General features: G+C 68.3%; 102 protein-coding genes and 1 riboswitch (1 of these 103 running past the window's edge). Of the genes, 54 read left to right on the top strand and 48 right to left on the bottom strand.

The window, feature by feature from the left end; genetic code table 11:
- From ACZ5BM_RS04445 to ACZ5BM_RS04435, 3 genes are all read right to left on the bottom strand, one after another.
- Nucleotides 1–1,310 carry the 5' portion of a murein hydrolase activator EnvC family protein gene (locus ACZ5BM_RS04445; protein ID WP_498910184.1) on the bottom strand. Its footprint begins 28 nt before the window's first position, so the window shows 1,310 of its 1,338 coding nt (coding positions 1–1,310); its start codon is at nt 1,308–1,310; its stop codon lies beyond the left edge, outside the window.
- A 150-nt stretch (nt 1,311–1,460) separates the two neighbouring features.
- A complete protein-coding gene (gene gpmI, locus ACZ5BM_RS04440; protein ID WP_498910183.1) occupies nt 1,461–3,026 on the bottom strand; it encodes a 2,3-bisphosphoglycerate-independent phosphoglycerate mutase in 1,566 nt (521 codons plus the stop codon).
- Between the two features lie 240 nt (nt 3,027–3,266).
- Nucleotides 3,267–3,392, bottom strand: coding sequence for a hypothetical protein (locus ACZ5BM_RS04435; RefSeq protein WP_498910181.1), 126 nt, complete (start codon nt 3,390–3,392; stop codon nt 3,267–3,269).
- A gap of 108 nt (nt 3,393–3,500) precedes the next feature.
- Here ACZ5BM_RS04435 and msrB point away from each other — a divergent pair, with 108 nt between their 5' ends.
- The 3 genes from msrB to ACZ5BM_RS04420 are packed head-to-tail and all read left to right on the top strand — an operon-like array spanning nt 3,501 to nt 4,876.
- A complete protein-coding gene (gene msrB, locus ACZ5BM_RS04430) occupies nt 3,501–3,908 on the top strand; it encodes a peptide-methionine (R)-S-oxide reductase (protein ID WP_498910180.1) in 408 nt (135 codons plus the stop codon).
- 16 nt (nt 3,909–3,924) lie between these two features.
- The gene (upp, locus tag ACZ5BM_RS04425; RefSeq protein ID WP_498910179.1) at nt 3,925–4,590 is read left to right on the top strand and encodes a uracil phosphoribosyltransferase; all 666 of its coding nucleotides are present in this window, start codon (nt 3,925–3,927) and stop codon (nt 4,588–4,590) included.
- Between the two features lie 55 nt (nt 4,591–4,645).
- The gene (locus ACZ5BM_RS04420) at nt 4,646–4,876 is read left to right on the top strand and encodes a dodecin family protein (protein ID WP_498910178.1); all 231 of its coding nucleotides are present in this window, start codon (nt 4,646–4,648) and stop codon (nt 4,874–4,876) included.
- A gap of 34 nt (nt 4,877–4,910) precedes the next feature.
- Here ACZ5BM_RS04420 and ACZ5BM_RS04415 read toward each other — a convergent pair whose 3' ends face one another.
- The 4 genes from ACZ5BM_RS04415 to carA form a co-directional block, all read right to left on the bottom strand.
- Nucleotides 4,911–6,107 (bottom strand): threonine ammonia-lyase, encoded by a 1,197-nt coding sequence (locus tag ACZ5BM_RS04415; RefSeq protein ID WP_498910177.1) that lies wholly within the window; start codon nt 6,105–6,107, stop codon nt 4,911–4,913.
- A 5-nt stretch (nt 6,108–6,112) separates the two neighbouring features.
- Nucleotides 6,113–6,586, bottom strand: a complete 474-nt coding sequence (gene greA, locus ACZ5BM_RS04410; RefSeq protein WP_422862481.1) for a transcription elongation factor GreA — start codon at nt 6,584–6,586, stop codon at nt 6,113–6,115.
- 95 nt (nt 6,587–6,681) lie between these two features.
- Nucleotides 6,682–9,939 (bottom strand): carbamoyl phosphate synthase large subunit, encoded by a 3,258-nt coding sequence (carB, locus tag ACZ5BM_RS04405; RefSeq protein WP_498910176.1) that lies wholly within the window; start codon nt 9,937–9,939, stop codon nt 6,682–6,684.
- Between the two features lie 13 nt (nt 9,940–9,952).
- Complete coding sequence (gene carA, locus ACZ5BM_RS04400) at nt 9,953–11,386, bottom strand: carbamoyl-phosphate synthase small subunit (RefSeq protein WP_498910175.1); 1,434 nt, start codon at nt 11,384–11,386, stop codon at nt 9,953–9,955.
- Nucleotides 11,387–11,478: 92 nt separating this feature from the next.
- Between carA and ACZ5BM_RS04395 the strand changes: the two genes are divergently transcribed.
- The 8 genes from ACZ5BM_RS04395 (at nt 11,479) to ACZ5BM_RS04360 (ending at nt 20,070) form a co-directional block, all read left to right on the top strand.
- Complete coding sequence (locus ACZ5BM_RS04395) at nt 11,479–11,937, top strand: GatB/YqeY domain-containing protein (protein WP_498910173.1); 459 nt, start codon at nt 11,479–11,481, stop codon at nt 11,935–11,937.
- Between the two features lie 10 nt (nt 11,938–11,947).
- Nucleotides 11,948–13,819, top strand: a complete 1,872-nt coding sequence (gene dnaG, locus ACZ5BM_RS04390) for a DNA primase (RefSeq protein ID WP_498910172.1) — start codon at nt 11,948–11,950, stop codon at nt 13,817–13,819.
- 76 nt (nt 13,820–13,895) lie between these two features.
- Nucleotides 13,896–15,839 carry an RNA polymerase sigma factor RpoD gene (gene rpoD / locus ACZ5BM_RS04385; RefSeq protein WP_498910170.1) on the top strand — a complete coding sequence of 648 codons (1,944 nt, stop codon included), beginning with the start codon at nt 13,896–13,898 and terminating at the stop codon, nt 15,837–15,839.
- Nucleotides 15,840–15,853: 14 nt separating this feature from the next.
- Nucleotides 15,854–16,420 carry a GNAT family N-acetyltransferase gene (locus tag ACZ5BM_RS04380; RefSeq protein ID WP_498910169.1) on the top strand — a complete coding sequence of 189 codons (567 nt, stop codon included), beginning with the start codon at nt 15,854–15,856 and terminating at the stop codon, nt 16,418–16,420.
- A 60-nt stretch (nt 16,421–16,480) separates the two neighbouring features.
- Nucleotides 16,481–17,293, top strand: a complete 813-nt coding sequence (locus ACZ5BM_RS04375) for an energy transducer TonB (protein ID WP_498910168.1) — start codon at nt 16,481–16,483, stop codon at nt 17,291–17,293.
- A gap of 61 nt (nt 17,294–17,354) precedes the next feature.
- Complete coding sequence (locus ACZ5BM_RS04370) at nt 17,355–18,488, top strand: FAD-binding oxidoreductase/lyase (RefSeq protein WP_498910166.1); 1,134 nt, start codon at nt 17,355–17,357, stop codon at nt 18,486–18,488.
- The gene (locus ACZ5BM_RS04365; RefSeq protein ID WP_498910165.1) at nt 18,485–19,255 is read left to right on the top strand and encodes a Rossmann-fold NAD(P)-binding domain-containing protein; all 771 of its coding nucleotides are present in this window, start codon (nt 18,485–18,487) and stop codon (nt 19,253–19,255) included. The genes ACZ5BM_RS04370 and ACZ5BM_RS04365 overlap by 4 nt, the downstream gene beginning before the upstream one ends.
- Nucleotides 19,252–20,070 carry a sugar phosphate isomerase/epimerase family protein gene (locus tag ACZ5BM_RS04360; RefSeq protein WP_498910164.1) on the top strand — a complete coding sequence of 273 codons (819 nt, stop codon included), beginning with the start codon at nt 19,252–19,254 and terminating at the stop codon, nt 20,068–20,070. The genes ACZ5BM_RS04365 and ACZ5BM_RS04360 overlap by 4 nt, the downstream gene beginning before the upstream one ends.
- A 27-nt stretch (nt 20,071–20,097) precedes the next feature.
- Here ACZ5BM_RS04360 and ACZ5BM_RS04355 read toward each other — a convergent pair whose 3' ends face one another.
- Nucleotides 20,098–20,754, bottom strand: coding sequence for a DeoR/GlpR transcriptional regulator (locus ACZ5BM_RS04355; protein WP_498911484.1), 657 nt, complete (start codon nt 20,752–20,754; stop codon nt 20,098–20,100).
- Between the two features lie 94 nt (nt 20,755–20,848).
- Between ACZ5BM_RS04355 and deoC the strand changes: the two genes are divergently transcribed.
- From deoC to rbsK, 7 genes are all read left to right on the top strand, one after another.
- Entirely contained in the window at nt 20,849–21,634 is a 786-nt protein-coding gene (gene deoC / locus ACZ5BM_RS04350; protein ID WP_498910162.1) for a deoxyribose-phosphate aldolase, read from the top strand.
- A gap of 127 nt (nt 21,635–21,761) precedes the next feature.
- A complete protein-coding gene (locus tag ACZ5BM_RS04345) occupies nt 21,762–22,826 on the top strand; it encodes an autoinducer 2 ABC transporter substrate-binding protein (protein WP_498910161.1) in 1,065 nt (354 codons plus the stop codon).
- A 10-nt stretch (nt 22,827–22,836) separates the two neighbouring features.
- Nucleotides 22,837–24,348: a sugar ABC transporter ATP-binding protein gene (locus tag ACZ5BM_RS04340; protein ID WP_498910160.1), complete on the top strand. Its 1,512-nt coding sequence runs from the start codon at nt 22,837–22,839 to the stop codon at nt 24,346–24,348.
- Nucleotides 24,345–25,391: an ABC transporter permease gene (locus tag ACZ5BM_RS04335; RefSeq protein WP_498910159.1), complete on the top strand. Its 1,047-nt coding sequence runs from the start codon at nt 24,345–24,347 to the stop codon at nt 25,389–25,391. Before ACZ5BM_RS04340 ends, ACZ5BM_RS04335 begins: the two co-directional genes overlap by 4 nt.
- Nucleotides 25,388–26,380: an ABC transporter permease gene (locus ACZ5BM_RS04330; RefSeq protein WP_498910158.1), complete on the top strand. Its 993-nt coding sequence runs from the start codon at nt 25,388–25,390 to the stop codon at nt 26,378–26,380. Before ACZ5BM_RS04335 ends, ACZ5BM_RS04330 begins: the two co-directional genes overlap by 4 nt.
- Nucleotides 26,373–27,467, top strand: a complete 1,095-nt coding sequence (locus ACZ5BM_RS04325; protein ID WP_498910157.1) for an aldose epimerase family protein — start codon at nt 26,373–26,375, stop codon at nt 27,465–27,467. The genes ACZ5BM_RS04330 and ACZ5BM_RS04325 overlap by 8 nt, the downstream gene beginning before the upstream one ends.
- Nucleotides 27,468–27,496: 29 nt before the next feature.
- Nucleotides 27,497–28,417 (top strand): carbohydrate kinase family protein, encoded by a 921-nt coding sequence (rbsK, locus tag ACZ5BM_RS04320; RefSeq protein WP_498911482.1) that lies wholly within the window; start codon nt 27,497–27,499, stop codon nt 28,415–28,417.
- A gap of 60 nt (nt 28,418–28,477) precedes the next feature.
- Here the strand turns inward: rbsK and ACZ5BM_RS04315 are convergent, their stop codons facing one another.
- Nucleotides 28,478–28,981: a hypothetical protein gene (locus tag ACZ5BM_RS04315; RefSeq protein WP_498910155.1), complete on the bottom strand. Its 504-nt coding sequence runs from the start codon at nt 28,979–28,981 to the stop codon at nt 28,478–28,480.
- A 275-nt stretch (nt 28,982–29,256) separates the two neighbouring features.
- Here ACZ5BM_RS04315 and rpsF point away from each other — a divergent pair, with 275 nt between their 5' ends.
- From rpsF to ACZ5BM_RS04290, 5 genes are all read left to right on the top strand, one after another.
- Entirely contained in the window at nt 29,257–29,736 is a 480-nt protein-coding gene (rpsF, locus tag ACZ5BM_RS04310) for a 30S ribosomal protein S6 (RefSeq protein ID WP_422862501.1), read from the top strand.
- Nucleotides 29,737–29,742: 6 nt separating this feature from the next.
- The gene (rpsR, locus tag ACZ5BM_RS04305; RefSeq protein WP_498910154.1) at nt 29,743–30,039 is read left to right on the top strand and encodes a small ribosomal subunit protein bS18; all 297 of its coding nucleotides are present in this window, start codon (nt 29,743–29,745) and stop codon (nt 30,037–30,039) included.
- A 12-nt stretch (nt 30,040–30,051) separates the two neighbouring features.
- Nucleotides 30,052–30,624 (top strand): bL9 family ribosomal protein, encoded by a 573-nt coding sequence (gene rplI, locus ACZ5BM_RS04300; protein WP_498910153.1) that lies wholly within the window; start codon nt 30,052–30,054, stop codon nt 30,622–30,624.
- A gap of 131 nt (nt 30,625–30,755) precedes the next feature.
- Nucleotides 30,756–31,973, top strand: a complete 1,218-nt coding sequence (locus tag ACZ5BM_RS04295) for a class I SAM-dependent methyltransferase (RefSeq protein WP_498910152.1) — start codon at nt 30,756–30,758, stop codon at nt 31,971–31,973.
- A 334-nt stretch (nt 31,974–32,307) separates the two neighbouring features.
- Nucleotides 32,308–32,634, top strand: coding sequence for a VOC family protein (locus ACZ5BM_RS04290; protein ID WP_498910151.1), 327 nt, complete (start codon nt 32,308–32,310; stop codon nt 32,632–32,634).
- 47 nt (nt 32,635–32,681) lie between these two features.
- On the opposite strand, the gene fumC is transcribed toward ACZ5BM_RS04290, so the two are convergent.
- The 8 genes from fumC to lptF form a co-directional block, all read right to left on the bottom strand.
- Nucleotides 32,682–34,136: a class II fumarate hydratase gene (gene fumC, locus ACZ5BM_RS04285; RefSeq protein ID WP_498910150.1), complete on the bottom strand. Its 1,455-nt coding sequence runs from the start codon at nt 34,134–34,136 to the stop codon at nt 32,682–32,684.
- Between the two features lie 11 nt (nt 34,137–34,147).
- On the bottom strand, nt 34,148–35,641 hold the full coding sequence (mqo, locus tag ACZ5BM_RS04280; RefSeq protein WP_498910149.1) for a malate:quinone oxidoreductase: 1,494 nt from the start codon (nt 35,639–35,641) through the stop codon (nt 34,148–34,150).
- A gap of 15 nt (nt 35,642–35,656) precedes the next feature.
- Nucleotides 35,657–36,043, bottom strand: a complete 387-nt coding sequence (locus tag ACZ5BM_RS04275) for a cupin domain-containing protein (protein WP_498910148.1) — start codon at nt 36,041–36,043, stop codon at nt 35,657–35,659.
- 677 nt (nt 36,044–36,720) lie between these two features.
- The gene (gene rsmA, locus ACZ5BM_RS04270; RefSeq protein WP_498910147.1) at nt 36,721–37,554 is read right to left on the bottom strand and encodes a ribosomal RNA small subunit methyltransferase A; all 834 of its coding nucleotides are present in this window, start codon (nt 37,552–37,554) and stop codon (nt 36,721–36,723) included.
- Between the two features lie 13 nt (nt 37,555–37,567).
- Nucleotides 37,568–38,953: a peptidylprolyl isomerase family protein gene (locus ACZ5BM_RS04265; RefSeq protein ID WP_498910146.1), complete on the bottom strand. Its 1,386-nt coding sequence runs from the start codon at nt 38,951–38,953 to the stop codon at nt 37,568–37,570.
- An 18-nt stretch (nt 38,954–38,971) separates the two neighbouring features.
- Nucleotides 38,972–41,329, bottom strand: a complete 2,358-nt coding sequence (locus tag ACZ5BM_RS04260; RefSeq protein ID WP_498910145.1) for an LPS-assembly protein LptD — start codon at nt 41,327–41,329, stop codon at nt 38,972–38,974.
- Nucleotides 41,329–42,441, bottom strand: coding sequence for an LptF/LptG family permease (lptG, locus tag ACZ5BM_RS04255; protein ID WP_498910144.1), 1,113 nt, complete (start codon nt 42,439–42,441; stop codon nt 41,329–41,331). Before lptG ends, ACZ5BM_RS04260 begins: the two co-directional genes overlap by 1 nt.
- A gap of 10 nt (nt 42,442–42,451) precedes the next feature.
- Nucleotides 42,452–43,597: an LPS export ABC transporter permease LptF gene (gene lptF, locus ACZ5BM_RS04250; protein WP_498910142.1), complete on the bottom strand. Its 1,146-nt coding sequence runs from the start codon at nt 43,595–43,597 to the stop codon at nt 42,452–42,454.
- Nucleotides 43,598–43,665: 68 nt separating this feature from the next.
- Here lptF and ACZ5BM_RS04245 point away from each other — a divergent pair, with 68 nt between their 5' ends.
- Complete coding sequence (locus ACZ5BM_RS04245; protein ID WP_498910141.1) at nt 43,666–44,874, top strand: phospholipase D-like domain-containing protein; 1,209 nt, start codon at nt 43,666–43,668, stop codon at nt 44,872–44,874.
- A gap of 12 nt (nt 44,875–44,886) precedes the next feature.
- On the opposite strand, the gene ACZ5BM_RS04240 is transcribed toward ACZ5BM_RS04245, so the two are convergent.
- Nucleotides 44,887–45,750, bottom strand: coding sequence for a MurR/RpiR family transcriptional regulator (locus ACZ5BM_RS04240; protein ID WP_498910139.1), 864 nt, complete (start codon nt 45,748–45,750; stop codon nt 44,887–44,889).
- A gap of 232 nt (nt 45,751–45,982) precedes the next feature.
- Here ACZ5BM_RS04240 and ACZ5BM_RS04235 point away from each other — a divergent pair, with 232 nt between their 5' ends.
- The 5 genes from ACZ5BM_RS04235 (at nt 45,983) to ACZ5BM_RS04215 (ending at nt 51,539) form a co-directional block, all read left to right on the top strand.
- Nucleotides 45,983–46,972, top strand: coding sequence for a sugar phosphate isomerase/epimerase family protein (locus ACZ5BM_RS04235; protein ID WP_498910138.1), 990 nt, complete (start codon nt 45,983–45,985; stop codon nt 46,970–46,972).
- 52 nt (nt 46,973–47,024) lie between these two features.
- Nucleotides 47,025–48,083: a sugar ABC transporter substrate-binding protein gene (locus ACZ5BM_RS04230; protein WP_498910136.1), complete on the top strand. Its 1,059-nt coding sequence runs from the start codon at nt 47,025–47,027 to the stop codon at nt 48,081–48,083.
- A 61-nt stretch (nt 48,084–48,144) separates the two neighbouring features.
- Entirely contained in the window at nt 48,145–49,653 is a 1,509-nt protein-coding gene (locus tag ACZ5BM_RS04225) for a sugar ABC transporter ATP-binding protein (protein WP_498910135.1), read from the top strand.
- Nucleotides 49,654–49,677: 24 nt separating this feature from the next.
- Nucleotides 49,678–50,658, top strand: coding sequence for an ABC transporter permease (locus ACZ5BM_RS04220; RefSeq protein WP_498910134.1), 981 nt, complete (start codon nt 49,678–49,680; stop codon nt 50,656–50,658).
- Entirely contained in the window at nt 50,655–51,539 is an 885-nt protein-coding gene (locus tag ACZ5BM_RS04215) for a ribokinase (protein WP_498910132.1), read from the top strand. The genes ACZ5BM_RS04220 and ACZ5BM_RS04215 overlap by 4 nt, the downstream gene beginning before the upstream one ends.
- Nucleotides 51,540–51,669: 130 nt before the next feature.
- On the opposite strand, the gene ACZ5BM_RS04210 is transcribed toward ACZ5BM_RS04215, so the two are convergent.
- From ACZ5BM_RS04210 to ACZ5BM_RS04190, 5 genes are read right to left on the bottom strand one after another with little or no spacing between them, the layout of a single operon-like run.
- Complete coding sequence (locus tag ACZ5BM_RS04210) at nt 51,670–52,485, bottom strand: MOSC domain-containing protein (protein ID WP_498910131.1); 816 nt, start codon at nt 52,483–52,485, stop codon at nt 51,670–51,672.
- Nucleotides 52,482–53,948, bottom strand: a complete 1,467-nt coding sequence (locus tag ACZ5BM_RS04205; protein ID WP_498910130.1) for an FAD-binding oxidoreductase — start codon at nt 53,946–53,948, stop codon at nt 52,482–52,484. The genes ACZ5BM_RS04210 and ACZ5BM_RS04205 overlap by 4 nt, the downstream gene beginning before the upstream one ends.
- A gap of 19 nt (nt 53,949–53,967) precedes the next feature.
- On the bottom strand, nt 53,968–54,510 hold the full coding sequence (locus ACZ5BM_RS04200) for a hypothetical protein (protein WP_498910129.1): 543 nt from the start codon (nt 54,508–54,510) through the stop codon (nt 53,968–53,970).
- Nucleotides 54,507–55,541 carry an L-threonylcarbamoyladenylate synthase gene (locus ACZ5BM_RS04195; protein ID WP_498910128.1) on the bottom strand — a complete coding sequence of 345 codons (1,035 nt, stop codon included), beginning with the start codon at nt 55,539–55,541 and terminating at the stop codon, nt 54,507–54,509. The genes ACZ5BM_RS04200 and ACZ5BM_RS04195 overlap by 4 nt, the downstream gene beginning before the upstream one ends.
- A gap of 42 nt (nt 55,542–55,583) precedes the next feature.
- Nucleotides 55,584–56,465 (bottom strand): 3'(2'),5'-bisphosphate nucleotidase CysQ family protein, encoded by an 882-nt coding sequence (locus ACZ5BM_RS04190; protein WP_498910126.1) that lies wholly within the window; start codon nt 56,463–56,465, stop codon nt 55,584–55,586.
- A 171-nt stretch (nt 56,466–56,636) separates the two neighbouring features.
- On the opposite strand from ACZ5BM_RS04190, the gene ACZ5BM_RS04185 reads away from it, so the two are divergent.
- The 3 genes from ACZ5BM_RS04185 (at nt 56,637) to ACZ5BM_RS04175 (ending at nt 58,998) form a co-directional block, all read left to right on the top strand.
- Nucleotides 56,637–58,118, top strand: a complete 1,482-nt coding sequence (locus ACZ5BM_RS04185) for a leucyl aminopeptidase family protein (protein ID WP_498910125.1) — start codon at nt 56,637–56,639, stop codon at nt 58,116–58,118.
- A complete protein-coding gene (locus ACZ5BM_RS04180) occupies nt 58,087–58,644 on the top strand; it encodes a histidine phosphatase family protein (RefSeq protein WP_498911480.1) in 558 nt (185 codons plus the stop codon). The genes ACZ5BM_RS04185 and ACZ5BM_RS04180 overlap by 32 nt, the downstream gene beginning before the upstream one ends.
- 126 nt (nt 58,645–58,770) lie before the next feature.
- Complete coding sequence (locus ACZ5BM_RS04175; RefSeq protein WP_498910124.1) at nt 58,771–58,998, top strand: DUF1127 domain-containing protein; 228 nt, start codon at nt 58,771–58,773, stop codon at nt 58,996–58,998.
- Nucleotides 58,999–59,200: 202 nt separating this feature from the next.
- Here ACZ5BM_RS04175 and cobS read toward each other — a convergent pair whose 3' ends face one another.
- Genes cobS through ACZ5BM_RS04160 form a run of 3 tightly spaced genes read right to left on the bottom strand, consistent with a single transcriptional unit; the run spans nt 59,201 to nt 62,321 of the window.
- Nucleotides 59,201–59,986 carry an adenosylcobinamide-GDP ribazoletransferase gene (gene cobS, locus ACZ5BM_RS04170; protein ID WP_498910123.1) on the bottom strand — a complete coding sequence of 262 codons (786 nt, stop codon included), beginning with the start codon at nt 59,984–59,986 and terminating at the stop codon, nt 59,201–59,203.
- Nucleotides 59,983–60,999 carry a nicotinate-nucleotide--dimethylbenzimidazole phosphoribosyltransferase gene (gene cobT, locus ACZ5BM_RS04165; RefSeq protein ID WP_498910122.1) on the bottom strand — a complete coding sequence of 339 codons (1,017 nt, stop codon included), beginning with the start codon at nt 60,997–60,999 and terminating at the stop codon, nt 59,983–59,985. Before cobT ends, cobS begins: the two co-directional genes overlap by 4 nt.
- Nucleotides 60,996–62,321, bottom strand: coding sequence for a cobyrinic acid a,c-diamide synthase CobB (locus tag ACZ5BM_RS04160; RefSeq protein WP_498910121.1), 1,326 nt, complete (start codon nt 62,319–62,321; stop codon nt 60,996–60,998). Before ACZ5BM_RS04160 ends, cobT begins: the two co-directional genes overlap by 4 nt.
- A gap of 95 nt (nt 62,322–62,416) precedes the next feature.
- Here ACZ5BM_RS04160 and ACZ5BM_RS04155 point away from each other — a divergent pair, with 95 nt between their 5' ends.
- Entirely contained in the window at nt 62,417–63,526 is a 1,110-nt protein-coding gene (locus tag ACZ5BM_RS04155; RefSeq protein ID WP_498910120.1) for a cobalt-precorrin-5B (C(1))-methyltransferase, read from the top strand.
- On the opposite strand, the gene cobM is transcribed toward ACZ5BM_RS04155, so the two are convergent.
- The 3 genes from cobM to cbiE are packed head-to-tail and all read right to left on the bottom strand — an operon-like array spanning nt 63,502 to nt 65,845.
- Entirely contained in the window at nt 63,502–64,254 is a 753-nt protein-coding gene (gene cobM / locus ACZ5BM_RS04150; RefSeq protein ID WP_498910119.1) for a precorrin-4 C(11)-methyltransferase, read from the bottom strand. The two genes, ACZ5BM_RS04155 and cobM, sit on opposite strands and share 25 nt — an antisense overlap.
- Nucleotides 64,251–64,646 (bottom strand): cobalamin biosynthesis protein, encoded by a 396-nt coding sequence (locus tag ACZ5BM_RS04145; protein WP_498910118.1) that lies wholly within the window; start codon nt 64,644–64,646, stop codon nt 64,251–64,253. Before ACZ5BM_RS04145 ends, cobM begins: the two co-directional genes overlap by 4 nt.
- Nucleotides 64,643–65,845, bottom strand: a complete 1,203-nt coding sequence (gene cbiE, locus ACZ5BM_RS04140; protein WP_498910117.1) for a bifunctional cobalt-precorrin-7 (C(5))-methyltransferase/cobalt-precorrin-6B (C(15))-methyltransferase — start codon at nt 65,843–65,845, stop codon at nt 64,643–64,645. Before cbiE ends, ACZ5BM_RS04145 begins: the two co-directional genes overlap by 4 nt.
- A gap of 20 nt (nt 65,846–65,865) precedes the next feature.
- Between cbiE and ACZ5BM_RS04135 the strand changes: the two genes are divergently transcribed.
- A complete protein-coding gene (locus tag ACZ5BM_RS04135) occupies nt 65,866–66,642 on the top strand; it encodes a precorrin-6A/cobalt-precorrin-6A reductase (protein WP_498910116.1) in 777 nt (258 codons plus the stop codon).
- Here the strand turns inward: ACZ5BM_RS04135 and cobJ are convergent.
- From cobJ to ACZ5BM_RS04095, 8 genes are all read right to left on the bottom strand, one after another.
- Nucleotides 66,612–67,370, bottom strand: coding sequence for a precorrin-3B C(17)-methyltransferase (gene cobJ, locus ACZ5BM_RS04130; RefSeq protein WP_498910115.1), 759 nt, complete (start codon nt 67,368–67,370; stop codon nt 66,612–66,614). The genes ACZ5BM_RS04135 and cobJ overlap by 31 nt on opposite strands.
- Nucleotides 67,367–68,098 carry an SAM-dependent methyltransferase gene (locus tag ACZ5BM_RS04125; RefSeq protein WP_498910114.1) on the bottom strand — a complete coding sequence of 244 codons (732 nt, stop codon included), beginning with the start codon at nt 68,096–68,098 and terminating at the stop codon, nt 67,367–67,369. Before ACZ5BM_RS04125 ends, cobJ begins: the two co-directional genes overlap by 4 nt.
- Nucleotides 68,095–68,742: a precorrin-8X methylmutase gene (locus ACZ5BM_RS04120; protein WP_498911478.1), complete on the bottom strand. Its 648-nt coding sequence runs from the start codon at nt 68,740–68,742 to the stop codon at nt 68,095–68,097. The genes ACZ5BM_RS04125 and ACZ5BM_RS04120 overlap by 4 nt, the downstream gene beginning before the upstream one ends.
- Nucleotides 68,743–68,747: 5 nt before the next feature.
- Nucleotides 68,748–69,929 (bottom strand): 4Fe-4S domain-containing protein, encoded by a 1,182-nt coding sequence (locus ACZ5BM_RS04115; RefSeq protein ID WP_498910113.1) that lies wholly within the window; start codon nt 69,927–69,929, stop codon nt 68,748–68,750.
- On the bottom strand, nt 69,926–73,249 hold the full coding sequence (gene cobN / locus ACZ5BM_RS04110) for a cobaltochelatase subunit CobN (RefSeq protein WP_498910112.1): 3,324 nt from the start codon (nt 73,247–73,249) through the stop codon (nt 69,926–69,928). Before cobN ends, ACZ5BM_RS04115 begins: the two co-directional genes overlap by 4 nt.
- Before the next feature lie 14 nt (nt 73,250–73,263).
- Complete coding sequence (cobW, locus tag ACZ5BM_RS04105) at nt 73,264–74,304, bottom strand: CobW family protein (protein ID WP_498910111.1); 1,041 nt, start codon at nt 74,302–74,304, stop codon at nt 73,264–73,266.
- Nucleotides 74,301–74,711, bottom strand: a complete 411-nt coding sequence (locus ACZ5BM_RS04100) for a DUF1636 family protein (protein ID WP_498910110.1) — start codon at nt 74,709–74,711, stop codon at nt 74,301–74,303. Before ACZ5BM_RS04100 ends, cobW begins: the two co-directional genes overlap by 4 nt.
- Nucleotides 74,712–74,828: 117 nt before the next feature.
- Nucleotides 74,829–75,052, bottom strand: a riboswitch (cobalamin riboswitch).
- Nucleotides 75,053–75,089: 37 nt separating this feature from the next.
- Nucleotides 75,090–75,662, bottom strand: coding sequence for a cytochrome b (locus ACZ5BM_RS04095; RefSeq protein WP_498910109.1), 573 nt, complete (start codon nt 75,660–75,662; stop codon nt 75,090–75,092).
- Nucleotides 75,663–75,901: 239 nt separating this feature from the next.
- Between ACZ5BM_RS04095 and ACZ5BM_RS04090 the strand changes: the two genes are divergently transcribed.
- Complete coding sequence (locus tag ACZ5BM_RS04090) at nt 75,902–77,287, top strand: glycosyltransferase family 2 protein (protein ID WP_498910107.1); 1,386 nt, start codon at nt 75,902–75,904, stop codon at nt 77,285–77,287.
- Between the two features lie 94 nt (nt 77,288–77,381).
- On the opposite strand, the gene ACZ5BM_RS04085 is transcribed toward ACZ5BM_RS04090, so the two are convergent.
- Nucleotides 77,382–80,492: a DUF4347 domain-containing protein gene (locus ACZ5BM_RS04085; RefSeq protein WP_498910106.1), complete on the bottom strand. Its 3,111-nt coding sequence runs from the start codon at nt 80,490–80,492 to the stop codon at nt 77,382–77,384.
- Nucleotides 80,493–81,003: 511 nt separating this feature from the next.
- Here ACZ5BM_RS04085 and ACZ5BM_RS04080 point away from each other — a divergent pair.
- From ACZ5BM_RS04080 to ACZ5BM_RS04055, 6 genes are all read left to right on the top strand, one after another.
- The gene (locus ACZ5BM_RS04080) at nt 81,004–81,882 is read left to right on the top strand and encodes a peptidylprolyl isomerase (protein ID WP_498910104.1); all 879 of its coding nucleotides are present in this window, start codon (nt 81,004–81,006) and stop codon (nt 81,880–81,882) included.
- The gene (gene cobU / locus ACZ5BM_RS04075) at nt 81,879–82,409 is read left to right on the top strand and encodes a bifunctional adenosylcobinamide kinase/adenosylcobinamide-phosphate guanylyltransferase (protein ID WP_498910102.1); all 531 of its coding nucleotides are present in this window, start codon (nt 81,879–81,881) and stop codon (nt 82,407–82,409) included. Before ACZ5BM_RS04080 ends, cobU begins: the two co-directional genes overlap by 4 nt.
- A gap of 150 nt (nt 82,410–82,559) precedes the next feature.
- Nucleotides 82,560–83,453 carry an aldo/keto reductase gene (locus ACZ5BM_RS04070; protein ID WP_498910100.1) on the top strand — a complete coding sequence of 298 codons (894 nt, stop codon included), beginning with the start codon at nt 82,560–82,562 and terminating at the stop codon, nt 83,451–83,453.
- A 27-nt stretch (nt 83,454–83,480) separates the two neighbouring features.
- Nucleotides 83,481–84,089: a cob(I)yrinic acid a,c-diamide adenosyltransferase gene (gene cobO, locus ACZ5BM_RS04065; RefSeq protein ID WP_498910099.1), complete on the top strand. Its 609-nt coding sequence runs from the start codon at nt 83,481–83,483 to the stop codon at nt 84,087–84,089.
- 17 nt (nt 84,090–84,106) lie between these two features.
- A complete protein-coding gene (locus ACZ5BM_RS04060) occupies nt 84,107–85,561 on the top strand; it encodes a cobyric acid synthase (RefSeq protein WP_498910097.1) in 1,455 nt (484 codons plus the stop codon).
- Nucleotides 85,562–85,638: 77 nt separating this feature from the next.
- Nucleotides 85,639–85,794: a hypothetical protein gene (locus tag ACZ5BM_RS04055; RefSeq protein WP_498910096.1), complete on the top strand. Its 156-nt coding sequence runs from the start codon at nt 85,639–85,641 to the stop codon at nt 85,792–85,794.
- A gap of 151 nt (nt 85,795–85,945) precedes the next feature.
- Here ACZ5BM_RS04055 and putA read toward each other — a convergent pair whose 3' ends face one another.
- Nucleotides 85,946–89,599 carry a bifunctional proline dehydrogenase/L-glutamate gamma-semialdehyde dehydrogenase PutA gene (gene putA, locus ACZ5BM_RS04050; protein ID WP_498910094.1) on the bottom strand — a complete coding sequence of 1,218 codons (3,654 nt, stop codon included), beginning with the start codon at nt 89,597–89,599 and terminating at the stop codon, nt 85,946–85,948.
- Nucleotides 89,600–89,759: 160 nt separating this feature from the next.
- Between putA and ACZ5BM_RS04045 the strand changes: the two genes are divergently transcribed.
- From ACZ5BM_RS04045 to ACZ5BM_RS04035, 3 genes are all read left to right on the top strand, one after another.
- Nucleotides 89,760–90,698, top strand: coding sequence for a J domain-containing protein (locus ACZ5BM_RS04045; protein ID WP_498910093.1), 939 nt, complete (start codon nt 89,760–89,762; stop codon nt 90,696–90,698).
- Nucleotides 90,695–91,030 carry a chaperone modulator CbpM gene (locus ACZ5BM_RS04040; protein WP_498910091.1) on the top strand — a complete coding sequence of 112 codons (336 nt, stop codon included), beginning with the start codon at nt 90,695–90,697 and terminating at the stop codon, nt 91,028–91,030. Before ACZ5BM_RS04045 ends, ACZ5BM_RS04040 begins: the two co-directional genes overlap by 4 nt.
- 128 nt (nt 91,031–91,158) lie before the next feature.
- A complete protein-coding gene (locus ACZ5BM_RS04035) occupies nt 91,159–91,329 on the top strand; it encodes a hypothetical protein (protein ID WP_498910089.1) in 171 nt (56 codons plus the stop codon).
- Here ACZ5BM_RS04035 and ACZ5BM_RS04030 read toward each other — a convergent pair.
- The 4 genes from ACZ5BM_RS04030 to ACZ5BM_RS04015 all read right to left on the bottom strand — a co-directional run bounded on the left by ACZ5BM_RS04030 (nt 91,311) and on the right by ACZ5BM_RS04015 (nt 95,593).
- Complete coding sequence (locus ACZ5BM_RS04030) at nt 91,311–91,595, bottom strand: hypothetical protein (RefSeq protein ID WP_498910088.1); 285 nt, start codon at nt 91,593–91,595, stop codon at nt 91,311–91,313. The genes ACZ5BM_RS04035 and ACZ5BM_RS04030 overlap by 19 nt on opposite strands.
- 217 nt (nt 91,596–91,812) lie before the next feature.
- A complete protein-coding gene (gene fdxA, locus ACZ5BM_RS04025; protein WP_498910086.1) occupies nt 91,813–92,145 on the bottom strand; it encodes a ferredoxin family protein in 333 nt (110 codons plus the stop codon).
- Between the two features lie 142 nt (nt 92,146–92,287).
- Nucleotides 92,288–92,569 (bottom strand): RNA-binding S4 domain-containing protein, encoded by a 282-nt coding sequence (locus ACZ5BM_RS04020; RefSeq protein WP_498910084.1) that lies wholly within the window; start codon nt 92,567–92,569, stop codon nt 92,288–92,290.
- Entirely contained in the window at nt 92,570–95,593 is a 3,024-nt protein-coding gene (locus tag ACZ5BM_RS04015; protein ID WP_498910082.1) for a helicase-related protein, read from the bottom strand. It abuts the gene before it with no gap.
- A 117-nt stretch (nt 95,594–95,710) separates the two neighbouring features.
- Here ACZ5BM_RS04015 and ACZ5BM_RS04010 point away from each other — a divergent pair, with 117 nt between their 5' ends.
- The 3 genes from ACZ5BM_RS04010 (at nt 95,711) to ACZ5BM_RS04000 (ending at nt 98,282) form a co-directional block, all read left to right on the top strand.
- Nucleotides 95,711–97,207, top strand: a complete 1,497-nt coding sequence (locus ACZ5BM_RS04010; protein ID WP_498910080.1) for a leucyl aminopeptidase family protein — start codon at nt 95,711–95,713, stop codon at nt 97,205–97,207.
- A 147-nt stretch (nt 97,208–97,354) separates the two neighbouring features.
- Nucleotides 97,355–97,741 (top strand): MarR family transcriptional regulator, encoded by a 387-nt coding sequence (locus tag ACZ5BM_RS04005; protein WP_498910078.1) that lies wholly within the window; start codon nt 97,355–97,357, stop codon nt 97,739–97,741.
- A gap of 91 nt (nt 97,742–97,832) precedes the next feature.
- Nucleotides 97,833–98,282, top strand: a complete 450-nt coding sequence (locus tag ACZ5BM_RS04000) for a hypothetical protein (protein ID WP_498910077.1) — start codon at nt 97,833–97,835, stop codon at nt 98,280–98,282.
- Between the two features lie 4 nt (nt 98,283–98,286).
- Here ACZ5BM_RS04000 and ACZ5BM_RS03995 read toward each other — a convergent pair whose 3' ends face one another.
- Nucleotides 98,287–99,375, bottom strand: coding sequence for a glycosyltransferase family 4 protein (locus tag ACZ5BM_RS03995; RefSeq protein ID WP_498910076.1), 1,089 nt, complete (start codon nt 99,373–99,375; stop codon nt 98,287–98,289).
- Between the two features lie 155 nt (nt 99,376–99,530).
- On the opposite strand from ACZ5BM_RS03995, the gene ACZ5BM_RS03990 reads away from it, so the two are divergent.
- The 5 genes from ACZ5BM_RS03990 (at nt 99,531) to ACZ5BM_RS03970 (ending at nt 104,671) form a co-directional block, all read left to right on the top strand.
- Nucleotides 99,531–101,411: a polysaccharide biosynthesis protein gene (locus tag ACZ5BM_RS03990; RefSeq protein WP_498911476.1), complete on the top strand. Its 1,881-nt coding sequence runs from the start codon at nt 99,531–99,533 to the stop codon at nt 101,409–101,411.
- Nucleotides 101,408–102,544, top strand: a complete 1,137-nt coding sequence (locus ACZ5BM_RS03985) for a DegT/DnrJ/EryC1/StrS family aminotransferase (protein ID WP_498910075.1) — start codon at nt 101,408–101,410, stop codon at nt 102,542–102,544. Before ACZ5BM_RS03990 ends, ACZ5BM_RS03985 begins: the two co-directional genes overlap by 4 nt.
- A gap of 197 nt (nt 102,545–102,741) precedes the next feature.
- Complete coding sequence (locus tag ACZ5BM_RS03980) at nt 102,742–103,149, top strand: hypothetical protein (RefSeq protein ID WP_498910074.1); 408 nt, start codon at nt 102,742–102,744, stop codon at nt 103,147–103,149.
- Between the two features lie 194 nt (nt 103,150–103,343).
- On the top strand, nt 103,344–103,712 hold the full coding sequence (locus tag ACZ5BM_RS03975) for a DUF6481 family protein (RefSeq protein WP_498910073.1): 369 nt from the start codon (nt 103,344–103,346) through the stop codon (nt 103,710–103,712).
- A 119-nt stretch (nt 103,713–103,831) separates the two neighbouring features.
- Nucleotides 103,832–104,671: a Rossmann-fold NAD(P)-binding domain-containing protein gene (locus ACZ5BM_RS03970; RefSeq protein ID WP_498910072.1), complete on the top strand. Its 840-nt coding sequence runs from the start codon at nt 103,832–103,834 to the stop codon at nt 104,669–104,671.
- Here the strand turns inward: ACZ5BM_RS03970 and ACZ5BM_RS03965 are convergent.
- Nucleotides 104,556–105,665, bottom strand: coding sequence for an SDR family oxidoreductase (locus tag ACZ5BM_RS03965; protein ID WP_498910071.1), 1,110 nt, complete (start codon nt 105,663–105,665; stop codon nt 104,556–104,558). The genes ACZ5BM_RS03970 and ACZ5BM_RS03965 overlap by 116 nt on opposite strands.
- A gap of 184 nt (nt 105,666–105,849) precedes the next feature.
- Between ACZ5BM_RS03965 and cysD the strand changes: the two genes are divergently transcribed.
- Together cysD and cysN are read left to right on the top strand one after the other, a co-directional pair.
- Nucleotides 105,850–106,782: a sulfate adenylyltransferase subunit CysD gene (gene cysD, locus ACZ5BM_RS03960; RefSeq protein ID WP_498910070.1), complete on the top strand. Its 933-nt coding sequence runs from the start codon at nt 105,850–105,852 to the stop codon at nt 106,780–106,782.
- Nucleotides 106,782–108,686: a bifunctional sulfate adenylyltransferase subunit 1/adenylyl-sulfate kinase gene (gene cysN, locus ACZ5BM_RS03955; RefSeq protein ID WP_498910069.1), complete on the top strand. Its 1,905-nt coding sequence runs from the start codon at nt 106,782–106,784 to the stop codon at nt 108,684–108,686. The genes cysD and cysN overlap by 1 nt, the downstream gene beginning before the upstream one ends.
- A 12-nt stretch (nt 108,687–108,698) precedes the next feature.
- Here cysN and ACZ5BM_RS03950 read toward each other — a convergent pair whose 3' ends face one another.
- The 3 genes from ACZ5BM_RS03950 to ACZ5BM_RS03940 form a co-directional block, all read right to left on the bottom strand.
- Complete coding sequence (locus ACZ5BM_RS03950) at nt 108,699–109,523, bottom strand: EAL domain-containing protein (protein WP_498910068.1); 825 nt, start codon at nt 109,521–109,523, stop codon at nt 108,699–108,701.
- Nucleotides 109,524–109,585: 62 nt separating this feature from the next.
- Nucleotides 109,586–111,475 (bottom strand): ABC-F family ATP-binding cassette domain-containing protein, encoded by a 1,890-nt coding sequence (locus ACZ5BM_RS03945; RefSeq protein WP_498910067.1) that lies wholly within the window; start codon nt 111,473–111,475, stop codon nt 109,586–109,588.
- 96 nt (nt 111,476–111,571) lie between these two features.
- Nucleotides 111,572–112,186: a glutathione S-transferase family protein gene (locus ACZ5BM_RS03940; protein ID WP_498910066.1), complete on the bottom strand. Its 615-nt coding sequence runs from the start codon at nt 112,184–112,186 to the stop codon at nt 111,572–111,574.
- Between the last annotated feature and the right edge of the window lie 69 nt (nt 112,187–112,255).

Here is a 112,255-nt window from a genome sequence, read left to right as displayed (position 1 = left end):
ACCGTGCGGTCGCCATGGCGCAATTGCAGGAAAAGATTGGGCCGGGTTCCGCCGCCGTTCCAGCCCGGCATGTGTCCGAGCTGCGCGCCCCGGGCGACGTTCTGGCCGATCCCGACGTCGATCGCGCCGAGTCCGGCCAGCACGAAGCGGTCGCCCTTGCCGCAATCCAGAATCAGCATCTGGCCGTAGGAGCGGAACGCGCCGGCGAAATCGATCCGGCCGCCGCACGGGGCGGTGACGGTGGCGAGAGAGGGCGGGGCGTAGCGGATGCCGCTGGCCGGTCCCGCATCAGTCTGGGCGCCGAAGCGCTGCACGATCTGGCCCGCGACGGGTGCGCCCGCCTGACCTGCGGACAGGCCCGGACCGGCGGGCAGTGCGAGGCGTGCGGCGTCCTCGGCGGCCTGCCGGGTGTCGCCGCCCTTGCCGGCGCGCGCCCGGCTCGCCGCGACGCGCGCGGCCCGTTGCGCAGCCGCTTCCGCCGCCTTCTGCGCCGCTTCCAGCCGCGCCACCACGCCGTCCAGCGTGGAGGATCGCGCCGCTGCCGCCGCCGCCGCGCGTGTCGCGTTCTGGAGCTGGCGCGTGGACGCGGCCTGGGCGTTCCGGGCGGCGTCGGCGCGGCTCTGCAGCGCGGCCTGCTGCGCCGCCTGATCGCGCTGGAGGGCGTCGAGGCGCGCGCGTTCGGCGTCGAGCGCCGTGCCGGCGGCTTGCAGCTTCGCCGCCGCCGCGCGCGTGGCTTCGGCGCGCTTTTCCAATTGGGCGCCCATGTGACGCAGCACGGATAACGCGGTGAGCGAATCGGCCGGGGCGAACGGGGCGGCGAGAAGGGTTTCGGACGGGTAGAGCGACAGACGTTCGATCACCGGGAGCATGGGAGCGAGGGCGCGGGATTCGGCCTCCAGCTCCGCCGCCGCATCCTGTTTCTCCCGCTCGAGCGTTTCGGTGCGGTCCTGGGCCGCGTCGGCGGCGGCCTCGGTGCGCTGCACGGCGGAAGCGGCCTGAACGGTCTGGCGTGACAAAGTGAGGGCGCGTTCGGTCGCCGCCTGGGCGGCGGCACGGGCGGAGTCGCGCAGTGCGGCGGCGCGTGCGGCCTCGGCGCGGGCGGTTTCGCTTTGCGCCGCGGCTGCCTTCATCGCGCCGGACGGCGGCGCGGCGGCAGGCGCCGGTGCCGATTTCGCGTGGGCGGGGGGCGGTGCGGCGCGGTGATGCGGCGCGGCGGCGGGGGTGCAGAGCAGAACGGCCGCAAGCCATGCGGGCCGTGGCGTCTTCCGCCAGCGCGCGCGCATCGTGGCGAATGGTGCGGCGCGATTCATGATCCGACCGGCCCGGTGCAGCCGGGAACGATCGTCCCTGGAGCCGGTCGCGTGCCGGAACGCGGGCGGCGAACGAACCTCGTTCGTCTGGAACGGGAAGAAGGGCGCGTCGTGCCGGTGCTCATGGACACGACGCGCCCGGTGCGGCAATCAGCCGCCCAGCAGCGAATGGCCGGTCATGGCGGCGGGCTGTTCAAGACCCATCAGCGCCAGCAGGGTGGGAGCGATGTCGGCCAGACGGCCATCGGCGAGCGGCGCGTTCTGGCGGCCGCTGAGCACCATCGGCACAACGTTGAGCGTGTGCGCGGTGTGCGGCTCGCCGGTCTCCGGGTCGCGCATGGTTTCGCAGTTGCCGTGATCGGCCGTCACCAGCAGCACGCCGCCGGCCGCGTCGATGGCGGCGGCGATGCGGCCAAGGCCGGTATCCACCGCTTCCACCGCCTTGATCGCCGCGGCGAGATCGCCGGTATGCCCCACCATGTCGGGGTTGGCGTAGTTCAGCACGATCAGATCGTAGCGTCCGCTGCCGATCGCCTCCACCGCCTTGTCGGTGAGTTCCGGCGCCGACATCTCCGGTTGCAGATCGTAGGTGGCGACCTTGGGCGAGGGGACCATGATCCGGTCTTCGCCCGGCAGCAGGGCTTCGCGTCCGCCGTTCAGGAAGTAGGTGACGTGCGGGAATTTCTCGGTTTCCGCCATGCGGAGCTGGGTGCGGCCGGCGCGCGACACCACCTCGCCGAGCAGATCGTCCAGGCTCTGCGGCGGGAACAGCACGGACAGGCGCGAGGCGAGATCGTCGCTGTAGCGGGTCATGGAGACCACGCCGACCAGATGCGGCGCCGGGCCGCGCTCGAACCCGTCGAACGGCTCGTCGAGGATGCTGTTCAGCAGTTCGCGGATGCGGTCGGCGCGGAAGTTGAAGGACACGATGCCGTCGCCGTCCTTCATGCCGGCATAGTCGCCGAGCACGGTCGGGCGGATGAATTCGTCGGTGGTGTCGGCGGTATAGGCGGCCTCCAGCACGCCGTCGGGCGTGGTGCCGTGCTCGCCCTGTCCCAGCACGATCGCGTCATGGGCGAGGCGCACGCGCTCCCAGCGCTTGTCGCGGTCCATCGCGTAGTAGCGGCCGGAGATCGTGGCGATGCGGGTGTCCGGCGGCAGGGAATGGAGCAACTCGGCGACGAAGCCGCGCCCCGATTGCGGCGGTGTGTCGCGCCCGTCGGTGAAGATGTGGAACGCGACCGGGATTGCGTGGTCGGCAAGGATCCTGGCCAACGCCGCCGCGTGCGCCTGATGCGCGTGGACGCCGCCATCGGAGACCAGCCCCATGAGATGGGCGGTGCCGCCGCTTTCCTTGAGCGAGGCGATCAGCCCGAGCAGTTCCGGTGCGCGGGCGAGCGAGCCGTCGGCGATGGCGGAATGGATTCGCGGCAATTCCTGCATCACCACGCGGCCGGCGCCGATGTTGAGGTGTCCGACCTCGGAGTTGCCCATCTGGCCTTCGGGCAGACCCACGTCGTAGCCGCAGGTGCGCAGGAAGGCGCGCGGACCCTGGGCCCAGAGGCGGTCGAAATGAGGCGTGCGGGCCTGGGCGACGGCGTTCTCCGTGTCGTCCTCGCGCCAGCCGAACCCGTCCAGGATCACCAGCATCACCGGCCGCCTCGCCTGCACGCGGGGCACGGGAGTGGTCTCGGTCGGGTGGGGCGTGGCGGACATCAGGCTCTCCTGTCGGGGAGCGGGAGATTGCCACCAAAGCACGCGTCTGCGAACCGCCGGCGGGCTTTCGCGGCGTTAACCATGGGGAAAGGAGGGGTGGGTTAGGGTCGGACCCGTCGAACCGGGGGAGGGTGCGGACAAGCAAAGCGGCCAGGCCGCCTCGTGTCGGATGCGGTCCCCGGTCACTGACCGATGCGCGCAAGGGGGCCGCGTCCGGCGCAGAGCCGAACGCGGGCAGGATCAGTCGTTGGGGCCGGTGGTGCCGGTATTGGCCGGGGGGTCGCTGGCGGGGAAGGTTTCCTCGACGCTTTCGTCGATCTTCTTCTGTTCCGTTTCCGGGGCGGGTTTGGGTTTCTCGTCGGGCATGCTGGCGTTCCTCCGTCTTGCCTGGGAACTCAGCGCCGCAATGCGCGCCGGGTTGCCGAACGGGGGCGCCGCTCCAATCTTTGGCGCCTTCCTGAAGGACACGAGATCATGGCCGACACCGCGAAGACCGCTCCACTCGACGACGCTGCGCTGCGCGAGAAGCTGACGCCGCAGCAGTACCACGTGCTGCGTGAGCACGGCACCGAACGGCCGGGTTCCAGCGCGCTCAACTTCGAGAAGCGGGACGGCTTGTTCCACTGCGCCGCCTGCGACGCGCCCCTGTTCTCGTCCGACACCAAATACGAGAGCGGTTCGGGCTGGCCGTCGTTTTTCGCACCGATCGAGGGGGCCACGCGCAACGTTTCCGACGACAGCCACGGCATGCGACGGATCGAAGTGCGTTGTGCGACCTGCGACAGCCATCTCGGACACGTGTTTCCGGACGGCCCGCGTCCGACCGGCGAACGTTATTGCATGAACGGGCTGTCTCTGGCGTTCACGCCCACCGCCAGGTGATGCTATGCGGGGAACCATGAGCGAAACGTTCCCCGAAGCCGTCCCGTCGCAGCCCGCCAGCGTCACCGTGCTGGACCATCCGCTGGTGCAGCACAAGCTGACCCGGCTGCGCCAGGCCGACACCTCGACCGCAGGGTTCCGGCGCCTGACCCGCGAGCTCAGCTTGCTGATGGCCTATGAGGCCACCCGCGACCTGAAGCTGGAGCCGGTGGAGATCCAGACGCCGCTCGAGCCGATGACCGGGATGCTGCTGTCCGGCAAGAAGCTGTGCTTCGTGTCGGTGCTGCGTGCGGGCAACGGCATCCTGGACGGCATGCTCGATCTGGTTCCGGCCGCGCGTGTCGGCCATATCGGCTTGTATCGCGATCCGGCGACGCTGGAGCCGGTGGAATACTACATGAAGCTGCCGGACGATCTGTCCGAGCGTCTTTGTATCGTGGTCGATCCGATGCTGGCGACCGGCCACTCCGCTGTCGCCGCGGTGACCAAGTTGAAGGAGCAGGGTGCGCGCCAGATCACCTTCGTGTGCATGCTCTGCGTGCCGGAAGGTCTGGCGACGTTCCAGAAGGCGCACCCCGATGTGCGGATCGTCACGGCCGCCGTGGATCGCGGGCTGGACGATCACGGTTATATCCGTCCCGGCCTGGGCGATGCGGGCGACCGTCTGTTCGGCACCAAATAGGAACCGCCTCCGCCGCGCGCCGTTGCCCCCGCAGTATCAGGCGGGGAGAATGGATATGGCGGATCATGTTTATCGTGTGATCGATCTGGTGGGCTCGTCGGAGACCAGCATCGAGGACGCGATCACCAGCGCGATCAGCAAGGCCAGCAACACGGTGCGGCATATGCGCTGGTTCGAGGTCGTGGAAACGCGTGGCCATATCGAGAACAACAAGGTCGCGCATTATCAGGTGACGCTGAAGGTCGGGTTCTCGCTCGAGGACGAGAACGTGAACCTTCAGCCCTGATTGTCTGGGCCGTCGTCTGGAACGGCGGCCCTTTTCAGGCCTGGCGGACGATGTAGCGTTCGCGGAGGGCGGCGGCGATCTCCTCGGCATGGGCCGGATCGCGTGCTTCCAGCATAACTTCAAGTTCGGCCGCCTGTACGCTGGGGGCTGCGAACAGACGCTGGTGCGAAACCTCGATGATGTTGCCGCCGCGTCCGCCGATGATGGTGGAGATATCGGCCAGCACGCCCGGACGATCCGGGATTTCCATGATCAGGCGCAGCAGGCGCCCGTCGCGCAGCAGAGAACGCAGCAACGTGTTGGCCAGGATGCGGCTGTCGATGTTGCCGCCGCAGATCGGGATGCCGACGCGTCGGTCGCGGAACCGGTCCTTGTCGCTCAGGATCGCCGCCAGGGCGACGGCACCGGCGCCTTCCGACACCTGCTTGGCACCTTCGGCGAGAAGGGTGATGGCGTCTTCCACCGCCCGTTCGCAGACGGTCACGATGCGGCTCACATGGCGTCGCACCACCTCGAGCGGCTGACGACCGATCTGCAGAACCGCGACGCCCTCGGCGATGGTGGCGCCGCCCGGCGGCATGGTTTCGGGGCCGGGAAAGCCGGCGAGGGAAGAGTAGTTCTCCACCTGCACGCCGACGATCTCGATTCCGGGATACATCTCGACGGCTGCGGCAGCCCCGCCGGCGATCAGCCCGCCGCCGCCGATCGGCAGCACCAGCGTGTCGAATTTCCCGGCATCCTCGAGCAGTTCGAGGGTCAACGTGCCCTGGCCGGCCATGACGGCGGGATCGTCGTAGGGATGCACGAACACGCGCTGTTCGTTCTGGCACAGCTCGTGGGCGTGGATCGTGGCCTCGGCGAAGCTGTCGCCGTGAAGCACCACGCGGGCGCCCCAGGCGGCGGTGCGCGTCACCTTGGCCGCAGGGGTGAAGCGCGGCATGACAATCACCGCGTCGATGCCGAGCAGCGAGGCGTGACGGGCGACGCCCTGGGCGTGGTTGCCGGCGGACACGGTGATGACGCCGCGCGCGCGCTCGCTATCGGTCAGCAGCGCCAGCTTGTTGGCGGCGCCGCGTTCCTTGAACGAGCCGACTGCCTGGAGGTTGTCGAGCTTGAGGACGAGGTCGCAGCCAGTCGCGCGCGACAGGGCAGAGCTCGGTACGCTCGGCGTACGGAGCACCTTTCCGGCGATCCGCTCCTGAGCGGCCCGGACGTCTGCAAGACCGATCATGCGCGTCAGCCGTAGGTGATGGACAGGATCTCGTAGGTGCGGTCGCCGCCCGGCGCCGGCACGGAGACGGTATCGCCCTTCTTCTTGCCGATCAGCGACTTGGCCAGCGGCGCGGAGATGGACAGCAGGCCCTGCTTGATGTCGGCCTCGTACATGCCGACGATCTGGTAGGACACTTCCTTGTCGGTTTCCTCGTCGACCAGCTTCACCTGGGCGCCGAACTTCACGTGGTCGCCGCTGAGCGTATGCGGTTCGATCACCTCGACGGTAGAGATGACCTCTTCCAGCTCGCTGATGCGGCCTTCGACGAAGGACTGGCGATCGCGGGCGGCGTCGTATTCGGCGTTCTCGGACAGGTCGCCATGGCTGCGCGCCTCGGCGATCGCCCGGATCACGGCGGGACGTTCCTCGCTCTTGAGCTTGCGGAGCTCTTCCTCGAGCCGCTGCAGCCCGCGGCCGGTCATTGGAATCTTCTGCAACGAAGGCGTCCTCGAACAATGGAGCAGGAACGGGCCGTGTTCACCGCCGAAAGGCCCCGGACGCTGGTCCGAGGCCCGTCGGAAGAACGGCCCGCTTAGAACGATCCGTGAAAGTAGGACTGCAGGGGAGCGACTTCAAGCGGGCCTTCGCGCAGGGCGGCTATGGCGTATACGGCGGCGCGTGCGCCGGCGATGGTCGTGAAGTGCGGTACGCCATGGGTGAGGGCGCTGCGACGGATGTCGAAGCTGTCCGTCACCGATTGCGCGCCGGAGGCGGTGTTGATCACCAGCTGCACCTCGTTGGAGCGGATCGCGTCGACGCAATGCGGCCGTCCTTCCAGCACCTTGTTGGTGATGCCGGTCTCGATCCCGGCTTCGCGCAGGACCTGCGCCGTGCCGCGCGTGGCGAGCAGGGTGAAGCCCATCGCCACCAGACGGCGCGCCAGCGGCGTGATCGCCGGCTTGTCCGAAGCGCGCACCGACAGAAACACCTGTCCGGACAAGGGCAGTTTCACGCCGGCACCGAGCTGGGCCTTGGCGAAGGCGCGCTCGAACGAGGCGTCGAGGCCGATCACCTCGCCGGTGGAGCGCATCTCTGGGCCGAGGATCACGTCCACGCCGGAGAAGCGCGCGAAGGGGAACACCGCCTCCTTCACCGCGACATGCGGCGCGATCGCCCGGTCGTCCAGCTTGAATTCGGACAGCTTGGCGCCGGCCATCACGCGCGCGCCGATCTTCGCCACCGGAACGCCGGTCGCCTTGGCCACGAACGGCACGGTGCGCGACGCGCGGGGGTTCACTTCCAGCACGTAGATGCTGTCGCCCTTGATCGCATACTGGACGTTCATCAGCCCGACGATGCCGAGCTCGCGCGCCATCGCCTCGGTCTGCGCCTTGAGTTCGGTAATGGTGGCGGGCGAGAGCGAGTATGGCGGCAGGGAGCAGGCGCTGTCGCCGGAATGGATGCCGGCTTCCTCGATATGCTCCATGACGCCGGCGACGTAGACGTCGTCGCCGTCGCAGATGCAGTCGACATCGGTTTCGATCGCATCGTTCAGGTAGCGGTCGATCAGCACGGGGCCGGAGGCGATGTCGTGACCGGCGAGCTGCAGCGCCACGCGCATGTAGCGGGCGAGGCTGGCGCGATCATGCACGATCTCCATGGCGCGTCCGCCCAGCACGTAGGACGGGCGGATCACCACCGGATAGCCGATGCGCTCGGCCACCGCTTCGGCTTCCGCGGCGGAGCGGGCGATTCCGTTTTCCGGCTGACGCAGGCCCAGCTTCTGCAGCATGGCCTGGAAGCGCTCGCGATCCTCCGCACGGTCGATCGCATCGGCCGGCGTGCCCAGGATCGCGATGCCGGCGGCGCCGAGCGATTGGCTGAGCTTGAGCGGCGTCTGGCCGCCATACTGCACGATGCAGCCGAGCACGCGTCCGGTTTCCTGTTCGCGCCGGATCAGCGCGATCACGTCTTCCGCCGTCAGGGGCTCGAAATAAAGCCGGTCGGAGGTGTCGTAATCGGTGGAAACGGTTTCCGGGTTGCAGTTGACCATGATGGTCTCGAATCCGGCTTCGCGCAGCGCGTAGGCGGCATGCACGCAGCAATAATCGAACTCGATGCCCTGGCCGATGCGGTTGGGTCCGCCGCCCAGGATTACGATCTTGTCGCGCGCCGTGGGGTCGCTTTCGCATTCCGGCGTGCCGAAACCGCCCTCGTAGGTGCCGTACATGTAAGGGGTGGCGGAGGCGAATTCGGCGGCGCAGGTGTCGATGCGCTTGAACACCGGCTTCACGCCGAGACGGTCGCGCAGCGCGCTGACGGCGGCGGCATCGGTGCCGGCGAGCTGGGCCAGGCGGATATCGGAGAAGCCCATCGCCTTCAGGCGGCGCAGAGCGGTCGCATCCTGCGGCAGGCCGTCGCTTTCGATCCCGCGTTCCGCCGCCACGATCTTTTCCAGCTCGCGCAGGAACCAGGGGTCGAAGCGCGTGCTGTCGTGGATCTCCTCCACCGACAGGCCGGCGCGCAAGGCCTGTGCGGCCATCAGCAGGCGATCGGGCTTCGGCTGGCTGAGCACGGCGCGGAACGCATCCGCACCGCCATCGCCGGGCACTTCCACCGGATCGAGCCCGGACAGGCCGGTTTCCATCGAGCGCAGGCCCTTCTGCAGAGCCTCGCTGAAGGAGCGGCCGATCGACATGGCCTCGCCCACCGACTTCATGCTGGTGGACAGAAGCGCAGGGCTGCCGGGGAATTTCTCGAAGGTGAAGCGCGGGATTTTGACCACCACGTAGTCGAGCGTGGGCTCGAACGCGGCCGGGGTGCGCCCACCGGTGATGTCGTTGCCGAGCTCGTCCAGCGTGTAGCCAACGGCGAGGCGCGCCGCGACCTTGGCGATCGGAAAGCCGGTGGCCTTGGAGGCGAGGGCGGAGGAGCGCGACACGCGGGGGTTCATCTCGATCACCACCATGCGGCCATCGGCGGGATTGACGCCGAACTGCACGTTGGAGCCGCCTGTATCGACGCCGATCTTGCGCAGGCACGCAATCGAGGCGTCACGCATGCGCTGATATTCCTTGTCGGTCAGCGTCAAGGCGGGCGCCACCGTCACGGAATCGCCGGTATGGATGCCCATCGGGTCGATGTTCTCGATGGAGCAGACGATGATGCAGTTATCCGCGCTGTCGCGGACCACCTCCATCTCGTATTCCTTCCAGCCGAGCACGCTTTCCTCGATCAGCACTTCCGTGGTGGGCGAGGCTTCGAGGCCGCCGGTGACGATGCGCTCGAATTCTTCCTTGTTATAAGCGATGCCGCCGCCGGTGCCGCCGAGGGTGAAGGACGGGCGGATCACCGCCGGCAGCCCGACCACGTCGAGCGCGTCGCGCGCTTCGCCGATCGTGTGCGCGATCACCGAGCGCGGGCTCTCGATGCCGATCTCGCTCATGGCGTCACGGAACTTGAGCCGGTCCTCCGCACGGTCGATCACGTCGGCCTTGGCGCCGATCAGCTCCACGCCGTGTTCGCGCAGGAAGCCCGACGCATCCAGCGCCATGGCGGTGTTGAGCGCGGTCTGGCCACCCATGGTCGGCAAGATCGCATCCGGCTTCTCGCGCAGGATGATGCGTTCCACGAATTCGGGCGTGATCGGCTCGACATAGGTGGCATCGGCCAGACCCGGATCGGTCATGATGGTGGCCGGGTTGGAGTTCACCAGGATCACCCGGTAGCCCTCGTCGCGCAGGGTCTTGCAGGCCTGCGCGCCGGAATAGTCGAATTCGCAGGCCTGCCCGATCACGATCGGGCCGGCGCCGATGATCAGGATGGAATGGATGTCTGTCCGCTTCGGCATGGTCCGGCCGCCCTCAGTTCGCGTTGGCGGCGTCGGCCGCGTTGGTGCCGGCCGTGGCCGTGGCGGGATCGTTCATCAGCGCGACGAAGCGCTCGAACAGATAGAAGCTGTCGGACGGGCCGGGGCTCGCTTCGGGATGGTACTGCACGGAGAAGGCGGGCAGGCGGGTGGAGCGGATGCCTTCGTTGGAGCCGTCGAACAGGCTGGTATGGGTCACGACCACGTCCGCCGGCAGCGTCTTGTCGTCCACCGCGAAGCCGTGATTCTGGCTGGTGATTTCCACGCGCCCGGTGGCGAGATCCTTTACCGGCTGGTTGGCGCCGCGATGGCCCTGATCCAGCTTGAAGGTCCTGGCGCCCAGCGCCAGGCCCAGAAGCTGATGGCCGAGGCAGATGCCGAACACCGGCTTGCCGGCGTCGAGCACGCCACGGATCGCCGGCACCGCGTATTCGGCGGTCGCCGCCGGGTCGCCGGGGCCGTTGCTCAGGAACACGCCGTCCGGCTTGTGCGCGAGAATGTCCTCGGCGGTCGCTGTCGCCGGCACCACCGTCACATCGCAGCCGGCTTCCACGAGGCAGCGCAGGATGTTGCGCTTGGCGCCGTAATCCACCGCGACCACGTGCTTGGCGGTGGCGTCGGGGGTGCGTGCCGGGCCGGTGCCGCCGGTCCATGTGCCTTCCTGCCAGCGATAGCTCTGGGTGCAGGACACGATCTTCGCGAGGTCCATGCCTTCCAGCCCGGGCCAGCCGCGTGCGGCCTCCAGCAGGGCGGGAATGTCAAAGCGTCCGTCGGCGGGAAACGAGATCAGCCCTGTCTGCGGACCGTTGTCGCGGATGCGGCGGGTCAGGGCGCGGGTGTCGACGCCGCAGATGCCAGGAATGGAGCGCGCAGCCAGCCACGCGCCGAGGGTCTGGGCGGAGCGCCAGTTGGAGGGTTCGGTCAGGTCCTGCTTCACCACCAGGCCGCGCGCGGCGACGTTGATCGCCTCGTCGTCCTCGCTCGTGGTGCCGACATTGCCGATATGGGGAAAGGTGAAGGTGATGATCTGTCCGGCGAAGGACGGGTCGGTCAGGGTTTCCTGATAGCCGCTCATGCCGGTGGAGAAGCAGATCTCGCCCACCGAGCGCGCCCCGTCGGTCTGCGCGCCGAAACCGCGCCCCCACAGCACCGTGCCGTCGGCCAGAACCAGAACGGCGTCGGCGCCGTCCGGCCGTTGATGCGCTGTGTCGGTCATGCTGGGCGGCTCCTGGACGGGCGGGGAAGAGGCGGCGGCGGGGGAAAGATCGGCGATGGACAGGTCGCTGTTGCTCAGGATCGCGGTCCAGTGCTTGGGCGGCACGGCCCGGGCCTGGCGCCATTTGCGGATCGCTTCTGTGCCGACTCCGGCCAGACGCGCGGCTTCCGCAGCCCCGCCCAGCCGTTCGATGATCGCTTCGACCGACAGCATGTCCTATGACCCTTCCAGCCTCGCCGCGATGCCAGTAGCAAGTGCGGCGACCGGTGGGAAGAAAATTCCCACCTTTGTTCGGAGGATCGGAAATGAGTTTGCGTGTGCGCTTCGGTGAAGCGCTGAAACAGGCGATGCGCGACAAGGATGCGGTGCGTCTCGGCACCATCCGCATGATCAATGCGCGGCTGAAGGATCTCGACATTGCCGCCCGCCCCAAGGGCATCGACGCGATTCCCGATGAGGAGATCGTGTCGGCGCTGCGCAACATGGTGAAGTCGCGCCGGGAAGCGGCCGCGCTCTATCTCCAGGGCGGCCGTGCCGAACTGGCGGCCAAGGAAGATGCAGAGATCGTGGTGATCGAGGAATTCCTGCCGGCGCCGATGGACGACGCCGCGCTCACCCTGGCGGTGGCCGATGCAGTCGCGGAAACCGGTGCCGCCTCCATGAAGGACATGGGCAAGGTGATGGCTGCGCTGAAGGCGAAGCACGGCGCCGATCTCGATCTGGGCCGCGCCAACGCGCTGGTGAAGGCGCGCCTGTCCGCGTAATGGCCCCCTGATGGCCTTCGACCCCGCCTTTCTGGACGAGCTTCGCGCCCGCACCCCGATCGCCGCGGTGATCGGGCGCAAGGTGAAGCTCGTCCGGTCGGGACGGCAGTTCAAGGCGTGCTGCCCGTTCCATGGCGAGAAGACCCCGTCCTTCTATGTGTACGAGGACGGGTTCCATTGCTTCGGCTGCGGCGCGCATGGCGATGCGATCTCGTTCGTCATGCAGTCCGAAGGCCGCTCCTTTCTGGAGGCGGTGGAGGCGCTGGCGTCCGAAGCCGGTCTGGAGGTGCCGAAACAGGCGCCCGTCGATCGGCAGCGGGCCGAGAAGCAGAAGACGCTCGGCGACGTTCTGGAGGCGGTGCAGCAGAGCTGGGTGCGCCGTCTGTTCCGTCCGGAAGGGGCGGCCGGGCTCGCTTATCTGCGCGGTCGCGGCCTGTCGGACGAGACCATCGCCGCGCACGGTCTGGGCTGGTCCGGCGACGGGCGCGGCGGTCTGGTGTCGGAACTGCGCGAGCAGGGTTTCGATGCGGCGATGATGGCCGAGGCCGGGCTGATGCGTTTGGACGAGGAAGGGCGGCCCAAGGGCGAGCTGTTCTTCAACCGGGTGTCGTTTCCCATTCGCGATCGTCGCGGCGCGCTGGTGAGTTTCGGCGGCCGTATCCTGGGCGACGGGCAGCCGAAATACCTGAACGGGCCGGAAACGGCGCTGTTCTCCAAGCGGCGGACCTTGTTCGGGTTGGACCGGGCGCAGAAGGCGTTGCGGACGGTGCGTCCGGAGGGTGGGGCGTTGCCGGCCTCGCGGACGCTGCTGGTGGTCGAAGGCTATATGGATGTGATCGCGCTGGACCAGGCCGGGTTCGGCGCCGCCGTGGCCCCGCTCGGCACCGCGCTCACGGCCGAGCAGCTCGAAGCCTTGTGGCGGGTCGATCCGGCGCCGGTGCTGTGTTTCGACGGCGACCGCGCCGGGCGTTCGGCGGCGCGCAAGGCGGCGGAGGTGGCGCTGCCGATGCTCGATCCGGACCGGACCCTGCGCTTCATGTCCCTGCCCGAAGGCGAGGACCCGGACAGCCTGGTGCGCAAGCAGGGGGCCCGGGCGATGGCCTCGGCGATCGAGGCGGCGCGGCCTCTGGGCTCGGTCCTGTTCGGACTCTTGTCCGAAGGGGTGCGCGATCCGGGACCGGAACAGCGCGCCGCGCTGATGAGCCGGTTGATGGAGGCGGCGGGGCAGATCGGTCACAAGGGTCTGGCGGCGGAATATCGCGATACGCTGCGCGGGCAGTTCCGCGAGGCGTTCTCGAGCTGGCGCGGCAAGGGCGGGGCGGGGCGGAACCGGATTGTTCCTGCGGCGGCCCGCGTTCTGCCGGTGGCGGATGCGGCCGCGGAGGAACGCAAGCGCATGCTGGTGGCGATCCTGCTGCGGCATCCGGAACTGCTGCGCGATGTGGAGCAGGCCTTCTGCCAGATCGTTCTGCCGGACGGGCTGGGGCGTCTGCGCGCGGCCATGCTGGACTGGGCGGACGAACAGGACCATGCGGGTGGGGAGGCTCCCGAAGGAGGAGCCGGCCGATCACTTGCACTTGACTCGGCAAGCCTGATAGCCCACCTGCACTCGACCGCATTATCGTCTGAAATGGAAATGGTGTTGGCGCCGAGTCCTTTGCCGTTGGCACGGGCGGCGTCGGCCGGGTCCATGCCGGCCGAAGCCGAGGAGGCTTGGTGGGAGTTTTTCGGGCACCTGAACGCCCCCAGCCTGCGCGAGCAGATCACGGCGGCGGAACGCCGGCTGGCGGAAAACTGGGCACCCGAGGTGCAGAAGCAGTTGATTCTGCTTAAGACGGCGCAGGCTGCGGTGCTGCGCGGCGAGCAGTCGGACGACGACTAGAAGCCCTTCTCAAGAGGGTCGGAGCCCCATGCGGGCTGGTGGATAGCGCCCCTCCGGGGCTGGAGTTGAGTTGAGCATGGCGACGAAGACGGCGGCGACCACGGAAGCGACGGCAGGCGAGCAGGACGCCGACAGCACCCTGCTCGACACCCAGTCGGCTTCGGTCAAGCGTCTGATCGCGCGCGGACGCGAGCGCGGCTACATCACCTTCGACGAGCTGAACGCGGTTCTCCCGCCCGACCAGATGTCCTCCGAGCAGATCGAGGACGTGATGGCGGTGCTGTCCGAGATGGGCATCCAGGTGGTCGAGAACGAGGACAACGAGGAGTCCGAGGCCAACCGCGAGGAAGAAGAAGAGAAGAAGGCGGAGTCCGAGGACGGCGAAACCCCGGCCGGCAACGTCGACGCCGAGAATCTGGGACGCACCGACGATCCGGTGCGCATGTATCTGCGCGAGATGGGCTCGGTCGAGCTGCTCAGCCGCGAGGGCGAGATCGCCATCGCCAAGCGGATCGAGGCCGGCCGCGACGAGATGATCGGCGGCCTGTGCGAGAGCCCGCTGACCTTCCGCGCCATCATCTCCTGGCACGACCGTCTCAAGGTTGGCCAGATGCTTCTGCGCGACATCATCGACCTCGAAGCCACCCAGGCCGGCAACAACGCGGACGAATTGCCGGAAGAAGGCGCAGAGCCTGCCGAAGCTTCGTTCGAGACGCCGGGCGACGACGACGCAGAGGAAGGCGAGGGCGCCGGCCTGTCGCTGAGCGCGCTGGAAGAGAAGCTTAAGCCCGAAGTGCTGCTGCAGTTCGAGGAAATCGAGAGCCTCTACAAGAAGCTGCACAAGGTCCAGGCCAAGCGCATCGAGAACCTGACCGCCGGCGAGGAGATGTCCGACCGGTCGGAGAAGAGCTACGAGAAGCTGCGCGACGAGCTGGTGGCGAAGGTGGAAACCGTCCACCTGCACAACAACCGCATCGAGGAGTTGGTCACCCAGCTCAAGCAGATCAGCCAGGCGCTGAACGGTCTCGAAGGCCGGATGCTGCGCTATGCGGAAAGCGCCAAGGTGAGTCGCGACGACTTCCTGGTGAAATATCGCGGCCGCGAGATGGACCCGAACTGGCTCGATTCCATGGCGACCCTCCCGGGCAAGGCGTGGAAGAACTTCGTCGCCCGCCATTCGGTCGAGGTGCTGGAGCTGCGCGGCAAGGTGGCCCAGGTGGCGACCGAGACCGGTCTGCCGATCGAGGAGTTCCGACGCGTCTACGCGACCGTCGCACGCGGCGAGCGCGATTCCGCGCGCGCCAAGAAGGAGATGATCGAGGCCAATCTGCGTCTCGTGATCTCGATCGCCAAGAAATACACCAATCGTGGCCTGCAATTCCTGGATCTGATTCAGGAAGGCAATATCGGCCTGATGAAGGCGGTGGATAAGTTCGAGTATCGCCGCGGTTACAAGTTCTCGACCTATGCGACGTGGTGGATCCGTCAGGCGATCACGCGTTCGATCGCCGATCAGGCGCGCACCATCCGTATCCCGGTGCACATGATCGAGACGATCAACAAGCTGGTGCGCACCTCGCGCCAGATGCTGCACGAGATCGGCCGCGAGCCGGCGCCGGAAGAGCTGGCCGAGAAGCTCGGCATGCCGCTCGAGAAGGTGCGCAAGGTGCTGAAGATCGCCAAGGAGCCGATCTCGCTCGAAACGCCGATCGGCGACGAGGAAGACAGCCATCTCGGCGACTTCATCGAGGACAAGACGGCGGTGATCCCGCTGGATGCGGCGATCCAGACCAATCTGCGCGAGGCCACGACCCGCGTGCTGAGTTCGCTGACGCCGCGTGAGGAGCGCGTGCTGCGCATGCGCTTCGGCATCGGCATGAATACCGACCACACGCTGGAAGAGGTCGGCCAGCAGTTCAACGTGACCCGCGAGCGTATCCGCCAGATCGAGGCCAAGGCGCTGCGCAAGCTCAAGCACCCGAGCCGGTCGCGCAAGCTGCGTTCGTTCCTGGACGATTGACCCGGACCGTCGCCGTGACCGCCGGAACCACCCGGATCGGGGTGGATGTGACCTTTCTGCGCCTCGACCCGGGCGTGGCCATTCCGGCCGCGCCCGCTTTGCCGTCCGACGTGGCGGTTCTGCGGGTCGAGCAGCCTTCGGTGCCGTTCTATCGCTATCTCTATGATACGGTGGGGGCGGAGTATTGCTGGTGGCTGCGTCGCGTCGCGCCCGACGAGGAGATCGCATCGTTGATGCGCGATCCGCAGATCGGCCTGTTCGTCGCTTTGCGGAAGGGTGAGCCGGCCGGCTTCTTCGAGCTGGACGCCCGCACCGGCGCCGATGTGAATCTGGGCTATTTCGGTCTGATGCCGCATGCGGTGGGCACCGGAATCGGCGTCGCGCTGCTGCTGGAGGCGATGCGTGTGGCGCGCGCGGCCAGTCGCAACGGCTCGGTTCGCGTCAATACCTGCACCGCCGACCATCCGCGCGCCCTGCCGACCTATCTGCGGGCCGGATTCAAGCCGCTGCGCACGGTGCATGAAGTCTGGGACATTCCCGATCGCCTGGGGTTGAGCATTCCGGAACGGCTTCGGGTCTGAACGATGACCCGCGCGCCGGCTTCACCGCGAACCGACGCGCCGTCCACAGATCGGTCCGGTGTGTCGCCCGTCGCATCCGTGATCCGGCCCGGTGCGCGTGTGCGCCTCTTCGTGCCGTCGCGCGGCTGGGGCGGGCGGGGACGGCGCGAGATCCTGCTGCTGGCTGCCGCAATCGCCGTGATCGCGCATGTGTTGTTGGTGGTGGGGATCATCGCCGAGCAGCGCCTGACGCGGAAGGCGGCCGTCCTGGTGCCGCCGCCACCGGATAATCCGGTGACCCTGGAGATAATTGAGGACGACAAACGCTATGCCGGCGGTGCCAAGCCGAGTCCGCCCAGCACGCCGCAGCCGCCCGCGCCGAACCCGGTGCCGGAGCCGCCGAACACGAATGGGCCGCCCAAGACGTCGGACATACCGCCGCAGTCCGCGCCCGCCACTGAGACCGTTCCGCCCGATGCGCCGGACAAGGCGGATGACAACTCCAAGGCGCCGGCGGCGCCGCAACCGGCGAAACAGCCCGAGCCGGATATCGATCTCGATCCGACCAACAGTTTCGGCTACGGGCGCCAGGACAATCCGGACATCATTCCCGCCTCTCCGGACAAGAAGACCAACAAGATGCCGGCCTATCCGCGTGCGGCGGGGCGCCGCGGCGAGCAGGGCTCGGTGCAGATGCTGGTGCGCATCGCCGCCGATGGCAGCGTGACCGGCGTCGATGTGGCGGTGAGTTCGGGGTATCCGGATCTGGACAACACGGCGGTGAAGGCCGTGTCGGGATGGCATTTCAAACCGGCAATCCGTGGCGGCGTCGCGGTGCCGACGCAGATGATGCAGACCTTCAACTACCATATCGACACCGTTCCGCGCCCATGACGGGCTGGTCCGGGGTGGCTGTTCTCGGCTAGGCTCGCCATCGCAACGAGGGTGGTGCGGCATGGTCTCGAGAGTGGCGATCATCGGTGCGGGATGGTACGGCTGCCATCTCGGCAGTTCGCTCAAATCGCTCGGCTTCGACGTGCGCGTGTTCGAGCAGCATCACCGGCCTCTTCACGAGGCATCGGGCAACAACCAGTTCCGTCTGCATCTGGGTTTCCATTATCCGCGCCATCACGGCACGCGCGTGCAGTCGCGCGACGGGTTCAACCGTTTCATGGAGCGTTATCCGAATCTCAGCCGCGAGATTCCGGAGAACATCTACGCGGTGCCGAAGGCGGAAAGCCTGATCGACTTCGCCACCTATCGCCTGATCATGACCTCGACCGGCATCGATTTTCGCGAGCAGACGGAAACGTCGGTGCCGATCCGCGAAATCGCCGGCCTGATGCTGACCGGCGAACGCGTTCTGCTGATCGAGCATTCACGGCGTTTCTTCCGCGAGCTGCTCGGCGACAGTCTGGTGTTGAACCACCGCGTGACCTCGATCGAGGAAACCGGCGACAGCGTCATGGTGGAGGGCGAGCCGTACGATCTGCTGATCGATGCGAGCTGGGGCCAGCAGCTCGGCATGCCGATGCCGTTCTTCTACGAGCCGACCATGCTGCTCTACTACGAAACCGATCACGCCTATCCGGCGGTGACGTTCGTGGACGGTCCGCTTTGTTCGGTCTATCCGACCGAGGACCCCAATATCTACACGCTGTCCTCCGTGCCGCACACGCCGCTTGGGCGCGTGAACGATCCAGCCGAGGCCAGGAGGATTCGCGACGGCGTGTCGCAGGATCTGGTGCGTGCCAAGGTGGCGGCGATGGAGCAGCAGGTGATGCAATACCTGCCGAACTTCAAGGAAAGCTTCCGTTTCGTCGGACCGCAGCTCGCGATCAAGACAAAGCCGGTCGGCAATTTCGACGACCGCTCCTGCTCGGTGTTCCGGCGCGGGCGCATCTTCTCGGTGATGTCGGGCAAGATCGATACGATCTTCTTCGCCATGGAGCGTATCCTGGCCTTCATCGAGAGCAGCCGGGAGCGTTCGTTCTCGCCGCTGGCCAGCCCGCTGCGTCGCGATATCGTCAGCCGTAGCCTGCAAACCATGGAACAGGGGCAGGACGCCCCGGTGGGAGCTCCCTTGTGACCGGACGCGCGCTTATCGGCCATACCGGCTTCGTCGGTTCGAATCTCGTGCAGCAGCGCAGCTTCGACCACACGTTCAATTCCACTTCGATCCCGCAGATCGACGGGCAGCATTTCGGCGATGTGGTCTGTGCCGGCGTGTCGGCGGTGAAATGGTGGGCGAACCAGAATCCGGCCGAAGATCTGGCCAAGATCGAGAATTTGATCGGCCATCTTTCCACCATCACCGCCGATAATTTCACCCTGATCTCGACTATCGACGTCTACGGCCATCCGATCGGCGTGACGGAAGCCGATCAGCCGGAGCTGGAGGGATTGCATGCCTATGGCGCCAACCGCGCCATGCTGGAGCGTTGGGTGTCGGATCGCTTTCCGAACCATCAGATCCTGCGTCTGCCGGCCTTGTTCGGTGCGGGGCTCAAGAAGAACGCGATCTACGATCTGATGCACGACAACCGTATCCATGTGATCAACCCGGACAGCGTGTTCCAGTGGTATCCGTTGGAGCGCATGGCGGACGATATCGATCTGGCCCGCGAGCGGGGTCTGGGTGTGGTCAATCTCGCCACCGAGCCTTTGGCGATGGAGGAGATCCGCGCACGCTTCTTCCCCGACAGCGTGATGGGTGCGGACGCGGCGCCGATGGCGCGCTACGACATGCGCACCATCCATGATGCCGAGTTCGGCGGCATGGACGGCTATGTTCTCGATCGCGAAGGCGTGCTGGCGGCGATGGGCCGCTTCATCGATGCCGAGCGGCCGCGATGAGCCTCCGTCTCGGCGTTTCCAACCTTGCCTGGCCGGCGGAGGTGGAAGACCGCGCCTTTGCGCTTCTGGCCGAGCGCGGCGCGCAGGGCGTCGAAGTGGCGCCCACCAAGATCGCGCCCTGGGACGAGCTGTCTCCCGGGCGTCTGGCGCAGTTCCGTGCCAAGGCGGATGCGGCCGGCTTGAAGACCAGCTCGTTGCAGGCGGTGTTTTTCGGCAAGCCGGAAGCAGCGTTGCTGAGCGATGCGGCCGGCTTCGACGCCATGTGCGAGCACACCAAGATGTTGGCGGAGATCGCGGCGGCGCTGGGCGCGGGTATCGCCGTGTTCGGCGCGCCGAAATCGCGTCTGCGGGGGGCGTTGCCGGTGGACGAGGCGATGCAGCGTGCCGCCGAGCGCCTGCGTATTCTGGGCGATATCGCCGCCGAGGGTGGATTGTCCTTCGGCATGGAGCCGGTGCCTCCGGTCTATGGCGCCGATTTCCTGAACCATGCGCGGGACATGCTGGCGCTGGTGTCGCTGACCAACCATCCGAACATCCGTCCGCATCTCGACACCGCCTGCGTGGCCCTGGCCGGGGACGATCCCGTGGCGGCGATCGCGGCTGCGGGGCCGACCATCGCGCATTACCATATGGCCGAACCCGAGCTTGGCCCGTTCGCCGCGCCGAAGCTCGACCATGAGGCTGCAGGGCGCGCCCTGAACGAATCTGGCTATGGCGGCTGGCTGGTGATCGAGATGAAGCAGGGCGAGGGCGACGGGCTCGACGCTGTGGCCACCGCGATCGACTACGCCAAGCGGCACTATATCCGGCACTGATCCCGGTGCGGCGCTGGCCGGGCAGCTTCAGCGCCGTTCGACGCCGCGTTCCGTGATGATCGCCGCAAACGCGTCCACCGGCGCGAAGCGCGCCGTCGTCACCGCGCCGCGCTTGCTCTCGTCGATCACCAGCATCGTTTCCGCCGCCAGTTCCAGCACCGCCCGTTTCACCGGCACCTCGTTGAAATTCGAGCAGGTGACGCCCTGGGACGGGTCCAGACCGCCTGCCGACAGAAAGGCACGGGTGATGCCCAGGCCGGACAGTTCGCGCAACGCCGCTTCCGACAGGAAGGTGGCCGAAGCGGGGTGGAACAACCCGCCGAGCAGGAACAGGCGTGCGCGGGGCAGGCGTGCGGCGGCGGTGGCGATGTTCAGCGCGTAGCAGACGATCGTGACGTCGAGGTCCGGCGGCAGGGCGGCGACCAGATGCGGCAAGGTGGTGCCGCAATCCACGAAGATCGTGTCGCCGGACCGCACCAGGGCGGCGGCATGTCGTCCGGCATCCTGCTTGGCGTCGTGATGCGAGCGGCGCTGCCCGGCCAGGGTGTAGCCGCTTCGGCTCGTCTGCTCTCCCGCGACGATGGTGCCGCCGAACAGGGACAGACCGTTGCCGCCTGCTGCGAGATCGCGACGCAGGGTCATGGCGGATACGTCGAGCAGCCGTGCGGCATCCTCGAGCCGCACGGGCCCGTCGCGACCCGCCAGAAGGCGCAGCTGCTCCAGCCGCGCCGCGCGCCGGGCCGGAACGGGAGGCGGCTGGCGTCCGGCATGTTTTATCATGAAATCACGCTTGTCCGGCCGTCTTGCATGTTGCCAGTCTAACAGATGTGAAATAAGTCACAAACAAGAGAACCCCGAAACGGGGAAGCAGGCCCGGGAGGCCGAACGTTCGATGGACACCGTCACGCTCGCCGCGATGATCGACCACACCGTGCTGAAGCCGGAGACGCGCGCCGAGGAGGTGGGGCGTTTCTGCCGCGAGGCGCGCGAACACGGTTTCCGCTCCGTCTGCGTGAACGGCAGCCATGCCGCCGCGGTCGCTGAGGCGCTGGCCGGCAGCGACGTGCGCGTCTGCGTCGTGGTGGGCTTTCCCCTCGGGGCGATGACTGCCGCTGCCAAGGCGGCGGAAACGGCGGATGCGGTTCGCAACGGTGCCGACGAGATCGACATGGTTCTGAATGTCGGCGCGCTGAAGGATGGTGATCTCGATCTGGTGCGTGCCGATATCGCCGCTGTGCGCGCGGTCTGTTCCGGTCGCGTTCTGAAGGTGATCATCGAGACCTGTCTGCTCGATGACGAGGAAAAGCGCGCGGCCTGCCGCATCGCTGCCGAGGAGGGCGCCGATTTCGTGAAGACGTCGACCGGCTTCTCCGCCAGTGGCGCCACGGTCGAGGATGTGGCGCTGATGCGTGCGGTGGTCGGACCCGATAAAGGTGTGAAAGCGTCCGGCGGCGTGCGCACGCGCGATGCGGCGCTGCGGATGATCGCGGCCGGCGCCAACCGCATCGGCACGTCGTCCGGCATCGCGATCGTATCCGGCGGCGAAGCGACCGGCGCGTACTGATCGTTCACCGGTTCCGGATTTCTCGCGCCGGAGCCTGTTCGAGGAAAAGCGAGTGCCTGCAAGGGCGAACGGCGAAAGCACGGCGGAACAACCAGCCGGCGGCCGGAACGGGGAAGGAAACAGGACCATGACCACCATCAACAGGCGCCAATTCTCTCTGCTGGCCTCGGCCGCCGCGACTGCTCTGCTGTGCGGCAGCCGGGCGCATGCTGCGGCGTCGGAAGCCGTGAACGTGTCCGGCGTGCCGAAGGACATCTCGGCCAAGGCCACCAAGAAATACACCATCGCCACCGTGGTGAAGGTGGACGGAATCGCCTGGTTCGACCGCATGCGCGTGGGCGTGAAGCAGTTCGGCGCCGATCAGGGCCATGACGTCTGGATGGTCGGGCCAAGCCAGGCCGACGCCGCCGCCCAGGTGCAGATCGTGGAAAGCCTGATCGCCCAGGGCGTCGATGCGATCTGCATCGTTCCGTTCTCGGTGGAAGCGGTGGAGCCCGTGCTGCAGAAGGCGCGCGCGCAGGGCATCGTCGTGATCTCGCACGAGGCGTCCAACCTTCAGAACACCGATTGGGACATCGAGGCGTTCGACAACCACGCCTACGGCGCCAAGCTGATGGAGAATCTGGGCCAGCAGATGGGCGGGGAGGGCGGTTACGTCGCCACCGTCGGGTCGCTGACCGCCACGTCGCAGAACGAATGGATCGATGGCGGCGTCGCGTATCAGAAGGAGCATTTCCCCAAGATGTTCCAGGTGACGCAGCGCATCGAAACCAACGACGACGCGACCACCGACTACAACAAACTCAAGGAAGTGCTCACCACCTATCCGAATCTGCGCGGCATCCTGGGCGCGCCGATGCCGACTTCGGCGGGTGCGGGGCGTTTGATCGCCGAGCGTGGCCTGAAGGGCAAGCTGTTCTTCGCCGGAACCGGTCTCGTCTCCGTCGCCGGCCAGTATCTGAAGGATGGCGACATCAATTACATCCAGTTCTGGGATCCGGCGATCGCGGGCTACGCGATGAACATCCTGGCGGTGATGGCCCTGGCCAAGAAGCCGATCGCGCCCGGACTCGATCTCGGCCTGCACGGATACGAATCCCTGGCGCTCGGCGCTGCCGGCCGCAAGAACGTTCTGTACGGGAAGGGCTGGGTCGGCGTCACCAAGGCCAACATGAACGAATACAATTTCTGAGCGCAGCATCATGGCGGAAACGGCGCTGGTCGAACTGCGGGATATCTCCAAGCAGTTCGCCGGGGTGAAGGCGCTGGGCGGCGTGTCTCTGTCGATCCGGCCGGGCGAGATCCATTGCCTGGCCGGGGAGAACGGGTCCGGCAAATCGACGCTGATCAAGGTGATCTCCGGCGTCAACCGGATCGATGGCGGCACCGTCCTGATCGACGGCAAGGAGGAGCAGGCGCTCGATCCCCGACGCGCGATCGCGCTCGGCATCCAGGTGATCTACCAGGATTTCTCCTTGTTCCCGAACCTGACGGTGGCGGAGAACCTGTCGATCGGCGCCGAACTGCGCGAAGGGCGGAAGGTCGTGTCCTGGCGCCGCATGCGCGCGCATGCGGAAGAAGCGGTGCGTCAGCTGGGCGTGGCGCTCGATCTCGACACCACCGTCGAGATGCTGCCCACCGCCGGCAAGCAGCTGGTCGCGATCGCCCGCGCTCTGATGGCGCAGCCGCGTTTGTTGATCATGGATGAGCCGACCACGGCGCTGACCGGCCGCGAGGTCGATGTGCTGTTCGGCGTGGTGCGCGAGATCCAGGCGCGCGGGATCGCCGTTCTGTTCGTCAGTCACAAGATGCGAGAGATGCTCGATATTTCCGAGCGGCTTACCGTTCTGCGTTCCGGCCGCGTGGTGGCGGAAGGACCGATCCGGCAGTTCGACGAAGCCGCGATCACGCGTGCCATGACCGGTGCCGAACTGGACGAGGTGGCGTTCGAAGGCCCCGTTCTGGCAGCCGACGCCGTGCCGCGTTTGTCCGTCGGTGGGCTGTCCGTTCCAGGCGAACTGGACGATGTGTCGTTCGCGGTCGGCGCCGGCGAGATCGTCGGCATCGCAGGCCTGCTGGGCTCGGGACGCACCGAGCTGGCGTTGGCGCTGTTCGGCATGCGCCCGAAATACGCAGGCGAGATCAGGCTCGATGGCGAGGTGGTGCGGCTCGATGCCGTGCGTCGCGCGACCGATGCCGGCATCGCCTACGTGCCGGAGGACCGGCTGACGGAAGGGCTGTTCCTGCCCGAGACCATCAACCGCAACATCGTCGCCGCGTCCCTTCCGGCTTTGTCGCGCTGGGGCGTTCTGCGCAGCCGCGAAGCCGACCGCGTCGCCGCGGACACCATCCGCGCAATGACCGTCGCCACGCCGACCGGCGAGCGGCCGGTGATGCAGCTTTCCGGCGGCAATCAGCAGCGCGTGCTGATCGGGCGCTGGCTCCTGCGTAATCCGCGCCTTCTGATCCTGAACGGACCGACCGTCGGCGTGGATGTGGGCTCCAAGGCGGGAATCCACCGCGCCATACGCCAGCTGGCGGTGGAAAAAGGTTTGGGTGTGATCATGATCTCCGACGACATCCCGGAGCTGTGCGCGAACTGCAATCGCATCCTGTTGATGCATCGCGGCCGTTTGCGCGGCGCGATCCCGTCCGGATTGCCGCCGGCCGAGCGCGAGGCGCTTCTGTCCGAGCGCCTGCGGGGGCTGTCGTGAGCGGCGCGGCGATCCCGGCCCGTTCGTCCCTCGCCGGCCTGCGCACGCTGTTGTCGCGTCAGCCGGAATGGGCGGTGGCGGCTTTGGCGGTGGTGCTGATGCTGGTGATCGGCACGGTGAACCCGGCCTTCTGGGACCCTGCCAACCTGTTCAGCCTGCTGCGCGCCAACGTGGTCACCGGCATTCTGGCGCTGGGCGTTTTGCTGGTGATGCTGTCGGGCGGCATCGACGTGTCGTTTCCCGCCTTCGCCATCGCCGCGATGTATCTGACGATCAAGGGCATGATCGCCACCGGCTATGACGGCGTTGTGCTGCCGTTCGTCGTCGCGACGCTGATCGGGCTCGGGCTCGGGCTTCTGAATGCCGTGTTCGTGCATGGTCTGCGCATGATCCCGCTGATCGTCACCCTGGGCACCGGCACCGCCGTGCGCGGTCTGCTGCTGGGCGGGGTGAGCGCCAGCCAGATCAATATCGACGAGATGCCGCACCGGCTGATCGCGTTCGCCAACACGCAGCTCTTCACGCTGAAAAGCGGCGACGGCCATGTCGGCCTGTCGGCGATGGTGCCGCTCTACCTGCTGATCGCGGTCGGTGTGCATCTGCTGCTGCGTCACACCCTGGCGGGGCGCGGCATCTATGCGCTGGGCGGCGGCGAGGAGCCGGCGCGACGGGCCGGGTTCTCGGTGCGCAACACGCGCCTGCTGATCTACGGTCTGGCCGGTGCGCTCGCGGGCTTCGCCGGGCTGCTGCACGGGTCGATGATCTGGGTGGCGAACCCGCGTGACATGGCGGGCTCGGAGATCGACGTGATCGCCGCCGTGGTGCTCGGCGGGGCCAGCATCTTCGGCGGACGTGGCTCGGTGGTAGGCACCATGCTCGGCGTGTTCACCTTCGTACTGCTCACCAACAGCCTGATCATCATGCATATCGACACCACCTGGCAGCGCGTCGTGGTGGGTCTGGTCGTGGTCGGCGCCGCGGGCATCACCGCCTGGCGCGACCAGAGGCGCCAGCGCGGCGCCGGACGGGGAGTGGGAGCATGAGCGCGCTGGCCGCACGTCTGCGCCGGATCGATCCGGCGATCGCGCAGCTTCTGCTGCTCACCGTTCTGGTGTTCGTGGGGATGAGCTTCCTGGAGCCGCGCCGGTTCCTGCGGCCCTACGTGTTCGAATCCATCACCTTCGTGGCGCCGGAACTCGGCCTGCTGGCGGTGGCGATGATGGTGACGATGCTCACCGGCGGCATCGACCTTTCGGTGATCGGCATCGCCAATCTGGCCGGCATTCTGGCCGGGATGTTCTTTCATGCCGTCGGTGGGGCGCACGGACCGGGTCTGGCCGGTCTGGCCGCGGGTCCGGTGCTGGTCGGCGTGCTGATCGCGCTCGGCGTCGGGCTGCTGGGCGGCGCGCTGAACGGGGCCCTGGTGTCGCAGGCCAAGATCACGCCGATCCTGGCCACCATCGGCACCGGGCAGATCTTCACCGGCATCGCCCTGGTGCTGACCGGCGGGCCTGCGATCGTCGGCTTTCCCCGCAGCTGGGGCGCGATCGGCAACGGCACGCTGGGCGGCGTCGCAATCCCGGCCCTGGTGTTCCTGCTGGCGGCCGGCGCGGTCTGGCTGATCCTGGCGCGCACCCCGTTCGGCGTCGGCCTGAAGCTGATCGGCACCTCGGCGCGTGCGGCGCGGTTCGCGGGCCTGCACACGGTGCGGACGGTATGGCTGTCCTATGTGTTGAGCGGCGTTCTGGCGAGCCTTGCCGGAATCATCCTGAGCGGCCGCACCAACGCCGCCAAGTCGGATTACGGCGTGTCCTATCTGTTGCAGGCGGTGCTGATCGCGGTGCTGGGCGGGACCAACCCGGCCGGCGGTCGCGGCTCGGTGCCCGGCATCGTGCTGGCGCTGATCGCGCTGATGCTGCTCTCGTCCGGCCTGCAGATCATGCGGTTCAGCAACTTCCTGGTGGATTTCATCTGGGGGGCGTTCCTGCTGCTATCCATCGCGCTGAACGCGCTCCGGACCCGTCGTGGCTGAGCCGGACACCGCCCCCGTGCGTGCGCGCATCCCGCTGCGCCAGGACGCGCCGGACGGTCCGGTGGTGCAGGCGGGCACGCTGTCCGCCAGCCTGTTCCGTTATCCGGGCGGGGTGCGCGGCCTGACGCTGGCCAATGCGCGCGGCAGCGTGACCGTGCTGCCCTGGATGGGGCAGATGGTCTGGGACGCGACGTTCGACGGCGTGCGTCTGGGTATGCGCTCCTTGTTCGCCGAGCCGGTGTCGGGCGCCCGGACGATCGGCGAGACCTATGGCTGCCTCGCCTTCCATAGCGGGTTGCTGCGCAACGGCGTTCCGGGGCCCCGTGACGACCATGCCGCGCATGGCGAGTTTCCCTGTGCGACGATGAACGACGCGGCGATCGAACTGCTCGACGGTCCGGATGGCCCGGCGCTGCGCCTGGTCGGCGAGCGGGTGCATACGGAAGGGTTCGGCGCCGCCTATCTGGCGCGTCCGAGCGTGACGTTGCGTGCGGACGGCACCGCATTCGCGTTCGGCATGGCGGTGCGCAACCGGTCCGCACGGCCGATGCCGCTGATGTACATGGCGCACGTCAATCCCGGTTTCGTCGAGCACGGGCGCATCGTGCAGCCGATGCCGTGGACGCCCGAGCATGTGCGTGTGCGCCGCGCCGTGCCGCGCCATGTGCGGCCGGACCCGGCCTATCTGGCGCGGATCGAGGCGTTCGGTGCGGAGCCGTCGCGGGCGCGGACCCTGTCCGATCCGGCTGCCTTCGAGCCGGAGCAGGTGTTCTACCTGTCGGGGCTGCGCACGGACGCCGATGGATGGGCAACGCAGTTGCTGCGTTCGCCGGAAGGCTGGGCATACAGCCTGTCGCACCGGCCGGACGCGCTGCCGCATTGCGTGCGCTGGTTGATGCATGACGGCGATGTGGGGGTGGCGGCGTTCGCGCTGCCCTCCACCTGCGAGCCGGAGGGCTACGAGGCCGAATCGGCCAAAGGGAATGTCCGCTTTCTGGGGGCGGGCGAGGAAGTCCGGTTCGCGGTCGAGATCGGGTTTCTCGATGCAGGGGCGGCAGAGAGAATGGAAGCGGCGATCGCGCCGTGAGCGGGATGGGGAGCGGAAGCGTGTCCGGAATGATCGGCGTGGTCGGCAGCAACATGGTCGATCTGGTGACGACGGTGGGGCGCATGCCGGGCTGGGGCGAAACGCTGGAAGCGCCGGGCTTCGCCATGGGTTTCGGCGGCAAGGGCGCCAATCAGGCGGTCGCGGCGGCCAAGCTGGGGGCGTCGGTGATGATGGTGACGCGGGTCGGCGACGATCTGTTCGGCGGCGACGTGAAGGCCAATCTGGATCGCAACGGCGTGGATGTGCGCCATGTGCGAACGGCGCCGGGAACGGCGAACGGCGTCGCGCCGATCTTCATCGACCCCAACGGCGAGAACGCGATCCTGATCGTCAAGGGCGCCAACGACCATCTCTCGCCGGCTGATGTGGATGCGGCGGCAGCCGATCTGGCCCGATGCGGGCTGATCGTGTTGCAGCTCGAAGTGCCGCTGGAGACGGTCTACCACACCATCGACTGGGCGCGGGGGCAGGGCGTGCCGGTGCTGCTGAACCCGGCCCCGGCCAACCCTGCGCTCGATCTCGACCGGGTGAAGGACGTGGCGTTCTTCATGCCGAACCAGACCGAGCTGGCGCTGCTGACAGGTCGGGAAACCGGAACGGTCGAGCAGGCGACGGAGGCCGCGCAGCTCCTGCTCGCGCGCGGGATGGGCACGGTGGTGGTGACGCTGGGTGGTGACGGTGCGCTGCTGGTGACGCCGGATGGGGTGGAGCACCTGCCGCCGGTGCGCGTGCAGGCGCGCGACACGAGCGGCGCCGGCGATGCGTTCATCGGCGCGTTCGCGGCGCACTACATGGGTGGTCTGGCGCTGCGTCCCGCGCTGGCGCAGGCGACGCGCTATGCGGCGCTGTCGGTGACCCGCGCCGGCACGCAGGCGAGTTTTGCCGATCGGGACGAATTCGCGGCGTTCGAGCCAGCGGCAGGCGCATAGGCGCTTCCCTTTCAGGACAGGCGTGCCGGGCGGGAGCAGCGGTGTGCGATGCCGGTCCGGTCAGCCGGCGGTTGGCACCTTGCGGACGAAATCCTCGGCGATCCTGCCGCATATCGTCTCGGTCGCGGGCGCGTTCGGCTTGCCGATATGCGCCACGTTCAGCCGCTCCAGACTGCCACCGGACGCGAACAGCGCCACCACCGCGTCGCGCACCTTGGGGTCGGCGGTCGGCTGCGCCCCGCCCAACAGGGCCTTCGCCAGGATGATCGCGTTCGCATGATCCACAAAGGCGATCGCCAGCGACACGCCCGCCGGATTGACGTTGTCGTTGACGTCGGTGTCGAGGACGACGTCGAGTTCGTAGGCCGGTAGCCGGTCCACCAGAACGAGGCCTGGACGGTGCGAAAGGGCGGATTCCAGGCATGCGCGCAGCGGCGCCGTGACGCTGGTGTCGCCCAGCACCTTCAGCCCCACCCGGACCGGATCGGCCGCCCGCGCCGACGATGCGGTGGCGCAGCCGATGACGAGGGTCGCGAACAGGTGCAAGGCCGTGATCCGTCGCACGAATATCGTCCTCCGTCCCCGATCGTTTCGCTGACGATCCTACGTGATCGTGTCGACGGCCGAAAGAAGGCTGACGCAGCCTCCGTCCCGGAACCGGCCCGATCGGGCCTGGGTGCGATTTCCCTTGCGCGGGCGCAGGCTTCCGTGCTCTACGCCGCGGCTTCCCTGCCGGAGCGAGTGGCATCGCGCCGGCTATACCCATGCCGTGATCCACGGCGCCGCCAGCCGGGATTCCCCCCGGAACGGTCGGGTTGAACCATCCGAAGGGAGAACCCATGCCACTGTATGAAAGCGTGCTGATCGCACGTAACGACATCACCCAGGCTCAGGTCGACCTGATCGCCGACAACATCTCCGTTCTGGTCGAGAACGACGGTGGTTCGGTGAAGAAGCGGGAATATTGGGGCCTTCGCAGCCTCGCCTACCGCATCAAGAAGAACCGCAAGGGCCACTACCTGCTGCTCGGCCTCGACGCCAAGCCGTCCTCCATCGCCGAGATGGAGCGTCAGCTGGGCCTGAACGAAGACGTGCTGCGCTTCCTGACGCTGCGCGTCGAGGCGATCGACGAGGCGCCGTCCGCGATCCTGAGCCGCAAGGGTGACGATCGCGAGCGCGGTTTCCGCGGGCCGAAGCCGGCCGGTCGTTTCGATAGCGGCCGCAAGCGCGGCTACGACGATCGCGAAGAGTTCCGCGCCCGTGGCGAGGATGGCGACCGCGCGCCGCGCGGTGGCCGTGAGATGGCCGAGGCGGAGTAAGCACCCATGTCGCAGACCACCAACAACCAGGGTGCTGGCGAGGAAACCGGCCCGGCCGGCCGTCGCACCGCCGTGGGCGCCCGTCGCCCGTTCTACCGTCGCCGCAAGTCCTGCCCGTTCTCCGGCCCGAACGCGCCGAAGATCGACTACAAGGACGTGCGTCTGCTGAGCCGCTTCCTGAGCGAGCGCGGCAAGATCGTGCCGAGCCGCATCACCGCGGTGTCCGCGAAGAAGCAGCGCGAGCTGGCCAACGCCATCAAGCGCGCCCGCTTCCTGGCGCTGCTCCCCTACATCCTGAGCTGAGGGAGCAGAACCATGTCCGCTACCGAAGTGATCCTGCTCCAGCGCGTTGAGAAGCTGGGCCAGATGGGCGAGATCGTGAAGGTGAAGCCGGGTTATGCCCGCAACTACCTTCTGCCGCAGGGCAAGGCGATCCGCTCCAACGCCAACAACCGTGAGCGTTTCGAGCGCGAGCGCATCCAGCTCGAGGCGAACAACCTCAAGCGTCGCGAGGAGGCCGAGCGTCTCGCCGAGCGCGTGAACGGCCTGACGGTCGTCATCATCCGCCAGGCCGGCGACAGCGGCAGCCTGTACGGCTCCGTCTCGCCGCGCGACATCGCCGTGGCCGCGGCCGAGGGCGGTCTGACCATCGACCGTTCGCAGGTGCAGCTCGCCCACCCGATCAAGACGCTCGGCCTCGCCGACGTCCGCGTGGTGCTGCATCCGGAAGTGACCATCCGCGTGGTCGCCAACGTCGCCCGTTCCGTGGAAGAGGCCGAGCGCCAGGCCCGCGGCGAGCGTATCGGCCGCGACGACGAGGACGAGGACGATCAGGACGCCGAGGCGATGTTCGACGCCGAGGCGACCGAGGACGACGAAACGGTCTGAAGCGTTACGCTTCTGCCACAGTCGGGAGGCCCGGAACCGCGAGGTTCCGGGCCTTTTCCGTTCTGAGCGGTTTTTGACCGAGAGCGTTGCAACGCGTCATCCTGCCGGGAGGACTGACGCGGAGGTTCGCCATGAACAGCTTGCTCGATCTCGTGCTCCGGCGCTTCATCCGCCAGGGCCGTTTGAGGGTCCGCTATTCAGACGGCACCGAGCGCGCCTACGGCACCGGCGATCCCCAGGCTGGCATCGCCTTCACGGATCCTTCGGTCGAGAAGGGGATGCTGCTCAATCCTGGCCTCGTCTTCGGCGAGGCCTACATGGACGGCAAGATCGTGCTGACTGACGGCACGCTCTACGATCTGCTCGACATCTTCATGGTCGCGGCCCTGCATGGCGGCCATCCGGGCGCCGCGATCGCGTCGCGCCTGCGGGAAGCCAAGCGACTCTGGACACAATACAACCCGGCTCCGCGCGCGCAGCGCAACGTGGCGCACCACTACAATCTCAGCGGCCAGCTCTACAGCCTGTTTCTGGATAGCGACCGGCAATATTCCTGCGCTTACTTCCCACACGGAGATGAGACGCTGGAGGAAGCGCAGGTGCTGAAGAAGCGCCACATCGCCTCCAAGCTGAAACTCGACCGGCCCGATCTCGAGGTGCTCGATATCGGCTGCGGCTGGGGCGGCATGGCGCTCACGCTCGCGCGCGATTACGGCGCACGCGTCACCGGCATCACCCTGTCCACCGAACAGCTCGCCGCTGCGCGCGCGCGTGCGCGCGAGGCCGGGCTGGAGGACCGCGTCCGGTTCGAGCTGATGGATTATCGCTCGGTCTCCGCGCGCTACGACCGGGTCGTGTCGGTGGGCATGTTCGAGCATGTCGGCATCGGCCATTTCGACCGCTATTTCCGCGCCATACGCGATTGCCTGCGCCATGACGGCGTGGCGCTGGTGCATTCGATCGGCCGCAGGGAAGGGCCCGGCGCGACCAATGCGTGGCTGGACAAATACATCTTCCCCGGCGGCTATTCGCCGGCGCTGAGCGAGACTTTCGCCGCCGTGGAGCGCTCCGGCCTCTGGGTCACGGATTGCGAGATCCTGCGTCTGCACTACGCCAAGACGATCGCGCATTGGCGCAGCCGCTTTCAGGCCAATCGCGCCTTGATCGCCGGGCTCTACGACGAGCGCTTCTGTCGCATGTTCGAACTCTATCTGGCCGGCTCGGAGATCGCCTTCCGCCGCCAGGGTCACATGAACTTCCAGCTCCAACTCACGCGCGAGACGGAGGCGGTGCCCCTGTCGCGCGACTACATGCTCGATGCGGAGCGCGCGGCGGCGGGACGGGCATAAGAGGGAACGGCTGGGAAGGCGCATGATCCGATCGCCGTGCGTGCGTTGCTGACCGGGGTGGCTCCGCCGGATTTCGGTCTGTCCTTTTGCGCCATGTTCGGCGCTTCGCGATCGGATATCGGGCTGATGCTCTAACCGATCGGACGGGACCACGATGCGCGCTTGGCGATAGACGGGGCGGCTCCGTTCGCTACAAGCCGGACGCGCTTCCCAGAAAATCCTACGTGCTCGTCCCGGATATCATGCTGGAACCGGACGCCGTACGGCCCTGGATCGGTCGCCGCGTCGCGAGCTTGCCTGCACAACGCGCAACACGACAGTGAGGGGGAACAGAATGGTCGCCCGTATCAGTTTCGTCGAACTTCCGGCGCCGAATCTCGGCGCTGCGCGGTCCTTCTACTCGCAGGCATTCGGTTGGGCCTTGACCGATTTCGGCCCCAGCTACTCCTGCACGATGAACGGAGAGACCGATCTGGGTTTGCACGGCGATATGCAGGAAGCGCCGGCTCAACCGCTTCCCGTCATCCAGGTGGATGATCTCGACGCCGCGCAACGCGCCGGAGGCCGGATCAGCCGGGCCGCTTTCGGCTTTCCCGGCGGCCGACGCTTTCACTTCCTCGATCGGAACGGCCTCGAACTGGCGGCGATGCAGCCGGACTGAGGTGTCCACGCGCCGGCTGTCCGTCGCGGCCAATCCGGTCGCGCGACTCAGGCTCCCGCGACGCCTTCGCCGATCATGTCGGCCGGCACGACGATGCGGTCGAAGGTGTCGGCGTCGATCTTGCCGGAGCGGAGCGCTGCGTCGCGCAGGGTATCGCCGGTGGCGGCGGCGTCCTCAGCGATGTGAGCGGCGTTCTGGTAGCCGATATGCGGGGCGAGCGCCGTGACCAGCATCAGGGATCGGTCGATGCTGTGGTCGATCGCGTCGCGGTTCAACTCGGTGCCTTCGACCGAATAGGTGCGGAACTTCTCCATTCCGTCCGCCAGGATGGTAGCGCCGTGCAGCACGTTGTTGATGATGATCGGCCGCATCGCGTTCAGCTCGAAGTTGCCCTGGCTACCGGCGAAGGCGACCGCGTTGTCGTCGCCGATCACCTGAATCGCGATCATCACGATCGCCTCGCACTGGGTCGGGTTGACCTTGCCCGGCATGATCGACGAACCGGGCTCGTTATCCGGCAGCTTCAACTCACCAAGTCCGCAGCGCGGACCCGAAGCCAGCCAGCGCATGTCGTTGGCGATCTTCATCAGCGCCACGGCCAGCCCGCGCAGCGCCGCCGACGCGCGTACCATGGCGTCGAGCGAGCCTTGCGCCATGAACTTGTTGGGTGCCGTGACGAACGGCTTGCCGGTGAGATCGGCGATCCGTTTCGCCACCTGTTCGGAAAACCCCTTCGGGGCATTCAGCCCGGTGCCGACCGCCGTGCCGCCGAGAGCCAGTTCGTAGAGACCTTCGCGCGAGCGTTCGATCTCGCGCTGGGCTGCGCGCAGTTGCGCCGCCCAGCCGGACCATTCCTGCCCGACCGAGAGCGGCACGGCGTCCTGGAGATGGGTGCGGCCGGTCTTGACCACCTCCATCCAGCCTTCCGCCTTCTGCTCGATGCAGCTTGCGAGCCTGTCGAGTTCGGGCAGCAGGCGGCTGTCGATCAGTTCCACCGTTGCAACATGCATGGCGGCGGGGAAGCTGTCGTTGGAGGACTGGCTCTTGTTGACGTCGTCGTTCGGCGCGACCGGTTTCTGGGAGCCCAATTCGCCGCCCAGAAGCTGGATCGCCCGGTTGGACAGCACCTCGTTGATGTTCATGTTGCTCTGCGTGCCGGAGCCGGTCTGCCACACGAACAACGGGAAATGCGCGTCGAGCTTGCCGTCGATCGCCTCGTCGGCGGCGTGGACGATGGCGTCCGCCTTCCAGCCCGGCAGACCGCCGATCTCGCGGTTCACCAGCGCGCAGGCTTTCTTCACCACGCCATAAGCCCGGTACACCTCGACCGGCATATGGTCGCGGCCGATGGAGAAATGCTGCAGCGAGCGCTGGGTCTGTGCGCCCCAGTAGCGATCCGCCGGCACCTCGACCTCGCCCATGGAGTCGAACTCGCGGCGTTTTCCGGTGGCGTCGATGCCGACCGGGAGATCTCGCATCGTCGGATGATCCTGCTCTGCCATGTCCCGCTCCCTCAGACGTTCTGCAGGCCGAGCACCGGGGCCGTATCGGCACGGGTGCGTCGGCAGGCCTCGGCATCTTGACGCAGATCGATGCCGTAGGTCGGGATGATCTGCTTCAGCTTCGGCAGCCAGGCCGCGTCCGTCAGACGGTCCTTGAAGCATTTCTCCAGCAGGGAGATGGCGATGAAGGCGGCGGTGGAGGCGCCGGGCGATGCGCCGAGCAGGGCGACAATGGAATTGTCGTGGTTACCCAGCAATTCGGTGCCGAACACCAGCTCGCCGCCGCCATGCCCGTCGGGCTTGATGATCTGCACGCGCTGACCGGCGACGGCTTCCTCCCAATCGTTCTCATCGGCATCGGGATAGAAGGTTTGCAGGGTCTCGAACTTTTGGTGCGGCGTCTGCACGACCTGGCCGACGAGATATTCCTCGAGCTGGAACGAGTGCGCGGCCACGTCGAGCAGCGGGCCGAGATTGCCCAGGCGGATCGACTTGAACAGATCGAGCAGCGAGCCTTCCTTCAGGAACTTGGTCGAGAAGCCGGCATAGGGCCCGAACAGCACCGAATGCTCTCCGCCAACCACGCGCATGTCGAGATGCGGCACCGACATTGGCGGCGAACCATGCGCGGCCTTGCCGTAGACCTTCACGTGGTGCCGTTTGGCGACCTCAGGCTTGTTGCAGCGGAGCCAGACGCCGGACACGGGGAAGCCGGCATAGCCGTGCGCTTCGGGGATGCCTGAGCGCTGGATCAGCGTCAGCGCCGCGCCGCCTGCGCCGACGAACACGAAGCCGGCGGACAGGGTGGTCTTCTCGCCGCTCCGCTTGTCGGTGGCGCGGACGGTCCAGCGCCCGTCATCCTCGCGCGCAAGGCCATCGACCTCGTGCTGGTAGAAGATCGACGCGGCGCCGTCGCGGCCGAGATGGCCAATCAGCGCGTGGGTGAGGGCGCCGTAATCGACATCCGCACCGGTCGCCATGCGGGTGGCGGCGACGGGGTCGCTTGGGTCGCGGCCCTGCATGACCAGGGGGGCCCAGTCGGCAATGGCGGCGGCCTCGTCGGTGAACTCCATGCCCGCGAAGCAGTGATGCGCGCTCATCTCCGCGTGGCGCTTGCGAAGGAAGGCGACGTCGTCATGGCCGACCACGAAGCTCATATGCGGGCAGGAGCGGATGAACGCAGCTGGGTCGGCGATGGCCCCGCTCCGGATCAGATGGGTCCAGAGCTGACGTGACAGGTCGAACTCGACATTCACCTCCAGTGCCTTGGAGATGTCGACCGAGCCGTCCGGTTTCTGCGGTGTGTAGTTCAGCTCGCAGTTGGCGGCGTGGCCGGTGCCGGCATTGTTGTAGCCCTGCGAGCTTTCCAGTCCGCAATCTTCGAGCCGTTCCAGGATGGCGATGCGCAGGCCGGGGTCGAGCTCATGCAGCAGCGTGCCGACGGTGGCGCTCATGATGCCGGCGCCGATCAGGACGATATCGTAATGGGTGGCGGTGTCGGACATGATCGTTTCCTCCGCTCAGCTCTTCTGGAAACGCAGGTTGGTGCCGTCCTTATAGACGACATAGGCGCGGCGCCAGGGCTCGTCGCCGATCAGCCGCCATTTGTGGCCGGTGCCGGTATTGTCCTGCGCCAGCAATACGTCGCCGGGGCGGATGGTGAAGGTGGCGCCGCTTTTGGTCTCGAACTCGAGCGTGCCGGCGAGGGTCAGCACGTAGCGGGGCACCGGATCCTGGTGCCATTCGAACGATCCGCCGGATGCGGTTTCCCGGAAGGAAATCTCGACCGCTTCGCTGGGCTTGCCGATGAAATCGCCGCGCTCGCCTTCGTCGAGTACGATCCGGCCCTCCTCGAACAAGGAGTTGCCGTCGTCTCCGGTCCACATCCTGACGCAACGGATCGCCATGCCGATCTCTCCGGTCTTGTCCCGGAATATGCCCGGGGGTTGAGGGGGCGAGCGCGTTCGCGCCCGGCGCCGGCCGTTCGCGGCGGCTGCAACACGAGGCCTGCAACCGTTCTTCGTGGCGATGGTTGCGCTGGAATAGTCCGAGAAACCAAAACTATTCTATAAAGACGATTCAATGCGGTCGACTTTTTCGATTTCAGCGTTCGTTATGACAACGCAGGATCAGCGGCGTGAGCATCGTCCGTGCCGGGCGTGCTGCGTCATGATCGAACTATGCGCACATCCGTCGCAAGGCGGTGGGGGAATATCCTCGCAGAAAATCAAGGCTCGACAATGGGTTGTTGGAAGGCGACCTGTCGATTGGACCGCCGCTGCCGCCGGATGTCACGACGGTCGGAGATGCCGTCCTGTTTAGGAAGATCCCGGGGCAAGATGCGGGCGGGAGATCAGATGATGATCCGATCTTGGTATTAGAGCGATACTGTTCTCGTCATCCAAGTAAAGCGAGTGTAAACGAACACAACCTCTGCCGCAGTCGGGACGGTGTCGTTTCCCGGGACGCGTTCTGAAGTGTGCTCCCAAACCGGACCAGCGAGCGGTGAGCTCCATGAGTCGTCCGGCTTGGAGGTGGCAAGGCGGCTGAGGTTGGTCTGCGTGAGGCCTGCTTCTGAAACCGGCTAGAGCAGCCGTGCGAGGCGATCGAATTCAGAGATGTCCAGCGTTTCCGCCCGGCGCTGTCCGTCGATGCCGGCGCGGTCGAGCAGGGCTTCTCCGCCGAGGCTCTTGAGCGAGCCGCGCAGCATCTTGCGGCGCTGGCCGAAGGCGGCGGCGGTCAGGCGTTCCATGGCCGAGAACAATGCCGGCGTCGGTTGTTCGGCGTGCGGGCGGAGCCCGACCACGGCGGAGAATACCTTGGGCGGCGGCGAAAACGCACCGGGCGGGATGCGCGTGAGCAGGGCCGTGTCGCAGCACCATTGCGACAGCACGGCGAGGCGGCCGTAATGGTCGGAATCCGGCGCGGCGACGATGCGCTCGGCCACTTCGAGCTGGAACATCAGCGTCAGCCGCTCCCAGTCGGCGGCGCGCCGGAGCCAGCCGACCAGAAGCGGCGTGCCGACATTATAGGGCAGGTTGGCGACGATCTGGCGTGGCGCCGGGCAGAGCGTGGCGAGATCGAGCCGTGTCGCGTCGGCCTGGATCAGGCGCAGCCGGTCCGGCTGGCCGTCCGCCGCCATGGCCTGGCGCAGAGCCTCGATCACCAGAACGGCGCGTTCGTCCACCTCCACCGCGGAAACGGTCTCGGCCGGCGTGTCGAGCAGCGCGCGGGTGAGACCGCCCGGGCCGGGACCGACCTCGACCACGTGGCGCCCGCGCAGATCCCCGGCCAGGGCGGCGATGCGTGCGATCAGGGCCGGGTCGAGCAGGAAATGCTGACCGAGCGATTTGCGCGCGTCGAGCCCATGTTCGGCAAGGACGTCGCGCAGGCTGGGCAGGCCGCGCGGCAGGCTCATCGGAGCGGGGTCCTCAGGAGGGCTGCCGCATGTCGATCACCGCCTTGCGGTGCAGGTCGCGGTTGAGCTGACGCGAGACCAGCTCCACACGCTCGTTCAGGAGCTGGTCGGCGATGGCCTCGGTGTTGAGATCGGCGCGGTTCTTCTGGCTGCGCGAGCAGACCATGATCACGTCGATGCCGTCGCCGGAGACCAGCGGATGGCTCGCCTGATTGACCGGCAGATTGGTCAGCACGTTGGCCATTTGCGGGTTGAGACGGTCGAGCTCAACCGAGCCCGGATTGCCGGGGCGCTTCTCGCCGAACGTCTTGTTGGCCGCTTCGATGGCGGCGCAATCATGCGCGTCCTTGGCGAGTGCGGTGGCCTGTTGCAGCGCCTGTTCCTGTTGCGGCGTCGGCGCCTGCGGGTTCAGCGGGCTGCTGAACGGGATGAAGGCCTGGCGCAGATCGAGAACGGTGGTCATGTCCTTGCCCACCTCCCTGCGCCCGGCCAGGGTGATGATGTCGTAGCCGCCCGCGACCCGGATCGGGTTGCTGATGGCGCCGACCGGCATGGTCTTGGCGAGCGCCACCACCTCGGGATCGAGCGTGTCGGCACGGACCCAGCCGAGCGCGCCGCCTTCCAGCGCCGTCTGGCTCTGGCTGAACTGGGCCGCGACGATGGGGAAGGGCGCGCCGGCGCGGAGCTGCTGGATCACCGTGTCGGCGAATTTGAGCGCGTCGCCGCTGTTCTTGGGGTCCTCGACCGGAACGAAGATCTCGCTGATATTGAACTCGGGCTGGCCTGTCTCGCTTTTGGTGGCGGCGATGCGCTGCCGGATATCGGCCGAGGTGATGCGGGCGCGGTCGCCGAGCTGTTCGCGCAGAACGCCGGTCCAGGCGAGCTGAACGCGGATCTGGTCGATCAGCGTGGTCATGGAAACCCCGTCCGCGGCGAGCTTGTCGCGCAGGGCATTGGGCGGCATGCCGTTGCGCTTCTCGATATCGGCGATGGCGTTGGCGATCTGGGTCAGCGGGATGTTGATGTGGCGCTGCTGGATTTCCTGCATGCGCAGCTTCTCGTCGATGAGCTGCCGCGTGATCTGCGGACGCAGGCGGTCCTGCACCTCGGCGTTCATCGGCAGGCCCGTGGACAGGGCAAACAGGCGGGCGCGATCGTCCACGTCGCGCTTGGTGATGATCTGGCCGTTCACCACGGCGACGATCTGGTCCTGGTCGGCCGGTCCCGCGGGCGCGGCGGCGGTCTTGGCGGCGGCGTGATCGTGCTTGTGCCGATGGGCCGGGCTGCCGGTCTGGGCCATGGCCGCGCCTGAGGCGAGCAGGGCGGCGAGGCCCACGGCCGCGCAGAGCCGCGCGCGCAGCTTGAGGCCGTTGGAACGAGGGGCGCGCCTGGAGCTCATGATCGGTTCCTGGAAACTTCAGCCGTTCACCGGGAAGGTGCCGAGCGTCTTGAAGGTGAGGGTGAACAGGATGGAGGTGTCGCCGCTGTCGCCGTTGATGGTGGTGTAGCGGCGGTTGAAGGCGACGTCGAAGATGAAGCAGTCATTGGTGTAGGACGCATCGGTGCCGATGGCGACGAAGCGGTTGTTGGACAGGTCGCGGCGTGTGTAGCCGGCGACATGCCATTGTTTCCAGGTCGAGGAAAGGCCGATCGTCCCTTCGTTGGTCGGGATCAGGTAAGCCTTGAGCGGCAGGCTCGTGTAGATGTTGTTGTTGTAATAATAATAGAAGCTGCGCCGGTTGTAGATGTAGCCGCCGGTGACCGAGAACAAAGGCACGCCGGCCGAGAACAGGCCGTCGGCGAAATTGGTTCGGCCGGTGTTGTGGTCGAACCGGTCGCGGACGGTGAAATCGAGGTAACGTACCGGGGTGAAGCGCAAGCGCGCCACGATGTCCGAGGCATGGGTCTGCAGGCCGGTATCGGGAAGCTGGTTGCGGTCGATATGCTGCTGCAGGCTTTCGCCGACCAGGGCGTCGACCTGTCGCGACCCGAAGGTCCAGTTCGCGTGCAGGCCGTAATTGGCGCGCAGGCCGCCGTCGAGGCGGTCGGTGCCCTCGTGCCGGTTGATGTTGAACAGCGTGCTGTCGGTGAATTCGTAGTCGAGGCTGTCTTCGTTCGGCATGTTGCGCGTACGGCTGTTGCCGTAGTTCGGCGCGGCGATGAGCTGGACGATCGGCTCCAGGATCACCGAGCTGTTGCGCATGCTCTTCAGGAACGGCCAGTTCATCTTCAACGCCGCCGTCGGCAGGGCCTGGGCGGTGGTGGCGGCGTTGATGCCGGCGTAGTTCGGCAGCAGATCGAGCTTGGTGGCCTTGTAGACCGAGCTGTCGAGATGGGTCGTGAACACGAACATCTGGCCCCAGCGGTCGTGGAACGGCCGGTCCCAGTTCAGGCTGATCTGTCCGCGCTGATCGGAGGTGCCGTTGGCGCGGTAGATGTTGAAGTCCGAGGTGCCGAGCGAGAAGCGGCCGCCGAGCCGGTCCGGCGTGCCGGTGAAGTAGTACTGATAGCGCGGCAGGACGAAGGGCAGCTCGCTCTGGTTGATGACGCCGGCGTTGAGGCCCTGGAAGGCGGTTCCGTCGATGCGCGAATAGGCGCCGGTACCGAAGCCCTCGATATAGGCGTCGCTGGACAGGACGTCGGCGCCGTAGCCGGTGATGCGGTAGTCGCGCATGTAGTTGGCGGACGAGGCGAGGTTCACGTCGGCGCCGTAGCGCCAGTACTGGTTCCAGTTGAACTGGGCCTTGGCGAACACGTAGCCCTGCACGCCCTTGTCGTCCACGGCGGCGACCTGGTTGCCGTTGGTGGCTGTATAAGCGCCGGTCTTGGTGGTGTCATAGGCGACGGCGCCGGTGATGCGCAGGATGCCGCTGTTGAAGTTGTGCCGGTACTGGGTGGTGAGCTGCGGCCCGGTGCGGGTCGAGAGCAGGGGCACGAACGTCGCGTCGCTTTCGCGATCGATGGCCCAGAAGTAGGGCAGGGTGATGTAGGTGCCGAGATACTTGTCGTGCGGCGAGATGTCGCCGAGCAGGAAGCCGCTCTGTCGCTTCACCGATGGATCAGGGGTGGAGAAGAACGGCAGGTAGCCGACCGGCAGGCCGAACATGTCGAGATAGACGTCGCGATATTCGATGCGTTTGTGTTCGAGGTCGTCGGTCGCGTCATAGGCGCGGATCTGCCAGAAGGGGGGGTGCTCCGGGTGTTCGGCGCAGACCTTGCAGGCGGTATAGACCACGCGCGACAGGTCGTTGACCTTGCCGTCGGTGCGTCGTGCGCCGTTGGCGGCCATCTTGCCGTTCATGGCCATGATGCCGCGCATGTCGGTCATTACGGCCTGACGCATGCCCTGGGTGAGTTCGGCGTAGTCGGAGAACAGCACCTGGCCGTCCGGCTCGACGATCGCCACGTGCCCGGACGCGGCGGCGACGCCGCTGTTGCGGTCGTAGGTGACGCGGTCGGCGCGCAGCGCGTGGTCGTTCTGCCAGATCTCCACATGGCCGGTCCATGTGACGATGCCGCCCTTGCTGTCATAGGACACGCTGTCGGCGCGGAAGGTGACCGGCTCGTTGCGCTGCATCGGTGCGCCGCCATGGCCCGCGCCGGGCATGGCGATCTGTGCGCGGGCGATCTCGAACGGCAGCCCGGCCAGAGACAGGCCGTATAGCCCGGCGCAGAGCAGCCGTCTGCGGAGCGACGGCGCGGCGGAGGCCGGCGCCGGAGCGGGGCGTGAGGCCGGGAACGTCCTGGCGGACGGAGCGACGGTGCGACGGCGCATCAGCCATCCTCCAGGTGCAGCAGAAGAGCGATGGCGAGCAGAAGACCCGCGGCGGCGGGCGCCCAGGCGGCCATGAGCGGCGGCAGGGCGCCGGACTGGCCGAACTGTTCCGCCACCTTGGATACGGTGAAGAGCAGAAAGCCGGCGCCGACGCCGCTGCCGATCATGCGGGCGACGCCGCCGCGCCGGACCGGGCGCATGGAGAAGCCGGCCGAAACCAGCGCCATGGTGCCGGCCAGGAGGGGCAGGGCCAGCAGCGACTGGAAGTGGAGCCTGTGGCGGATGGAGGAGAAGCCGGAGCGGTCCAGCAGCCGGATGAAGCTCGGCAGCGCCCAGACCGACAGCGTGTCGGGGGCGGCGAAGCTTTCCTGCACGCGCGAGACGGTGAGATCGGTGGGCAGGCTCATGTCGCCGACATGCACCGGCATGTGGTCGGGCACCACCGTGCTGGCATCCCCGAAATCCCACGCGCCTTTGTCGAGCCGTCCCGTGGCGGCTTCCACGCGCTGGAGCAGGCGATCGGCGTTGTCGAGCCGGAACACGCTGACCTGCCGGATCGACAGGGTGCCGTGCTTCAGCGACACGCCGCGGGCATGCAGGATGGCGACGCCGCCCGGCTGCAGTCCGGGATCGGATTGCCGCAGCCAGAGTTCGCCGCCGGCGAGGTTCAGGCTGCCGCCGGAATTGCGCAGATAGATGTTGTCCAGCGCTTCGGCGCGGGAATAGGTCGCTGCCGCCAGCGGGCTGATCAGCGTGGTGGCGATCAGGCCCACTGCCATGGCGCAAGCGAGCGGAGCGGCCAGGAACTGCCACGCGGAGATGCCGGCGGCGCGGGCCACGATCAGCTCGGAAGAGCGGGTCAAACGCCAGAAACACACGATTCCGCCCAGAAGCACGCCGAAGGGCAGGATCTGGATGCAGAAATACGGCAGATGCAGGGCGGCGATCTCCACCGCCAGGCTGGCCGGCACGTCCGGGCGGGTGGCGGCGCGGCGCAGCAGGTCGATGAAGTCGAACAGCGAGACGAGGCCGGTCAGCGAGGCGATCAGCGCCAGGATCGACAGGGTGAACTGGCGCGAGATGTAGAACGAGAGGGTGATGGCGACGGGCATGGCGGCGGCCTCAGGCGACCGCTCGGCCGGCACGGGAAGCGCCGGTTTCGCGCTGCTGCCGCAGTTCCGGCCAGAACAGGTAGGCGGCGCAGAGCAGGCCGGGCAGGATCGCCTGCAGCCAGATCAGCGGGATCAGCGCGGCATTGCGCGCGGCCACGCTCTGCACCACGAGGCCCAGTGCCAGCAGCCCGACCACGCTGCCGATGGCGGCCATCGGCCTTCCGTAGCCGCCATGGCGGGAGAAGCCGCCCGCCAGCACCGCGACCAAGGCGACCATGGTGAAGGAAAAGGCGGTGAGCGGGGCAGTGAGGCGACGGTGCGCTTCCACCAGGAACTTGCCGCGGTCGCGCGGCTGCACGAACCGCGGATCGGGGTGGAACAGCTCGCCCAGGGACATCTCGGTGGAGTCGCGATAGCGCACGTCGTCGCTCTTGTTGGCCGAGGCGAGATCGATGGTGTTCTGGGCGAAGGTGAGCACGTTGAGGCGGCCGGTCTTGCGGTCGATCTCCTGGCGGGACCCGTCGAACAGCACCACCTTGGGCACGTCGCCGTTGGCTTCCAGATGGCCGTGCTCCGCCAGGATGGTGGCATGCACCGCCTTCTGCCGGTCGTCTTCCACCATGATGCCGCGCAGCGTGCCGTCCTTGTCCCGCGCGCGGATATACACGGTCATGGTCGGCGAGACCTGGGTGAAGACGCCTTCCTGCAGCAGGAAGGCGGCCATCTTGTTGCGGATCTCGAACTCGTATTCCCGGAATCGGTGATAGGAGGCCGGAACGATCCATATGTTCAGGACGTAGGACAGCAGAACCGCGATGGTGGTGCAGTAGAGCGCCGGCCGCGCGATCCGCGATGGAGCCAGCCCTGCCGCCCGCATCACCGTCAGCTCGCGATCCCCGGACAGGCGCTGGTAGACGAACTGCGCGACCACGAAGGTGGTGATCGGCAGGATGACCGCCACGAAATTCGGGATCAGCAATCCGGTCAGTTCCAGGAACACCCGGAGCGACAGGCCCCGGTCGATCACCAGGCTCACGAAGCGCAGCGACTGGGTCAGCCAGATCAGCATGGCCAGCCCGCCCGTGGTCGCGGCCAGGGCGACCAGGAGCTGGCGCAGCACGTACTTGTCCAGGCGACTGACGGAAAACCGCTTCATGCCTCTTCCTACCCTTCCCGGGGGTTCGGCAAAAGTGCCCGCCTCCCCGGCCGGCTCGGGGCCTTGTTATGACAACTGAGAAAACCGAGCGTTTATGGCGTCACCATCTGCGCCGGCATCGCAAGGTGTCGGACGCGGCGATGATCGCCGGCAACCGGGTGGAGGTGCTGCCGGACGGCGCCTCCGTGGTGCGGGCGGTGATGGATGCGCTGGAGCGGGCCGAGCGCTACGTCCATATGGAATACTACACCGCGGACGACGTGACGCTGGACGGGCGCTCGTTCTTCACGCTGATGGAGCAGGCGGTGCGTCGCGGCGTCGAGGTGGCGCTGATCTGGGACGCGATCGGCTCGAACGGAACGCCGGACAGGCTGTTCGACCGGCTGGCGAAGGCCGGCGTGCGGCTGGTCGAGTATCACCCGATCAACCCGTTCAAGAAGCGCTTCAACATGGCGGTCAACGACCGCGACCATCGCAAGCTGTGCGTGATGGATGGCGAGCTGGCGATCATGGGCGGCGTGAACATGTCGCGCGTCTACGAGACGCCGGAATCGGCCGGGCGCGGGCGCGACGCCAACCATGCGTACTGGGTCGATAACGGCATCCGGTTCGCGGGGCCGGCGGTGGACGAGGTGCACCGGCTGTTCTTCCGCACCTGGGATTCGAGCGGCGGTTCCGAGCATCCGCCCCTGCTGGGCCAGGACGAGACGGCGCGGCCGGCTTGCGGCCAGCACACCATGCGCGTGGCCGGCAGCGCGCCCGCAGAGCGCAAGCCGCTGTTCAATCAATCGATCCGGGCGGCGATCCGGGGCGCGCGGTCGCATCTGGTGCTGGCGACCGGCTATTTCGTGCCGACGCGGCGCGAATGGCGTCTGCTGTGCCGGGCGGCGCGCCGCGGCGTGACGGTGGATCTGCTGCTGCCGGGCTACAGCGACGTGCAGTCGGCGGTGCATGCGGCGCGGTCGCTGTATGGGCCGCTGCTGAAATGCGGCGTGCGGATCCACGAGGTGCGGAACGCCATGCTGCACGCCAAGGTGGCGACGTTCGACGGCGTGCTGACCGTGATCGGCACCTCGAATTTCGACCGGCGCTCGGTGCATTACAACAACGAGATCGACGCCGTGGTGATGGGGACGGACGTGGCGGGCGAGATCGAGGCGCTTCTGCGCACCCAGATCGAACGCGCGGTGACGATGGAATACGAGGACTGGGCGCATCGCTCCCTGCGCGAGCGGGGGCTGGAGTTCTTCGCCCGTCTGTGGCGGCGGCTGATGTGATGGCGCTGCGGGTCAGCGGCGGCGTTTTCCCCGGACCGCCTCCTGGGTTCTGGACAGGTTCTTCTCCGCGCCGTCGTAATCGCGCTGCGCCAGCATGACGAAGACGGCGTCGAGGAGGTTGAGCTGCGCGATGCGGGCGGCGGCATTCTCGCCCAGAAGCGGCGATCCGCGCGCCGTGGAGCAGAGCACGATACCGGCGGCCTCGGCGAGCGGGGAGCCGAGATAGTTGGTGACGGCGATGGTGCTGGCGCCGCTGTCGGCGGCGCGCTGCAGCGCTTCGAGCGTGATGGCGGTCGCGCCGGAATGGGAAAAGCCGATCGCGACGTCGTTCGGTCCCAGCAGGGCCGCCGACATCAGCATCATGTGGGCGTCGTCGTGCACGGTGGCGGAGATGCCGATGCGCAGGAATTTGTGCGCGACGTCGCGCGCGATCTGTGCCGACCCGCCGACGCCGTAGAAATCGATCCGTCTCGCACCGTGAAGCAGCGCGGCTGCGCGTTCCAGCGCGGACACGTCGACGATGGCCAGCGTTTCCTCGAGCGCCTGGATGGAGGCGCGGAACACCTTCTGCACGATCTCGGCGCCCGTGTCGGCGGGCGAGAGTTCCTCGTGCATCTCCACGATCGGCAGACGGTTGTAGGAGGCGAGGTTGCGTCGGAAGTCGCGGAACCCGGCGAAACCGAGCTTCTTGGCGATCTTCACCACCATGGCTTCGGACACGCCGGCCTCTTCCGCCACATCACGCAAGGCCGTGTCTTCGGTGAAGTCGCGCCGCGCCAGCACCTGCTCCACCACCTTGGCCTCCAGCGGCGTGAGGCTGGGCATCATCATTCTGAGCCTGGGGCCCACCAAACGGGGATCTGCCGCGTCGTCCATCGGTCCTGTCCTAACGCAAAGCTGGCGCGGGACGAACCGTGCCGTCCTCTGTGGTGGTCATGCTACTGCAAACTTCACGATATGAGAAAATTCGTGAAGTAAGTCTGGATTCGTCTGCGCGGTTGGCATAGAGATGCACGTCAGCAGAAGGGGTATCGCCTCGGCTGCGGTCTTTTTCTTCACGCCGGCCGGGCGTTTCGTGAGCGGTCGGTCTCGACGACAGGTTCAGCCCGTGCCCCATTCCGCTCTTCGCTTCGCCACACGCCTGAACTCCTTCGCATCCCGCCCGGATGCGTTCTGGCCGTCGGGCCATGTCAAGCCGACCCCGCTGCAGATGGCCGAGCGCGCCGCCACCGCGAAGGGCCTGACGGATGTGGACCTGAACTATCCCGACCATCTGGCGGCCAACCCGCGCGAGACCGGCAACGCGATCCGCGATCTCGGACTCGCCGTGAACGGTCTGGCGATGCGCTATTATTCCAATCCCGCGTTCAAGATCGGCGCCTTCACCAATCCCGATGCGGCGGTGCGTCGCGAGGCGATCGACCTCACCAAGCGCGGCATCGACGCGGCGCGCGAGGCGGGTTGCGCGCTGATGACGATTTGGCTCGGCCAGGACGGGTTCGATTACAGCTTCCAGGCCGATTATGCCCGGCTCTGGGCGGACGAGATCGACGGTCTGCGCGAAGTGGCGCTGCACGATCCCGATTGCCTGATCAGCATCGAATACAAGCCGAACGAGCCGCGCTCCTTCAGCTTGCTGCCGGATTGCGCCACCACGCTGCTGGCGATCCGCGAGATCGGCCTGCCCAATCTGGGCGTGACGCTGGATTTCGCGCATGTGCTCTATGCCGACGAGCAGCCGGCTTTCGCCGCAGCCCTGATCGCGCGCCATAGCCGCATTCTCGGCCTGCATCTGAACGACGGCTACGCCAAGCGGGACGATGGGCTGATGGTGGGCGCCGTGCATCCGGTGCAGACGATCGAGCTTCTGCGCCAGGTGAAGCGCGACGGCTTCGACGGGCCGATCTATTTCGACACGTTCCCCGATCTAACCGGGCTCGATCCGGTGCGGGAATGCGAGGCCAACATCGCCACCGTGCGCTCCATGCTGCGCGTGGTGGAGACGCTGGACGGCGACAACAGGCTGGCACCGGCGATGGCGGAACAGGATGCCGTCACCGCGCAGCGTCTGGTGCAGCAGGCGATGCTGGGCCACTGAACGCGCCTGGCGGATAAAACCAAGACAAAGAAACAAACAACCGGAAACGACCATGAAGAATCTTCTGCTCTGCGGCTTCATCGTCCTGGCGACCAGCACGGGCGCTTGGGCACAGACCCTGGCGCCGCTGAACCCGGACACCGAGACCGACCGCATCGACTGGACGCAGCTTTCCAGCAAATTCGGCGCGTTCCCGAAGATGCCGGCCGGTACGCATGCCGGCGCCGTGTCGAAGACGCTGACCAACGAGTACTGGCGCCTGCTCGGCAAAGGCTACGAGCTGTTCGGCAAGAAACACGGCGTGCCGGTCGAGTATCAGGCTGCGCAGAACGAGGGCGATCAGGTCGGCCAGCTTTCCATCGCCGAAACCATGGTGACGCAGGGCGTGAGCGTTCTGCTTCTCTCCCCGCAGACCAACAGCAATCTCGATCCTGTGCTGAGCGAAGCGGCGGACGCGCACATCCCGGTCGTGAACGTCAACGACGCGGTGATCCCGGAAGCCCGTCATTATGTCGGCAACGTCCAGCGCGACAACGGCGTGCGCGTGGCGCGCTGGTTCATCAAGAATCGTCCCGCCGGCGGAAAGGTGGCGGTGATCGAAGGTCAGGCCGGCGTGTATGCCGCGGCCCAGCGCACCGGCGGGTTCAAGAGCACGCTGACGAAGGAGGATGGCGGAAAGTTCGTCGTGGTGGCCAGCGTTCCCGGCAACTGGGACCGCCAGCTTTCCTATGACGACGCCACCACCATCCTGCAGCAGCATCCCGACCTGATCGGCTTCTACTGCAACAACGACACCATGGCTCTGGGTGTGGTGGAAGCGGTGAAGAACGCCAACCTGCTCGGCAAGGTGGCGGTATTCGGCACGGACGGCATCGGCGACGCCTACAAGTCGATCCGCGCCGGCGAGCTGACCGGCACCGTCGACAGCTTCCCCGTTCTCACCGGCGAAGTGGCGCTGGAAAGCGCGCTGCGAATCATGGTCGGCGAGAAGCTGCCGCGTGTGGTGGCGACGCCGCAGGCGCTGGTCACCAAGGCGACCGCCGATCGTTACCAGGGCACGGACGATCAGATCCGCGCCGCCCTGGAACAGGACGCGAAGAACGGCGGCTGAACGCCGCGATCGAAAGGGCGGCGAGCCTTCGCTGAGGTTCGTCGCCGGGAGAGGTAAGGTCATGGCCGACGCATCCCTGCGTTTGCTTCTGGGTGGCATCAGCAAGAGCTATCCCGGCGTGAAGGCGCTGGACGACATGACCCTGCGCGTCCGTCCGGGCGAGGTGCATGCGCTTCTGGGCGAGAACGGCGCCGGGAAATCGACGCTGTTGAAGATCCTGAGCGGCGTGGTGCGGCCGGATGCGGGCGAGATCGCCGTGGATGGCGAAACGCTGTCCCTGGCTGGGCCGCTCGATGCACGCCGCGCCGGCATCGCCATGATCCATCAGGAATTGCAGCAGATTCCCGAACTGACGGTGGCGCAGAACATGTTCCTGGGCCGGCCGCTGCGTCGCGGGCTGTTCACGGACCGCGCCGAGCAGGAGCGTCAGGCGGGCGAGGTTCTGCGAGCGCTCGATCCGGCGATCCGGCCGGATGCGCCGATCCGGACATTGAAGGTGGCGCAACGGCAGATCGTCGAGATCGGGCGTGCGCTGCTGGAGAATGCCCGCATCCTGGCGATGGACGAGCCCACCTCCAGCCTGACGCCGAGCGAGTTCGAGCGTCTGGCCGAAGTGATCCGCCGTCTGGCGGCGCAGGGCGTTTCGGTCATCTACGTGTCGCACAAGATGGACGAGGTGTTCCGCGTCTGCGACCGCGCCACGGTGATGCGCGATGGGCGTTTCATCGCTGCTCTCGATCTGGCCGACACCGACGAGAGCGCGGTGGTGAACATGATGGTGGGCCGCACGCTCGCCGCCGGCACGCATTCCTGCTTCGCCACAGCCGAGACCGTTCTGTCCGTGCATGGACTGGGGGCCGGCACGCGGGTGGTGGACGCGAGCTTCGATCTGCGTCGCGGCGAGGTTCTGGGCATTGCCGGGCTGATCGGCGCCGGTCGCACCGAGCTGCTGCGCCTGATCGCCGGGGCCGACCGGCCGGAAACCGGCGAGATCGTGCTGAACGGTCGCGCCCTGCCGCGCCGTGGCGGCACGCGAGCGGCGATCGCGGCCGGGATCGGGCTGGTGCCGGAGGAGCGCAAGCGGGACGGGATCGTTCCGCAGCGCTCGGTGGTGAACAACATCGCGCTGTCCTCCATGTCGCGCTTCGCGCCACGCGGGGTGATCCGACGGCGTGCGCTGCGCCGTCGCGCGACCGAGATTCTTACCGACATCAATCTGCGGCCGATGCAGATCGACCGGCCGATCCGCCTGTTCAGCGGCGGCAACCAGCAGAAGGCGATCATTGCCCGCTGGATCGCCGCCGACACCCAGATCCTGCTGTTCGACGAGCCGACCCGTGGCATCGATATCGGCGCCAAGGCGGAGATCTATGCGCTGATCGAGCGGTTGGTGTCCGAAGGCCGGTCCGTGATCGTGGTGTCGTCCGAACTGCCGGAGATCCTGCGCGTCGCCGACCGCGTGCTGGTGATGCGTCAGGGACGGATCGCCGCGGAATTGTCCCGTGAGGAGCTGAGCGAGCAGGCGATCGTCGCCCATGCCGTGCCCCGCTCCGCCACCGCTTCTCCCTGAACCCCTGTGTTCGAGGCTTCCCCCATGTCCATCACCACCGCGCGGCCCGCCGGGACGCGCTTCCGACCGCCCGGGCTCACGCGGGTCAATCTGCGGGATTTCGGCACCCTTCTGGGTCTGGTGCTGATGCTGGCGGTGTTCGCCGCCGTGGCGCCGGGATTCCTGTCCGAGCGCAACCTGGTCAACATCCTGCAGCAATCGAGCATCAACGCCTTCGTGGCGCTGGGCATGACGCTGGTGATCATTTCCGGCGGCATCGACCTGTCGGTGGGGCCGACCGCGGCTTTGGCGGCGGTTCTGGCGGCGGGGCTGATGGCGGCCGGCGTGCCGGTGCCGCTGGCGATCCTGGCGGCTTTGGCGCTGGGCGCCTGCTGTGGTGCGGTGAACGGGATGCTGATCTCGTTCGGCGGGCTGCAGCCCTTCATCGTCACGCTCGGCACGCTCAGCACCTATCGGGCGCTGGCGCTGATCGTGACCGGCGGCAATCCGATCCTGGGCATTCCGCATGCGCTGCGCGTGGTGGCCAATGGGCATGTTCTGGGCATTCCGACCGCCGTGGCGCTGGTGGCCGTGGTGGCGATCCTGGCGGCGCTGATGCTGCGACGGACGCCGTTTGGCGAATATCTGCTGGCCGTCGGCGGCAACGAGGAAGCGTCGCGCGTGGCCGGCGTGCCGATCGCGCTGACCAAGATCGGCGCCTATGCGCTGTCCGGCACGCTCGCCGCGCTGGCGGCGATGATCCTGATCGGTCGTCTGGGTGCTGCCGAGCCGATCCTGGGCAATCTGTGGGAGCTGGACGCGATCGCGGCGGCGGCGATCGGCGGCGCTTCGCTGATGGGCGGAAAAGGCAGCATCGTCGGCACGCTTCTGGGCGCGGTGATCCTGGGCGCGATGCGCAACGGGCTGACGCTGCTGAACGTGCAGGCCTTCTACCAGCTCCTGGCCACAGGGCTGATCATCCTGTTCGCGATGCTGCTCGACCGGTTCACCAGGGGGCGGGCATGAGCGCCGCCGCCGCGGTTCTGGTGGTCGGGTCGCTGCATCTCGATCTGGTGGTGGATGCGCCGGACCGGCCGCGCAGGGGCGAGACGGTGGTGGGCCGGTCCCTTGCCCGTAAATGCGGTGGCAAGGGCGGCAATCAGGCGGTGGCCGCGAGCCTTGCCGGGGCGCCGACCGCTTTCGTGGGGGCCGTGGGCGACGATCCGTTCGGGGATGCGCTGCTGTCCGGGCTGAAGCATGCCGGGGTGGAGTGTTCCGGCGTGGCGGTGCACCCGGGGCGCAGCTCCGGCACCAGCGTCGCGATCTTCGATGACGAGGGCGATTACGGCGCGGTGATCGTATCCGGCACGAATCTGTTGATCGAACCGGCGCAGTTCGGCCCTGAGCGGTTCGTCCCCGGCGCCGTTTTGGTGCTGCAGAACGAGATTCCCGAGGCGATCAATCTGCATGCCGCGTCGCTGGCCCGCGTGGCCGGGATGCGCGTGCTGTTGAATGCGGCGCCCGCGCGGGCTTTCGAAACAGCCTTGCCGTCTCTGGTGGATATCCTGGTGGTGAACGCGCTGGAAGCGGAGATGCTGGGCGGCGGTGCGGTGGAAACGCTGGACGACGCGGCATCGGCGGCGGCGCGCCTCGTGGAGCGGTTTCCCGCGGCGCTGGTCACGGCGGGTGGGGCCGGTCTGGCCTGGGCGGATCGAGACGGTGCGCGCCACGCCATCGCGGCGGTGCCGGTGCAGGTGAAGAGCACGCACGGGGCGGGGGATTGCTTCGTGGGCACGTTCGCCGCGGCATTGTCGCGTGGCGAAACGGTGCCGGACGCGCTGGAGCGGGCGAACCGGGCGGCTGCGATGCTGGTCGCGACGCCGGAGGGTGAGCGGGCGGGTTGGTAGAGTATGTTTTTTCTTGGAAGAAAGAACCAAAGAACTTTTGTTTGTTTGGTAAGGTGTAAAGCGCGGTAGTCATAACTCAAAGGGATAGAAGTCTTTTTGCTTCTTTTTCTTCAGAAAAAGAACATCCGTTTCAGTCTGATTGGTGCTTGATCTCGACCGGATCGCCGACCGAAATCCGGCCCGTATCATCGGGGATCAGGTTGACCCCGAACACGATGCCTTCCGGAAGCCGATTGAGCCGGCCCAGGGTCTTCAACGGTTCGCCGGGGCGCGGCGACAGCCCGCTCTGCTGATCGCGCGTGATGACGACGCAGCGCGTGCAGCGCGTCGGCGCCTGGAAGCGGAGCGCGCCGATCCGGAGCGCGTTCCAGCTGTTCTCGCTCCAGGCCGGAAGACCGTCGATGACGACGTTGGCACGGAAACGATCCATCGGGACCGCGTTTTCGCCCAGCTCTGCGTTCAGCGCGTCGAGCGAAGCGCGGTTCACGGCCAGAAGCGGAAAGGCGTCGGCGAAGGACACCGTCTTCTCCGGTTGGTCGGCATACGGATCGATCGGCCGCGCCGTCGTGTCGTGCATGAACCAGAGCAGGCAGGGGCGTCCGAGCCGGGCGGACAGCCAGTCCTGCGCCGGCCCCACCGCCTGACGCGCCCGGACCTGATGACCCCAGACGACCACCGTATCGACCGGGGCGTCTGGATTAGGGAACGCGACCGCGCAATGGTTGTCGTCCATCGACAGGGTCAGGCCGGATTCGGTCGGAATGGCCGCGATGCGGGCGAGTTCGGCGGTCTCGCGCTGGGTGATGAAGCGGCGTTCGGGATCGGTGATCAGCCAGCGACGGTCGCCTTCCGGGCCGCAACGTTCGATCGTCAGCGTGTCGCGCGAAAGGCCGCGCAGGCCCTTCACCGGATAGAGATTGAGCGCGGTCAGTCGGGCAACGGTCATGGCGAGGCGGCGGGCTCGTCGTTCGTTTCGGGAAAGATCTTGCCGGGATTGAACAGGCCGGCCGGGTCCAGCGCGTGCTTGATGCGTCGCATGGCGTCGAGTTCGGCGCCGCCGCGCCAGTCCGGCATCATGTAGGGCTTGAGCTTGCCGACGCCGTGCTCGGCCGAGAACGAGCCGTCCAGCGCACGCACCACGGCGCAGACCGCATCCATGATCTCGTGGTCGCGGGCCAGGAATGCGTCCCGATCGGCGCCTTCGGGCTGCACCAGATTGAAATGGATGTTGCCGTCGCCGAGATGGCCGAACGGGGCCACGCGCACGCCCGGCACCAGCCGCTCGCAGGCGTCGCCGGCCCGGCGGATCAGTTCGGGGATGCGCGACACCGGCACCGAAACGTCGTTCTTCACGCTGCCGCCGGCGCGCTTCTGCGCTTCGGCGTGTTCCTCGCGCAGTTTCCAGAGATTGAGGCGCTGCGCACGGCTTTCGGCGATCACCGCATCCAGCACGGCGCCGCTTTCCAGCGCTTCGCCGAGCACGGTTTCCAGCAGATCGCGCAACGTGCCGTCCTGTCGGACGGTGGCGAGCTCCACCAGCACGTAATGCGGGGCCGGTTCGGCCAGCGGCAGGGCGGCATCGGGAATGAGCGCGTTCACCAGCGCCATGCCGGTGCCGGACATGTATTCGAAGGCCTGGATCGCGGACGGATCGGCGTGGCGGAAACGCTGAAACAGGTCGAGGGCCGCTTCGGGGCTTTCCACGCCGCACAAGGCGACTTCGATCTGGTTCGGGCGCGGATGGAGTTGCAGCACCGCGGCGGTGATGATGCCGAGCGTGCCTTCGGAGCCGACCAGAAGCTGACGCAGCGCGTAGCCGGTATTGTCCTTGCGCAGACGGCGCAGCCCGTCGAACACCGAGCCGTCGGCGAACACGGCTTCGATGCCGAGCACGAGTTCGCGGGCATTGCCGTAGCGCACCGTGTTGTTGCCGCCGGCATTGGTGGCGAGAACGCCACCGATCATCGCCGAGCCTTCGGAGGAGATGGACAAAGGCAGCAGGCAGCCGGCTTCCTCGGCGGCATCCTGCGCTGCCTTCAGCGTGACGCCGGCTTCTACCGTCATGGTCATGTCCACCGGATCGATGGCGCGAATCCGGTTCATGCGCGACAGGCTCAGCACCAGTTCCGAACCGTCCTCGCCGACGGCGGCGCCGCCGACCATGGAGGTGTTGCCGCCCATCGGCACGATGCGCGCAACGTCGCCGGCTTCGGCGCAGAGGCGTACGGCCGTCGCGAGCTGTTCGGTGCTGTTCGGGCGCAGAACGGCATCGGTGCGGCCGTGATACAGGCCGCGCCAGTCGGAACAGAACGGCGCGGTATCGGCCGGATCGCGCAGCACGCCGCCGGGCCCGAGCCGGTCGGCCAGGATGTCGATCAGCGCCGCGCGCGCTTGGTCGGGATGGGACAAGACGCCTTCCTCGGAAATCTTACTGAAGGGTGGAGGAGGGATCGGAATAGGCCGGGCGCGTGGACAGCATCACCGCGCTGGTGCCGGCCACGCCGATCAGCAGGCCGCACAGTGCGACCAGGGCCAGAACGAGTTTCTTCGGTGCGAGCGAGCGCGTCGCCGCCAGCGCCGCCTGCGCTTCGGCACGAGCCTGACGGGTGAGATGCAGCTCGGAGCGCAGCGCCTCGATGCGGGCGCTGGCGCCGCGCAGATCGAGATCCAGCCGGTTCACGTCGGCGGTGAGCTGCGAGATGCGGGTGCGGGCGGCCTGGGCTTCGGTGGCGGCGGCCGAGCCGGCGCGGGGCGCGCGCGGACGCGACGCGGCGGGCTTGGTCGCTGCGGGCGGGTTGGGCGCGATCGCCACGAACAGGTTCTTGAGTGCGCCGGCGGTGACGCTGTTGGCGCGTGCGCGGGCCCTGGCCTTTTCCAGCGCTCCGGCGGCCTGGCCGGGCTGGTCGTCCAGCACCAGCGCCAGGATGTCGCTCAGCGTCTTCAGTTCCTTGGGGTCGATCTGCTCCCTCATCGGGATGGTTCCGCGTCGGAGGGGAAACGGGGGGCGGCGGCGCGGCGCAGACGGTCCGCGATCGCTTCGCCGATGCCGTGTTCGGGGATCGGCATTACGGCGATGCCGCGCAGACCGAGGCGTTGCCCGTCGCGGTCCAGCGCGCGGAGTCCCGCGAACAGATGCGCGGCAGCTTCGGCGGGATTGGCGTTTTCGCTGAGCTGGAACAGCAGGCCCGCGCCGGAGAGCGGGGCGCCGAAGGCCAGCAGCGCCTCGTCTTCGGCGACGGTGTCGGCCGAAAGCCGCACGGGCAGTCCGGGGGCGTAATGCGAGGCGAACTGGCCCGGAGCGTTCGGCGTATCGGTGACGGCGTTCTCCGCCCGGACCGGGCCGATCACCGTCTCGATCGCGGCGCGGTCGATCCCGCCCGGACGCAGCAGGCGCGCTTCGGCACCGGACAGATCGAGGATGGTGCTTTCCAGCCCGACGCGGCACGGGCCGCTATCGAGCACCGCGTCGACGCGTCCGTCGAGCCCGTCCAGCACATGCCGTGCCGTGCTGGGGCTGACGAGGCCGGACGGGTTGGCGGAGGGGGCGGCGACAGGGCGCCCGGCGGCGCGCAGCAGGGCGAGGGCGGCCGGGGCGTCCGGCACGCGCACGGCGAGCGTGTCGAGACCGGCGGAGGCGAGGGCGCTGACCGGGCTGGCCTCGTGCTGCGGCAACACCAGGGTGAGAGGGCCGGGCCAGAAGGCGTCGGCCAGGGCGCGGGCACGCTCGTCGAACCGGACGATCCGTTCGGCGTCGCCAGTTTCGGCGAGATGGACGATCAACGGGTTCTGCGCCGGGCGCCCCTTGGCGGCGAAGATCGCGGCGACGGCGCGCGGATCGGTGGCGTCCGCACCCAGCCCGTAGACGGTTTCGGTGCCGAACGCGACCAGACGGCCCGCGCGCAGCAGGGTGGCGGCGCGTTGGATTCCCTCCGCGTCGGCGGCAAGCAGTTCGGTGGCGACGAGGCCGGTCTGTGCCGCTCCCTGCGGCATGGGCTGGTGCATGAACGCTATCTTAGCACCGACCGGGTCGAGTCGGCTCGCTCCTCAGGGTGCGGGGGTGAACGTTTCCAGGCCGATGCGGCCGCGACACACGAAATGGGGGTTCAGAAAGCCAGTCTTTCCATAGAGCAGCGGCGTGCCGTCGAACAGGAGCACCGTTCCGCCGGCCGCTTCCACCACGGCCTGCGGCGCCGCCGTGTCCCATTCCATGGTGGGGCCGAGGCGCGGGTAGAGATCGGCAGCGCCTTCGGCGACGCGGACGAACTTGGCGGCCGAGCCGATATTGCCGAGCCGGGCGATGGGCTGGCGGCCGAGATAGGCCTTGAGCGCCGGGTCGTCAGCGTAGTGGCGCGAGGCCAGCACGAACAGGCCGTCGGCGGGCGGTTCGCGGGCGTCGATGGCGGTGGTGCCCTCCGCATCCGAGCGCCATGCGCGGCCGGGGGCATCGGCCGGGTTCCAGCCGAGATAAAGCGCACCCTGGGCCGGCAGGGCGACGGCGCCGAGAACGCAGCGCCCGTCGCGAACGAGGCCGATATTGACGGTGAAGTTCTCGCTGCCTGCGGCGAATTCGCGCGTGCCGTCCAGCGGGTCCACCAGCCAGAAGGCGCGCCCGGCCTCCACCATGATTCCGGCGGCGACCTCTTCCTCGGCGATCACCGGCACGCTCGAATGGTCGCGCAGACCGCGCAGGATCGCCGCTTCCGCCTGCCGGTCGGCTTCGGTGACCGGCGAGCTGTCGCTCTTGTGCTCGGTCTCGAACCCATCGCCGCGGATTTGCATGATGAGGGCGGCGGCCTCGATGGCGAGCCGTCCGGCCAGATGGAGCAGTGCGGCGTCGCCCGCTTCGCCGCCGGGGAGATCGTGCGGCCATGCGGCCGGCCAGGAGACAAGCCGGTCTGTCCAGAAGCGGGGCAGGAAAGCGTCCATGCGCATAGCCACTAGTGGAAGCTTCAGCCTGACGCAAAGCGGGCTCCTGGCCGGCTGCTTGCGAGGCCGGTGAAGCGGGCGGATAAGAACGGGCACTGATTAACGCCTGCCCGTACCGTATTCGTGTCGCTTTCCGCGCCGAAATGCCGGGTTCAATCCGGAGCCTTTCCCATGCTGGATATCGATTTCACCCGCTTCTCCCTGCCGGGCGCGGGCGCGCTCCTGTTGGCGGCTTTCGAGGATGCCGAACGTCCCGCCTCGTTCCGCGAGGCCGATGAGCGCTGCGGCGGCGCCCTGTCGCGCGCGGTCGAGGCGTCGGAGTTCGGCTTTGGACGCAACAAGAGCTGCGTGCTGCCCGGTCCCGGCGCCGGATTGAAGCGCGTGGTGCTGCTGGGCCTGGGCAAGCAAAGCGAGTTCGACGCGCAGAGGGCCGAGGCGGCGGGGTCGCAGATCTGGTCGCTGTTGAAGGGCGAGGCCGAAGCGGCGGTGGCGGCGGATGCGCTGCCGGCCGAACGCGTCGGGTCCCTCGCGCTGGGCGCGGTGCTGAACGCCTACCGCTTCGACACCTATCGCACCACGCAGAAGCCGGACGAACTGCCGAAGCTCGCCCGCTTGTCGGTGCTGTGCGCCGACGATGCACGGGCCCAGGCCGACTGGCCGGCGCTGGAAGCGGTGGCGCGCGGCGTGTTCCTGACGCGCGATCTGGTGACGGAGCCGGCGAATATCCTGAACCCGCCCGTGTTCGCCGAGCGCATCGCCGCCTTGTCCTCGCTGGGGCTGGAGGTCGAGATCGTCACCGCCGACCAGATGGAGGAGATGGGTTTCGGCGCGCTGCTCGGCGTGGCGATGGGCAGCGACTCTCCGGCGCGGATGGTGGTGATGCAGTGGCGTGGCGCCCCGACGGATGCAGAGGATTCGAGCGCCGCACCGGTGGCCTTCATCGGCAAGGGCGTGACGTTCGATTCCGGCGGCATCTCCATCAAGCCGGCCGGCGGCATGGAAGACATGAAGTGGGACATGGCCGGCGCCGGCACGGTGGTCGGGCTGATGGCCGCCCTGGCCGGGCGCAAGGCACGGGTGAATGCGGTCGGCATCGTCGGTCTGGTGGAGAACATGCTGAGCGGCCGGGCGCAGCGCCCGGGCGACGTGGTGCGGAGCGCGTCCGGCCAGACCATCGAGGTGCTGAACACGGATGCGGAAGGCCGCCTCGTCCTGGCCGATGTGCTCTGGTACGCGCAGGACCGCTTCCGTCCGCGCTTCATGGTCGATCTGGCGACGCTGACCGGCGCCATCATCGTGGCTCTGGGCCACGAGCATGCCGGGTTGTTCGGCAATGACGACGCGCTCTGCACGCAGCTCGCCGCGGCAGGCGAGGCGACCGGAGAGAAGCTGTGGCGGATGCCGCTCGGCGATGCGTACGACAAGATGCTGCGCTCCGACATCGCCGACATGAAGAATATCGGCGGCCGTCCGGGCGGTTCGATCACCGCGGCGCAGTTCCTGAAGCGCTTCGTGGGCGAGGTGCCCTGGGCGCATCTGGACATCGCCGGCACCGCCTGGTCGTCCAAGGACGCTCCGAGCGTGCCGAAGGGCGCCACGGCGTTCGGCGTGCGCCTGCTGGATCGTCTGGTGGCCGAGCATTACGAACACTGAGTTCGCCCTGCTGCGGCACCCCCCGGTCGGGGTGCCGCAAGGGATCTGCTACGGGCGGACCGATGTTCCGCTCCGCGAGGGCTGGCGCGATGCCCTACCGGCTCTGGCCGTAAGGATCGCGCCGATCCGGCCGCTTCTGGTGGTATCGAGCCCGGCCGCGCGCTGTCTGCGTCCCGCCGAAAACCTGGCCGAGCTGCTTCAGCTTCCTCTCCGAACAGAGGCCGATCTGCTGGAACTAGATTTCGGCGATTGGGAGGGGCTGCGCTGGGACGATGTTCCGCGCGCGGCTCTCGACGAGTGGGCGGCGGACCCGTCCGGTTTCGCGCCGCCCGGCGGCGAGAGCGGCCGCGCGCTGATCCAGCGGGTTCGGCACGCGGCCGGGCGATTGCGGTCCGGCGGCAACGCCCTGGTGGTGTCGCATGGCGGGCCGTTGCGTCTGCTTCCGGCGATCCTGCGTGGTCTGAAACCGGATCTTCTTAACCCGGCACCCGCGCTCGGAACTCTCGAAATCCTTTCCATTTCGTGAAAGGCGACGCGCAGAAAGCGCGGGGGTGACCTGCAATCGGCAAATGGTGCAGCGCACAAAACCGATTGCAGCGTGTTGCGAGCGGCGATATGTTGCACCGCACAAACACAGTCACGAGGCACTCCGATGTCCTACTCCGCTTCCTTCGACGGCGCTCTTTCCGGCAACCGCGAGATCAGCCTGCCGGTGATCGTGAAGCAGGCCGTGGCTCTGCTGATGACCCGTCGCGAGCGTATCCGCACCCAGAACCGTCTGCGCTGGGAACTCAGCCAGTATTCCGATCGCGAGCTCTCCGACATGGGTCTGAGCCGCTCCGACATCGAGGATGTGGTGCAGGGCCGCTACCAGGGCTGATCGCCCGCTCGATCTTTCCACCGCGCCGCGCCGGCCCATCCGGGTCCGGTGCGGCCCGAACCGGGATGTCCGCCGCTCTCGCGCGGTTCGATATCCAGGCCGATCCGGAAACCCGGTGACGCCCACACGATCCGCCGGCGGCCTGGCCGTTCGACCGATCGAACCCATCGACGCCATCCCGGAGATGGGATCGCGTGCGAGATCACATCGGCGGCAGAACCGTCGCCAGACTGAGCAGAACGCATTCCGCCGCCATCACGCAGGCGCCCAGCACGTCTCCCGTGCGTCCGCCCAGGCGTGAGACGGCGAAACGGCCGACGAACCACCCGACCGATACCGCGATGGCCAATGCGCCCGGCACGAGCCGGAGCGGCAGCGCCGCGAGCGCGATCAGGGCGGCCGTCAGAACCAGGCCGAACAGAACCGGACGCGTCGGCGCGCCGAGCGACCGGCCAAGACCGTCCGCGCGGACCGGCGGCAATCGCAGCACCGGCAGCATCGCCATACGCGACAGCGCGCCTGCGGCGGCAAGGATCGCGACGATTCCGGCTGCGGGGCGTGATGCCAACTCGGACAGCGCGGCGAAGCGGATCAGCAGGGACGCGCCGAGCGCCAGGGCGCCGAAGGCGCCGATCCGGCTGTCGCGCATGATCTGCAGACGCTTTTCCGGCGTGCGCCCGCCGCCGCATCCGTCGGCGAGATCGGCCAGACCGTCCTCATGCAGACCGCCGGTCAGCACCAGGGCGACGCAGAGCGCCCAGGCAGCGGACACCCCCGGCCCGAAACCGAGAGAACGCGCACCGGCCAGCCCGACTCCGACGCAGACACCGATCGACGCTCCGGCCAGCGGATAGCACCAGATCGCCCGTCCGGGCCGGTAGGGCTGGCCAGGCCGCACCAGCCAGCCGACCGGGAAACGGGTCAGCAGGCCGAACCCCGCGGCCAGATCGGCGCCGATTCCCGCTAGAAACGCACCCGGCCTGTTCATATCCGGTCGGTGACCCCCGCCTCCGCGAACGAAGCCATCCCGGCATGGCAGGCGCAGGCAGCGCGCAGGATCGGCACCGCCAGGGCCGCACCCGAGGCTTCGCCGAGACGCAAGCCGAGGTCGAGAATCGGCTCCTGTCCCAGTTTTTCCGCCAGTGCCTTGTGTCCGGCCTCGGCCGAGCGATGGGCAATCCGGGCATGATCGAGCGCCGCGGGATTAAGCTTGAACAGCGGGGCGGCGGCGGCGGTGCAGACGAAACCGTCCAGCAGCACCGGCACGCCGAGCTGTCGTGCGCGCAGGACCGCGCCGAGAATCGCCGCCAGTTCCAGACCGCCGAGCCGTCGTGCGACTTCCAACGGGTCGTCGAGCGCAGTCGCATGCACGCGCAGCGCCCGGCTGATCACCCGCGCCTTTCGGGCGACGCCACGCGGGTCGAGCCCGGTGCCGCGCCCGGCCCAGGCCGAGCCCGGGCCGCCGAACAGACCGGCGCACAGCGCACTGGCGGCCGTGGTGTTGCCGATCCCCATCTCGCCCAGGCAAAGCAGATCGGTTCCCGGCTGCACCGCCGCCGCGCCGGTTTCCACCGCACGCAGGAAGCTTGCGGTGTCCATCGCCGGCTCGTTGCTGAGATCCCAGGTCGGTTCGAGCCCGTTCAGCGGCAGAACCTGCAGCTCCGCGCCGGCGATCCGGGCGAGCTGGTTGATGGCGGCGCCGCCCGTGGCGAAGTTCGCGACCATCTGCGCGGTGACGGCGGCGGGGTAGGGCGACACGTTCTGCCCGACCACGCCGTGATTGCCGGCGAACACCAGCACGGCGACGCGGTCGAGACGGGGCATCGGCCGGTTCTGCCAGCGCGCCATCCAGGCTGCGAGCGATTCCAGCATGCCGAGACTGCCCGGCGGCTTGGTCAGCACCGCCTGACGGGCCTGTACCGCGCGTTCCGCCGCCACGCTGCCGTCGGGAAGCGTGGCGCAGGCAGCGCGAAGGGCGTCGAGATCGGGGAAACGGATCATGCGCTGACCTGCCGGGCAATGACGTGGAAGAACGAGCCGGACACGCGGCCGCGACGCTGTCCGGCAACGCCGAGATCGGTGCCGTTGGCGTCGCGGACCCGGGCGAGCGGCGGATCGTCGCCGGTCTCGGTCGTGGTGGCGTAGTGGAATTCATGGCCGCGCAGGACCGTGCCGGCCGGCCCCAGCACCGTGTCGCCCAGAAGCGTGGCATCGCGGTAGCCGAGATGCATGCGGCGTTTCGCGAAGGAGGTGGAGTGGCCGAGCAACCCGGCCATGGCGTGCGTGGCGCCCTCCGCGTCGGTCAGGGTGCGGCCGAGAACCATGTGACCGCCGCATTCGCCATGCACCGGCCTGGTTTCGGCGAATTGCCGGAGCCCGTCGAGGAAGTGCCCGGCGGCGGCGAGGCGCGGCGCGTGCAGTTCGGGATAGCCGCCGGGCAGCCAGCAGCAATCGCAATCGTCCGGCGGCGCCTGGTTCGCGAGGGGGGAGAAGAAGCGAAGCTCCGCCCCGGAGTCGCGCCAGCCGTCGCGCAGATGCGGATACAGAAACGAGAAGGCGGCATCGTCGGCGATGGCGATGCGCTGTCCCGGCGGCGGCACGCAGATGCGGGACCCATCGTCGCCGGCGGTCAGGGGCGTCGCGGCGGCGAGGATCGCGGCGAGATCGAGATCGCGTTCTGCCATCGCCGCCAGCCGCTCGAGCAGAGCGGGCAGCGCCTCTGTTTCGCGCGCCTGGACCAGCCCCAGATGGCGTTCGGGCAGAGCAAGCCCGGTATCGCGTCCAATCGCGCCGAGAACCGGGATGCCGATTGTTTTCAGCGCGCGGACGCAGCCGTCGCGGTGACGCGGCGAGCCGACCCGGTTCAGGATCACGCCGGCGATCCGCACCCCGGGTCGGAACGTGGCGAACCCCTTCACCACCGCCGCGACGGATTGCGACTGGCCGGAGACGTCGAGCACCAGGATCACCGGCAGCCCGAAGATGTCCGCGAGATCGGCGGCGCTGCCTGTGCGTCCTGGCGCATCGCCGCCGCCGTCGAACAGGCCCATCGCCGACTCCACCAGCAGCAGCTCGGCGTCGTTCGAGGCGCGCCGCATCATCGCCCGCAGCAGAGCGGGCGGCATCGCCCAGCTATCGAGCGTCAGGCTGGGTTGCCCGCTGGCGGCCTCGTGAAAGGCGGGGTCGATATAATCGGGGCCGGATTTCGCGCCGCGCACGGCGATGTTCCGCGCGCGCGAGGCGGCGAGGATCGCCAGAGTCGCCGTGGTCTTGCCGCCGCCGGAGCGCGGGGCAGCGATCAGCAGGGCTTTCGGTGCGGTCATCAGCAGCCCCATCCACACGCGATGGTGCGAGCAGGGGCGTTGCTTCTACAAGGTCGTGCAAGGAACGACACCGCAGCCGGACGGGGGAGGGTTCGATGCAGGAACACATGCTCCGTCGCGGCTGGACCACCGGAAGCTGCGCCGCCGCCGCCGCCAAGGCGGCCTGGACGGCGTTGTGCGGCGGCGGGTTTCCCGATCCGGTGGAGATCGCGCTGCCCGGCGGCGGCCGCGTGGCGTTCGTCCTGGCCGAGACCGCGTTGCGCGGCGACAGGGCGTCCGCCGGGGTGGTCAAGGATGCGGGTGACGACCCGGACGTGACGCATGGCGCGCTGATCCGCGCGTCCGTGCGGCGCCTCCTGCCGGGGAGCGGGCTGGTGTTCCGGGCCGGCGAGGGGGTGGGCACGGTCACGCGCCCCGGCCTGCCGCTGCCGCCGGGCGAGCCCGCGATCAATCCGGTGCCGAGACGCATGATCGCGGAAGCCCTGGCCGAGGTTTTGCAAGGGGCGGCGGTGGATGCGGAGATCACCGTGTCCGTGCCGAACGGGGAGATCCTGGCGCAGCGCACGCTGAACGGACGGCTCGGCATCGTCGGCGGCTTGTCGATTCTGGGCACCACCGGAATCGTGGTGCCGTTCTCCTGCGCCGCCTGGATCGACACCATCAGGCGCGGGATCGACGTGGCGCGGGCGATGGGGATCGCGCATGTGGCCGGCGCCACCGGCAACGCGTCCGAACGCGCGATCCAGGCGCTGCACGGGCTGCCGGAGGTGGCGCTGATCGAGATGGGCGATTTCGCCGGCGGCATGCTGAAATATCTGCGCGACCATCCGGTGCCGCGTGTGACGGTGGCGGGCGGTCTGGCCAAGCTGGCCAAGCTGTCGCAGGGCAGGCTCGATCTGCATTCCAAGCGCGGCCAGCTCGATCTCGACGGGTTGGCGGCGCTGGCGGGACAGGCGGGCGCGGCACCGGCTCTCAAGCGCGCGATCGCGGAGGCCAATACGGGGGCGCAGGCCTTCGCTCTGGCCCGGGCGGACGGCCTCGCTCTGGGCGATCTGGTGGCGGAGCGCGCCTGGAGCGTCGCCGCCGAGGTGTTGAGCGGCGCGCCGATCGCGTTGGACGTGGTTCTGTTCGACCGCGACGGCGTGTCGCACGGGGCGTTCGGCCCGGGGATGGTGCCGGATCACGGCCTAAACCGCCTGCGGTAATCCGGGTCGTAGAGCGCGCTGTCGCGGAACCGGTCCGGCGCCAGAGCGCGGCCAACCAGCACCAGGGCGGTGCGTTCGATCGACTCGTCCTCCATCAGCGCCAGGATCGTGCCGAGCGTGCCGCGCACCACGCGCTGGTCCGGCCAGGACACGCGCGCCGCGACCACCACCGGGCAATCCGCGCCGCCGATCGGCAGCAGCGCGTCGACGATGGCGGGCAGAGCGTGGATTGCCAGATGGATCGCCAGCGTGGCGCCGGTCCTGCCGAAGGCGTCGAGCGTTTCCGCAGGCGGCATGGCGGAGGCGCGACCGCTGACCCGCGTAAGCACCAGGCTCTGCGCCAGGCCAGGCACGGTGAGTTCGCGGCCGAGCGTGGCAGCGGCGGCGGCGAAAGCGGGCACGCCGGGGGTGAGGGTGTAGGGGATGCCGTGTGCGTCGAGGCGCCGGAGCTGTTCGGCGACGGCGCTGTAGATCGAGAGATCGCCGGAATGGAGTCGTGCCACATCCTGTCCGGCTAGGTGGGCGCGGATGAACTCGGCCTCGATGTCGTCGAGCGACAGGGCGGAGGTGTCGACGAGCCGTGCGTCGGGCGGGCAATGGCGCAGCATCTCGCACGGGACGATCGAGCCGGCATGGAGGCAGACCGGGCAGCGTGCCAGCAGGTCGCGTCCGCGCAGGGTGAGCAGGTCGGGGTCGCCAGGGCCGGCGCCGATGAAATGCACCGTCATGAGCAAGGCGTGTCCGGGTGGGAGAACAGGCGCGGACCGGCGATGGCGCACGTCGCGTTCGGGGTCGCGATCCGGTGCAGCAGCAGGGCGGCGCCGGGGCCAGCGGCAGCCAGGGCGCAGCCCTCGGCGACGGAGGCGATGCCGACAGCGCGCTGCGCGGCCTCGGATCGGGTCGAACAAGACGGCTGCGCGGACAGCAGGGCGTATTCGTCGATGATAGCCAGAGGCAGACCGAGCCGTTCCGCCGCCGCACGCATGGTCGGGCCGTCGCGAAACCAGGGTGCCGCCAGGAGGGTCGGGCGAAGGCCGCTTCGTTCGGCGGCGTCGGCGACGATGCTGACGAGTTCGTCCGCATCGCAAGAAGGACGGAGACCGAGTCCGGCAGCGATCATGGGTGCTGCACCGCGTATTGGGTGACGGTCATGGCGGGGCGGAAGCCGTGCAGCGTGCCGATCCGGTCCAGGCGCTCGACGGAGAGGCGCGTGAGCGCGCCGCCCCAGCGGGCATGGGCGGCGAACAGAGCGGCTTCTGTTTCGATCGTCACTGCATTCACGACCAACCGGCCGCCCGGACGCAACGCCGCCCAGCACCGGTCCAGCACGCCGGGAACCGTGGCGCCGCCGCCGATGAACACGGCATCCGGCGTGTCCAGCCCGTCCAGCCCCTCCGGTGCGGCCTGTTGCAGCACCACGAGGCCGGGAACGCCGAGGCTGGCGGCGTTGCGTGCGGCGCATGCGGCGCGATCCAAGCGCGGCTCCAGCGCCACGGCACGGTTGGCGGGATGACACAGCATCCATTCGATGCCGATCGAGCCGGACCCCGCGCCGATATCCCAGAGCAGCCCACCCTGGAGCGGTTGCAGCGCGGAGAGGGTAGCGGCGCGGATCTCCTGCTTGGTGATCTGCCCGTCATGCTCGAAGAACTGGTCGGGAAGGCCGGCTGCAAGCGGGATCGGCCGCGCATCCGGCCCGGCGACGACGTCGATCGCCAGCATGTTCAGCGCCGCGACCGGTCGGTCTAGCGCACCGGACAGTTCGCTGATGCGCTCGTTCGGCCCGCCGATCGCTTCCAGCAGAACCACGCGCGAGCTGCCGAAGCCCCGCGTTCGCAGCAATTGCACCACCGCTTCGGGCGAGGACGCGTCGGCGCACAGCACCAAAAGGCGCGTCCCCGGTTGAAGAGCGGGCAGCAGCGTTTCGATCGGACGGCCGCAGATCGAGAGCTGTGCCGCATGCTGCAACGACCAGCCGAGACGGGCGCAGGCCAGCGAGAAAGCGGAAGGGGCCGGCAGGCAGAGTATCTCGGCGGCCGGGACATGGCGCATCAGCATCGTGCCGACGCCGAAGCAGAACGGATCGCCGGAGGCGAGCACGACCACCGGTTCGCCGCGACGTGCCAGGATGGACGGCAGAGCGCCCTCCATCGGGCTCGGCCAGGAGAGGGTGTCGCCACGAACCAGCGGGGCGGCCAGCGCCAGATGCCGTTTTCCGCCCACCACGAGACGGGCTTCGCGCAACAGCGAACGCGCCTGTTCACGCAGGCCCTCGACACCGTCCTCGCCGATGCCGAGGATGGACAGCCACGCGGTCATGCCGACCCCCGGAGACGAGAATGCCGACCCCGATCCCCATCCTGATCCTGGGCGGCACGGGAGAAGCCCGCGCTCTGGCCGCTTCGCTCCGCGACGATGCACGGTTCGCGCCGCTTCTGTCCCTGGCCGGCGCGACGGAACACCCGATCGAGCAACCGGTGCCGGTGCGCAGCGGCGGGTTCGGCGGCGCGGACGGGCTGGCGGCGTTTCTGCGCGAGAACCGCATCCGCGCCGTGGTGGACGCGACGCATCCCTTCGCCGGCCGGATCAGCGCCAACGCGGCGCGCGCCTGCCTGCAGGCATCGGTGGAGCTGGTGCGGATCGCGCGTCCGGCCTGGTCCCTGGCAGGCCATGATCGCTGGACGGAGGTTGCCGACATGGAGGCGGCGGCAGCGTATCTGGGACGGCGTCCCTTGCGCGTGTTCCTGACCGTAGGACGGCGCGATCTGGAACCCTTCGCGCGGCAGAAGCAGCATTTCTATCTGGTGCGCAGCGTGGAAGCGCCGCCGGCAGAGTTGCTGCCACCGCGTTGCCGGGTGGTCACCGCGCGCGGCCCGTTCGCCATCGAGGAGGAGCGGGCGCTGATGCTGCGCCATCGCATCCAGGTGCTGGTGTGCAAGAACAGCGGCGGCTCGTCCGTCGCGGCGAAGCTCGACGTGGCCGAGCAGGAACGGTTTCCGGTGATCCTGGTGAAGCGTCCGGCGCCGGCGGAATCGCGTCCGGTTCCGGGCTGGAAAGACGCGCGCGAATGGCTGGACGCGCTGCATCATTCGGCCGAAGCGCTGCGGGCGGTGTAGAGCCAGAACCCGCCATCCGGCCGCGCGATCGCGCGCGTACCCGGGCCGCCGATGAGAACGAGCGTGCGCATGTCTGCGAAGTCCGGCCGTGCATCGGCCAGGGTGCAGAGCCGGATGGTCTCGTCGGCGCGGGACACGGCGGTGGCGAACAGGACGGGGCGTTCCGGCGGCAGGAGCGCGCGCAGGCGATCGAAGGCGACGCCAAGCTGCCAGGGGCGGGCACGCGAGATCGGGTTGTAGAGCGCGACCACGAATCCGGCCGACGCGGCGGCTTCCAGACGTTGCAGGACCAGCGTCCAGGGTTTCAGATTGTCCGACAGCGAAAGGGCACAGAAATCGCCACCCAGCGGCGCACCGACCCGTGCGGCGACGGCCATCATCGCCGACACGCCGGGCAGCACCGAAACATCCAGCGTGCGCCAGGCCGGATCGCCGCCCTCGATCGCCTCGAACATGGCACTGGCCATGGCGAACACGCCCGGATCGCCGGCCGAGACCACCGCCACGATCCGTCCGGCTTCGGCAAGTTGCAGCGCCAGTCGGGCACGATCGAGTTCGACCCGGTTGTCGGATTCGTGCCGCACCACCTCGGGGCCGGTGCGGACGCGCGCGACATAGGGCGCGTAGCCGACCAGATCGGTCGCCATCGCCAGGGCCTCGGTCGCCTGCGCTGTACGCATGGCCTCGTTGCCCGGACCGAGTCCGATCACGAAGATGCGGCCGCTCATCTTGCGCTTTGCCGTCCCGGCACGAGAACCATGGAGAAATAGGGCGCATCGTGCCCGTCCGTCTCGCGCAGGGGCAGCAGGCGCTGTTTCTCCTGTGTGCCGCGTTCGGCGTAGACGGCCCGGTCCAGCAGCGACGCGCGTTCGAGCGCGCGGCGTATCTTGGGCAGGTTGCGGCCGACCTTCATGATCACCGCGGCGTCGCAGCGAAGCAGATGCTCCACCAGCGCATCTTCGCCGAGCGTCCCGGGAAGAATCGACAGAACGTCGTCGCCATGGGTGATGGGCAGGTCGGCGGCGGTCCAGCATCCGCTCATTCCGGTGACGCCGGGCACGGTGCGATGCGGATAGCGCGCGCGCAGACGATCGAACAGATACATGGCCGAGCCGTAGAAGAACGGATCGCCTTCGCAGAGCAACGACACGTCCTCGCCGCGATCGAGATGGATCGCGATTTCAGCTGCGCTTGTCTCGTAGAAATCGGTCATCTGTTCCGCGTAGCGCGGATCGGACAGGGGCATCTCTGTGGTGAACGGGTATTCGAAGCGCAGAAGCGTGGCATCCGCGCGCAGGCTGTCGCCGGCGATGCTGCGCGCGTGGCCGACGCGGTCGCGCCTGGCGAAGAACGCCACCACCCTGGCCTCGGCGATCAGCCGCGCCGCCTTCAGCGTCATCAGTTCCGGGTCGCCGGGACCGAGCCCGATCACCAGCAGCGTACCGGGCGTGCTCATTCGGCGTCGCTCGCGACCGCGTTCACCGCCGCCGCCGCCATGGCGCTGCCGCCCTGCCGTCCCAGCACGGTGCAGAACGGCAGATCGCCGTATTCCGCCAGCGCATCCTTGGATTCGATCGCGCCGACGAAACCGACCGGAATGCCGATCACCGCCGCCGGTCTCGGTGCGTCGGCATCGAGCAGGTTCAGCAGGTGGAACAGAGCGGTCGGCGCGTTGCCGATCGCCACCACGGCGCCGTCGAGCCGGTCGCCCCAGAGATGCAGTGCGGCCGCCGAGCGCGTATTGCCGATCCGCGCGGCCAGATCGGGCGTTCTCGGATCGCGCAGGGTGCAGATCACCGCATTGTTTGCCGGCAGACGGGCGCGCGTGATGCCGTGCGCGACCATCTCGGAATCGCACAGGATCGGCGCGCCTTCGCGCAGCGCGTCACGCGCGGCCTGGGCGAAACCGTGCCCGAAGCGGATGCGGCCGGCGATCTCCACCATGCCGCAGGCATGGATGATCCGCACCGCGATGCGCCGCTCCGCTTCGGCGAAACCGGACAGTTCAGCTTCTTCGCGTATGGTGGCGAAGGAGCGGCGATAGATCTCGGCCCCGTCGCGCAGATAGTCGTAGCGGCCGGGAGGGGGCGGGACGGGCAGGTCGGTCACGGGGGCGGGCACTCGATGAAACGCTGGATCGTGCCGGCGAGATCGTCCGGCGCGATGCCGCATAGCACGGGCCGGTCCTTCGCGCGGCCATTCCGCACCAGATCGTACGCGCCGTCGCCCCCGACCAGCACCAGGGGCGCCGGGCCGGGATGGGCGCAGCCTTTGTCGCAGCCGGAAACATGAAGGAACCCGTCCGCCGGCAGAAGCGGCGCCAGACGCGCGGCATCTGCGGGGGCGGCGACGCTGGCCTGGCTGCAGGACGGACGGCCGATGCAGGCGGCGGTGCGCAGGCGCGGGTCGGCGGGGTCGATCGGCAGGGCGGAGAACAGGCTCGGAATCGCCTGGAGCCCAACGGGCCCGAGGCCGCCGGCCAGAATCGAGCGGAACGGAGACAGGCGCAGTACGCCGTCGCCGAACCGTGCGGAAAGCTCGGCCAGCATGCGCAATGTCGCCGCGTCGAACTGGCCGGGTGGCGCCCCGATCCCGAACAGGCCGGGACCGACCGGCCCCACCGCGACAGGCGGAAGAGCAGGGCGCGCGTCGATCGCTTCCGCCGCGTACCCGGTGAGGGCGAACAAGGCGGCCCCGTTGGACACGCGCTCGCCCGGCGGCATCAGCAGGGCCAGTTGCAGCGCGATCCCGGCCGCTTCCGCGCCGCCGCAGATCAGGCCTACGTCGCCCGCCTCGACGCGCCAGCCGTCCGGCACTGCCCGCAGCGCGATGTCGGCGTGGACGGTCCGGAGCGGCAGCACGCCGCCGCCATCGACCAGGAAACCGAACTTGCCCGGCAGATGCGCGAAGGCCGGTTCGCGCAGAGCGGCTTCCAGGATCAGCGCCAGATCGCGCGTGTCGGCGGCGCAAAGCGGATCGTCGCCGGCCAGCGGCGAGACCAGGATGTTGCGCCGGCGTTCCAGCACCGGGTCTTCATGCGCCAGCCCGTGTTCGAGTGCGGCCTCGGCGAAGGCGGCGGCGGAAGTTTCCGTGAAACCGCGGAACTGGAGATTGGCGCGGTTGGTAATCTCGACGGCACCGTTGCCGTGGCGCCGCGCGAGCATGGCCAGGGCTGTGCAGGCGGCGGCATCGATCCGGCCGAAACGGGGCTTGATGCGCACAAGCAGTCCGTCGCCGGTTCGCATCGGCGAGAACAGGTCGGGGCACCAGCCGCGCACGGCGCTCATGCCGCATCTCCCCAATCGTTGCGTCGTGGCTGCCACAGGCGGCGCCGCACGGCTTCGGCGAAGCGCGCGCGCATGGCGGCGTGGGCGTCCGGGTTGGCCTCGCGCAGGAAACGGTCGGTATCGGCATTGCCCAGAGTGGCGCCGAACAGAAGCTCGAATTGCCGATCGAACCGTTCGGGCAGCAGGGCGGCGAAACCGTGCAGAGCATCCAGCGTGCGGGCGATCTCGGCGGCGCCGCGATAGCCGTGCCGCTTCATGCCGGCGATCCAGTCCGGATTGGCGGCGCGTCCCCGCACCACGCGGGCGAGTTCCTCGGCGGTGCTGCGCAGGCGCGGCGTTTCCGGACGCGCGGTGTCGGCGTGGTAGAGCGCGGGCGCGGCACCGAGCGCGGCGGCGGCGGCGGCGAAACCGCCGGCATGGGCGGCGACGTCGAGCCCGTCCAGCAGGTCGGCCTCGGCCATGTCGGCGATATGCAACAGAGCCTGCGACTCAGCCACGCGGGCGCGGAAAGCCTCCGGATCAGCCTCGCCTTCGCGCGCGCCGCCATAAGCGAAGCCGCCGCTCTCGAGATAAAGCGCGCCGAGTTCGCCCTGCTCGTCCCAGTCGCCGGCGGCCAGACGCCGTTCCAGCCCGGTGCCGTAGCTGCCCGGCGCCGCGCCGAAGATCCGGGCCGTGGCCGCCGCGCGTGCCGCGCCATCGAGACCGCGCGCGGCCGCGGCCAGCGCGTTCCAGTCGGCCGGCTCCTCGCGTGCGGCGACGGCCTGCACCGCCTGATCGAACAAGGCGATCTGCGCCGGAAAGGCATCGCGGAACAGGCCGGAAATCCGCAGAGTCACATCAACGCGCGGCCGGTCCAGAACCGGCAGCGGCACGATCTCCAGCCCGCCGACGCGATTGGAACCCGCATCCCAGACCGGCTTCACCCCCATCAGGATCAGCGCCAGGGCCAGATCCTCGCCGCCCGTGCGCAGGCTGGTGGAGCCCCAGAGGTCGATCATCGCGCTGCGCAGCCAGTCGCCCTGGTCCTGCAGATGCCGTTCCAGCAGGGCGCGGGCGGCCTTCTCGGCCAGGACGAAGGCGCTGCGCGTGGGAATGGCGCGCGGATCGACGCCGAACAGATTGCGTCCGGTCGGCAGAACGTCCGCGCGTCCGCGCGTGGGCGCTCCGGCGGGGCCAGGCTGGACGAAGCGTCCGTCGAGCGCCGCCAGCAGCGCCTGCATTTCCGCCGCCGGGCTCGCATCCAGCGCTTCCGCTGCACCGTCGCCGGGGGCGGCGCGTTCGATCGCGGCCAGCAAGGCGTCGCGTCGCGGCGGTGGACGGCCGAACACGTGCAGCCCGTCGCGGATCTGCAACTCCTTCACGTCGCACAGATAGGCGTCGAGCCGGGCCAGGGCGTCTGCCTCGTCCTCGCCGGGATCGACGCCGCTTTCCGCCAGCAGCCCGCAGGACGCGGCACGGTCGAGAATGTCCCGGCGCAGAAGCGCGCCGCGACGCGCATCGAGCCCGTCCGCGGCGGCGAACTCGTCGATCAGCCGTTCCAGCTCCAGCGCCTCGCCGCCGAGAGCGGCACCGCCGATCGGCGGGGTGAGATGGCCGATCGTCACCGCGCCCAGACGACGTTTGGCGGCCGCGGCCTCGCCCGGATTGTTGCAGATGAACGGGTAGATTACCGGCAGCCCGCCCAGAAGCGCGCTCGGCGCGCAGGCGGTGGAGGGCGCGGCGGCCTTGCCGGGCAGCCATTCCAGCGTGCCATGCGCGCCGAGATGCACGACGGCATGGATGTCGAGGGTCCGGCGCAGCCAGTGATGGAAGCCGACATAGAAAGGGTGCGGCGGCAGGTCGGGATCGTGATAGCCGAGTTTGCGGTCGCGCCCGTCGCCGCGATCCGGCTGCAATGCGATCACGATGCGGCCGAGACGGAGATGGCGCAGGGCGATCCCGCCTGGCGGCGTGTCCCAGCAGACGCTGACCCGGTCGCGAAACGGCGGGGGCAGGGCGTCGAGCGCCTCGTGAAGCCCGCCGGCATCGAGGATCGGCGCCGGGACGTCATGGCAAAGCGCCTGCACCAGCCTGGACTGATCGGGAATCTCGCCAGTGTCGTAGCCTTGCGCGCGCAGCGTTTCGAGAATGGCGTGCAGGCTGGCGAACACGTCGAGCCCGACTGCGTGACCGGTCTGTCCGCCCAGGGCCGGGTAATCCGATAGGATCAGGGCGATGCGTCGTTCGGCGCGAGGCGTGGCGGCGAGTGTGGCCCAGGCGGCGGCGCGATCGGCCACGAGAGCGATGCCGTCCGGATGCGCGGCGTTGAAGCGGGCGGCGAACCCGCCGGGTGTGGCGTCGGTGCGGTGCTGCTTGAACGAGATTGCGGTGCCGGCCAGACGGCCATCCAGTTCGGGCAGAACCAGCTGCATCGCCAGATCGGTCTGCGACAGGCCGCGACGGCTCGCCTCCCAGGCCGCTTCTTCCGACGCCGGTTGCAGAAGCTGGATCACCGGCGCGTCGGCCGCGTCGAGCGGCGAGCCGTGCTCCCCACGCGCGGCGAAGAAGGTCGCGTTCAGCACCACGGCGGGTCGCGTCGCGCGCAGACGGTCGCGCACGAAGCCGGACGCTGCCGACTCCTTCAAGGAGGCGACGAAGAGCGATTCGGCATCGAGCCCACGCCGGTCGAGGGCGTCGGCCAGTGCCTCGAATGGGGCAATGTCGTCGGCCACCAGATGGGCGCGATAGAACAGCATCGTCACGAGAGGCCGCGTGCGTCGCCCGGACGCCGCGCGATGCACCCCCGCCGTCGGCACGGGCTCCGGTTCCGCGCCGTCATCCGCGCCCTGTCCGGCCAGATGCGCCAGCAAGGCGAGCGCCGCGCGATGATTGCGCGGGCCGCCTTCGCGCAGGAACCCATCGAGGCGGCGGATCATCGCCTCCGGCACCGTGCTCAGCGCGGCGAGTCGCGGATCGGGCTGCGCGTCGCCGGGCACCATCGCCAGGGGAATGCGGTGGCGACGACAGCACGCGGCCAGTTCTTCCGCGCCGTAGCGCCAATGGTCCAGACCGCCGAGCAGACGCACGAACACGCAGCCGGACCCGGCGATGGTGTTCTCGGCATAGAGATCCACCGACATCGGGTGGCGCAACGTGCCGAGCGATTGCAGGCGCAGAGACGGTGCGAACCCGTCCGCGCGTAAGCCGGTTTCCGCTGCCGCCAGGGCCGCCAGATCGCTGTCCGAGAAGCTGAGCACGACGAGATCGGCCGGGTCGTGGCCGTGATCGACGGCTTCTGCCTGTTCGTCGAGCGTCCTCGCGTCGCGGACCAGCAGATGCACGGCGCGGCTTTCCCTTATCCGCCGCGAATTGCGCGAGCGATGCCGTCGCGGTCGAGACCGGTGCGGCCGATCACGACGATGCCGCCCTCCCGCGCTTCTCCGGCGCCCCAGGCGCGGTCGAACTGGTGCCGGAAGCGGTCGCCCACACCCTGAATGGCGAGGCGCATCGGCCGGCCGGACAGGGCGGCGAAGCCCTTCATGCGCAGAACGTCGTGCTCGGCGGCGACGGCGCGCAGGCGTTCGACCAGCGCGTCAGCGTCCGGCTGCTCGCCGATGGCGACCACGAAGCTGTCGAAATCGTCGTGCTCGTGCTCGCCGTCGACGGAGTCGTGATGCGAGGGGCGGCTGGCGAGATCGGCCTCGGCGGCCGCATCGAGACCCAGCAGCACCGCCGGGTCGAGTTTCCCCTCGTTGGCGCGCAGCATTTTCACCGCGCGCGGCAGGTGCGCCGACACCGCCTGCTCTACCGACGCCAGCTCGGTTTCTTCCAGCAGGTCGCATTTGTTCAGCACCACCAGATCGGCGGCGCAGAGCTGGTCCTCGAACACTTCGGCGAGCGGGTTGTCGTGATCGAGCGCCTCGTCCGCCGCGCGCTGGGCTTCCACCGCCTCCGGGTCGTCGGCGAAGCGTCCGGCGGCGACAGCCGGTGCGTCCACCACCGCCACCACCCCGTCCACGGTCACGCGCGTGCGGATCGACGGCCAGTTGAACGCCTTCAGCAGCGGTTTCGGCAGGGCGAGACCGGAGGTCTCGATGACGATGTGCTCGGGCGGATCGGTGCGGTCGAGCAGCGCTTCCATGGTCGGCAGGAAATCGTCGGCCACGGTGCAGCACAAACAACCATTGGCCAGCTCGACGATGTCCTCGTCGCGGCACTCCGGAATGCCGCAGGACCGCAGCGTGTCGCCGTCGATGCCGAGCGCGCCGAACTCGTTGACGATCACCGCGATGCGCTTGCCGCCGCTGTTGCCCAGCACATGGCGCAATAGCGTGGTCTTTCCGGCGCCGAGAAAGCCGGTGATGACCGTGGCGGGAACCTTGGTGGGGGCGCTCATCGGGCGGACTCCGGAACGGGCGTGGCGGGAACGCGACCGAGCACCATGTCGGCAAGACTCGCGGGGCGTCTGGACGGCATGACGGTGCCGGTCTTGGAGGCGCGATAGGCGCCGGCGAAACGGGCGATGTCCTCTGCCTTGTCCGGGTTCAGGCGGCCGATCAGGTAGGTCCATTTGCCTTGCATGGAGATGGCGGCGCTGCATCCGTCGTTGCAGACGGCCAGGCATTCCACGCCGATCACCTGCATGTCCGGCGAACCGAGCGCCTGGAGACGATCATGCAGAACCCGACCGGGGCGCGGAGAGACGTCCGTGCCGGCGCGACAGGTGGTGCAGACATGCAGCACGGGGATCGGGGATTCTTCGCTCAACACAGACCACTCCCAGGCGTCCCTGCGACGGACCATCCGGCGCAGCAAGACACGGGGGCTGGATGTCCGCCCCGGCGGCCTGACGGCGCACGAGGTCGCGCACGGTGGGTCGCACCGCGATCGAAGCCGAACCGGGCACCCCGCCGGTCTGGCACGGATGGCGTCGCGGCAGGTCTCCTGGCTCGCGGTTCCGGACCCGGACAGGTCCACGCGGCTCGACCGCCTTCCCGACGCCGGAGCGCCAGTGGCCAATCGCGAACCGCTCACCGCCTACAGTTGCGGGGGCAGCGACGGAGTAGGCCGACGGGGTTCCCCCGGGCCGCACCGTCTTCCCTTTTCACCTCCCTTCCGGGAGGACCATCGACACGCGATGTGTAGGCGCGCCGGGTGCGGGGCGGCAAGCGTTCGCTGCGATCAGCGCAGTCTGCGCGCGGGCAGCATGCGGCGCAGCACGCCCTCGCGATCCAGGAACTGGTGTTTCAGCACGCCGGCCAGATGCAATGCCACGAGCGCGATCAGCACGTAGCTCAGCCACACATGCACCCCGAACCAGAAGGCATGCACCGCTTCCTTCTGCGCCGGGGGCAGATCGGCGATGGCGCCGATCCGGAACCAGGGGATGCACCAGAACAGGGTGAGCGGGTGCTGCGCCGCCAGCCTGAAGGCGGAATCGTGCACCCACCCGGTGATCGGCAGCGCCAGGATCAGGGCATAGAGCAGCGCATGCACCAGATGCGCGCCCCCTCGTTCGAGCGCCGGCATGGAAGCGGGCAGCGGCGGCGGGCGGTGCGAGAGGCGCCAGAGAATGCGCAGCAGTGCCAGTCCCAGCACGGTGATGCCGAAGGATTTGTGCAGGTCGATGGCCGGACGGATCGCCGTTTCCGGCAGGGAGTCGATGAACCAGGTGTAGCTGAGATTGGCGATCACCAGCAGGGCGACCAGCCAGTGCAGCGCCATCGCGATTCGGGTGTAGCGCGGTGCGTCCATGCGGAACTCCCCGGTCCGGCCGCGAGGGGATCGGTGCGGCCTCGATCGGCATTATGCCGGCCAGGGCCCCGGGAAAGGCAAGGGCGGCGATGCCAAACGGCGTGCGATGCCTATATGTCGACCGCGAAACGGGCGCGACACGATGACGCCGGACCGTCTCCGGGCCGACGATGTGGTTCGGTTGGCGACCGGAGCTCGAATGGCGCTATCGCGAGAAGACCGGCGAAAGGTACGCTTGAATGGATTCCTCTTTGTCCGCCGTGCTGGCCGAGCGTCGCCGCGTGCTGTCGCCGCGCTTTTCGCCGCCGCCCACGCCGATCGCCAGCGTGCTGATCCATGGCGCGGTGATGCTGCTCTGGGTGCTGCTGATCGTCCGCGCCTTCGGCGGGGGCGGCTTGTTCGCCTGGTCGGCCGGACTGGTCTACGTGCTCTACGATACGCTGTTGCTGATCTTCGTGTTCCGGCAGTCCTTGTTCCTGGCGCGGAAAAGTCCGGTCCAGCCAATCCCGGCGGCGGCCCTCCCAGCCGCCACGGTGATCGTCGCCGCCCATAACGAGGTCGGCGTGCTGGCGGACACCATCGCCGCGCTGCGCGGCCAGACCACGCCGCCGGACTGCATCCTGATCGCCGATGACGGGTCAGACGACGGCACCGACCGTCTGCTGCGCGAGCGGTTCGGGCTCGAACCGGATGGCGGCGGCGCCTTGCGCTGGCTGCAACTGCCGCGCGGCGGCAAGGCTCTGGCGTTGAACCAGGCGATCGCCCGCGCCGAGACCGAACTGGTGATGACCATCGACGCCGATACGCAGGTGGAGCCGGATGCGCTGGAAGCGATGCGTCGCGCCTTCGTGTCCGATCCGGCCCTGGTGGCGGCGACCGGCGTCCTGCGTCCGTTCTGCGCGCCCGGATTGTCCGGCCGGCTGATGCAGTGGTTCCAGGGCTACGAATACATCCGCAACTTCCTGTCCCGCGCCGCCTGGGGGCGGGTGGGCGCGCTGATGCTGCTGAGCGGCGCGTTCTCCTGCTACAAGCGCGACGCGGTGCTGGAGGTGGGCGGGTTCGACCCGGATTGTCTGGTCGAGGACTACGAGCTCACGCACCGCATGCGCGACCATTCCGGTCGCCTGGGCCTCGGCTGGCAGACGGCGGTGATCGGCACGGCGCAGGCCAGCACGGAGGTGCCGGGCACGCTGGGCGCGTTTCTGCGCCAGCGCCGGCGCTGGTTCGGCGGGTTCCTGCAAACCCAGCTCTGGTACCGGCACATGGTCGGCAACCGGCGTTATGGCGTGCTGGGCTGGGCGATGCTGCCGGTGAAGGCGATCGACACCATGCAGCCCTTCTACGGGCTGATCGGCGCAGTGCTGATCGCGGTGTTTCTGATCCGTGGGCGCTTCGACGTGCTGCTGCCGGTGGCCGGCGTGATCGGCGCCAAGATTGTGCTCGATATCGGCTTCCATCTCTGGTCACTGCATGCCTATCGGTCGTGGCTCGGACGCGGCCGGCGTGCGTCGATCCCGCTGGCGCTCGTCGCGTCCGTGCTGGAGCCGTTCTCGTTCCAGCTCCTGCGCCATCTGGGCGCGGCGCTCGGGTGGGTGTCGTTTCTGCGCCGGTCCCGGCGCTGGTGAGACCGGCGCCGGCTCCAGCGTCCGCGGGCCATGCGGCGGAGCATCCCGAGGGCGATCGGTCAGCGGCCGTCCCCCCGGGGCTTTCTCCGCGTCGTCAGGCGGCGTCGGGAAGATCTGCGATCTCAGGCCGCCCCGTCGTAGCCGGGTAGGGCAGGGTGCCGACGACCGACACCTCCAGGAAGCAGGTCTCGTGACGGGCTTCGCCGAGTGCCAGACTGGCGGCGCCGTCGGTCCAGCGCCGATCCTGCTCCAGAGCGTGCCAGCCGGCCCCGTCCAGCGCGGCCGCTGCAACCGCCTCACCCTCCAGACCCTGCCACAGGATCAAACCGGACACCTGCACGCCAAGCCGGCGCCGGTCGTCGACGAAGGGGCCGATCGCCCGGGCCGGGCTGGACGACAGTGATTCCAGCGCCACAGCGCGGCGCCCGGCCGGCAGCGGAAAGAAATGACGTCCGCCATCCTGCCAGCGTGCCGAAACCGTGCTCCCGTCATCGAGACGAAGCGCGATGCGGGGATCGTGCTGCGTCGGCACGGTCCGCGCGGGCATGGCGAGCCCCAGTGCGGCCGAACGCCGGGCGAGGTGCTGCCAGATCGGCTCGACGACAGCGCGCGCGGTTTCGACCGGCAGACCGTTCTCGGCGGTGCCGCTCGGTTCGCCACTCTTTTCGCCGGCGGACGAACGCGGACGCAGCATCACCACGTCGTTGTTGGAGAAATGGCTGCGATTGCCGGTGTCCAGGTAGCTTTCCGTGGTCAGCCCCTCGGAGATCAGGATCCCGTGCCGGTCCAGCTCGATATGGAAGTAGCTGTAGCTGCCGATCGAGCGGTCCTCGACGATGCTGCCGCCATTGACCAGCATGCGGGCGGGCACGAGCCGGTTCTCGACCAGGATGCAATGCTCCGCCGTGACCAGCAGGTCGCGATGCGGAATGCCCTGGGCGACCGCGTCGCGCCGGATGCGGATCGGGTATTCCCCGCTTTCCGCGACGGCGGCGCTGTCGAGATGGCGCGTGCCGATCCAGCGGATCGGGCGGAAAACGACGTCGCCCGCTTCCTGCACGGCGACCAGATCGATCGCGCCGGTCCGGCGCCGTTCAAACAACGCTTCCACGGTGATCTCTCCGTCCGGCGTGAGGATATGGGTGCCGGACAGGAAGCAGGTCGCCGTGATGACTGTCGATGCGGTGGCGGGGATCGTGCCGGAGATGCCGTCCGACACAGAAAGGGAGATGGTGGTGTCGACCGGCGAGGCGGCGCCGGTCGGCGTGAACAGCAATGAATCCAGGTCGGCGTTGAAGGCGGCGAGGCTGCTGGCGCTCAACGTGTAGACGCCCGGCGTCGCGGTGGCGGTGAGGCCGGTGCCGGACAAGATGCCGTTGTCGGCGGTGACGCGTCCGGCGCTGTTGGTGAGCGTCAGCGTGGCGCTCATCGTCGGCGTGCCGTGCGCATCCGCCACCTGAGCCGCATAGAACGGAGCGATGGGCGTCGTGCCGCTGGTCAGGCCGGTCGGCACGATGCCGAAGAGCTGCGGGTTGCCCGAGCCGATCGCCATCGCCACCACCCCGGTCGACGGGGTCTGGAACGAGAAGGCGGTGCCCGGGGTCGAGGTGAGGGTGTGGCTGGCGTTGCCGCTGGGGGCGGTCGCGCTGATGGTGCCGGTCACGGTCACCGTGGCGCTGTCGCCGGAAGACAGGTTGATGTTGTTGAGATTGATCGCGCCGGTGCCGGTCTGTGTCTGGGCGTCGTCCTTGACCGTCCATGTCACGTTGGTCTCGACGGAGGATGGCGCGTCGAGAAGGGTGATCTGGTTGGAACCGTTCGGTCCGGTGTCGGTGATGGTGTAGGTGTAGGAGAACCTGTCGCCCGGCAGCAGCGTGTAGGTGCCGGCCTGGGCGGAATTCGGATAGGTGATGACCGGCGTTGAGACGGAAAGGTTCACCGGCAGCGTGACCGAGACGTTCTCGATCGCATGCAGATCCCTGTGTCCGCCCGTGCTCGCCGCGAAACCGAGATAGAAATTGTTCGGCAGCGTCTGCGCAACGCTGAGATTGTTGATGACCTGGTTATAGGTCCTGCCGCCATCGGTGCTGACGAACACCGAGAGGCTTTCGTGCCCGCTGTCGATCTTGAGCAGGTTGATCTTGACCGTGCGCGTGCCGTCGATCCCGGCGGCGAACTTGTTCGTGCTCAGCAGCTTGTAGCCGCTCGTGCCGTTACCCGCGCCGCGCACGCCGATCTCGTTCGGGATCTGGCCGATGCCGGTCTGGATGCCGCGATCCGTTGCGGAGAAGTTGCCGTAGGTGTCGAAGCCGATGCCGAGGAAGCCGTTGGTGATGCCAGCCTGTCCGTCGTTGGAGTAGCCGAGACCGCCGCCGTAGCCGCCCGCCTGGACGGTGCTGGCGGAGCCGCCTGCGGCGGTGATCGCGTCGGCATCGAGCAGAAAGAACGAGATGCCGTCGGCCCCGTCGCCGCCGCCGGAATAATAGGTGAACTGGACGGAGATGCCGGTCGTGGACGGAAACGACTGCTTGTAGACGGCGATCCCGTGCTGGTTGTTCACGGCATCGGTCAGCTGCAGGTAGCCGTTGCTGTTGATGAGGGTGTTGCCGGCCGCAGCAAAGCTGGAGATTCCGGTGAAGGTGCCGATATTGATCGGCAGCCCGGCCGGCGGGCCATTGCTGGCCAAGGGCTGCGCGAACGCTTCTTCGGACGCCTTGCTGAACACCTCGGCCGCAGCGAGAGGCGCGCCGGTGCTGGTCACATCGAGCGTCCAGCTGTCCCCGGGCGTCAGGCCGCCGACCGGATGCGAGGCTGCGGCGACATGGGCGCCGGTCGCGGCGGCGATCTGATCGACCAGGGCCTGCCCGTTGCTGCCTCCCCCCGTGTCGCAGCCATAAAGCTGGATACTGCCGCCGGGTGCGAGCGACGCGCCGATCCTGGCGAACGCATCCTGCGACCCGGCAACGGCGGTGGCATTCACCGTGGTGGCGCCAAGCCGGATCGCGCCTTCGCTGCCGTGTGCGATCACGGAGATCGAGGCGAGGCCGTTCCGGCCGGACAGCGCTTCGGCGATCTGCTTCAAACCGTTCTCGAACGGATCGAGCAGGTAGATTTCGGTATCGGGCGAGACGCCGTCGAGCAGCGATGCGTAATCCGCCACGGCAGGATCGACGAAGACCGCCTGCGCGGCGATCTGCCGGTCCATCCCTGTAGTCGCCGTGCGAGAGGCGAATGTCGAGAACAACAATTTGGCCATGAAGCTGTCTCTATTTTGAGAGAGATGTAAATAAAATCTTTGTCGTTTCTATAGAACATTGTTCCGATAACGAAAAGAGTTTTGAATTCAGAAACACGCTTGTCTAATATTGTAAAACTGGATCTGTTTTTTGGACTTCCGATCGCATGACATGACATGAGATGACGTATCGACGTTCGATTTATTCCAATTTGCGACGGTTCGAGGGACGCCTCGGTAGCCGAATTCGTGTCGGTACGATCGAGCATCCGTCCGGCGGCATTCAGTGGGTAAAAACGCGTTGCCCGTCGCGGATCGATATTCCCCCTATCTCCGCTTCCGAATTCCGACACATCGTTCTGACATCGTATCGGGAGCGGCGGCCGATCCATCAGCCGGAGGAGCCTCGGGCGCGTTTCGCGCACGCGATGAAGCCGCTACGTTTACCGGCCGAAAACGCGGCAGTCCCGGGACCAAGCCCATGCGCCTTTCACGCTGTCTTCTTCTCGCCTGCACCGCCCTGTTGACGGTCGCGGCGGCTCCTGCGGGGCGATCGCCGGCCGAGATCGTCGCCGCCGCGCCGGACACGGCCTGGCACCACCTCGATCCGTCGCGTCTGTTGCTGATGACGCTGGCCGACAACCGCCAGGTGATCATCGAACTCGCGCCCGGTTTCGCGCCCGTCCACGTCGGCAATATCCTGAAACTGGCCCGTGCAGGCTGGTGGAACGGTGCCGCCATCGTGCGGGAACAGGACGACTACGTGGTGCAATGGGCGCGCATGCCGGAGGGGCAGACGCTGCCGGCCGGCATCGTCGCGCATCCGCCGGCGGAATACGAAAGCGAGGCCGGTTCGCCGATCGTTCCGCTCGGTTTTCCCGACCCTTATGCGGCGAAGGTGGGCTGGACGGACGGTTTCCCAGTGGCGAGCGACGGCAGGCACACCTGGCTCACCCATTGCTACGGCATGGTCGGCGTCGGGCGCGACATGCCGCCCGATACCGGCAGCGGCGAGGAGCTTTATGCCGTGAACGGTCAGGCGCCGCGCCAGCTCGACCGCAATATCGCCCTGGTTGGCCGCGTGGTGTCCGGCATGGACATCCTGTCCGCCCTGCCACGGGGCACCGCTGCTTTGGGCTTCTACGCCGACCCGAAGGACCGCGTGCCGATCCGGTCCGTGCAGGTCGTGGCCGACATGCCGGAGCGGTCGCGGCCGATGGTGCAGATCCTGCCGCCGGGCGGCGCCGCGTTCGCGGCCGTGCTGGCGGCGCGTGTCGACCGGCGCGATCCGTTCTTCGTGCGCCCGGCCGGCGCCACGGATCTGTGCAATGTTCCCGTGCCGACGCGCAGGGTCCGTTGATCGCTCTGGTTCTGGGCGGGGCGCGTTCGGGCAAGAGCCGCTACGCCGAGGCGTTGTTCGAACCCTGGCCCGCACCCTGGCTCTATCTCGCGACGGGGCGTGCTTGGGACGACGAGATGCGGGTCCGCATCGCGCAGCATCGCGACCGTCGCAACGCGCGCTGGCATACGGTCGAGGAACCGGTCGCTCTGCCGGAAGCACTCCGCGCGGCCGGACCGCAGCCGGTGCTGGTGGACTGCCTGACGCTCTGGCTCACCAATCTGATCCTGGAAGAGCGGGACATCGCCGCCGCGACGGCCGCGCTGCTCGACGCGCTGCGGGCGCGCGCGGCCGCCACCGTGCTCGTCGGCAGCGAAGTCGGGCTCGGGATCGTGCCCGACAACGCCTTGTCCCGTCGGTTCCGCGACGAGGCCGGGCTGCTGCATCAGCGCATCGCGACGCTGGCCGACCGGGTCGTTCTGGTGGTGGCGGGATTGCCGATGGTGGTGAAGGGTGACGCAGTCCGACCGGAGCCTGGCGCGACCTGAGGGCAATTGCTTCCACCGTCAGGCGCGTGGAGACCGACATAGCCGAGAGACGCGACAGTCATCGCAGGCCATCCTGTGACGCTTGTCGCCAATGACGGTGTTGACCGGCCCGAGCTTTATCTCCGTTGGCTCCGAGCAAATCGCATAGCTATGCAACCACCGCGCCGCCGCGCGTTACAACGCCGAACAATCCAGGAGCATTCCGTGCCGGCGATCCCCACCCTGACCCTGCGCGATGGCGGCGAGATCCCCGCCGTCGGTTTCGGCACCTACAAGCTGAACGGGCGGGAAGGCGTCGAGACCATGATCGGCGCGATCCAGCGCGGTTATCGTCTGCTCGACTCCGCCTTCAACTACGAGAATGAAGGCGCGGTGGGCGAGGCGGTACGACGGTCCGGAGTGTCGCGCGACGCGCTGATCGTGTCGTCCAAGCTGCCGGGCCGGCACCACGACCATGACGACGCGCTGCGCACGATCGAGGAATCCGTCTTTCGCACAGGGCTCGATCATCTCGACCTCTATATGATCCACTGGCCGAACCCGAAGCAGGACCGTTACGTCGAGGCATGGCAGGCGCTGATCGAGGCGCAGAAGCGCGGTTTGGTCCGCAGGATCGGCGTCTGCAACTTCCTGCCCGAACATCTGGACCGTTTGATCGCGGAAACCGGCGTCGCGCCGGCGGTCAACCAGATCGAACTGCACCCGTATTTTCCGCAGGAGGCGCAGCGCGCGGCCGACCGTGCGCGCGGCATCGTCACCCAGGCCTGGAGCCCGCTCGGACGCGCCAGCGCCATGCTCGAAGACGAAACCGTGCAGGAGATCGCCGAGCGTCTCGACCGCAGCATCCCGCAGATCATCCTGCGCTGGCATGTGCAACTCGGCGTGCAGCCTCTTCCCAAGGCCACCTCGCCCGAGCGGCAGAAAGAGAACCTGTCCGTGTTCGACTTCGCCCTGTCCGACGACGACATGAACCGCATCGCCGGCCTTGCACGCCCGAACGGCCGCACCGCCGATCAGGACCCGGCACGTTACGAGGAGTTCTGACCGCCCGCTCGTGCTATCCTGCCCGGCATGAGCGAAAGCACCGAGCCCGACCGTCACAAGCAGAAGATGCAGGCCCGCAAGGCGGTGCAGGACCGCGAGGTCGCCGAAAAGCAGGTCGAGAAGGGTCTGCTGATCGTCCATACCGGCGCGGGCAAGGGCAAATCCACCGCCGCCTTCGGCCTGCTGCTGCGCATGATCGGACGCGGGCGCAAGACGGCGGTGGTGCAGTTCATCAAGGGGGCCTGGAGCACGGGCGAACGGAGCGTTCTCGAGCGCTTCGGCGACCTTGTGGAATGGCACACCATGGGCGAGGGCTTCACCTGGGAAACCCAGGATCGCGAACGCGACGTCGCCGCCTGCCGGCGCGCCTGGGCCGTGACGGAAACGTTGCTCAAGCGAGAGGACGTCGCCCTGATCGTGCTCGACGAACTCTCCATCGCCCTGCGCTACGATTATCTCTCGCTGGACGAGGTGCTGGCCGCCTTCGCGACGCGTCCGGCCATGCAGCATGTCGTCGTCACCGGCCGCAACGCCAAACCGGCCCTGCTCGAAGCCGCCGATCTGGTGACCGAGATGACCGCCGTGAAGCACCATTTCGCCGCGGGCGTGAAGGCGCAGGAAGGGATCGAGTTCTGAGCCCTCCCGCCGCCCTGATGCTGCAGGGCACGGGTTCCTCGGTCGGCAAATCGGTGCTGACCGCCGGCCTCGCCCGTGCGCTCACGTCGCGCGGCCTGCGGGTGCGTCCGTTCAAGCCGCAGAATATGAGCAACAATGCCGCCGTGACGCCGGAAGGCGGCGAGATCGGCCGGGCGCAGGCCCTGCAGGCGCGCGCCTGCCGCGTGCCGCCCTCGGTGCACATGAACCCGGTGCTGCTGAAGCCGCAAAGCGAAATCGGGTCGCAGATCGTCGTGCAGGGCAGGGTGCGGGGCAACGCTCGTGCGCGCGAGTACCAGTCGATGAAGCTCGGCCTGATGCCGTTCGTGCTCGACAGCTTCGCCCGTCTCGGCGCCGAGGCGGATATCGTTCTGGTGGAAGGCGCGGGCTCGGCGTCGGAAGTGAATCTTCGCCGCGGCGATATCGCCAATATGGGCTTCGCCACCGCCACGAACACGCCGGTCGTGCTGGTCGGCGATATCGACCGGGGCGGGGTGATCGCCAGTCTGGTCGGCACCCACACCGTTCTGCCGGATGCGGATCGCGCGCTGATCCGGGGCTTCGTCGTCAACCGCATGCGCGGCGATCCGAGCCTGTTCGCCGATGGCATGCGCGCCGTGGCCGAGCACACCGGCTGGGCGCCGCTCGGGCTGGTGCCGTTTCTGCCGCAGGTCTCGGCGCTGCCGGCCGAGGATGCGGCGGAGCTGACGCAGATCGCGCGCCGTCGCGGGGGAAGCGGGCGCATCCGCGTCGCCGTCCTGTTGCTGCCGATGATCGCCAATTTCGACGATCTGGACCCGCTTCTGGCCGAGCCCGATCTCGACTGCGTCCTGCTGCGGCCGGGTGAGCCGATCCCGGGCGATTGCGCTCTGGTGATCCTGCCCGGTTCCAAGGCGACCATCGCCGATCTCGCCGCTTTGCGGGACGCCGGTTGGGAGATCGATCTGCTGGCGCATCGGCGTCGCGGCGGGCGCATCCTCGGCCTGTGCGGCGGCTACCAGATGCTCGGCCGTTCCGTGGCCGATCCGGACGGTACGGAAGGTCCACCCGGCACCGCGCCCGGCCTCGGCCTGCTCCGGATCGACACCGTGCTTGGCGGCGACAAGCGTCTGACGCCCGTGTCTGGCAGGCTCAGCGCCGGAAACGTGCCGTGCACGGGCTACGAGATGCATATCGGCCGCAGCGACGGGCCGGACCGCGACGCCCCGTTCCTGCTGCGCGACGACGGCAGGGCGGAAGGCGCGGTGTCCGGCGACGGTCTCGTCACCGGCACCTATTTGCACGGCGTGTTCGCCGGCGACGCCGCCCGCGCGGCTCTGCTCCGTCAGTTGGATGCCATCCCGGCGGGACGCGATCACGAGGCGGGCATCGAGCAGGCGCTGGACGCTCTGGCGGCGCATCTGGAGCGGCATCTCGATATCGACCGGATACTGCGGATCGCACGCGGCGGATGACGGTTTTCGGGTAGAACCAAGCGGAGGGCGGCGGATCGGTCCGATCCCGTCACGCTCCGGCCGGATGGAGTTGTCTCATGGTGTTCACGCTGCTGATCGGCGCCTTCGCGATCATCCTGCTGGTGATCGTCCTGTTCACCATCATCGGCGCGATCGGCCGCGGCGTGGCGAAGCGGGAAGCGAAACCCGATCCCGTGATTGCCGACTCTCGGGACGAGTTCGACGTGAAATAGCGCCGGGCGCCTTATCCCTGGATGTGATCGCCCACGAGGCTCATCAGATAGATGAACAGCATCAGACCGCTCAGCATCAGCGCGACGGGCATCCAGGGCTTCATGCGGACCTCGGGTTCGGGGGAGCGGCTGCCTCCCCCATAGCCGCAAATCAATCCAGCGTCATCAAGCTCGCATTCCCGCCGGCTGCCGTGGTGTTGGTGCAGAGGCTGCGCTCGTGCATCAGCCACTCCAGCGGAAAACCGCTGCGTTCGGCGTCGCAACGGAACACCGGCACCAGCGGCCCTTCCGCGGCGGCGAGATCGCGCGCCAGTCCGGGCAACGCGTCGGCCCCGCACAGCACGGCCGCCGCGGGCGACGCCATGGTTTCCAGCGCCAGAACATCCGGCAGGGCCTGCAGCGCGCGGGTGACGGCGCGCATCTCGCCCGTCCTGGCCCGGACCCGGGCGCGGTTGCCGGTCGCCAGCGTGGCGGCGAGCTGAAGCAGGAGGTCCTCCTCGGTGTCCGCCACGCACAGAACAGTGCCGCGCGGACGCAGCGCATACTCGTTGCGCTCGCCGACCGGGCCCGGCAACAACTTCTCGACCCCGAACGGGCTGCGCGCCAGGATCGCCAGACAGGCTGGCTGCGACGGGTGGCCGTCCAGCAGGGACAGGAAACGCCAGGCCGCGTCCGGCGCCTGCCCGGGCAGGATGGCGTGGGTCGCTTCCGCGCGGCGCAGACGATGCAGGATCAGCGGACCGCCCGCCTTGGGACCGGTGCCGGACAGGCCGGTGCCGCCGAAAGGCTGGCTGCCGACCACGGCGCCGATCAGGTTGCGGTTCACGTAGAGATTGCCCGCCTCGCTGCGTCCCACCACCCGGTTCACCGTGTCGTCGATCCGCGTATGCACGCCGAAGGTCAGTCCGTAGCCGGTGGCGTTGACGGCATCGACGGTCGCCTCGAGCCTGTCCTCGCGGAAGCGCAGCGCATGCACCACCGGCCCGAACACCTCGGCGCCGAGCTGGTCGATCCGGTCGATCTCGATCAGGGTCGGCGCCACGAAACTCCCCTGCGCGCACGCTGACGGCAACGGAAAGCGTGTGACGCGGCAGCCGGCCGCCTCCATGCGCGCCACGTGACGCTCGATGATCTCGCGGGCGTCTTCGGTGATCACCGGGCCCACATCGGTCGACAGCAAGGTCGCATCGCCGACGCGGAGCTGCTCCATCGCGCCTTTCAGCATGGCGATGACGCGCGGTGCCGTCTCGTTCTGCAGACAGAGCACGCGCAGCGCGGAGCAGCGCTGGCCGGCGGAGTCGAAGCCCGAGGCCACCACGTCGGACACCACCTGCTCCGGCAGCGCCGCGCTGTCCACGATCAGGGCGTTCTGGCCACCGGTCTCGGCGATCAGCGGGATCGCGCCGGAATCGCCGTTCGCGCGTTCGGACAAGCTCTTGTTGATGGCCCGCGCGACCTCGGTGGAACCGGTGAACATCACGCCGGCCACGCCCGGCTCGCGCACCAGCGCCGCACCGATCTCGCCGCCGCCGGGCAGGAATTGCAGCGCGCCGCGCGGCACGCCGGCTTCGTGCAGGATCGACACCATGCAGGCGGCGATCAGCGGGGTTTCCTCCGCCGGCTTGCACAGCACCGCATTGCCGGCCGCGAGCGCCGCCGCCACCTGGCCGGTGAAGATCGCCAGCGGGAAGTTCCACGGGCTGATGCACAGCACCGGGCCCAAGGCCGCGCCGTCATCGGGCAGGGTGCGGGCGTCGGCGGCGTAGTAGCGCAGGAAATCAACCGCCTCGCGCACCTCGCCGATGCTGTTCGCGGCGGTCTTGCCCGCTTCGCGCATGATCGGCGCGAGCAGGGACGGCATCAACGTCTCCAGCTGGTCCGCAGCACGCGACAGGATGGCGGCACGTTCCGCGGAGGGCGTCGCCGCCCAGGCCGGATGCGACACGACTGCCGCCGATACCGCGCGCGGCACGTCCGCCGGATCGGTATCGGCGCAGGTGCCGACGATCCGGCTGCGATCCGACGGGTCGGAACAGGAGCGTGATTCGGTCGGCGTGGCGTCGAAGGCCAGGATCGGCATCGCGTGGAACGACGTCTCCCCGCCCCGTTCCATCAGGGCGGACAGAACCGACAGCTCGGTCTCGGAAGCCAGATCGAACCCGGCGGCGTTGCGCCGCTCCACACCGAACAAGGCGGCCGGGGCGGGGATCGCGTCATGCGGCGCGCCGACCGGAAAGGCCGAGGCGGCTTCCTGCACCGGATCGCCCACCAGGGACGAGACCGGCACCTCCGGATCGGTGATGCGGTTCACGAACGAGCTGTTGGCGCCGTTCTCCAGCAGGCGACGCACAAGATAGGCCAGCAGCGTTTCGTGCGTGCCGACCGGCGCGTAGATGCGGCAGGGCCGGTCCAGCGCGTTCGCGCCCACCACCTGCTCGTAGAGCGCCTCGCCCATGCCGTAGAGACACTGGAATTCGTAGCGGTCGGGATCGTGCGGCGTTTCGGCCGCGATCGCCATCACGGCGGCGACGGTCTGGGCGTTGTGCGTGGCGAATTGCGGGAAGATCGCATCCGGCGCGTCCAGCAGCAGCCGCGCGCAGGCGAGATAGGAGACGTCGGTGTGCAGCTTGCGCGTGAACACCGGATAATCCGAAAGCCCGGCCTCCTGCGCCTTCTTGATCTCGCTGTCCCAGTAAGCACCTTTCACCAGACGCACCATCAAACGATGTCCGGTGCGGCGCCCGAGCGCGATCAGATGCTCGATCACCGCCGGCGTGCGGCGCGAATAGGCCTGGATGACGAAACCGATGCCGTTCCAACCGTCCAGATCGGGCTGCTCGCAAAGGCTCTGCACCAGATCGAGCGAAATCTCGAGCCGGTCAGATTCCTCCGCGTCGATGTTGAGCCCGACATTGTGTTCGCGGGCGAGGCTGGCCAGCTCGGACAGGCGCGGCAGCAGCTCGTCGCGAACACGCTCCTGCTGGGCGCGGCTGTAGCGCGGATGCAGGGCGGACAGCTTCACCGAGATGCCGGCGGCGTCGCGCAGCGGCAGAGGCGCCTTGTTGCGACGGGCCCGTTCCGCGTTGTGCGCACCGATGGCGCGGATCGCGTCCTGGTAGGAGCGGAGATACGCCTGCGCGTCGGACTCCGTCAGCGCCGCTTCGCCCAGCATGTCGAACGAATAGCGGAAGCCTTCCGCTTCGCGCGGGCGCGCGCGCTTCAATGCCTCGCCGATGGTTTCTCCCATCACGAACTGCTCGCCCAGAACGCGCATGGCGCGGTCCATCGCGCGCCGGATCAGCGGCTCGCCGCCGCGCGCCAGCACGCGCAGGAGTGCCGCCTGTAGTCCGGCCTCGCCGGCGCCGTCCTGCAACTTGCCGGTGATCAGCAGCCCCCAGGTGGCGGCATTCACGAACAGGGACTGGCTGTTGCCCAGATGGCGATGCCAATGCCCGCCGCCGATCTTGTCGCGGATCAGCTTGTCGCGCGTGGCGGCGTCGGGAATCCGCAAGAGCGCTTCGGCCAGACACATCAGCGCCACGCCTTCCTGCGAAGACAGGGCGTATTCCCGCATCAGCCCTTCCACCGGACGCGGCCGACCGCGCGTGCGCAGCGCTTCGACGAGACGGGTGGCGATGGCGGTGGCGCTATCCGGCGTCGGTCTCGCGATGCTCAGCAGATGGGCGACGCATTCCGCCTCGCTCCGGCGGGTGGCGTCGGTGATCCGGCGGCGGGACGGTTCCGGCGCGCGCCAGACGGGAGCGAAGGAACCGGGCGCAGCGCCAGCGGTCGGCAACGTGTCCATGAGCGGCAAGCACCATTGGTCGGAGGATATGCGGCGGAAAGACCGTCTCCAACCATACAAGCCGACACTTTGCCAGAGCGTTCGGCGCATGCTTCGCTGTTGATATGAAGCGGAGCCGGAACCAGCTAGGCCGGATCACGCGCAGCAAGGCGGAAGCAGGATGGCGGACGACCCCTATAAGATCCTCGGCGTATCACGGGACGCCGATCAGGATGCGATCCGCAAGGCCTATCGCCGGCTGGCGAAGGAGAACCATCCGGACCTGCATCCGGGCGACAAGGCGGCCGAAGAACGGTTCAAGCATATCGGCGTCGCCAACAGCATTCTGAGCGATCCCGAGAAGCGGGCCCGGTTCGATCGCGGCGAGATCGATGCCGGCGGACAGGAACGGCCGCAACCGCCGCCGGGCTATCGCGAACACGCCGAGGGCGCGTCCGGCGCCCGCTACGGCAGCTATGGTGGTGCGGGGTTCGGGGGTGGCGGCTTCGGCGGCGGCGGCTGGAGCCAGGAAGATCTGGGCGACATCTTCGGCGACATGTTCAACGGCGGAGGACGAGGGCGCGCCCGCCCCAGCGGCCCGCGTCGCGGCGAGGACCATTCCTACACCCTGTCCGTCTCGTTCGTGGATGCCGCTCTGGGCGCCACCCGCCGCCTCACCCTGCCGAACGGCTCGGTGCTCGACGTGAAGGTGCCACCCGGCCTCGAGGACGGGCAGACGCTGCGCCTGCGCGGCAAGGGTGGCGAGGGGATCGAAGGCGGACCGGCGGGAGACGCGCTGATCCGCGTTTCCGTCGCCGAGGATCAGCGCTTCCAGCGCGACGGCGACGATATCCGCACGGAGGCCTTCGTGTCGGTGCGCGATGCGGTGCTGGGCGGCCGCGTCCAGGTGGAAACCCCGGCCGGTCCCGTCTCGCTCACCGTGCCGCCCGATTCCGATACCGGTTCGGTGCTGCGTCTGCGCGGACGCGGAATCGCCGCGCATGGCGGACGCGAGGCCGGCAATCTCTTCGTGCAGCTGAAGGTCAGGATCGGCACCGAGGATGCGGCGCTGAAAGCCTTCCTGCGCGGCGACGCAACCACTCCGGAGAACGCGGCATGATCACCGCCGACACGCTGTGCCTGCGCATCACGCGGGTAACGCCGGTGGACCTCGAGGAATGGGTGGCGCGGCGCTGGCTGCGTCCCGACGGCGAACCCGGCGCATGGCTGTTCCGGCCGATCGACGAGGCGCGCGTGCAGCTCATCGTCGAACTGCGCTACGACCTGCATATCGACGACGAGGCGCTGCCGGTGGTGCTGTCGCTGCTCGACCAGCTCTATGCGGAACGACGCCATATGGGCCGGGTGCGCGACGCGCTGATGCACGAAGATGCCGGCCGCCTGCGCGAGGTTCTGGTGCGTATTCTGGAGAACACGCAACCGGTTCGTTGAGGGAATGGCGCCGGGTGTGAACCCGCCCGGCGCCGGACCGTTACGGTGTCGCCGCCGGACGATGGCGGCGTCATACGGAGGGGCGGCGTCATACCGGGGCGGCGTTCTTCCGGGTTGGGGTGGCTGCCATGGCTTTCGATGGATCCAATTTCCGCGAGCCCGAAGCCCCCAAGAAGGGGCCCCCGCGCAGCGAGAACGTGCTGACCGGCCTGATCCTCGTCCTGCTGCTGGGCATGCTGATCCTGCCCGTCTCCGCCGCGGGACTGCGCGACGTCGCGCTCTATATCGGCCTGGAGTAATCGCGCAGCATTCGCCGAATCGGCCGGAACGGCAGCAGCGCCGCCGCCAGAACCATCGCCATCACGGGCGCGCCGACACCGAACAGGATGATGTCGCGCGGGCGGGCGATCAACGCCGTCAGCAACCCGGCCGGCGATGCGGACGCCGTCCAGACACGCAATCCGAATTCGGTCGTCGCCGCAAAAAGGGTGACGGCGAGTGCGATCCGGCGTGACGACCGGAACCGCACCACCGTGGCTCCGGTCAGCAGCGCGACCAGAGGCATTCCGAATCCGGCCGACCAGCACGCCTCTGCGGCGAGGATCGGCGACACGAAAAGGGTCAATGGATGGAAGCGCGCAAGCTGCCATGACAGAAGCGCCAGCAGAAGCTGGAGGAGGCCGAAGCCCAGCGCGCATTGGCACAGCGCGAAACAGACCGCCGCAGCCGATCGCCGCAGCGGGGAAGGCGCGCCGTCGTCCGGAAACGACGGCGTTCCGGCCTCAGGCGTTGTGCGGGTTGGGCGACAGCATCGCCCCCTTGCCCGGCTTGTCCTTCCATTCGTCCGCATCGGCGGGCGCGGTGCCCTTGCGGGTGATGTTCGGCCAGGTCTTGGAATACTCGGCATTGGTTTCCGCCCAGGCCGTCGCACGGTCGTCGCTGTCCGGGAAGATCGCCTCGGCCGGGCATTCCGGCTCGCACACGCCGCAATCGATGCATTCGTCCGGGTTGATCACCAGCATGTTCTCGCCGGCATAGAAGCAGTCGACCGGACAAACCTCGACGCAGTCCATGTATTTGCAGCGGATGCAGTTCTCGGTGACCACGTAGGTCATCGCTCATCTCCGATCGTGCGACGCGGACCATCGCCCATGCGCGTGAAACCAGGGCCGTATCCCTTAGGGGACGCGGCCGGGGCGCACATATGTGGTCGTTTCGGATCGAAGGCAAGCGAATCAGGGCATTCGCGAGCGGTTCTCAGCCCGGAACCTCCTCGTAGAGCAGGCGCGCTTCCGGTGCCGGCCCGCGACGCGCGGCCAGAAACAGCACGCGCACCACGCGCACCTCGCCGCGCAGGGGCAGGGTGAGCACGTCGCCCGGCCGGAGACGCGCATGCGGCTTGTCGGTCGGCTGCCGGTTGATCCGCACCGACCCTTCCGACACCAGACGCGCGCAATCCGAGCGCGCCTTCAGGAAGCGCGCCGACCACAGCCAGAGGTCGAGCCGCTGCCAGTCGCGATCCTCTTCTGCTCCCGCCACTCAGCGCCCGAAGCGCAAACCAGCCAGCACCGCGAACGGGCTGTCCGGGTTGTAGGGACGAGCCGGCGGGCGCTGCGGCGCTGGCGGGCGCGGCGGCTTGGTGTTCGGGCGTGCCGGACGGTTGGGCTGAGCCGCCGCGTCGCCCGTCGCATCCGTCTGCGCGGCCGGGCGCTCTGTCCTGCCGCGACGTGGGCCATGCCCGTGCCTCGGCCGGTTCCGCTGCCGTCCGCCGTCAGGCTCCCCGTCCGTCGCGGTCCCTGCGGTCGAGGCCTCGCTGTCGCGCGTGGCCGACGCCTCCGCGGGTGCGGCCTGACCGCCGCCACCCCTGCGACCACGACGGCGCCGGTTGCGGCCCGCCGCCTTTTCCCCATCCGCCGGCACGGACTCGGGCGTTTCGCCGGCCGCGAGCGATCCGGCCGCCATGTCTTCCGGCGTCTGCGCGGCTTCGGCGGTCTTGTCCGGGCGTCGGCGATCGCGATGGCGCCCCTGGATGCGCGCACGCTCGCCGCGCGGCGCGATCAACGGCGGGGCAGGCGGTCCGAACGCATCATCGGGCAGCGGAAAGGCCGGCAGCATGCGGATCTCGAGACCCGGCAGAACCTGAGACAGGATCTCGCCGCGCACGGACAGGCGCGAGGCGAGGTCGGGCGGCAGGGCGGTGGGCCTGCGACGGGTGATCCAACCCAACTCGCCCGCGATCTTCTCCGCGACGTCAAGACGCAGCAGCACCGGGCCGCATACCACCCAGCCCAGACGCGGCAACATGCCCGCCGGGGCATCGCCTGCTTCCGTCGCGGGCAGGGAGATGCGCCCTTCGCGCGGCAGCTCGAACATCGGCGTTCCGGCGCGCACGGACAGGAGGATCGCCCGCAGACGTGCCTGCTTCGGCTTCAGCAGCGCCGGCATGAACAAGGCGAACCGCCCGGCGCGCACCCCCATCGCCTTCAGCTTGGTGCGCACCTCCGGCGTCAACGGCCCGCGCTGCGGCCCCGGCACCAGCCCGGCCTGCTCGGTCAGGATGTGCAGCACGCCGCGCAGCGCCCCGTCTTCCGCCGCCTGCTTCTCGGCCGCGAACAAGGGCGCCAGCGTCTCGGCGATCGTCGCGTCGACGAACTGCTGCAAACGGGCGCGAACCTGTTCGCGCTGGCTGCCGTCGAGGAACTCGCTGTCGCGCACCTCCACGGCCGGTTTCAGCAGGGTCGGGCCGGGACGCAAACGGCCCACGGGCGCGCCGTCCCAGCCTACGGTGCGGCCATCCTCGGCGATGGAGAAGCTGTCATCCGTCGCCGTGGCCAGGGCCTGCACGCGGCGGGGAATCTCCTCGCGCAGCGCACGACGTGCGGCGCGCAGCACCAGGCGCTTTTCCGGGCCTTCCGCCTGCGGATCGGGAATCAGGGCGAAACCGGACACGTGCCCGACCGAATGGCCCTCCACCACCACCTCACCGCGCGCGGTGACGGCGGAGAGAAGCTCAGCCCCTTCGCCGCGATCGGCTTCGTCGAGCGAGCGGATCAGCAGGGCGGCACGCTTGTCGACGAAGCGGGCGGTCAGGCGCTCGTGCAGCGCGTCGGACAGGACGTCCTCGATCGCACGGGCACGATCCTGCCAATGCGCGGCATCGTCCAGCCAGTCCCGGCGGGCGGCGATATAGGCGCAGACGCGGATGCCGGACAGGCGCTGCATCAGCGTGTCGATATCGCCGTCGGCACGATCGAGATTGGTTAGCAGCGAGTCGAGCCACGCATCCGGCAGGCGCCCGTGCTCGTGGATCTCGTTGAACACCCGCGCGCAGAGGCGCGTGTGGCTGTCGTCGCCCAGCTTGCGGAAATCCGGGATCTGGCAGGCATCCCAGAGCAGGCGGGTGTTCTTGCGATCGGTGGCGAGCTTGCGGATCTCCGGATCGGCGGCCAGGGCGGCGAGGGTCTGCAAGTCCGACGCCTCGTTGCCGGCGACGAGCCCGCGCGACGGCGGCGGGCGTTGCAGACTGTCCAGCAACGCGTCCGGGCTGCTCAGGTCGAGCTCGCTGTTGCGCCAGAACAACTGCTCCAGCGGATCGAACCGGTGCGCCTCCACCGCCTGGATGATCTCGTCCGGCATCGGCGGGCAGGTGCCGGTGGTGCCGAACGTGCCGTCGCGCATGCCGCGCCCGGCGCGCCCGGCGATCTGCGCCACCTCGGCCGCGGTCAGACGTCGCGGACGGGCGCCGTCGAACTTGCTCATGCCGGCGAAACCGACATGGTTCACATCCATGTTCAGACCCATGCCGATCGCGTCGGTCGCGACCAGGTAATCGACTTCCTTGTCCTGGTAGAGCGCCACCTGGGCATTGCGCGTGCGCGGACTCAGCCGGCCCATCACCACCGCGCAACCGCCGCGACGGCGACGGATCAGCTCGGCGATGGCGTAGACCTCGGCGGCGGAGAAGGCGACCACGGCCGAGCGCGGCGGCAGCTTGGTCAGCTTCACCTGCCCGACATTCAGAAGCTGCGACAGGCGCGGGCGGGTCTCGATCTCCGCCTGCGGCACCAGCTTGTGCAGGAGCGGGCGGATGGTCTCCGCGCCCAGGAACATGGTTTCCACCGTGCCACGTGCATGCAGCAGACGGTCGGTGAAGACGTGGCCGCGATCCGGGTCGGCGCAAAGCTGAATCTCGTCCACGGCGACGAATTCGGGCCGCTTCTGCTCGTCCAGCGGCATGGCCTCCACGGTGCAGGAGAACCAGCGCGCGGCGGGCGGGATGATCTTCTCCTCGCCGGTGATGAGCCCGACGGCGTTCTCGCCCTTGGCGGCGACCATGCGATCGTAGTTCTCGCGCGCCAGCAGCCGCAGCGGAAAGCCGATGATGCCGGAGCCGTGCGCCAGCAGCCGCTCCATCGCCAGATGGGTCTTGCCGGTGTTGGTCGGGCCGAGAACCGCCTTCACCCTGGGCGCGAACGGGCCGCTTCGCGGTCCCTCGGCCGGGCCGGAGGAATGAACGGCGTTGAAACCATGGGGACGAGCGGAGGCGCCTGGCATATCCGGCATGGTCGGAGTGTCCGAGACGCTTTGCAAGCACCCCCCCCTTCCGGTGCCGCCCGGTTTGCCAGAGCCGCCCCGGGGGCGGACAACGAACCGATCGCAACCGAAAGCGTAGCCGCTGCCATGACCGAGACCGATTTCTTCCCGACGGACCGTCCGCTCGATTGCCTGGTGGAGTCGTCCGACCCGCGCGCGGCATCGGCCCGCATCGTCCGTGCCGTCCGACCCGCCGGGCTCGAGGCCGTGCTGGCCGGTCTTCCGGCTCCGCATGCGGCCTGGGCGAAGGATCGGGGCTTCGCGGCGTCGCGCGGCGAACTCCTGCTTCTGCCGGGCGAGAACGGCACCGAAAGCGCCCTGCTCGGGCTGGGCGAGGAAACGGGTCCCTTCGCCTATGGCGGTCTGGCCGCGGGGCTGGGCGGCGGCAAGGACGAGGCCCGGATCTGGCGTCTGGCGCTTCCCGATGACGAAGATGCCGACACCGCCCTGCTCGGCTTCTGCCTCGGCGCCTATCGCTTCAACGCCTTCCGTGCCGCCAAAACGGTGCCGGCCCTCCTGGTCGCGCCAGACCCGGCCAGAAAGGGAAGGGAGATCGCCCGCGCCACCTGGCTCGCGCGCGATCTCATCAACATGCCGGCCAACCATCTCGGCCCGGCCGAACTCGCGGACGCCGCGCGGGACGTCGCAGTGCAGTTCGGCGCGCGGGTCTCCGTTCTGAGCGGCGATGCGCTGGCGAAGGACTATCCGACCGTGGCCGCCGTCGGGACCGGATCGAGCCGCGCGCCGCGTGTCGTGTGCGCGGAGTGGCGCGGGAGCAGTGCGGGAGAGGCCGCGCCGCATCTCTCCCTGGTCGGCAAGGGCGTGGTGTTCGACACCGGCGGCTACGATCTGAAGCCGTCCGCCGGCATGCTGCGCATGAAGAAGGACATGGGCGGTGCAGCGCTGATGCTGGCCCTGGCGCGCGTGGTGATGGCCATGGACCTGCCTGTGCGTTTGTCCCTGCGTCTGGGTTGCGTCGAGAACAGCGTGTCCGGCAGCGCGATGCGCCCGTCCGACGTTCTGCGGACGCGTCGCGGCCTGACCGTCGAGATCGGCAACACCGATGCCGAAGGCAGGCTCGTGCTGTGCGATCTGCTGGCCGAAGCATCCGACGAGAAGCCTGACCTGCTGCTGGATGCCGCCACCCTGACCGGCGCTGCCCGCGTGGCCCTGGGTCCAGATCTGCCGGCTCTGTTCTCCAACGACGACGCTCTCGCGATGGCGTTCGAGCGGGCCGGCGCCGAGTCGTCCGATCCGGTCTGGCGACTGCCGCTCTGGGCAGGGTACGACGAGTGGCTATCCAGTTCCGTTGCGGACCTGAATAATGTTTCATCCCGGCCCATGGCCGGCGCTGTCACAGCCGCGCTGTTTCTGCAACGGTTCGTGGCCGAAAAGGTGCGGTGGGCCCATCTGGACACCTACGCATGGAACGATGCGACCCGTCCGGGCCGTCCGGAGGGGGGCGAGGCGCTGGGTTTGCGTGCGCTTTATAACGGGACCTTGCGGTTCCTTAATCTCGCGGCCGATACGAAACAGTCTGGTAACGTAAACGGCACTGAACCAAGCGAGATGAATGGACTATAAGCGGAAGTGCCACCACCGACGCATGTCGGGCTCCTTGTCGGACCCCTCGGCTGCGCTGTTCGGACCCGCAAGGACGGGCCGGATCTGAAGGGGTGGACAGACGGGCCGCGTGTCGCGGTCCGGCTCGCAAAGGAAAGGATTCTAGGGATGGCTCAGGCATCGGCGACCGACCATCTGGTGGCAACGCTCCGCGACACCGTGGTCTCCATGGTGCGCCGCGACGGACCCGATCTGTCCGCGCGCCAGCTCGGCGTGTTCCTCACCTGCTATCTGAACGACGAAGCGCACACGGTTCGCGGTCTGGCCGCCGAACTCAACGTGTCCAAGCCCGCGATCACCCGCGCACTCGACCGGCTGGGCGAACTCGATCTCGCCCGTCGCAAGGTGGACCCGATGGATCGCCGTTCGATCCTGGTGCAGCGCACGTTGAAGGGCGCAGCCTATCTGCGCGAGCTGCGCTCGATCATGGGTGAGGCGTCCGCGCCGAACCGGACTCGCGGCGAGGAGCGTGCCAGCCGTCGCGCCGTCGGCTGACCGTCCGGGCAACCGTTCCGTTCCCGAGCGCGTTGCGTTCGCTCTGGCGGGTCTCGACCCGCCCGGCACGCAACCGTTCGGGATCATCATCATGCGTCTTTCCACTTTCGCCGCCGCCGCCGTTCTCGGGTCGTCGCTCCTGGCCGTTCCGGCCATGGCGGAAGATCCCGGCACCACCAGCGCGCCGGTCGGCTATGTCACGATCACGCAGAAATCCGCCGATATCGGCGTCGGCGCCAGCTGGGGCCACGGCGTGCTGCTGTTCAACCACCACAAGTACGGTTTCTCGGTGAAGGGCGTCGATGTGGCCGCGGTCGGCTTCTCGAACATCACCGGCAAGGGCCGGGTCTACAACCTGAAGAACCTGCACGATTTCGACGGCACCTATGCCGCCGCCAATGGCGAAGCCACGGTCGGCAAGGGTCTGGGCGGTCAGGTGCTGAAGAACGGCAACGGCGTCGAACTCCGCATCGACACCTTCACCAAGGGTGCCCGTCTGGCCGGCGCCGCTCAGGGCATCGAGCTCACCCTGGACAAGTAAGCGTTCAGGACCAGGAACCGAGTCCGGCACGCGCGGCGCGCTGCCGGACCGTCATCCCCCAGGAGAATTGCGGCAGGATCACCATCGCGATCGCCACGAACGGCCGGTTCGGCAAGAGCGTCAGCGAAACTGCGAGACCCCACGCCGCGAATCCCCAGTGCATCAGCGTCACCGCCGTTCGGGACATACCCGCCCGCGCCGCCACCTGATACAAATGGCCGCGATGCGCCTGCGTAATCCGCTCCCGGTTGCGGAGACGACGCAGCAGCGTGAACAGAACGTCCACCAGAAGCCCCGCCAGGATCAGCGGAATCGACAGCGCCAGCGCCGGACGTCCCGTGTCCACCAGCAGCAGCAAGGCGAACGCTCCGACCAGCAGGCCGCAGACCTGACTGCCGACATCGCCCATGAAGATCCGGGCACGGGGGAAATTGAACGGCAGAAAGCCAAGCAGCCCGGCGAACAGCATCAATCCCGTGCCGGACAGAAGCGGATCGCCGCAGACGACCCCTAGCAGAACCGCAAACAGCCCACACAAGGCGCAAACCCCGCTGGCAAGGCCGTTCAGCCCGTCCATGAAGTTCACCGCGTTGGTGCACAGCATCACCCAGCAGAACCCGCCGATGCAGAAGACCGGCAGATCCCAGCCTGACAGAACGAACGGCGAAACGATCTTCGGGCTCCCGGCCGGTTCGGCAAGCGCCGCCAGAACCGACAGCACCGCGCCGACGCATTGCGCGCCGAGTTTCAGGGCAGGCGGAAACTGACGCAGATCGTCGAGCCACGACACCGCCGCCACCAGCGCCACCGCCGAGAGCAGCAGGATGGCCGGCCAGAGATGCGACGCCGGTGACGGCAGCAGCAGCAGCGCCGCCGGCACGCCCAGCAGAACGCAGCCCACCATGCCCACCCCGCCGCCGCGCGGCGTCGGCTGCTCGTGCGCGCTCCGCCCGACCGGCATGTCCATCACCGCCAGCCGGATCATGCGCCGGACCAGGACGATGCTGAGCAGCACGGCCAGCACGAGAAGCAGCCCCAGCCGCTCGGACAGCAACGGCAGCATCCGGTCGATGGCGGTGTGGAAGGTGTGCATGACGGCGCCCCTCGCTTCTGGTTCGCAGGCGGCTGGGCTATAGGGGCGCGGTCATGCCGCCGCAACGCCCCAGCCCGCCGGACTCCGTCACCGTTGCGCCAGCGTCCTGGCCCGGTGCCGGCGCGGTCGGCCCGCGTTCGAGCGTGCGCGACCGCATGCGGCCCTGGAACCGCATCCTGGTCAACATGGCGCTGGACGGCACGCTGGCGGCGATCGGTGCGCCCCTGGCCCGCTGGCTGGCCGATCCACGCTCTGGTCTTCTGCATCCGCTGTGGTTCGTCGCCGGCGGCGCCATCACGCTTCTCGTCGGCGGCGTGCCGTTCCGCGTGCAGCAGCAATACTGGCGTTTCTCCGGCGTGGCCGATCTGCTGGCGATCGCCGGCGGCTCCGTGGCCAGCGCGATCCTGTTCGCCTTGCTGCTGCTGGCCACCGGCTTCAGCCTGCCCACACCGACCTTCCCGATCATCCATGCCCTGGTGCTGCTGGTTCTGCTTGGCGGGCTGCGCATCGTTTATCGCCTGTCCCAAGGCAGGCCCTTCGCCGGCCGCGTCGGTACGCAGCGCGTCCTCCTTCTGGGCAAGGACGAGGCAGCCGATCTGTTCATCCGCGCGGTGCGCCGCGAACAGGCCACGCCATTGCGCGTGGTCGGGCTGCTGGCGCGCGGCCGGCATCAGCCCGGCCGTCGCATCCACGGCGTCCCGATCCTGGGGACGATGGCCGATCTGCCCGCCGTGCTGGAGCGTCTGGCCCGCAAGGAGCGCAGCCCGGACGGTCTGGTGATCGCCGACCCCGATCTGCGTGGCGAGGAGCTGGCCGCCGTGCTGCGCGCCGCGGAAGCGCACGCCATCACCGTCGGCCGCGTGCCGGATCCGACCGCCCTGTCCCCCGCCGCGCGCGTCGAATTGCGTCCGGTGGCGATCGAGGACCTGCTCAACCGCCCGCCGGTTTCTCTCGATCAGGCCGGGCTTTCGGCCCTGGTGCGCGGCAGGCGCGTTCTGGTGACCGGCGCCGGCGGTTCGATCGGTTCCGAACTGGCGCGCCAGCTGGCTGCCTTGCACCCGTCCGAGCTGGTCCTGCTCGACCATGGCGAGTTCGCGCTGTGGCAGATCGAGATCGAGCTGGCCGAGAAACATCCCGAGCTCGTTCGCTCCGGCGTGGTGGCCGATATTCGTGACGCCGCACGGCTTCAGGCCGTGTTCGAGACGCACAGGCCGGAGCTGGTGTTCCATGCCGCGGCGCTGAAACACGTGCCGATCGTGGAAGCCAATCCGGGCGAGGGCATGCTGACCAACGTGGTCGGCACGCGTCAGGTCGCGGATGCGGCCCGTGCGGTCGGGACCAGCGCCATGGTGCTGATCTCCACCGACAAGGCGGTCAATCCGAGCAGCCTGATGGGCGCCTCCAAGCGCGCGGCGGAGATGTATTGTCAGGCGCTCGACGTCGCGGCGCGTCGCGACGGCGGCATGCGCTGCATCACCGTGCGCTTCGGCAACGTGCTCGGCAGCACCGGCTCCGTGGTGCCGCTGTTCCGGCGGCAGCTCGAGCGCGGCGGCCCGCTCACCGTGACCCATCCGGAGATGCAGCGCTATTTCATGACGGTGCCGGAAGCGGTCTCCTTGGTGCTCCAGGCCAGCGCCATGGGCAGCGGTGACATCACGGCCGATGGCGGCATCTTCGTGCTCGACATGGGCCAGCCGGTGAAGATCGTCGATCTGGCGCGTCAGATGATCCGTCTCGCCGGCCTGCAGCCCGGCCGCGATATCGAGATCCGCTTCACCGGCCTGCGACCGGGCGAGAAGCTGTTCGAGGAACTGTTCCACGGCAGCGAGGCACCGCTGCCGACCGGACAGCCCGGCCTGCTGATCGCCAAGCCGCGCATGGTCGATCTTCTCGAGGTGGGCGCCGTGCTCGACGGCATCGCCCACTCCTGCCGCGCCGGGGATCATGCATCGGCGTTCGACCTCGTGCACCGCCTGGTGCCGGAATTCCGGCACAACCCGCTTGGGCTTTCCCGAACCGAAGGAGCTTCCGCATGAGCCAGGAGCCGATCAGCTTTCTCGATCTGAAGGCGCAGCAGAAGCGGATCGAACCGGCGCTGCGGGCGCGTCTGGACGCGGTGCTGGCGCATTGCCAGTTCGTGTTGGGCCCGGAGGTGGGCGAGCTGGAAGAGCGCCTCGCTGGCTATTGCGGCGCAGCCCATTGCGTGGCGGTCAGCTCCGGCACCGACGCGCTGCAGATCGCGATGATGGCCGAAGGCATCGGGCCGGGCTGCGCCGTGTTCCTGCCCGCCTTCACCTACACCGCCACCGCGGAGGTGCCGTTGCTGCTGGGCGCGGTGCCGGTGTTCGTGGATGTCGATCCGCGCACCTTCCAGATCGACATCGACGCCCTGGAAGCGCGTATCGCCGACATCCGCGCCGCCGGAACCCTGCGCCCCGCCGCCATCATCGGCGTCGACCTGTTCGGCCAGCCGGCGGACTGGATCGCGCTGCGCCGCATCGCCGGCGAAACCGGCATGTTCCTGCTCGACGATTGCGCGCAGAGCTTCGGCGGCGCGACCGGCGGCCGCAAGCTCGGCCGCGAGGCGGATGCGACCGCGATCTCCTTCTTCCCGTCCAAGCCTCTGGGCGGCTACGGCGATGGCGGCGCGCTGCTGACCGACGATGCCGCCCGCGCGAAACTCTATCGGTCGCTCCGCTCGCATGGCGAGGGCGACACGCGCTACGAGGTTCTGCGCACCGGCATCAACGGCCGCATCGACACGCTCCAGGCGGCGATCCTGCTGGCCAAGCTCGACGTCTTCGAGGAGGAGCTGCGCCGTCGCGAACAGATCGCCACCGCCTACGACCAGGCGCTCGCCGACGTGCTCGACGTGCCGGTGCGTGTGCCGGACAGCGAGAGCGCCTGGGCGGTGTATGCGGTGCTGCTGCCCGATACCGGCCGGCGCGACGCGCTTCAGGCCGCGCTGCGTGAGGCCGGCGTGCCGACCGCGATCTACTACCCACGCCCCCTTCACCTTCAACCGGCCTATCGCGCCCACCACGACGGCGCGTCCCTGCCGGTGTCGGAGGATCTGGCCGGGCGCATTCTGGCGCTGCCGATCCAGCCGGAACTGACCGACGCCCAGGTGGAGCGCGTCATCGCCGCCGTGCGCACGGCGCTGGCCTAGGAGCGGGCCCTAAAGCAGGTGCAAACGCGGGCCGGGGGGCGGGTCGGTCAGGCCGAACATCGTCCCGGCCGCCCGTCCACCATCGCCGAGAGCGGCAGGGCCTGCCGATCCCCGTCCGCCAGTTTCCGCAGTGCGGCACTGGTCGCTCCGGCCCGGACGGGCTAGGGAAGACACGAAAGCACCGAGGATCGACGACGATGGAACAACGCAATTTGGGCGGTGTGGGCGCGGTGGCGTGCGCCGTTCTGATGGTCTGCGCGGCGATTCCGGAGCGGGCCCGGGCGCAGGCGGCCTCCGCCGTGCCGCCGCCGGGCTCCACCGTGGTGGATCATCCGCTCGGCCCCAACCCCGGCGGTTCCTCCGACGAGAGCCTCACCGTGCGCGGCCGTTCGCACAAGTTCCAGCCCGCCCCGATGCCGGGCGCGCCGATGGGGCCGCCGCCGGAGAAGCCGGCGCCACATCTGGGCCGCTACAAGATCTCCGGCGATCAAACCAAGAAGGACGGCTACGATACCCAGACCGGCGCCTATATCGCCCCGTTCGGCAGCGCCTACACCAATGCCGGCCCGGTGTCGGACGGTCTGGCATCGCGCTTCCAGCACTGACCGGCTTGGGAGCCGGTCTGCGCCTTCCGCATGACGTCCCTGCGGTCAGGGGCGGCGGCGTGTCCGAACTCCCTGTCGCCGAGGTCGCGCGTTTCTGCTAGGAGCCCCTCGACCGGGCCGGCCCCGGATGGGCGACGTTGCATCGGTGCTTCCAGCACCCATCTCAGCGTTGCCGCGAGGCACAACCACCGAGGGTGACGACCATTTTCAAGGGAAACAAGTTCGACGAGCGCCAGTCCGCGTCCGCCGATGCCAAGCGCGCACTGCTCTCCAAGTTCCAGAACCGCCCCGCGGCGGACGATCCGAAGATGCTGGCCCTGGCCGAAGAGCGTAAGGCGATCGCCGAGGCGCGCGAGGTCCGTATGGCCAAGCGCCGCGAAGAAAAGGCCGCCGAGCAGGCGCGTCTGGCCGCCGAGCGCGAAGCCGCTCTCGCCGCCGAAGCGCAGCGCCGCAAGGAAGAAGAGCTGGCCGCCCAGGAAGCCGCACGCGCCGAGGCCCTGCTGAAGCTGCAGCAGAAAGCTGCACGCGACGCACGCTACGCCGCCCGCAAGGCGCGCCGCTGAGCCGTTCCGCTCTGCCGCCGGCTCGTCCCGGCGGCAGACACGGTCCGAAAGCACCGCCCCCGCATCAAGCGGCGTGGCGGTGTTCGTCGTTGACGGATCGGTAGGAGAAGGGGGAGGCCATGGCTGCAGCGGAACGGTTCGCCGTCGTCACCGGGGCGACCAGCGGCATCGGCCATGCGGTGGCGCTCGGCCTCGCCCGCGCCGGACTGCGCCTGATCCTGATCGGCCGGACCCCGCATCGCCTGGCCGACACGGCGACGACGATCGCGGCGAACGGGCCGGCTCCGATCGTGATCCGCGCCGATCTGTCCTCGTTGCGCGAGACCGCCGAAGCCGCCCGCCAGATACGCGAACGGGCTCCCGTTCTCGAGGTGCTGATCAACAACGCCGGAATCCTGTCGCCCCGGCGCACCGAAACACCGGAAGGGCACGAGCTGACCCTGGCGGTGAACCATCTGGCGCCGTTCGTGCTCACGCGGGCGCTGTTGCCGTCCCTGCGCGCCTCCGGACGGGGCAGGGTGGTCCACACCGGCTCTTCCACTGCCGATCGCTCCGGCATCGACCCGGACGATCTGGAACTGCGCTCCGGCTGGCGCATGACCCGCGCCTATGCCCGCTCCAAGCTCGCTTTGCTGATGGTCGCCATCGAGCAGGCCGGCGCCGAGCGGGCAGGGGGTGTGTGCATCAACGTCGCCCATCCCGGTCTGGTCGCGACCGATCTGGTCCGCAACGGCGGCATCGACCAGTGGGTCTGGCGTCACATCCTGAAACGCGTGGCCCTGTCGCCGGAAGAGGGGGCGGACACGCTTCTGCATGCCGCCCTGTCGCCGGCGTTCGACGGGATCAGCGGCTGTTATCTGAAGAGGCGCATTCCCGTGCTGCCGAACCGGCGCGCGCTCGACCCGGCGTTGCGCGCACGGGTGCTGGCGGCAACGGAGCGGCTCGTCGGCGCCGTCTGACCGGCCCGCGCAATAGGGACAGAAGCCCGAGCAGAGCCAGCTGCGTGCTCCAGCCACGCGCATGACGGCCGAAGGAGCCGTCCGGCGACACGGTCTCGGTCCGCGGCTCGAACAAGGTCGGCGCCGGTTTGCGGGCCAGATCGTCGCGCGGCATCTCCGAACCGAACTCGCTCTTGCCGACCAGGAATTCCGCCAGAGCCGGGGAGATCCGCGCGATCAGCGCATAGGCGCTCACCACGCCGGTCAGGCGACGTTCGCCGCGTCCGGCCGCGCAGAGCAGCACGCCCTGTGCGGCGATATCGGTGCTGTAGACCGGCGGCACGGGGCGGGCCGGAAAACCCATATGCGACACGGCATGATCGAAGAACGGCGTGTTGATCGCCGGCGGCAACAGGGTGGAGATGCGCACCCGGCTCTTCTGCAGCTTCAGTTCGAGCTGCAGAGACTGCCCGAACGCCCGCACCGCGGCCTTGGCGCCGGAATAGGAACTCATCAGCGGCACGCCATGGATCACCACGGCGGAGCAGACATTGACGATGGTGCCGGCGTTGCGCGGCCCCATATGCGCCAGCGCCACGCGGGTTCCGTTGACCGTGCCGTGATAGGTCACGTCGGTCACCCGGCGGAACTCGGCCTCCGGCACATCGGTGAAACGCCCGTACACGCCGTTTCCGGCCGCATTCACCCAGCAATCGATCGGCCCCAGGGTCGCGGCGAGCGTCCGGGCGGCGGAGGCGAGCGCGTCGGCGTCCGAGACGTCGGCCGGTGCGGACGCCACCACCGCACCCGGCACGCGGGTCCGGATCAGCCGCGCGGCGGCGGACAGGTTCTCCGCCGAACGCGAGATCAGCCCGACCCGCCAGCCCTCGGACGCGAAGCGGAGCGCTGCGCCCAGGCCGATGCCGGACGAGCCCCCGGTCAGGATCGCGACGCGGATCGGCGCGGGATCGTGTTCGGAGTGGCGCGAAGAGGAGCGGGGAAAGCGTATACGCATACGGGCATTAGCACCTCCGGGCCCGCCGCTGTCCACCGGGGGACGGGAGCCGGTACCGGGAAGTCCCGCCCGCTGCGCGAAACGCAGACGCGCGTGAAACGCTCTTGGCATCGGGCGCCCCAAGCCGCCATGTGGAGGATGGCCGAGTGCGGCCTTGCTCTCCCGAAGTTCACAAGGATATCGCGTGTCCGTTCAAGCCCTCCGGGTGGAACCGTCGCCCGTTTCGCTGAGCCATCTGCAGCGCTTGGAAGCGGACAGCATTCACATCATGCAGGAGGTGATGGCCGAGGCCGAGCGTCCGGTGATGCTGTATTCGGTCGGCAAGGACAGCGCGGTGATGCTGCATCTGGCGCGCAAGGCCTTCTATCCCGCCCCGCCGCCGTTTCCGCTTCTGCATGTCGATACCACCTGGAAATTCCAGGAGATGTACCGGCTGCGCGACCGCATGGCAGCGGAAAGCGGCATGGAGCTGCTGGTGCATCGCAACCCCGACGCCGTCGCGCGCGGCATCAACCCGTTCGACCACGGCGCCCTGCACACCGACATGTGGAAGACCGAAGGGCTGAAGCAGGCGCTCGACCTGCACGGTTTCGACGCGGCGTTCGGCGGCGCACGGCGCGACGAGGAGAAAAGCCGCGCCAAGGAACGGATCTTCTCGTTCCGCTCTGCCAACCATCGCTGGGATCCGAAGACGCAGCGCCCCGAACTCTGGCGGCTCTACAACGCCCGCAAGAACAAGGGCGAAAGCGTGCGCGTGTTCCCGCTGTCGAACTGGACCGAGCTCGACATCTGGCAATACATCCAGCTCGAATCGATCCCGATCGTGCCGCTCTATTTCGCGGCGCCCCGCCCCACGGTGGAACGCGACGGCATGCTGCTGATGGTCGACGACGATCGTTTCCGCCTGATGCCCGGCGAGGTTCCGGTGCAGCGCTCGATCCGCTTCCGCACGCTCGGCTGCTATCCGCTGACCGGTGCGGTGGAAAGCAAGGCGGCGACCCTGTCCGAGGTGATCCAGGAGATGCTGCTCACCACGACCAGCGAGAGGCAGGGCCGGGCGATCGACAAGGATGCCGGTGCATCCATGGAGAAGAAGAAACAGGAGGGGTATTTCTGATGTCCGACACCCCCTCCTATCGCACCGACGCGCTGATCGCCGACGACATCGACGCCTATCTGGAACTGCATCGCCGCAAATCACTGCTGCGCTTCATCACCTGCGGCTCCGTGGATGACGGCAAGTCGACCCTGATCGGCCGTCTCCTCTACGACAGCAAGATGATCTTCGACGATCAGCTCGCCGTGCTGGAGGCCGACAGCCGCCGCGTCGGCACGCAGAGCGGCGGGATCGATTTCGCCCTGCTGGTGGACGGTCTCGCAGCCGAACGCGAACAGGGCATCACCATCGACGTCGCCTATCGTTTCTTCGCGACGGAGAAACGCAAGTTCATCGTCGCCGACACGCCCGGCCACGAGCAGTACACGCGCAACATGGTCACGGGCGCGTCCACCGCCGATCTGGCCGTGATCCTGATCGACGCCCGAAAGGGCGTGCTGACACAGACCCGGCGCCATTCCTATCTCGCCCACCTGATCGGCATCCGCAATCTGGTGCTGGCGGTGAACAAGATGGACCTGATCGGCTACGATCAGGCTGCCTACGACGCGATCGTCGCGGATTATGCCGCCTTCGCCGCTTCTATCGGCATCGAGAGCTTCGTGCCGATGCCGATCTCCGGATTGGCTGGCGACAACATCGCGACGCGCGCGTCCAGTATGCCCTGGTACGACGGGCCATGCCTGATCGAGCATCTGGAAACGGTGCCGCTCGACGAGGTGTCGGAACAGGCGATGCCGTTTCGCCTGCCGGTGCAGATGGTGAAGCGGCCCGATCCGAATTTCCGCGGCTTCAGCGGTCTGATCGCCGCAGGCACCGTCCGTCCGGGCGACCGCGTGCGCGTGCTGCCGTCGGGACGCGAAACGCGTGTGTCGCGCATCGTCACCTTCGACGGCGACCTGTCCCTGGCGGTCGCCGGACAATCCGTGACGCTGACGCTTGCCGACGAGGTCGATTGCTCGCGTGGCGACGTGCTGGCGGCCGCATCCGCCCCGCCGCAAAGCGCCGATCAGTTCGAGGCCACCATCGTGTGGATGGCCGACGAGCCGATGCTGCCCGGCCGCTCCTATCTGTTGAAGCTCGCGACCCAGACCGTGTCGGCGCAGATCCAGGCGCCCAAATATCAGGTCAACGTCAACACCATGGCGCAGATGCCGGCCAAGACGCTGGAGCTGAACGCGATCGGCGTCGCCAACTTGTCCACCGACCGGCCCCTGGTGTTCGAGCCCTATGCCGACAGCCGCTCTCTCGGCGGCTTCATCCTCGTCGACAAGATATCCAACGCCACCGTCGCCGCCGGACTGCTGCATTTCGCGCTCCGACGGGCATCGAACGTGCACTGGCAGGCGCTGGAGGTCGATCGCGCCGCGCATGCCGCCCTGAAAGGCCAGCAGCCTCGCGTGCTGTGGTTCACCGGCCTGTCCGGTGCCGGCAAATCCACCATCGCCAACCTGGTGGAAAAGAAGCTGCACGCCGCCGGCCGTCATACCTTCCTGCTGGACGGCGACAACATCCGCCATGGCTTGTGCCGCGATCTCGGTTTCACCGACGCCGACCGGGTGGAGAACATCCGCCGCGTCGGCGAGGTGGCGCGGTTGATGGCGGATGCCGGGCTGATCGTGCTGACCGCCTTCATCTCGCCGTTCCGCGCCGAACGGCGGATGGTGCGCGATCTGATGGCGCAGGGCGAATTCGTCGAGATCCATGTCGATACGCCGCTCGCCGAAGCGGAGCGTCGAGACGTGAAGGGCCTCTATGCCAAGGCCCGTAGCGGCGAGCTGCGTAATTTCACCGGCATCGACAGTCCCTACGAACCGCCGGAGCACGCCGAGATCACCGTCGACACGGCGAGCATGAGCGCGGAAGACGCCGCGGACCTGATCGTGGAATGCTTGTTCGGCTGATCAGGCTCAGGTTCAGGCCGCGATGATGGCGAAAGGCTCCGGCGCGGTGTCGGCAAACGGCATGGCGACCGTCGCGAACGCGTCGAATGCCGGCCGCGCGAACAGGAACCCCTGGAACAGCGAGACGCCGATATCGAGCAGGGCCTGATACTCGTCCCAGGTCTCGATCCCCTCGGCGATCATGGCGATGCCGAGCGTTTCCAGCATGCGGGCGATCCCGGACACGATCAGCCGGCGTCCGCAATCGCCGTCCAGGCCGCGCACCAGCTTCATGTCGAGTTTGACGATGTCGGGCCGAACATCGGCCAGAATGTCGAAATTGGCGTAGCCCGAACCGAAATCGTCCAGCGCCACCTTGAAGCCGAGCGCACGGTAGGCGGTCAGGATCGCGCGCAGATGGGCAGGATCGCTGAGCGGCTCCTGCTCCGTCACTTCGAACATCAGGGCATGGCTCGGTATGCCGTGGAGCCGTGCCGCCGCCAGGCTGCTGTTGATACAGCGCGTGGGTTCGTAGATCGCGTTGGGATTGAAGTTGATGGCCAATAGCGCGCCGCTCGCGCCAAGCCCGAGTTCGGCGGCGCGGCGGATCGCCGTGGTGCGGCAGAGCTGATCGAAGGCGTAGCGGTTCCGGTCCGTCACCTGCGACAGAATGAACGCCGCGCCTTCGCCGCCTTCACCGCGAACCAGCGCCTCCTGGGCGAACACCCTGCCGGTTCGATCGACGATGGGCTGGAAGGCCATGCGGATCGGCTGCGCGAACCGCGCATCCGTGCCCCCGCGCTCGCCGCACCCGGCACAGGCGCCGCTCGCGGCGTTGGACAAGGTCGAAGCCGGCAAGGGAGTTTCCATGGCCACGAACCATAGGCGGGAACCATGAATTTCCGATTAACGGGGCCGCATCAGTTCGCGGCTTCCAGCTCCGCTTCCGCCTCCAGCCAGACCGTCTCGGCCTCCTCCGCTTCCCTGGCGATGGCCGCCAGACGGGTATTCGCGCGGGTGATCTCCTCCGTCTTGCCTCCGGCATAGAGTTTCGGATCGGCCAGGCGCTCTTCCAGCCTGGCCCGTTCCTGCGCCAGCTTGGCCAGAAGCGCCTCCGCGTCCTTGGCCCGCTTGCGCACCGGCGCCATCGCCTTGCGCTGCTCCGCCCGGTCGCGCCGCTCCTCCGCGCGCGCCGGCTGGGCGCGGTTCCCGGGCTCGGCGGCGGCCCCCTTGGCGGCGGCACGGGCACGCTCCGCCAGCCAGACGCGATATTCCGCCATGTCGCCCTCGAACGGCTGCACACGGCCGTCGCCCACCAACCAGAGCCGGTCCGCAACCAGCTCCACCAGATGCGGGTCGTGGCTGATCAGCAGCACGGCGCCGCTGAACGCCGCCAGGGCCCGGATTAGCGCCTCGCGCGCATCCAGATCGAGATGGTTGGTCGGCTCGTCCAGGATCAGCAATTGCGGGGCGTCGCGTGTGGCCAGAGCCAGCAACAGACGCGCCTTTTCGCCGCCGGACAGGTCGCGCGTCGGCGTGTCCGCCTTGGTGGCGTCGAGGCCGAACCGGGCCGCTTGCGCACGCAAGGCGGTGGGCAAGGCCTGCGGCTGCGCACGGGCCAGATGCTGCACGGGGCTTTCGTCCGGCAACAACTCCTCGGCCTGATGCTGGGCGAAATACCCGACGCGCAGCTTGGGGCTGTGCTGGATCGTGCCGGACAGCGGCGGCAACCGTCCGGCGATCAGCTTGGCGAAGGTGGATTTGCCGTTGCCGTTGGCGCCCAGCAGCGCGATCCGATCCTCCATGTCGATCCGCAGCGACATGGAGCCCAGAACGACACGCCCGTCATACCCCGCAGTCGCCCGGTCCAGCATCAGCATCGGCGGCGCCAGCGCGGCGGGCTCGGGAAAGTTGAACCGGGTCGGCGTGTCCTCCACCACCGATTCCAGGGCCGGCAGCTTTTCCAGCGCCTTCAAACGGGCCTGCGCCTGACGCGCCTTGGTCGCTTTGGCGCGGAACCGGTCCACGAAGGACTGCATATGCGCGCGCTGCGCCGCGATGCGCTCGGCGGCACGGTTCTGCTGCAACGCCTGTTCGGTGCGGATGCGGACGAACTCGTCATAGCCACCCGGGGTCAGAGACAGCTTGCCGCGATCCAGATGCGCGATCGCCTCCACCGCGCGGTCCAGCAGCCCGCGGTCGTGCGACACGATCAGTGCGGCGCCGGGAAACTTCGCCAGCCAGGATTCGAGCCAGAGCGTCGCTTCCAGATCGAGATGGTTGGTCGGCTCGTCCAGAAGCAGCAGATCGGGGTTCAGGAACAAGGCGGTCGCGAGCGCCACGCGCATCCGCCAGCCGCCGGAGAAATCATCCACCGGCCGCGCCTGCGCGTCGGCATCGAAGCCGAGACCGCTCAGGATCGCCGCCGCGCGCGCGGGCGCGCTGTCCGCGCCGATCGTCCGCAGACGCTCATGGATATCGGCCAGACGCGCGGCATCGGCGGCCGTCTCGGCCTCCGCCAGCAGCGCAGTGCGCTCCTCGTCGCCGGACAGGACGGTGTCGATCAGACTGCCTTGACCGGCCGGCGCTTCCTGCTTGATGCGCGCCATGCGCGCCCGGCTGGACAAGCGGATCTCGCCGCCATCGGGCGCGATGTCGCCGGCGATCGCGGCCAGAAGCGTCGATTTGCCGGCCCCGTTGCGCCCCACCAGCCCAATCCGGCGCCCGGGCTCCACCGACAGATCCGCACCGTCGAGCAGGGTGCGTCCGGCGATGCGCAAGGTCAGGGAAGAGATGACGAGAAGGCTCAAGAACCGCTCCGTGGCAGGACGAGATGGCTCCGAACGGAAGCTACCGCCGTTCTAGTCGCGGCGGCAGCGGACGCCAATCTTCGGTCGCAGCTCCCCTCAGCCGAGCGGCGCACGGAGAAACGCATCCGTCGCCTCGGCGCGCTCCGACCATGCGGAGAGGCGGGGAAACCGGGCGGGATCGGCCGCGTCCGGAGCGACCTTCCGGGCGAACCGCCAGCCGACCGCGGCCGAAACGGCCGGCTGCGACGGCGCATCGCCGAACAACCACGCTTCCGGGCCGGACACGCCGTGTTCCAGCATTTCCAGGCTGGCGTCGAGCTGCTTGCGGACACGGTCGAGCCAGGGCGCATGCCGCTTCTCGGCCGGACGCAGATTGGTCTCGTAGGCGATCTGCACGCTCTTCTCGCAAACCGCGAGCGCCAGTGCGATCAGGCGCAGCGCCGTCGGGATCGAAGCCTGGTCCGCAGGCATCAGAGACCGTCCGGCAGGTGCGATCCGTTCGAGATAATCGAGGATCAAACCGGACTCGAACAGAACGGTGCCGTCGTCCAGAACCAGGGTCGGCGCCTTCACAGACGGGTTGATGGCGCTGAAACGATCGTAGTCCTGGAACACGGACAACGCATCGTGCTCGAACCTCATCCCCAGAAGATGCAGCGAAATCGCCACCCGCCGCACATAGGGAGAGTCGTACCGTCCGATCAGGCGCATGCGGAATGCTCCGGCTCTTGAAGATTGGGGGACAGAGTAGCCGTCAGCCCCGATTTGCTCTAAGCCGCG

This window comes from Lichenicola sp. GTC18331 (assembly GCF_055386855.1).
The sequence above is the reverse complement of the archived record's forward strand: the minus strand, read 5'-3'. Positions and strand labels throughout refer to the sequence as shown.

Coding starts and splice junctions, on each gene's coding strand:
- gpmI (WP_498910183.1), bottom strand. CDS start 3,026: ATGTCCGCCACGCCCCACCCGACCGAGACCACTCCCGTGCCCCGCGTG.
- ACZ5BM_RS04435 (WP_498910181.1), bottom strand. CDS start 3,392: ATGCCCGACGAGAAACCCAAACCCGCCCCGGAAACGGAACAGAAGAAG.
- msrB (WP_498910180.1), top strand. CDS start 3,501: ATGGCCGACACCGCGAAGACCGCTCCACTCGACGACGCTGCGCTGCGC.
- upp (WP_498910179.1), top strand. CDS start 3,925: ATGAGCGAAACGTTCCCCGAAGCCGTCCCGTCGCAGCCCGCCAGCGTC.
- ACZ5BM_RS04420 (WP_498910178.1), top strand. CDS start 4,646: ATGGCGGATCATGTTTATCGTGTGATCGATCTGGTGGGCTCGTCGGAG.
- ACZ5BM_RS04415 (WP_498910177.1), bottom strand. CDS start 6,107: ATGATCGGTCTTGCAGACGTCCGGGCCGCTCAGGAGCGGATCGCCGGA.
- carB (WP_498910176.1), bottom strand. CDS start 9,939: ATGCCGAAGCGGACAGACATCCATTCCATCCTGATCATCGGCGCCGGC.
- carA (WP_498910175.1), bottom strand. CDS start 11,386: ATGCTGTCGGTCGAAGCGATCATCGAACGGCTGGGCGGGGCTGCGGAA.
- ACZ5BM_RS04395 (WP_498910173.1), top strand. CDS start 11,479: ATGAGTTTGCGTGTGCGCTTCGGTGAAGCGCTGAAACAGGCGATGCGC.
- dnaG (WP_498910172.1), top strand. CDS start 11,948: ATGGCCTTCGACCCCGCCTTTCTGGACGAGCTTCGCGCCCGCACCCCG.
- rpoD (WP_498910170.1), top strand. CDS start 13,896: ATGGCGACGAAGACGGCGGCGACCACGGAAGCGACGGCAGGCGAGCAG.
- ACZ5BM_RS04370 (WP_498910166.1), top strand. CDS start 17,355: ATGGTCTCGAGAGTGGCGATCATCGGTGCGGGATGGTACGGCTGCCAT.
- ACZ5BM_RS04360 (WP_498910164.1), top strand. CDS start 19,252: ATGAGCCTCCGTCTCGGCGTTTCCAACCTTGCCTGGCCGGCGGAGGTG.
- deoC (WP_498910162.1), top strand. CDS start 20,849: ATGAAATCACGCTTGTCCGGCCGTCTTGCATGTTGCCAGTCTAACAGA.
- ACZ5BM_RS04345 (WP_498910161.1), top strand. CDS start 21,762: ATGACCACCATCAACAGGCGCCAATTCTCTCTGCTGGCCTCGGCCGCC.
- ACZ5BM_RS04340 (WP_498910160.1), top strand. CDS start 22,837: ATGGCGGAAACGGCGCTGGTCGAACTGCGGGATATCTCCAAGCAGTTC.
- ACZ5BM_RS04330 (WP_498910158.1), top strand. CDS start 25,388: ATGAGCGCGCTGGCCGCACGTCTGCGCCGGATCGATCCGGCGATCGCG.
- rbsK (WP_498911482.1), top strand. CDS start 27,497: ATGATCGGCGTGGTCGGCAGCAACATGGTCGATCTGGTGACGACGGTG.
- rpsF (WP_422862501.1), top strand. CDS start 29,257: ATGCCACTGTATGAAAGCGTGCTGATCGCACGTAACGACATCACCCAG.
- rpsR (WP_498910154.1), top strand. CDS start 29,743: ATGTCGCAGACCACCAACAACCAGGGTGCTGGCGAGGAAACCGGCCCG.
- rplI (WP_498910153.1), top strand. CDS start 30,052: ATGTCCGCTACCGAAGTGATCCTGCTCCAGCGCGTTGAGAAGCTGGGC.
- ACZ5BM_RS04295 (WP_498910152.1), top strand. CDS start 30,756: ATGAACAGCTTGCTCGATCTCGTGCTCCGGCGCTTCATCCGCCAGGGC.
- ACZ5BM_RS04290 (WP_498910151.1), top strand. CDS start 32,308: ATGGTCGCCCGTATCAGTTTCGTCGAACTTCCGGCGCCGAATCTCGGC.
- fumC (WP_498910150.1), bottom strand. CDS start 34,136: ATGGCAGAGCAGGATCATCCGACGATGCGAGATCTCCCGGTCGGCATC.
- mqo (WP_498910149.1), bottom strand. CDS start 35,641: ATGTCCGACACCGCCACCCATTACGATATCGTCCTGATCGGCGCCGGC.
- ACZ5BM_RS04275 (WP_498910148.1), bottom strand. CDS start 36,043: ATGGCGATCCGTTGCGTCAGGATGTGGACCGGAGACGACGGCAACTCC.
- rsmA (WP_498910147.1), bottom strand. CDS start 37,554: ATGAGCCTGCCGCGCGGCCTGCCCAGCCTGCGCGACGTCCTTGCCGAA.
- ACZ5BM_RS04265 (WP_498910146.1), bottom strand. CDS start 38,953: ATGAGCTCCAGGCGCGCCCCTCGTTCCAACGGCCTCAAGCTGCGCGCG.
- ACZ5BM_RS04260 (WP_498910145.1), bottom strand. CDS start 41,329: ATGCGCCGTCGCACCGTCGCTCCGTCCGCCAGGACGTTCCCGGCCTCA.
- lptG (WP_498910144.1), bottom strand. CDS start 42,441: ATGCCCGTCGCCATCACCCTCTCGTTCTACATCTCGCGCCAGTTCACC.
- lptF (WP_498910142.1), bottom strand. CDS start 43,597: ATGAAGCGGTTTTCCGTCAGTCGCCTGGACAAGTACGTGCTGCGCCAG.
- ACZ5BM_RS04245 (WP_498910141.1), top strand. CDS start 43,666: ATGACAACTGAGAAAACCGAGCGTTTATGGCGTCACCATCTGCGCCGG.
- ACZ5BM_RS04240 (WP_498910139.1), bottom strand. CDS start 45,750: ATGGACGACGCGGCAGATCCCCGTTTGGTGGGCCCCAGGCTCAGAATG.
- ACZ5BM_RS04230 (WP_498910136.1), top strand. CDS start 47,025: ATGAAGAATCTTCTGCTCTGCGGCTTCATCGTCCTGGCGACCAGCACG.
- ACZ5BM_RS04225 (WP_498910135.1), top strand. CDS start 48,145: ATGGCCGACGCATCCCTGCGTTTGCTTCTGGGTGGCATCAGCAAGAGC.
- ACZ5BM_RS04220 (WP_498910134.1), top strand. CDS start 49,678: ATGTCCATCACCACCGCGCGGCCCGCCGGGACGCGCTTCCGACCGCCC.
- ACZ5BM_RS04215 (WP_498910132.1), top strand. CDS start 50,655: ATGAGCGCCGCCGCCGCGGTTCTGGTGGTCGGGTCGCTGCATCTCGAT.
- ACZ5BM_RS04210 (WP_498910131.1), bottom strand. CDS start 52,485: ATGACCGTTGCCCGACTGACCGCGCTCAATCTCTATCCGGTGAAGGGC.
- ACZ5BM_RS04200 (WP_498910129.1), bottom strand. CDS start 54,510: ATGAGGGAGCAGATCGACCCCAAGGAACTGAAGACGCTGAGCGACATC.
- ACZ5BM_RS04195 (WP_498910128.1), bottom strand. CDS start 55,541: ATGCACCAGCCCATGCCGCAGGGAGCGGCACAGACCGGCCTCGTCGCC.
- ACZ5BM_RS04190 (WP_498910126.1), bottom strand. CDS start 56,465: ATGGACGCTTTCCTGCCCCGCTTCTGGACAGACCGGCTTGTCTCCTGG.
- ACZ5BM_RS04185 (WP_498910125.1), top strand. CDS start 56,637: ATGCTGGATATCGATTTCACCCGCTTCTCCCTGCCGGGCGCGGGCGCG.
- ACZ5BM_RS04175 (WP_498910124.1), top strand. CDS start 58,771: ATGTCCTACTCCGCTTCCTTCGACGGCGCTCTTTCCGGCAACCGCGAG.
- cobS (WP_498910123.1), bottom strand. CDS start 59,986: ATGAACAGGCCGGGTGCGTTTCTAGCGGGAATCGGCGCCGATCTGGCC.
- cobT (WP_498910122.1), bottom strand. CDS start 60,999: ATGATCCGTTTCCCCGATCTCGACGCCCTTCGCGCTGCCTGCGCCACG.
- ACZ5BM_RS04160 (WP_498910121.1), bottom strand. CDS start 62,321: ATGACCGCACCGAAAGCCCTGCTGATCGCTGCCCCGCGCTCCGGCGGC.
- ACZ5BM_RS04155 (WP_498910120.1), top strand. CDS start 62,417: ATGCAGGAACACATGCTCCGTCGCGGCTGGACCACCGGAAGCTGCGCC.
- cobM (WP_498910119.1), bottom strand. CDS start 64,254: ATGACGGTGCATTTCATCGGCGCCGGCCCTGGCGACCCCGACCTGCTC.
- ACZ5BM_RS04145 (WP_498910118.1), bottom strand. CDS start 64,646: ATGATCGCTGCCGGACTCGGTCTCCGTCCTTCTTGCGATGCGGACGAA.
- cbiE (WP_498910117.1), bottom strand. CDS start 65,845: ATGACCGCGTGGCTGTCCATCCTCGGCATCGGCGAGGACGGTGTCGAG.
- ACZ5BM_RS04135 (WP_498910116.1), top strand. CDS start 65,866: ATGCCGACCCCGATCCCCATCCTGATCCTGGGCGGCACGGGAGAAGCC.
- cobJ (WP_498910115.1), bottom strand. CDS start 67,370: ATGAGCGGCCGCATCTTCGTGATCGGACTCGGTCCGGGCAACGAGGCC.
- ACZ5BM_RS04125 (WP_498910114.1), bottom strand. CDS start 68,098: ATGAGCACGCCCGGTACGCTGCTGGTGATCGGGCTCGGTCCCGGCGAC.
- ACZ5BM_RS04115 (WP_498910113.1), bottom strand. CDS start 69,929: ATGAGCGCCGTGCGCGGCTGGTGCCCCGACCTGTTCTCGCCGATGCGA.
- cobW (WP_498910111.1), bottom strand. CDS start 74,304: ATGAGCGCCCCCACCAAGGTTCCCGCCACGGTCATCACCGGCTTTCTC.
- ACZ5BM_RS04100 (WP_498910110.1), bottom strand. CDS start 74,711: ATGGTCCGTCGCAGGGACGCCTGGGAGTGGTCTGTGTTGAGCGAAGAA.
- ACZ5BM_RS04095 (WP_498910109.1), bottom strand. CDS start 75,662: ATGGACGCACCGCGCTACACCCGAATCGCGATGGCGCTGCACTGGCTG.
- ACZ5BM_RS04090 (WP_498910107.1), top strand. CDS start 75,902: ATGGATTCCTCTTTGTCCGCCGTGCTGGCCGAGCGTCGCCGCGTGCTG.
- ACZ5BM_RS04085 (WP_498910106.1), bottom strand. CDS start 80,492: ATGGACCGGCAGATCGCCGCGCAGGCGGTCTTCGTCGATCCTGCCGTG.
- ACZ5BM_RS04080 (WP_498910104.1), top strand. CDS start 81,004: ATGCGCCTTTCACGCTGTCTTCTTCTCGCCTGCACCGCCCTGTTGACG.
- ACZ5BM_RS04070 (WP_498910100.1), top strand. CDS start 82,560: ATGCAACCACCGCGCCGCCGCGCGTTACAACGCCGAACAATCCAGGAG.
- cobO (WP_498910099.1), top strand. CDS start 83,481: ATGAGCGAAAGCACCGAGCCCGACCGTCACAAGCAGAAGATGCAGGCC.
- ACZ5BM_RS04060 (WP_498910097.1), top strand. CDS start 84,107: ATGCTGCAGGGCACGGGTTCCTCGGTCGGCAAATCGGTGCTGACCGCC.
- ACZ5BM_RS04055 (WP_498910096.1), top strand. CDS start 85,639: ATGGTGTTCACGCTGCTGATCGGCGCCTTCGCGATCATCCTGCTGGTG.
- putA (WP_498910094.1), bottom strand. CDS start 89,599: ATGGACACGTTGCCGACCGCTGGCGCTGCGCCCGGTTCCTTCGCTCCC.
- ACZ5BM_RS04045 (WP_498910093.1), top strand. CDS start 89,760: ATGGCGGACGACCCCTATAAGATCCTCGGCGTATCACGGGACGCCGAT.
- ACZ5BM_RS04040 (WP_498910091.1), top strand. CDS start 90,695: ATGATCACCGCCGACACGCTGTGCCTGCGCATCACGCGGGTAACGCCG.
- ACZ5BM_RS04035 (WP_498910089.1), top strand. CDS start 91,159: ATGGCTTTCGATGGATCCAATTTCCGCGAGCCCGAAGCCCCCAAGAAG.
- ACZ5BM_RS04030 (WP_498910088.1), bottom strand. CDS start 91,595: ATGCCTCTGGTCGCGCTGCTGACCGGAGCCACGGTGGTGCGGTTCCGG.
- fdxA (WP_498910086.1), bottom strand. CDS start 92,145: ATGACCTACGTGGTCACCGAGAACTGCATCCGCTGCAAATACATGGAC.
- ACZ5BM_RS04015 (WP_498910082.1), bottom strand. CDS start 95,593: ATGCCGGATATGCCAGGCGCCTCCGCTCGTCCCCATGGTTTCAACGCC.
- ACZ5BM_RS04010 (WP_498910080.1), top strand. CDS start 95,711: ATGACCGAGACCGATTTCTTCCCGACGGACCGTCCGCTCGATTGCCTG.
- ACZ5BM_RS04005 (WP_498910078.1), top strand. CDS start 97,355: ATGGCTCAGGCATCGGCGACCGACCATCTGGTGGCAACGCTCCGCGAC.
- ACZ5BM_RS04000 (WP_498910077.1), top strand. CDS start 97,833: ATGCGTCTTTCCACTTTCGCCGCCGCCGCCGTTCTCGGGTCGTCGCTC.
- ACZ5BM_RS03995 (WP_498910076.1), bottom strand. CDS start 99,375: ATGCACACCTTCCACACCGCCATCGACCGGATGCTGCCGTTGCTGTCC.
- ACZ5BM_RS03990 (WP_498911476.1), top strand. CDS start 99,531: ATGCGGCCCTGGAACCGCATCCTGGTCAACATGGCGCTGGACGGCACG.
- ACZ5BM_RS03985 (WP_498910075.1), top strand. CDS start 101,408: ATGAGCCAGGAGCCGATCAGCTTTCTCGATCTGAAGGCGCAGCAGAAG.
- ACZ5BM_RS03980 (WP_498910074.1), top strand. CDS start 102,742: ATGGAACAACGCAATTTGGGCGGTGTGGGCGCGGTGGCGTGCGCCGTT.
- ACZ5BM_RS03970 (WP_498910072.1), top strand. CDS start 103,832: ATGGCTGCAGCGGAACGGTTCGCCGTCGTCACCGGGGCGACCAGCGGC.
- ACZ5BM_RS03965 (WP_498910071.1), bottom strand. CDS start 105,665: ATGCGTATACGCTTTCCCCGCTCCTCTTCGCGCCACTCCGAACACGAT.
- cysN (WP_498910069.1), top strand. CDS start 106,782: ATGTCCGACACCCCCTCCTATCGCACCGACGCGCTGATCGCCGACGAC.
- ACZ5BM_RS03940 (WP_498910066.1), bottom strand. CDS start 112,186: ATGCGCCTGATCGGACGGTACGACTCTCCCTATGTGCGGCGGGTGGCG.